This window comes from Acidiphilium sp. 34-64-41 (assembly GCF_002282635.1).
GTDB classification, from domain to species: domain Bacteria; phylum Pseudomonadota; class Alphaproteobacteria; order Acetobacterales; family Acetobacteraceae; genus Acidiphilium; species Acidiphilium rubrum.
The window spans coordinates 1-109,189 of sequence record NZ_NCJX01000010.1; the positions used below are offsets into that span (position 1 = coordinate 1).

Annotated in this window: 104 protein-coding genes, 1 tRNA gene and 1 pseudogene; 57 read left to right on the forward strand and 49 right to left on the reverse strand. The window is 64.0% G+C overall.

Annotated elements, in window-relative coordinates; translation table 11 throughout:
- Positions 1-295: 295 nt before the first annotated feature.
- The 9 genes from B7X49_RS02800 to B7X49_RS02840 all read left to right on the forward strand — a co-directional run bounded on the left by B7X49_RS02800 (position 296) and on the right by B7X49_RS02840 (position 9,031).
- Complete coding sequence (locus B7X49_RS02800; RefSeq protein ID WP_286838213.1) at positions 296-517, forward strand: TonB-dependent receptor; 222 nt, start codon at positions 296-298, stop codon at positions 515-517.
- A 187-nt stretch (positions 518-704) separates the two neighbouring features.
- Positions 705-2,429, forward strand: a complete 1,725-nt coding sequence (locus tag B7X49_RS02805; protein WP_286702598.1) for a peptide ABC transporter substrate-binding protein — start codon at positions 705-707, stop codon at positions 2,427-2,429.
- A 40-nt stretch (positions 2,430-2,469) separates the two neighbouring features.
- The gene (locus B7X49_RS02810) at positions 2,470-3,423 is read left to right on the forward strand and encodes an ABC transporter permease (protein WP_286702597.1); all 954 of its coding nucleotides are present in this window, start codon (positions 2,470-2,472) and stop codon (positions 3,421-3,423) included.
- A complete protein-coding gene (locus tag B7X49_RS02815; RefSeq protein ID WP_286702596.1) occupies positions 3,420-4,307 on the forward strand; it encodes an ABC transporter permease in 888 nt (295 codons plus the stop codon). Before B7X49_RS02810 ends, B7X49_RS02815 begins: the two co-directional genes overlap by 4 nt.
- Positions 4,304-6,187 carry an ABC transporter ATP-binding protein gene (locus tag B7X49_RS02820; RefSeq protein ID WP_286702595.1) on the forward strand — a complete coding sequence of 628 codons (1,884 nt, stop codon included), beginning with the start codon at positions 4,304-4,306 and terminating at the stop codon, positions 6,185-6,187. Before B7X49_RS02815 ends, B7X49_RS02820 begins: the two co-directional genes overlap by 4 nt.
- Positions 6,188-6,219: 32 nt before the next feature.
- Entirely contained in the window at positions 6,220-6,900 is a 681-nt protein-coding gene (locus tag B7X49_RS02825; protein WP_029311081.1) for a MotA/TolQ/ExbB proton channel family protein, read from the forward strand.
- A gap of 3 nt (positions 6,901-6,903) precedes the next feature.
- Positions 6,904-7,308, forward strand: a complete 405-nt coding sequence (locus B7X49_RS02830) for a biopolymer transporter ExbD (protein WP_029311082.1) — start codon at positions 6,904-6,906, stop codon at positions 7,306-7,308.
- Positions 7,283-8,218: a tyrosine recombinase XerC gene (locus tag B7X49_RS02835; protein ID WP_286702594.1), complete on the forward strand. Its 936-nt coding sequence runs from the start codon at positions 7,283-7,285 to the stop codon at positions 8,216-8,218. Before B7X49_RS02830 ends, B7X49_RS02835 begins: the two co-directional genes overlap by 26 nt.
- A 63-nt stretch (positions 8,219-8,281) precedes the next feature.
- On the forward strand, positions 8,282-9,031 hold the full coding sequence (locus B7X49_RS02840) for an SDR family NAD(P)-dependent oxidoreductase (RefSeq protein ID WP_286702593.1): 750 nt from the start codon (positions 8,282-8,284) through the stop codon (positions 9,029-9,031).
- Between the two features lie 3 nt (positions 9,032-9,034).
- On the opposite strand, the gene B7X49_RS02845 is transcribed toward B7X49_RS02840, so the two are convergent.
- The 7 genes from B7X49_RS02845 to B7X49_RS02875 all read right to left on the reverse strand — a co-directional run bounded on the left by B7X49_RS02845 (position 9,035) and on the right by B7X49_RS02875 (position 16,467).
- Positions 9,035-9,994 (reverse strand): ABC transporter permease, encoded by a 960-nt coding sequence (locus B7X49_RS02845; RefSeq protein WP_029311085.1) that lies wholly within the window; start codon positions 9,992-9,994, stop codon positions 9,035-9,037.
- The gene (locus B7X49_RS02850) at positions 9,991-10,992 is read right to left on the reverse strand and encodes an ABC transporter permease (RefSeq protein WP_029311086.1); all 1,002 of its coding nucleotides are present in this window, start codon (positions 10,990-10,992) and stop codon (positions 9,991-9,993) included. Before B7X49_RS02850 ends, B7X49_RS02845 begins: the two co-directional genes overlap by 4 nt.
- Positions 10,982-12,490 (reverse strand): sugar ABC transporter ATP-binding protein, encoded by a 1,509-nt coding sequence (locus B7X49_RS02855; RefSeq protein WP_286702592.1) that lies wholly within the window; start codon positions 12,488-12,490, stop codon positions 10,982-10,984. The genes B7X49_RS02850 and B7X49_RS02855 overlap by 11 nt, the downstream gene beginning before the upstream one ends.
- A 2-nt stretch (positions 12,491-12,492) precedes the next feature.
- Positions 12,493-13,578: a sugar ABC transporter substrate-binding protein gene (locus B7X49_RS02860; RefSeq protein ID WP_286702591.1), complete on the reverse strand. Its 1,086-nt coding sequence runs from the start codon at positions 13,576-13,578 to the stop codon at positions 12,493-12,495.
- 96 nt (positions 13,579-13,674) lie between these two features.
- A complete protein-coding gene (locus B7X49_RS02865; RefSeq protein WP_286702590.1) occupies positions 13,675-14,073 on the reverse strand; it encodes a heme-binding protein in 399 nt (132 codons plus the stop codon).
- 1 nt (position 14,074) lies between these two features.
- On the reverse strand, positions 14,075-15,376 hold the full coding sequence (locus tag B7X49_RS02870) for an MFS transporter (RefSeq protein WP_286838220.1): 1,302 nt from the start codon (positions 15,374-15,376) through the stop codon (positions 14,075-14,077).
- 146 nt (positions 15,377-15,522) lie between these two features.
- Positions 15,523-16,467 carry an SMP-30/gluconolactonase/LRE family protein gene (locus tag B7X49_RS02875; RefSeq protein WP_286702588.1) on the reverse strand — a complete coding sequence of 315 codons (945 nt, stop codon included), beginning with the start codon at positions 16,465-16,467 and terminating at the stop codon, positions 15,523-15,525.
- A gap of 190 nt (positions 16,468-16,657) precedes the next feature.
- On the opposite strand from B7X49_RS02875, the gene B7X49_RS02880 reads away from it, so the two are divergent.
- The 4 genes from B7X49_RS02880 to B7X49_RS02895 all read left to right on the forward strand — a co-directional run bounded on the left by B7X49_RS02880 (position 16,658) and on the right by B7X49_RS02895 (position 21,882).
- Positions 16,658-17,362 carry a ribonuclease activity regulator RraA gene (locus tag B7X49_RS02880; protein ID WP_286702587.1) on the forward strand — a complete coding sequence of 235 codons (705 nt, stop codon included), beginning with the start codon at positions 16,658-16,660 and terminating at the stop codon, positions 17,360-17,362.
- On the forward strand, positions 17,359-19,074 hold the full coding sequence (locus tag B7X49_RS02885; protein WP_286702586.1) for an IlvD/Edd family dehydratase: 1,716 nt from the start codon (positions 17,359-17,361) through the stop codon (positions 19,072-19,074). Before B7X49_RS02880 ends, B7X49_RS02885 begins: the two co-directional genes overlap by 4 nt.
- Positions 19,071-20,030, forward strand: coding sequence for a 2-hydroxyacid dehydrogenase (locus B7X49_RS02890; protein WP_286702585.1), 960 nt, complete (start codon positions 19,071-19,073; stop codon positions 20,028-20,030). The genes B7X49_RS02885 and B7X49_RS02890 overlap by 4 nt, the downstream gene beginning before the upstream one ends.
- Positions 20,031-20,811: 781 nt before the next feature.
- Entirely contained in the window at positions 20,812-21,882 is a 1,071-nt protein-coding gene (locus B7X49_RS02895) for a fatty acid desaturase (RefSeq protein WP_286702584.1), read from the forward strand.
- Here the strand turns inward: B7X49_RS02895 and B7X49_RS02900 are convergent.
- Positions 21,879-23,015 (reverse strand): sensor histidine kinase KdpD, encoded by a 1,137-nt coding sequence (locus B7X49_RS02900; RefSeq protein WP_286838222.1) that lies wholly within the window; start codon positions 23,013-23,015, stop codon positions 21,879-21,881. The two genes, B7X49_RS02895 and B7X49_RS02900, sit on opposite strands and share 4 nt — an antisense overlap.
- Positions 23,016-23,027: 12 nt before the next feature.
- Between B7X49_RS02900 and B7X49_RS02905 the strand changes: the two genes are divergently transcribed.
- Positions 23,028-23,240, forward strand: coding sequence for a hypothetical protein (locus tag B7X49_RS02905; protein ID WP_286702582.1), 213 nt, complete (start codon positions 23,028-23,030; stop codon positions 23,238-23,240).
- On the opposite strand, the gene B7X49_RS02910 is transcribed toward B7X49_RS02905, so the two are convergent.
- From B7X49_RS02910 to B7X49_RS02950, 9 genes are all read right to left on the reverse strand, one after another.
- Positions 23,237-24,445 (reverse strand): FIST signal transduction protein, encoded by a 1,209-nt coding sequence (locus tag B7X49_RS02910; RefSeq protein ID WP_286702581.1) that lies wholly within the window; start codon positions 24,443-24,445, stop codon positions 23,237-23,239. The genes B7X49_RS02905 and B7X49_RS02910 overlap by 4 nt on opposite strands.
- Positions 24,442-25,848, reverse strand: a complete 1,407-nt coding sequence (locus B7X49_RS02915; RefSeq protein ID WP_286702580.1) for a diguanylate cyclase — start codon at positions 25,846-25,848, stop codon at positions 24,442-24,444. The genes B7X49_RS02910 and B7X49_RS02915 overlap by 4 nt, the downstream gene beginning before the upstream one ends.
- A gap of 373 nt (positions 25,849-26,221) precedes the next feature.
- Complete coding sequence (locus B7X49_RS02920) at positions 26,222-27,613, reverse strand: carbohydrate porin (protein WP_286702579.1); 1,392 nt, start codon at positions 27,611-27,613, stop codon at positions 26,222-26,224.
- Positions 27,614-27,818: 205 nt separating this feature from the next.
- Positions 27,819-29,093 carry a Dyp-type peroxidase gene (locus B7X49_RS02925; protein ID WP_286702578.1) on the reverse strand — a complete coding sequence of 425 codons (1,275 nt, stop codon included), beginning with the start codon at positions 29,091-29,093 and terminating at the stop codon, positions 27,819-27,821.
- Positions 29,090-30,223: a hypothetical protein gene (locus B7X49_RS02930; RefSeq protein ID WP_286702577.1), complete on the reverse strand. Its 1,134-nt coding sequence runs from the start codon at positions 30,221-30,223 to the stop codon at positions 29,090-29,092. The genes B7X49_RS02925 and B7X49_RS02930 overlap by 4 nt, the downstream gene beginning before the upstream one ends.
- 86 nt (positions 30,224-30,309) lie before the next feature.
- Positions 30,310-31,356: an ABC transporter ATP-binding protein gene (locus B7X49_RS02935; RefSeq protein ID WP_286702576.1), complete on the reverse strand. Its 1,047-nt coding sequence runs from the start codon at positions 31,354-31,356 to the stop codon at positions 30,310-30,312.
- A 1-nt stretch (position 31,357) separates the two neighbouring features.
- Positions 31,358-32,818 (reverse strand): iron ABC transporter permease, encoded by a 1,461-nt coding sequence (locus tag B7X49_RS02940; protein WP_286838226.1) that lies wholly within the window; start codon positions 32,816-32,818, stop codon positions 31,358-31,360.
- Between the two features lie 20 nt (positions 32,819-32,838).
- The gene (locus B7X49_RS02945) at positions 32,839-33,282 is read right to left on the reverse strand and encodes an extracellular solute-binding protein (RefSeq protein WP_286838228.1); all 444 of its coding nucleotides are present in this window, start codon (positions 33,280-33,282) and stop codon (positions 32,839-32,841) included.
- A complete protein-coding gene (locus B7X49_RS02950; protein WP_286838230.1) occupies positions 33,279-33,821 on the reverse strand; it encodes an extracellular solute-binding protein in 543 nt (180 codons plus the stop codon). The genes B7X49_RS02945 and B7X49_RS02950 overlap by 4 nt, the downstream gene beginning before the upstream one ends.
- A gap of 184 nt (positions 33,822-34,005) precedes the next feature.
- Here B7X49_RS02950 and B7X49_RS02955 point away from each other — a divergent pair, with 184 nt between their 5' ends.
- From B7X49_RS02955 to B7X49_RS02965, 3 genes are read left to right on the forward strand one after another with little or no spacing between them, the layout of a single operon-like run.
- The gene (locus B7X49_RS02955; protein WP_286702573.1) at positions 34,006-34,464 is read left to right on the forward strand and encodes an AlkA N-terminal domain-containing protein; all 459 of its coding nucleotides are present in this window, start codon (positions 34,006-34,008) and stop codon (positions 34,462-34,464) included.
- Between the two features lie 29 nt (positions 34,465-34,493).
- Complete coding sequence (locus B7X49_RS02960) at positions 34,494-34,715, forward strand: hypothetical protein (RefSeq protein WP_286838232.1); 222 nt, start codon at positions 34,494-34,496, stop codon at positions 34,713-34,715.
- Positions 34,699-35,232, forward strand: a complete 534-nt coding sequence (locus tag B7X49_RS02965; RefSeq protein ID WP_286702572.1) for a methylated-DNA--[protein]-cysteine S-methyltransferase — start codon at positions 34,699-34,701, stop codon at positions 35,230-35,232. Before B7X49_RS02960 ends, B7X49_RS02965 begins: the two co-directional genes overlap by 17 nt.
- Here B7X49_RS02965 and B7X49_RS02970 read toward each other — a convergent pair.
- On the reverse strand, positions 35,229-36,239 hold the full coding sequence (locus tag B7X49_RS02970) for an alpha-E domain-containing protein (protein ID WP_029311108.1): 1,011 nt from the start codon (positions 36,237-36,239) through the stop codon (positions 35,229-35,231). The genes B7X49_RS02965 and B7X49_RS02970 overlap by 4 nt on opposite strands.
- A 2-nt stretch (positions 36,240-36,241) precedes the next feature.
- A complete protein-coding gene (locus tag B7X49_RS02975) occupies positions 36,242-37,699 on the reverse strand; it encodes a circularly permuted type 2 ATP-grasp protein (protein WP_286702571.1) in 1,458 nt (485 codons plus the stop codon).
- A gap of 127 nt (positions 37,700-37,826) precedes the next feature.
- On the opposite strand from B7X49_RS02975, the gene B7X49_RS02980 reads away from it, so the two are divergent.
- On the forward strand, positions 37,827-40,061 hold the full coding sequence (locus B7X49_RS02980; RefSeq protein ID WP_286702570.1) for a circularly permuted type 2 ATP-grasp protein: 2,235 nt from the start codon (positions 37,827-37,829) through the stop codon (positions 40,059-40,061).
- Positions 40,062-40,077: 16 nt separating this feature from the next.
- Here B7X49_RS02980 and B7X49_RS18750 read toward each other — a convergent pair whose 3' ends face one another.
- Both B7X49_RS18750 and B7X49_RS02985 read right to left on the reverse strand, forming a co-directional pair.
- The gene (locus B7X49_RS18750; RefSeq protein ID WP_353744403.1) at positions 40,078-40,551 is read right to left on the reverse strand and encodes a PEP-CTERM sorting domain-containing protein; all 474 of its coding nucleotides are present in this window, start codon (positions 40,549-40,551) and stop codon (positions 40,078-40,080) included.
- Positions 40,552-40,801: 250 nt separating this feature from the next.
- Positions 40,802-41,074: a hypothetical protein gene (locus B7X49_RS02985; protein WP_286702569.1), complete on the reverse strand. Its 273-nt coding sequence runs from the start codon at positions 41,072-41,074 to the stop codon at positions 40,802-40,804.
- A gap of 184 nt (positions 41,075-41,258) precedes the next feature.
- On the opposite strand from B7X49_RS02985, the gene B7X49_RS02990 reads away from it, so the two are divergent.
- The 3 genes from B7X49_RS02990 to B7X49_RS03000 all read left to right on the forward strand — a co-directional run bounded on the left by B7X49_RS02990 (position 41,259) and on the right by B7X49_RS03000 (position 43,953).
- Positions 41,259-41,333 (forward strand) — tRNA-Thr (locus B7X49_RS02990).
- An 84-nt stretch (positions 41,334-41,417) separates the two neighbouring features.
- Complete coding sequence (locus tag B7X49_RS02995) at positions 41,418-42,788, forward strand: gamma-glutamyltransferase (RefSeq protein WP_286838236.1); 1,371 nt, start codon at positions 41,418-41,420, stop codon at positions 42,786-42,788.
- A 7-nt stretch (positions 42,789-42,795) separates the two neighbouring features.
- Positions 42,796-43,953, forward strand: coding sequence for a pyridoxal phosphate-dependent aminotransferase (locus tag B7X49_RS03000; RefSeq protein ID WP_286702567.1), 1,158 nt, complete (start codon positions 42,796-42,798; stop codon positions 43,951-43,953).
- A 73-nt stretch (positions 43,954-44,026) separates the two neighbouring features.
- Here the strand turns inward: B7X49_RS03000 and B7X49_RS03005 are convergent, their stop codons facing one another.
- The 4 genes from B7X49_RS03005 to B7X49_RS03020 are packed head-to-tail and all read right to left on the reverse strand — an operon-like array spanning position 44,027 to position 49,012.
- A complete protein-coding gene (locus tag B7X49_RS03005; protein ID WP_286702566.1) occupies positions 44,027-45,355 on the reverse strand; it encodes a dihydroorotase in 1,329 nt (442 codons plus the stop codon).
- 2 nt (positions 45,356-45,357) lie between these two features.
- The gene (gene asnB / locus B7X49_RS03010; RefSeq protein WP_286702631.1) at positions 45,358-47,100 is read right to left on the reverse strand and encodes an asparagine synthase (glutamine-hydrolyzing); all 1,743 of its coding nucleotides are present in this window, start codon (positions 47,098-47,100) and stop codon (positions 45,358-45,360) included.
- Positions 47,100-48,119 carry a glycosyltransferase gene (locus tag B7X49_RS03015; protein ID WP_286702565.1) on the reverse strand — a complete coding sequence of 340 codons (1,020 nt, stop codon included), beginning with the start codon at positions 48,117-48,119 and terminating at the stop codon, positions 47,100-47,102. The genes asnB and B7X49_RS03015 overlap by 1 nt, the downstream gene beginning before the upstream one ends.
- Positions 48,116-49,012: a glycosyltransferase family 9 protein gene (locus tag B7X49_RS03020; protein WP_408735555.1), complete on the reverse strand. Its 897-nt coding sequence runs from the start codon at positions 49,010-49,012 to the stop codon at positions 48,116-48,118. The genes B7X49_RS03015 and B7X49_RS03020 overlap by 4 nt, the downstream gene beginning before the upstream one ends.
- Positions 49,013-49,068: 56 nt before the next feature.
- Here B7X49_RS03020 and B7X49_RS03025 point away from each other — a divergent pair, with 56 nt between their 5' ends.
- Together B7X49_RS03025 and B7X49_RS03030 are read left to right on the forward strand one after the other, a co-directional pair.
- On the forward strand, positions 49,069-49,896 hold the full coding sequence (locus B7X49_RS03025) for a folate-binding protein YgfZ (RefSeq protein WP_286702564.1): 828 nt from the start codon (positions 49,069-49,071) through the stop codon (positions 49,894-49,896).
- A complete protein-coding gene (locus B7X49_RS03030; RefSeq protein WP_286702563.1) occupies positions 49,893-50,558 on the forward strand; it encodes a glutathione S-transferase in 666 nt (221 codons plus the stop codon). Before B7X49_RS03025 ends, B7X49_RS03030 begins: the two co-directional genes overlap by 4 nt.
- Here the strand turns inward: B7X49_RS03030 and B7X49_RS03035 are convergent.
- The 3 genes from B7X49_RS03035 to mbfA all read right to left on the reverse strand — a co-directional run bounded on the left by B7X49_RS03035 (position 50,476) and on the right by mbfA (position 53,386).
- Positions 50,476-51,396: a DMT family transporter gene (locus B7X49_RS03035; RefSeq protein ID WP_286702562.1), complete on the reverse strand. Its 921-nt coding sequence runs from the start codon at positions 51,394-51,396 to the stop codon at positions 50,476-50,478. The two genes, B7X49_RS03030 and B7X49_RS03035, sit on opposite strands and share 83 nt — an antisense overlap.
- Positions 51,393-52,364, reverse strand: coding sequence for a nitronate monooxygenase family protein (locus tag B7X49_RS03040; protein WP_286702561.1), 972 nt, complete (start codon positions 52,362-52,364; stop codon positions 51,393-51,395). The genes B7X49_RS03035 and B7X49_RS03040 overlap by 4 nt, the downstream gene beginning before the upstream one ends.
- Before the next feature lie 65 nt (positions 52,365-52,429).
- Positions 52,430-53,386, reverse strand: coding sequence for an iron exporter MbfA (mbfA, locus tag B7X49_RS03045; protein ID WP_286702560.1), 957 nt, complete (start codon positions 53,384-53,386; stop codon positions 52,430-52,432).
- Positions 53,387-53,582: 196 nt separating this feature from the next.
- Between mbfA and B7X49_RS03050 the strand changes: the two genes are divergently transcribed.
- The 12 genes from B7X49_RS03050 (at position 53,583) to B7X49_RS03105 (ending at position 67,672) form a co-directional block, all read left to right on the forward strand.
- Positions 53,583-55,457, forward strand: a complete 1,875-nt coding sequence (locus tag B7X49_RS03050; protein WP_286702559.1) for a tetratricopeptide repeat-containing sulfotransferase family protein — start codon at positions 53,583-53,585, stop codon at positions 55,455-55,457.
- Positions 55,454-56,821 carry a tetratricopeptide repeat-containing glycosyltransferase family protein gene (locus B7X49_RS03055; protein WP_286702558.1) on the forward strand — a complete coding sequence of 456 codons (1,368 nt, stop codon included), beginning with the start codon at positions 55,454-55,456 and terminating at the stop codon, positions 56,819-56,821. The genes B7X49_RS03050 and B7X49_RS03055 overlap by 4 nt, the downstream gene beginning before the upstream one ends.
- A 284-nt stretch (positions 56,822-57,105) precedes the next feature.
- A complete protein-coding gene (locus B7X49_RS03060; protein ID WP_286702557.1) occupies positions 57,106-58,074 on the forward strand; it encodes an ABC transporter substrate-binding protein in 969 nt (322 codons plus the stop codon).
- 10 nt (positions 58,075-58,084) lie between these two features.
- On the forward strand, positions 58,085-58,795 hold the full coding sequence (locus B7X49_RS03065) for a hypothetical protein (RefSeq protein ID WP_286702556.1): 711 nt from the start codon (positions 58,085-58,087) through the stop codon (positions 58,793-58,795).
- Positions 58,792-58,959: a hypothetical protein gene (locus B7X49_RS03070; RefSeq protein ID WP_286702555.1), complete on the forward strand. Its 168-nt coding sequence runs from the start codon at positions 58,792-58,794 to the stop codon at positions 58,957-58,959. The genes B7X49_RS03065 and B7X49_RS03070 overlap by 4 nt, the downstream gene beginning before the upstream one ends.
- Positions 58,960-59,086: 127 nt before the next feature.
- A complete protein-coding gene (locus B7X49_RS03075) occupies positions 59,087-61,186 on the forward strand; it encodes a 3-hydroxyacyl-CoA dehydrogenase NAD-binding domain-containing protein (RefSeq protein ID WP_286702554.1) in 2,100 nt (699 codons plus the stop codon).
- Entirely contained in the window at positions 61,183-62,880 is a 1,698-nt protein-coding gene (gene pimA / locus B7X49_RS03080; protein WP_286702553.1) for a dicarboxylate--CoA ligase PimA, read from the forward strand. Before B7X49_RS03075 ends, pimA begins: the two co-directional genes overlap by 4 nt.
- Positions 62,881-64,062 carry an acetyl-CoA C-acyltransferase gene (locus B7X49_RS03085; RefSeq protein WP_286702552.1) on the forward strand — a complete coding sequence of 394 codons (1,182 nt, stop codon included), beginning with the start codon at positions 62,881-62,883 and terminating at the stop codon, positions 64,060-64,062.
- Entirely contained in the window at positions 64,062-64,577 is a 516-nt protein-coding gene (locus B7X49_RS03090) for a hypothetical protein (RefSeq protein WP_286702551.1), read from the forward strand. The genes B7X49_RS03085 and B7X49_RS03090 overlap by 1 nt, the downstream gene beginning before the upstream one ends.
- Positions 64,574-65,191: a hypothetical protein gene (locus B7X49_RS03095; protein ID WP_286702550.1), complete on the forward strand. Its 618-nt coding sequence runs from the start codon at positions 64,574-64,576 to the stop codon at positions 65,189-65,191. The genes B7X49_RS03090 and B7X49_RS03095 overlap by 4 nt, the downstream gene beginning before the upstream one ends.
- Positions 65,181-66,392, forward strand: coding sequence for a pimeloyl-CoA dehydrogenase large subunit (pimC, locus tag B7X49_RS03100; RefSeq protein WP_286838243.1), 1,212 nt, complete (start codon positions 65,181-65,183; stop codon positions 66,390-66,392). The genes B7X49_RS03095 and pimC overlap by 11 nt, the downstream gene beginning before the upstream one ends.
- 161 nt (positions 66,393-66,553) lie before the next feature.
- Positions 66,554-67,672, forward strand: a complete 1,119-nt coding sequence (locus B7X49_RS03105; RefSeq protein ID WP_286702548.1) for an acyl-CoA dehydrogenase family protein — start codon at positions 66,554-66,556, stop codon at positions 67,670-67,672.
- On the opposite strand, the gene era is transcribed toward B7X49_RS03105, so the two are convergent.
- The 3 genes from era to lepB are packed head-to-tail and all read right to left on the reverse strand — an operon-like array spanning position 67,669 to position 69,976.
- Positions 67,669-68,556 (reverse strand): GTPase Era, encoded by an 888-nt coding sequence (gene era, locus B7X49_RS03110; RefSeq protein WP_286702547.1) that lies wholly within the window; start codon positions 68,554-68,556, stop codon positions 67,669-67,671. The two genes, B7X49_RS03105 and era, sit on opposite strands and share 4 nt — an antisense overlap.
- On the reverse strand, positions 68,553-69,221 hold the full coding sequence (gene rnc, locus B7X49_RS03115; protein ID WP_286702546.1) for a ribonuclease III: 669 nt from the start codon (positions 69,219-69,221) through the stop codon (positions 68,553-68,555). The genes era and rnc overlap by 4 nt, the downstream gene beginning before the upstream one ends.
- A complete protein-coding gene (gene lepB / locus B7X49_RS03120; RefSeq protein ID WP_029314227.1) occupies positions 69,218-69,976 on the reverse strand; it encodes a signal peptidase I in 759 nt (252 codons plus the stop codon). Before lepB ends, rnc begins: the two co-directional genes overlap by 4 nt.
- Before the next feature lie 117 nt (positions 69,977-70,093).
- On the opposite strand from lepB, the gene B7X49_RS03125 reads away from it, so the two are divergent.
- The gene (locus B7X49_RS03125) at positions 70,094-71,365 is read left to right on the forward strand and encodes a D-alanyl-D-alanine carboxypeptidase family protein (RefSeq protein WP_286702545.1); all 1,272 of its coding nucleotides are present in this window, start codon (positions 70,094-70,096) and stop codon (positions 71,363-71,365) included.
- A 309-nt stretch (positions 71,366-71,674) separates the two neighbouring features.
- Here B7X49_RS03125 and B7X49_RS03130 read toward each other — a convergent pair whose 3' ends face one another.
- The 4 genes and pseudogenes from B7X49_RS03130 to B7X49_RS03145 form a co-directional block, all read right to left on the reverse strand.
- Complete coding sequence (locus B7X49_RS03130) at positions 71,675-73,174, reverse strand: HAMP domain-containing sensor histidine kinase (RefSeq protein ID WP_286702544.1); 1,500 nt, start codon at positions 73,172-73,174, stop codon at positions 71,675-71,677.
- Between the two features lie 10 nt (positions 73,175-73,184).
- Positions 73,185-73,868, reverse strand: a complete 684-nt coding sequence (locus tag B7X49_RS03135; RefSeq protein ID WP_029311557.1) for a response regulator transcription factor — start codon at positions 73,866-73,868, stop codon at positions 73,185-73,187.
- Complete coding sequence (locus tag B7X49_RS03140; protein WP_029311558.1) at positions 73,868-74,911, reverse strand: S1C family serine protease; 1,044 nt, start codon at positions 74,909-74,911, stop codon at positions 73,868-73,870. Before B7X49_RS03140 ends, B7X49_RS03135 begins: the two co-directional genes overlap by 1 nt.
- A 135-nt stretch (positions 74,912-75,046) precedes the next feature.
- Positions 75,047-75,490: pseudogene (locus tag B7X49_RS03145) on the reverse strand (UDP-galactopyranose mutase); the annotation flags it as partial.
- 639 nt (positions 75,491-76,129) lie between these two features.
- Here B7X49_RS03145 and B7X49_RS03150 point away from each other — a divergent pair.
- From B7X49_RS03150 to ptsP, 5 genes are all read left to right on the forward strand, one after another.
- Positions 76,130-76,552 carry an HPr kinase/phosphorylase gene (locus tag B7X49_RS03150; RefSeq protein ID WP_286702543.1) on the forward strand — a complete coding sequence of 141 codons (423 nt, stop codon included), beginning with the start codon at positions 76,130-76,132 and terminating at the stop codon, positions 76,550-76,552.
- Positions 76,549-77,556, forward strand: a complete 1,008-nt coding sequence (rapZ, locus tag B7X49_RS03155; RefSeq protein WP_286702542.1) for an RNase adapter RapZ — start codon at positions 76,549-76,551, stop codon at positions 77,554-77,556. The genes B7X49_RS03150 and rapZ overlap by 4 nt, the downstream gene beginning before the upstream one ends.
- On the forward strand, positions 77,553-77,975 hold the full coding sequence (locus B7X49_RS03160; RefSeq protein ID WP_029311562.1) for a PTS sugar transporter subunit IIA: 423 nt from the start codon (positions 77,553-77,555) through the stop codon (positions 77,973-77,975). The genes rapZ and B7X49_RS03160 overlap by 4 nt, the downstream gene beginning before the upstream one ends.
- Before the next feature lie 8 nt (positions 77,976-77,983).
- Positions 77,984-78,283 (forward strand): HPr family phosphocarrier protein, encoded by a 300-nt coding sequence (locus B7X49_RS03165; protein ID WP_029311563.1) that lies wholly within the window; start codon positions 77,984-77,986, stop codon positions 78,281-78,283.
- A gap of 96 nt (positions 78,284-78,379) precedes the next feature.
- Positions 78,380-80,167, forward strand: a complete 1,788-nt coding sequence (gene ptsP, locus B7X49_RS03170) for a phosphoenolpyruvate--protein phosphotransferase (protein WP_286702541.1) — start codon at positions 78,380-78,382, stop codon at positions 80,165-80,167.
- Here the strand turns inward: ptsP and B7X49_RS03175 are convergent.
- On the reverse strand, positions 80,164-81,534 hold the full coding sequence (locus B7X49_RS03175) for a formimidoylglutamate deiminase (RefSeq protein WP_286702540.1): 1,371 nt from the start codon (positions 81,532-81,534) through the stop codon (positions 80,164-80,166). The two genes, ptsP and B7X49_RS03175, sit on opposite strands and share 4 nt — an antisense overlap.
- Before the next feature lie 82 nt (positions 81,535-81,616).
- Between B7X49_RS03175 and hutI the strand changes: the two genes are divergently transcribed.
- From hutI to hutU, 4 genes are read left to right on the forward strand one after another with little or no spacing between them, the layout of a single operon-like run.
- Positions 81,617-82,822: an imidazolonepropionase gene (hutI, locus tag B7X49_RS03180; RefSeq protein WP_286702539.1), complete on the forward strand. Its 1,206-nt coding sequence runs from the start codon at positions 81,617-81,619 to the stop codon at positions 82,820-82,822.
- Positions 82,822-84,357, forward strand: coding sequence for a histidine ammonia-lyase (gene hutH, locus B7X49_RS03185; RefSeq protein ID WP_286702629.1), 1,536 nt, complete (start codon positions 82,822-82,824; stop codon positions 84,355-84,357). The genes hutI and hutH overlap by 1 nt, the downstream gene beginning before the upstream one ends.
- A complete protein-coding gene (gene hutG, locus B7X49_RS03190; RefSeq protein WP_286702538.1) occupies positions 84,354-85,178 on the forward strand; it encodes an N-formylglutamate deformylase in 825 nt (274 codons plus the stop codon). The genes hutH and hutG overlap by 4 nt, the downstream gene beginning before the upstream one ends.
- 12 nt (positions 85,179-85,190) lie before the next feature.
- Positions 85,191-86,861 carry a urocanate hydratase gene (gene hutU / locus B7X49_RS03195; RefSeq protein ID WP_286702537.1) on the forward strand — a complete coding sequence of 557 codons (1,671 nt, stop codon included), beginning with the start codon at positions 85,191-85,193 and terminating at the stop codon, positions 86,859-86,861.
- On the opposite strand, the gene hutC is transcribed toward hutU, so the two are convergent.
- The 6 genes from hutC to cysS are packed head-to-tail and all read right to left on the reverse strand — an operon-like array spanning position 86,851 to position 92,691.
- Complete coding sequence (hutC, locus tag B7X49_RS03200) at positions 86,851-87,600, reverse strand: histidine utilization repressor (protein WP_286702536.1); 750 nt, start codon at positions 87,598-87,600, stop codon at positions 86,851-86,853. The two genes, hutU and hutC, sit on opposite strands and share 11 nt — an antisense overlap.
- 19 nt (positions 87,601-87,619) lie before the next feature.
- A complete protein-coding gene (locus tag B7X49_RS03205; RefSeq protein ID WP_286702535.1) occupies positions 87,620-88,480 on the reverse strand; it encodes a glycosyltransferase family 2 protein in 861 nt (286 codons plus the stop codon).
- Positions 88,477-89,880 carry an aspartate ammonia-lyase gene (locus B7X49_RS03210; protein WP_286702534.1) on the reverse strand — a complete coding sequence of 468 codons (1,404 nt, stop codon included), beginning with the start codon at positions 89,878-89,880 and terminating at the stop codon, positions 88,477-88,479. Before B7X49_RS03210 ends, B7X49_RS03205 begins: the two co-directional genes overlap by 4 nt.
- 33 nt (positions 89,881-89,913) lie before the next feature.
- Positions 89,914-90,540, reverse strand: coding sequence for a trans-aconitate 2-methyltransferase (locus B7X49_RS03215; protein ID WP_286702533.1), 627 nt, complete (start codon positions 90,538-90,540; stop codon positions 89,914-89,916).
- A complete protein-coding gene (locus tag B7X49_RS03220; protein WP_286702532.1) occupies positions 90,533-91,330 on the reverse strand; it encodes an RNA methyltransferase in 798 nt (265 codons plus the stop codon). The genes B7X49_RS03215 and B7X49_RS03220 overlap by 8 nt, the downstream gene beginning before the upstream one ends.
- Positions 91,327-92,691 carry a cysteine--tRNA ligase gene (gene cysS, locus B7X49_RS03225; protein WP_286702531.1) on the reverse strand — a complete coding sequence of 455 codons (1,365 nt, stop codon included), beginning with the start codon at positions 92,689-92,691 and terminating at the stop codon, positions 91,327-91,329. Before cysS ends, B7X49_RS03220 begins: the two co-directional genes overlap by 4 nt.
- Before the next feature lie 159 nt (positions 92,692-92,850).
- Here cysS and B7X49_RS03230 point away from each other — a divergent pair, with 159 nt between their 5' ends.
- Entirely contained in the window at positions 92,851-94,101 is a 1,251-nt protein-coding gene (locus B7X49_RS03230) for an NRAMP family divalent metal transporter (RefSeq protein ID WP_286702530.1), read from the forward strand.
- Complete coding sequence (locus B7X49_RS03235; protein WP_286702529.1) at positions 94,101-94,853, forward strand: HAD-IA family hydrolase; 753 nt, start codon at positions 94,101-94,103, stop codon at positions 94,851-94,853. The genes B7X49_RS03230 and B7X49_RS03235 overlap by 1 nt, the downstream gene beginning before the upstream one ends.
- Here B7X49_RS03235 and B7X49_RS03240 read toward each other — a convergent pair.
- Together B7X49_RS03240 and B7X49_RS03245 are read right to left on the reverse strand one after the other, a co-directional pair.
- Positions 94,837-94,977 (reverse strand): hypothetical protein, encoded by a 141-nt coding sequence (locus B7X49_RS03240; protein ID WP_286702528.1) that lies wholly within the window; start codon positions 94,975-94,977, stop codon positions 94,837-94,839. The genes B7X49_RS03235 and B7X49_RS03240 overlap by 17 nt on opposite strands.
- A 95-nt stretch (positions 94,978-95,072) precedes the next feature.
- A complete protein-coding gene (locus tag B7X49_RS03245; protein WP_286702527.1) occupies positions 95,073-95,306 on the reverse strand; it encodes a hypothetical protein in 234 nt (77 codons plus the stop codon).
- A 66-nt stretch (positions 95,307-95,372) separates the two neighbouring features.
- Here B7X49_RS03245 and B7X49_RS03250 point away from each other — a divergent pair, with 66 nt between their 5' ends.
- The 3 genes from B7X49_RS03250 to B7X49_RS03260 all read left to right on the forward strand — a co-directional run bounded on the left by B7X49_RS03250 (position 95,373) and on the right by B7X49_RS03260 (position 98,303).
- On the forward strand, positions 95,373-96,770 hold the full coding sequence (locus tag B7X49_RS03250) for a dipeptidase (protein WP_286702526.1): 1,398 nt from the start codon (positions 95,373-95,375) through the stop codon (positions 96,768-96,770).
- A gap of 151 nt (positions 96,771-96,921) precedes the next feature.
- Positions 96,922-97,515 carry an ATP-binding cassette domain-containing protein gene (locus B7X49_RS03255; protein ID WP_286702525.1) on the forward strand — a complete coding sequence of 198 codons (594 nt, stop codon included), beginning with the start codon at positions 96,922-96,924 and terminating at the stop codon, positions 97,513-97,515.
- A complete protein-coding gene (locus tag B7X49_RS03260) occupies positions 97,512-98,303 on the forward strand; it encodes an ABC transporter permease (protein ID WP_029311584.1) in 792 nt (263 codons plus the stop codon). The genes B7X49_RS03255 and B7X49_RS03260 overlap by 4 nt, the downstream gene beginning before the upstream one ends.
- Positions 98,304-98,363: 60 nt before the next feature.
- On the opposite strand, the gene B7X49_RS03265 is transcribed toward B7X49_RS03260, so the two are convergent.
- The 4 genes from B7X49_RS03265 to B7X49_RS03280 form a co-directional block, all read right to left on the reverse strand.
- Entirely contained in the window at positions 98,364-98,948 is a 585-nt protein-coding gene (locus B7X49_RS03265) for a hypothetical protein (RefSeq protein ID WP_286702524.1), read from the reverse strand.
- 77 nt (positions 98,949-99,025) lie between these two features.
- Positions 99,026-100,762 carry an ABC transporter ATP-binding protein gene (locus B7X49_RS03270; RefSeq protein ID WP_286702523.1) on the reverse strand — a complete coding sequence of 579 codons (1,737 nt, stop codon included), beginning with the start codon at positions 100,760-100,762 and terminating at the stop codon, positions 99,026-99,028.
- An 8-nt stretch (positions 100,763-100,770) separates the two neighbouring features.
- Positions 100,771-102,240: an MFS transporter gene (locus tag B7X49_RS03275; RefSeq protein ID WP_286702522.1), complete on the reverse strand. Its 1,470-nt coding sequence runs from the start codon at positions 102,238-102,240 to the stop codon at positions 100,771-100,773.
- 13 nt (positions 102,241-102,253) lie between these two features.
- Entirely contained in the window at positions 102,254-103,408 is a 1,155-nt protein-coding gene (locus tag B7X49_RS03280) for a DUF2125 domain-containing protein (protein WP_286702521.1), read from the reverse strand.
- A 157-nt stretch (positions 103,409-103,565) separates the two neighbouring features.
- On the opposite strand from B7X49_RS03280, the gene B7X49_RS03285 reads away from it, so the two are divergent.
- Together B7X49_RS03285 and B7X49_RS03290 are read left to right on the forward strand one after the other, a co-directional pair.
- Positions 103,566-104,024 carry a MaoC family dehydratase gene (locus tag B7X49_RS03285; RefSeq protein ID WP_035228688.1) on the forward strand — a complete coding sequence of 153 codons (459 nt, stop codon included), beginning with the start codon at positions 103,566-103,568 and terminating at the stop codon, positions 104,022-104,024.
- Entirely contained in the window at positions 104,021-104,956 is a 936-nt protein-coding gene (locus B7X49_RS03290) for a bifunctional riboflavin kinase/FAD synthetase (protein ID WP_286702520.1), read from the forward strand. Before B7X49_RS03285 ends, B7X49_RS03290 begins: the two co-directional genes overlap by 4 nt.
- Before the next feature lie 25 nt (positions 104,957-104,981).
- Here B7X49_RS03290 and B7X49_RS03295 read toward each other — a convergent pair whose 3' ends face one another.
- On the reverse strand, positions 104,982-105,221 hold the full coding sequence (locus B7X49_RS03295; RefSeq protein ID WP_286702519.1) for an SdpI family protein: 240 nt from the start codon (positions 105,219-105,221) through the stop codon (positions 104,982-104,984).
- A gap of 144 nt (positions 105,222-105,365) precedes the next feature.
- Between B7X49_RS03295 and B7X49_RS03300 the strand changes: the two genes are divergently transcribed.
- From B7X49_RS03300 to B7X49_RS03320, 5 genes are all read left to right on the forward strand, one after another.
- Positions 105,366-105,773 (forward strand): hypothetical protein, encoded by a 408-nt coding sequence (locus tag B7X49_RS03300; protein WP_286702518.1) that lies wholly within the window; start codon positions 105,366-105,368, stop codon positions 105,771-105,773.
- 65 nt (positions 105,774-105,838) lie between these two features.
- A complete protein-coding gene (locus B7X49_RS03305) occupies positions 105,839-106,984 on the forward strand; it encodes an IS630 family transposase (RefSeq protein WP_286702517.1) in 1,146 nt (381 codons plus the stop codon).
- Between the two features lie 409 nt (positions 106,985-107,393).
- Positions 107,394-108,305 (forward strand): hypothetical protein, encoded by a 912-nt coding sequence (locus B7X49_RS03310; protein ID WP_286702516.1) that lies wholly within the window; start codon positions 107,394-107,396, stop codon positions 108,303-108,305.
- Complete coding sequence (locus B7X49_RS03315; protein ID WP_286838253.1) at positions 108,286-108,840, forward strand: sensor domain-containing diguanylate cyclase; 555 nt, start codon at positions 108,286-108,288, stop codon at positions 108,838-108,840. The genes B7X49_RS03310 and B7X49_RS03315 overlap by 20 nt, the downstream gene beginning before the upstream one ends.
- Positions 108,792-109,034: a diguanylate cyclase domain-containing protein gene (locus tag B7X49_RS03320; protein ID WP_286702514.1), complete on the forward strand. Its 243-nt coding sequence runs from the start codon at positions 108,792-108,794 to the stop codon at positions 109,032-109,034. Before B7X49_RS03315 ends, B7X49_RS03320 begins: the two co-directional genes overlap by 49 nt.
- The last annotated feature ends 155 nt before the right edge of the window (positions 109,035-109,189 follow it).

Here is a 109,189-nt window from a genome sequence, read left to right on the forward strand (position 1 = left end):
GCGGGCGGCGCCGAGGCGCCAACCTATGCCCAGCTTTATTCGGGAGCATGGGTCCACCCCACATGTAGTGGGTGTCTGACTTAACCGGATAGGCACGCACGGTCCGTATTCCGCGCGGATTGCCGGCCAGTATACGGGCCAGCAGTATACCACGTTCGACTATAACCCGACCAATGCCGCCTATATTCCGGGAACCGCACAGCCTGCGTCGGGCTTTCCGGGCATTCAATACGGCCTGCAAACAGCGCCGAACAAGGCGTTTCTGCTGCCGGGCTTCCTGACGCTGAACGTGCTTTTGAAGTACAACGTGCCGGTTCACTTCCAGTCGATCAAGGTCCTGACGCTTTCACTGAACGTCAAGAATCTGCTCGGTCTGAATTACTACAACCATTTCTATAACGTGTATCAGCAGATCTCGGGTAACAGCCCGACCGGGTTTCTTGGTACATCGCCTTACGCAGCGGCCTTCTATGGTCCGCCGCGCACTATCTTCGCCAGCGTTTCGGCGAAGTTCTGATCTTCTGTTTGGCTTGTCGCAGGGGGCCGCGCGATGCGCGGCCCCGTTGTGTGATTCAGAATGAATTTTCAGCGAAAATGCGTTGAATATTTCAATTCTAAGTACACATCCGACACAGTTTTTTTAGCAGCATTTTATTTGCGTTTTTGCTTTCCAATCGCGTGGAAACCTGCTTGACGAGCGTTCCATGGATCAGCGGGATCGAGGGGTGATCATGACGGCAGCACATGTACAGACAGGTTTGAACAACCGGTTCGCCCGCCTGCGTCGCTGCCTGCTGTCTGCCCTGCTCGCCCTGCCCTTGCCCGCCATTGCCGCGGCACCGCAGACGTGCGGCACCGTGATTGTGCCGCCGGGCGTTGGCTCCGGCGCACCTCCGGCGTCCGTTACTGAACTTAATCCATTTTTTGCGTCCTCAACTTATAATCAAGTGGCTGGAGGTCTTTTGTATGAAGGCTTGATTTGGGTTAATCGGGATCATACGATTACGTGGTCTCGTAGTCTGGCGACAAAAATTGATGTTTCAAAGAATAATACTGTTTTCACTGTAACGATGAAGCCTTGGATGTGGTCCGACGGGAAGCCTGTTACCGCTAGCGATGTTCTTTATACCTTCAATACGATAAAAAAACTTGGTCCAACATTTTTGAATTACGGCACAGGCGGCATTCCGACGGTTGTCAAAAGCTTTACGGTAATCAATCCTCAACAGTTCCGAATTGTTACACTTCATCCGGTGAATCCCACGTGGTTCGAGATCGAAGGTTTGCCGGTCCTTGCCCCGTATCCTGAGCATATTTGGGGTAAGTACACGATCAATCAGATGTGGCGCCGTCAATCTGACCCATCATTTTTTCATGTAGTCGACGGACCCTACAGGGTCGCCAGCTTCAAGCTCGGCCGGCATATAATTTTCGAGCCCAATTCGACGTACCAGGGTCACAAATCGCAAATCAGCCGATTCATTATGAAGTTTCTTCATTCCTCCGGCGCTGAAATCGAAGGCATTCGAAGCGGCTCGATCGACATTAGCAACCTGCCGTTTTCGCTTTGGCAGGAAGGTCATCGGCTAAAGAATGTCAGGCTGATTAAGATTCAACCGGCATTTGGGTTCGATTATACCCAACTTAACTACAAGAATCCGGCTGTTGCATTTTTTCGAGACGTGAAAGTGCGGCAAGCAATGGTTGATGCAATAAGCCAAAGAATAGGCAACAAACTTTTGCTTCACGGTCTGGGGACTGTTCAACATGGACCCGTACCTGTGGATCCGGCGACTTTCCTATCTCCTTCAGCGCGCTTAGGCCAGTGGCCGGTTGGATATAACCCCACGAAAGCCAAACAGTTATTGGACGAGGCGGGATGGAAGCCAGGTCCGGACGGTATTCGCGTCAAGAATGGTAAACGGCTCGCTTTTACATATCTCCAGGCGTCCGGGGGCAGCACATCGATGTTGGGGGCCGAATTGACCCAACAGTGGTTGCGGGCAGTAGGAATCGACATGAAAATCAGGCTTGTGACGTTCAATCAGTTGCTGGCGTTGTCGCAAAAGCCGCTCGCGTGGGAAGCGATGGGGTTCGGCTGGCAGCTTGGTTCTTATCCATCTGATGGGGCACAGCTTCGAACTAACGGTGCTCAAAATCAGGCCGGGTATAGTGATCCGAAGATGGACCGCTTACTCAACGCTGTAACAACGGAAGCCGGGACCGAGGCCCTTTACCAATATCAGGATTACGCAGCCGAGCAACAACCCGAGTTATTTGCCGGCAATCCTGGCTCTGTAATTCTTGTGCGCAAAGGACTGCGGGGGATCAGCAAATTCATCAGCCCTACCGGCTCATGGTCGCCACAATACCTACATTTCACGGCGCCACCGTGCGGTAGCGCTACCGCCGCCAATGTAACACCATGAGACTTAGAAAGCGACCATTTAGCCTGGAGGGATTGCCCAGATGCTGCGAATGATCACTGCGCGGCTGTTGACAGCGCTTCTCTCGCTGGCAATTCTTGTGACGATCGTCTTTTTTATGACGCATGCGACGCCTGGTGGGCCGGCCTATTCAATTCTGGGCCAGAAAGCGACACCAAACGCGGTACATGAGTTGAACGTTCGCCTCGGTCTGGCCGCCCCGCTCTGGAAGCAATACGTCATCTGGTGGTGGCATCTGCTGCAAGGGCGGCTCGGGTATTCCTACCTGCTCAACCGGCCGGTGACGCAACTGGTCGGTGATTACATGATGAATACGCTGGCGCTCTATGTCGGTGCGATTCTGCTCTCACTGGTGCTGTCGATCGGCATCGGGCTGGTGCAGGGCGTCACGTATGGGCGGTGGCCGGCGCGGCTGATCGGGGCGTTGCAACTCTCGCTCTATGCGCTGCCGACGTTTTTTGTCGGCACCATGTTCATTCTGTATTTCGGCGTGAAATGGGGCGTGCTGCCCACCGGCGGCATCACCAATCTGCGGCTCGAACAGCCGGGTTTGCTCGACTACGGGCGGCACCTCGCGCTGCCGGTGCTGACGATTGGGCTGCTCGGCGTATCTGGCCTGTCGCGCTACTTTGGCACCTCGGTGCATGAGGAACTCGGCAAGGATTATGTGCGCACGGCGCTCGCCAAGGGGCTGACGTTTCGGGCGGTGCTGTTCAAGCACGTGTTGCGCAATGCGCTGCGGCCGTTGGTGACCATTCTGGGCCTCGCATTTCCCGGTATTTTTGCGGGCTCGGTGCTGGTGGAAACCGTGTTCAATTATCCGGGTCTCGGCTACCTGCTGTGGCGCTCGGCGCTGTCGCAGGATTATCCGGTGATTTCGGCCATCGTCCTGTTGATCGGCGCGCTCACCGTCATCGGCAATCTGCTGGCGGATCTGGTCAACGGCTTACTCGATCCCAGGGAGCGCTACGAATGAGCAACGCACTCGGCCAAACCATCCACGCACCTGGCGGCGCCTTGCGGCGTTCGGCGGCGGAACGTGCCGCAAACTGGCTCGGTGATCGCGGCACGCTGGTCACCGGCGTTGCCTTGGCGGCGATCGTTGTGTTGTTCAGCCTGATCGGGCCGTATCTCTACACGGCCAGCCCCTATGCAATCCACGGGCATCATGCGCTTGAGGCGCCGAGTGCCGCGTTTCCGCTGGGGACCGATCAGATCGGGCGCGATGAATTGGCGCGGCTGATCGCGGGCGGCTACGCCACTTTGATTGTCAGCATTCCGGCCGCCCTGCTGACCTTTCTGCTCGGCATCACCTATGGTTTGGCGGCGGCGCTCAGCCCGTCCTGGTTCGACAAGGTCTTGATGCGCGTGCTCGATGCGATTCTGGCGCTGCCCGGCCTGGTGGTGCTGATCTTCTTTTCGGCGCTGTTCACCCCAGGGACGTTCGAGCTGATTTTGCTGCTCGGCCTGACATCCTGGCCCGGTCTTGCGCGCATTGTGCGGAACGAAGCGATCGCCCAGCGCAACCGCGATTTCATCCTCGCAACCCGGCAGTTCGGCGGCGGCACGTGGTATATCGCGCGGGCGCATATTCTCCGGGTGATGGCGCCGATCCTGGTGGTGAACGCGACATTTCTGGTCGGTGATTCGGTGCTCGCTCTGTCCGGGCTGAGCTTCCTCGGCCTTGGCGTGCAGCCGCCCTATACCAGTTGGGGCGGCCTGTTGCAGACCGGGCTCAACCTGATCGCGCTCGATCCGTGGTGGATGATCTTGCCGGCCGGGTTGATGATTTTTCTTTCGATCATGGCGGCGAATCTGATCGGTCAGGGGCTGCTCGCGCGGTTCGGTGCGGCACGATGAGCGCGGTTCTCACGCTCGATCAGCTTTCCGTCGCGCTCAAGCGCGGTCGTGGCAAACCGATCGCGGTGCTCGATGACATCAACCTGACCGTCAATGCCGGGGAGATGACCGCGCTGGTCGGTGAAAGCGGCTCGGGCAAGACCATTGCCTCGCTCGGCGTGATCCGCCTGTTGCCGCGCAGTGCGGAGGTTTCCGGCCGGGTGATGCTGGCGGGCACGGATTTGACCGCGCTGACTGAGTCTGAAATGCGCCGGGTGCGCGGCCGCGACATCGGCATGGTGTTTCAGAACCCGCTGTCGGCACTCAACCCGACCACGCGGGTCGGTAATCAGATTGCCGAAGTCTATCGTCTGCATACCGGCGAGACCGATCGCGCCGCGCGCGCCCGGGCGCTCGATTTGCTCGGCGAGGTCGGCATTCCCGATCCGGCCGACCGGCTCGATGACTATCCGCACCAGTTTTCCGGCGGCATGCGCCAGCGCGTGATGATCGCGATGGCGCTGGCCTGCTCGCCAAAGTTGCTGATCGCCGATGAACCCACCACCGGTCTCGATCTGCTGGTGGCGCGCCAGATCCTGGCGCTGTTGAGCCGTCTGCGGCGTGAACATCGGATGGGCGTGCTGTTCATCACGCATGATCTGTCGATCGTCGAGGAACATGCCGATCAGGTGCATGTGCTTTACGCCGGCAAATCGGTCGAATGGGGCACCGCACGGTCGTTTTTCGCGCAGCCGCGCCACCCCTACAGCCAGGCGCTGCTCGGCGCGGTGCCGCGGTTGGGCCAGACGCGCCTGGCCAGTATTCCCGGCAATCTGCCCGATCCGGAAACACGGCCACCGGGTTGCCGCTTCGCGCCGCGCTGCGCGTTCCGCGAACCGGCCTGCGAAACCGCCTACCCGGCACCGGAGACGACCGGCGGCACGATGTTTGCGTGCCGGCGCGGCCGCGAGATCAATCCTGCCGCTATGCTCGATGCCGTGCTCGATGATCCGGCGCCGATTGCCGCACCATCGCGCGGCACGGCGCTGGAAGTGACCAAGCTCGGCGTCGATTACGAGCGGACGGCTACGAGTTTTTTCCAAGGCATGATCGGGCGTAAGGACAAGATGCGCGCGCTGAGCGACATTTCGTTCAGCCTGAGGCAGGGCGAATGCCTTGGCATTGTCGGACAGAGCGGGTCGGGCAAATCCACCCTGGGCCGCGCGGTGTTGCAAATGATCCCGTATCAGGGTCACGTAATCTTGAACGGCGAGGCATTCGATACGATGCCGCGCCAACAGCGCAAGCTGGCCCGGCGCCGCATTCAGGTGGTGTTTCAGGATCCCAAAGAATCGATGAATCCGCGCATGCGGATTGGTGATATCGTTGCCGAGCCCTTGAAACTCGCCGGAATGCGCGGCCAGCGTGCACGAATGGCGCAAGCGGCCGCCCTGCTCGACCGTGTGGGTCTTTCGGAGCGGATGCTGAACCTGTTTCCTGGCTCGGTGTCCGGCGGGCAGGCGCAGCGGATTGCGATTGCGCGGGCCCTGGCGACGAATCCCGGCATAATCGTGCTTGACGAACCAACTTCGAGCCTTGATGTTTCAACACAGGCGCTTTTGCTGAACCTTTTGAAAGATTTGGCGCGTCAAGATGGTTTGAGCTATATGCTGATCAGTCATGATATTGCCGCAGTCAGTTATATGGCCGACCGGATCGCCGTTTTGAACGGCGGTGCCATGGTCGAGTTCGGGACTGCGCAGGACGTGCTGACGCGACCAACGAATGCCTACACGCGTGAACTGATCGCCGCCTCGCCGCATTTCCGCACGAACCAACCGGGCGGACCGACTGAAACTATGGAATTTAACCCTTCAACCGTACAGCCGTCCGCCGTTTAGACCGCGACTGCAAAGACCTAGGAGTTTGACCCATGAATGAAATCGTCCGACTTGTCCTGCTCACGGGTGGCCTCCTGGCCGTGATGCCGCTGTTATTGCTGATCACCCTGGTTGTTGCGTTCGAGCGCCTCTACCTGCTCAAAAAGACCATCAACGCCGGCAGCCGTATCCATGCCAAGCTTCGGCAGGTCGGTTACGGCAATGTCGAGGGGCTGCGCGAACTGGCGGAAGCGAACAGCAAGACCTTGCAGGGACACCTGATCGTCACCGCCCTCGCCTCACGCGGCGAGACGATGGACGAACTTGATAATCATCTCGAGGAAGAGATCATGGACAGCATGCCGCGGATCAATCGCGGTCTCTGGATTCTTGATACCTCGGTCACCATCGCGCCGCTGCTGGGCCTGTTCGGCACCATCATCGGCATGATCCAGGCGTTCAACGTGCTGTCCGCCCATGGCGGTCCGGCCAAGGTGACCGGCGGCATCGCGGATGCGCTGGTCTCGACCGGTGCTGGTTTGCTGATCGCGATCATTGCGGTGTATTTCGTGAACTACTTCAACGCGCTCAGCCGCCGGATCATCCAGCAGCTCGAATTGATCAAGGTCGTGCTGATCAACCGCTTCCACACCCGTGGACTGGCGGATGGAACGGTCGGCGCGCCGTCGACCATGGCAGAATCGCGCGCTGCCGCCGAACTCGCGAGGGTCTGAGCCATGCGCCGTAAATCCAACCTGATGGAGCGCGAGCGCCCGCGCCTCGAAATCGTGCCGATGATCGACATCATGATGTTCCTTCTGGTGTTCTTCGTGATGATCGTGCTGAAGATGATCCCGGATTCCGGCGTCAAGCTGCAATTGCCGGGGGCATCGACCGCCAATGAGCTGAAACCCACGCAGATTGTCATCATGATCGATCCGCAGGGCGGGCTGCACGTCAAGAACCAGGATATTACACGCGCCGGGCTCCAGACCTATCTGACCGGGCTGTATGATACCAACAAGAAGATCGACGTGATCATCGCCGGCGACAAATCGGTGAAGTATCAGCGGATCATGCAGGTCATGAACGCGGTACGGAAATCCGGCATCACCGATGTCGGGCTTGCCACCAAGCACTGAAACCGCGGTTGCGCTGCAGGCGGCGTTCCTGGCCTATCTGGCCGGTGAACGCCGCGCCGCCGTCAAGTCGATCGAGACCTATGGCGGCGATCTAGCCGAGTTCATCGGCTTTCTGACTTTGCATATCGGCAGCGAGCCGACCGGGGCGGATCTGGCAGCGGTTTCGCTGGCTGATCTACGGGCGTATCTGGCACGCGTTGCCACCAAGGGTGCCGGCAACGCGACACGGGCGAAAAAACTCTCCGCCATCCGTAGCTTTTATCGTTACCTGCGGCTACGCCACGGCATCGCCAATGAAGCCCCGACCTTGATCTTGACGCCGCGGAGTCGCAGGCCGCTGCCGCGCGCGCTGACCGCGCCGGACGCACGCGCGGTCGTCGAGGCGCTGGGCGATACCGCGGCGAGCCAAGCGCTCGCCGCGCGCGACAATGCGGTGATGGCGCTGCTGTACGGCGCCGGCCTGCGCATTAACGAAGCGCTTTCACTCGACTGGCGCGACCTGCCGCCGCTGGATTCGCCCCTGCGTGTGCGTGGCAAAGGCGGCAAACAACGCATCGTGCCGCTGCTGGCGGCGGTGCGCGCGGCACTGGCCGATTGGGGGGCGCACCACCCTGCCCCCGCGCCGGATGCGCCGCTGTTTCTTGGGGCGCGGGGCGCGCGACTGAATGCCGGCGTGGTGCAGAAGCACCTGCGCGCATTCCGCCGCGCCAACGGGCTGCCCGAGCACGCTACACCCCATGCGCTGCGCCACTCCTTCGCCACGCATCTGCTGGCAGGCGGGGCGGATCTGCGCGCGATCCAGGAATTGCTGGGCCACGCCAGCCTGTCGACCACGCAGCGCTACACCGCGGTCGATACCGCGCAACTGCTGGCGGTGTGGCAGAACGCCCACCCGCGCGCCGGGTCCTGATCAGGCGAGACAGGCGGCGGTTCGGGTGCTAGAGACTGTCTCTCATCTATAAGGGACGGAAACATGAACCATCAAAATCGCTTCGATCAACAATGCGCCGTCGTGACCGGCGGTGCCGCCGGCATCGGACTCGCGGTGACCAGCCGGATCATCGCCGAGGGTGGACGCGTTGCCATCTGGGACCGGAACCCGACCGATATTGATGCGGCGGTGGCCCGGTTTGGGGACAAGGCGATCGGCGTGCCGGTCGATGTGACCGATTGGGCGGCGGTCGAACAGGCGGCGCGCACGACGGATGCGGCGTTCGGCCGGATCGATGTCCTGGTTGCCAGCGCCGGCATCACCGGGCCGAACGCAACCACGTGGGAGTATCCGGTCGCGGACTGGCAGCAGGTGTTCGCGGTCAATCTGCACGGGGTGTTCCACGCCAACAAGGCCGTCGTGCCGTATATGCTGGCGAAGGATACCGGCCGGATCGTCAATATCGCCTCGATCGCCGGCAAGGAGGGCAATCCCAACGCTTCGGCCTACAGCGCCTCGAAGGCCGCGGTGATCGGGCTGACCAAATCGCTCGGCAAGGAACTCGCCAAGACCGGCGTCACCGTCAATTGCGTGACACCGGCCGCCGTGCGCACCGCGATTTTCGACCAGATGACCCAGCAGCATATCGATTTCATGCTCTCGAAAATCCCGATGGGGCGGTTCGGCACGGTTGATGAAATCGCAGCGCTGGTCTGCTGGCTCGCTTCCCCCGAGTGCTCGTTCACGACCGGTGGGGTGTTCGATATTTCGGGCGGCCGCGCGACCTATTGAGCCTCAGGTCTCGCGTTCGCGCCCATAGGCCAGCAGCAGGCCGAGGATGACGACGCCGTAGGCGATACTGCGGACATAGTCGGGCATGTTCAGGGCGAGCAGGACCGAGACTAGCACGGTCAGGCTGACCGCCCCGGCGGCAACACCGAGGTAATGGCCCCGGCCGCCGAGGATATTGACGCCGCCGATCACCACGGCGGCGATCGATGTGAACAGATAAGGATCGCCCATGCCGAGCGAGGCCTGGCCACCGAAGCCGACCAGCAGAATCCCCGCAAGCGCGGCAAAGAAACCACTGGCGGCATAGAGCATGATGGTCATGCCGCGCGCATCGATTCCGGCGAGCACGGCGGCGCGCGGGTTGTTGCCGAGTGCGTAGGTGGCGCGGCCGAACCTGGTGATGTTCAGCGCCAGCGTGACCAGCACGATCACGACGAGCCAGAGCAGCAAGGCGTCAGGGACACCGAGCAGGCTGTCATGCGCCAGCGCCTGCACAAAGGGGGGCGCGTAGGACGAGCAGGCCGAGCAGGTGAAGCCGCCGGTCAAGCCGAGGACCAGGCCCTCGATGATTCCGTTCATCGCGAGCGTCATCACCACAGCCGGAATGCCGAAAATGGCGACACCGGCGCCATTGATGGCACCGACCACGATGCCCATGGCCAGCGCGGCGACGATGGCGATGGGCGCGCGCGATTCCAGCCCGAGCGACGTCGTGGTCAGCACGATCGCCCCGGCGTTGAGCACCCAGGGCACCGAAAGGTCGATGCCGCCGATCAGGATGACGAAGCACTGCCCCGCCGCGACCAACCCGACGAAGGACGCGATGACCAAAATGCTCTCGACGCTGGCGAGCCCGAGAAATCCCGGATGAACCGCCTGGCCGAGCAGGAACAGCGCCACGGCGGCGGCGATGGCATAAAGAACCCGGCGGGATTCCGGCGCCATGGTTTTGAACTTGTTCATTTGGGCCTCCGCCGGATGGTGCCGCCGATCACGCCGCCGACCACCACAGCGATCAGCAGGAACACGCCCTCATAGAAGGATTGGAACAGCGGGTTGACGTGGCCGAAGAACAGGATGTTGACGATCAGCGTGGTGATCAGCGCCCCGGCGATCGCCCCGATCGCCGAACCACGGCCGCCGAACAGCGACACACCGCCGAGCACCACCGCGACGATCGAGGACAGGGTATAGGAATTGCCTGTGGTGGCATCGCCCGCCGTGGCGGATGCGGCGAGGAACAGGCCGGCGGCGGCGGCGAGCGTGCCATCGAGCATATAGGCGATGATCTTGGTGCGCAGGATGTTCACGCCCAGCGCGCGGGCGGCGGCTTCGTCATTGCCGATCGCATATAAATCGACCCCCGCGCGCGAACGGCGAAACGCCGACCACGCGAGCGCCAGCAGAACAATGAAAATCAGCGCGTAGGGGGCATTCGGGTTGACCAGAAAATTCGTGAAGGACGGCGGGATCGCACCGCCTGGTTCGGGCAGCACGCGGATGGCGAGACCCTGATAGATCGACAGTGTACCGAGCGTGACAACAATCGGTTGCAGCCGACCCAGCGCGACCAGCAGGCCGTTGACCAGACCGCAGGCGGCACCGACCATCAGGATGACCACCGACCACACCAGGCCGCTGGTGAGCGATTTGCCCATGGTGACCGCGGCCATGGCGTTGGCAAGATCGACTACGCCGCCGACCGACAGATCGATGCCCTTGGTCAGCACCACGAAACACTGGCCGACCGCGGCAAAAGCCAGTGGCACGGCGCTGTTGACCGTGGAGGTCAGTTCGAAATTGCCCGGCAGGCGTTGCTGTTCGATACCATAAATCAGGATGAACGCGACGATCGCGATCAGCAGGATCGCGCCGGCCAGGATCAGGCCGATGTTCTGGGCGATCAGATGGCCAAGCCGGTTGCCGCGCGGTAGGGCGTCGGCCGTAGTATCAGGCTGCATGGGCACACTCGCGCATGGCTGCGGAAACGATCGCCTCGGCGGTCAGATCGGCCCCCGGCAGATCGGCGACGAAGGCGCCACGACGCATCACCAGCACGCGGTGGCAGAGATGGGCGAGTTCCTCGGCATCGGAGGAATAGAACAATATGGCGTAACCTTCGCGCGCGAGCTTGGCGACCAGATCGTAGATTTCATGCTTGGTCGCGACATCGACCCCGCGCGTGACATCGTACAGCAGCAGGATGCGCGCCTTGGTCAGCAGCCAGCGGCCGAGCAGGACTTTCTGTTGATTGCCGCCCGACAGCACGCCGACCGGCTGCGATGGGCTCGGCGTGCGGATCGCGAGTTGTGCGATCGTGTCATCAACCAGAGACCGCTCCGCGCCGCGCCGGATCGCGCCGAACCGCGACAGCCGGGCCAGGATCGGCAGGGTCAGATTATCGCGGATTTTGAGCGGCAGGAACAACCCTTCGCTCTTGCGGTCCTCGGGGACCAGGGCGATGCCGGCGCGGATCGCGTCACGCGGGGATCGGATGCGGATGGCGCGGCCGTCCTGTTTGATCTCGCCCTGGGTGAAGCCGGGCGCGCCGAACAGGCCGAAGAACAGGCTGCGGTGACCATGTCCGGCGAGGCCGCCGATACCGAGGATCTCGCCGGGCGATAGCGCCAGATCGAGCGGTGCGATCCCTTCGGCGCGCACGCCGCGCAGGGTTAGGACCGGCGGCTTAGCCGGTGCCAGCGTACGGACGGGAAATAGGGCTTCGAGTTGCCGGCCGGTCATCAGCGTGATCGCTTCATCCTCATCGATCGAGTCGAAACAACCGACATCGCTACCGTTGCGGAAAATCGTGATGCGGTCGGCAATGGCGGCGATCTCACCCCAGCGATGCGAGGTGAACACGATTCCCGTACCGCCGTCGCACAGGGCCCGGATCTGACTGAACAGCCACGCGACTTCGCGCTCGACCAAGGCGGAGGTCGGCTCATCGAGCAGCAGGATGCGCGGCCTCGCCAGGATAACGCGGGCAATTTCGATGATCTGGCGTTCGGCGAGCGCAATATCGGCGGTCAGGGCGCGCGGATCGATATGGGTGATCCCGAGTGCGGCGAGTTCACGCTCGGCGACATTTGGCATCGCCGCGCGATCGATCAGGCCGAAGCGCCCGCGAGGCTCGCGCCCCAGCAGCAGGTTTTCGGCGACGGTCATGAAGGGCAGCAGGGTCAGTTCCTGAAACACCGTGCCGATGCCGTGCCGGCGCGAGGCGGCGATGCCGCTGTGCGCCGGTTCGCCATCAATCGTGACGCTGCCCGCATCGGGCGTGATCCGCCCGCCAAGGATTTTGATCAGGGTGGATTTGCCGGCACCGTTCTCACCGACCAGCGCGTGGACGCTGCCCGGTGAGATCGCGATCGAGGCGCTGATGAGTGCCTTGACCCCGCCGAAGGATTTGCTGACCGACCGTGCCGCGATGGCGGCGACCGCCGGCGTTGCAGGCATCGTCAAACCTTTGGCAGGTGGACAGTCAAAGTTCCAGGTCCGGGCGTTCCGTGCAGTGCCGCGTTCACCCCGATTTTGACGACGGCATTCGGGCCGCTGTCAGTGAAGTCGGTGAAGAAACTGTCGGTCATTTGCGGAAACACGGTCTGGCCGGCTTTTACCGTCGCATCGGTGACGAAGGGGAACGGGATCGTGATATCGCGACGCGGATAGGTCTTGTTCAGAATACGCCGTGCGAGTTCGAGTGCCACCAGCACGAGATATGGCGGTTGTCCGATCGACAGGCCATCGACCTTCTGGCCCATGTATCCCAGCATGAATTTGCGAAAGCCGTTTTCGGCCTCACCGGCGGTGGGCGGCAGCGGCGTGCGCTTGGCGGCGATGAAGGCTTTCAGCACGCCATCGGTACCGCCCTGGCACCAGATGCCATCGATTTTCGGCAGGCTGGGCAGAATAGCGGCGGTATTTTTCTCGGCGGTCGCGGAATCCCAGTCGCCCGCGTAGCGGTTGACGATCTTGATGCCGGGATGTTTCTGCCAGACCGATTCGGCACCCTTGTTGCGTTGCTCGTTGACAGTTGTGCCGGCGACGCCGGTCACCATGATCACGTTGCCCTGACCGCCGATTTTTTTCGCGACCCAGGCGGCCAGTGTTTCGCCGAATTTGAACTGGTCGGTATTCACTTTGATGGCGGCCGGCGTCGTCACGACGTTGTCGAACGAGATCACCAGAATGCCGCGCGCATGGGCCTGCTGGATAATGCCATTGAGCCCGGTTGGTGAAGCGGCATCGACCAGAATGGCGTCGACACGCTCGGCGATCATGCCGGAAATCTGTTGGCTCTCCTGGCTGACATTGTTGCCGGAGTTGAAATAACTGCCCTCGACCTGACTTTTGTAGGGCTCCATCTCCAGCGCGGCCTTGAACAGATTGACCATTTCGATTCGCCATTCATTGCCGATGTAGGAGTTCGACAGGGCGATCTTAAATTTTTTGGGGGCAGCGAAGGCCGATCGCGGCATCGCAGAAAGTCCCGCGCCGGCTGCCATGGCTGCAATAACGGCACGGCGGGTTGCGTCTTGATTCATTGTTTCCTCCTTGGTGTCTTTGTCGTTTATTATTGATTGAATACAGGTTTGTCGATGGTTTGACAATTGAAAACAATGTGGCGTTTCGCGGGCGAATTAACCGCCGGCCAGCACGTCGGCGATCGCCTGATCCTCGTTCGAGGTAAGGCCGCTGATACCGATCGCGCCGATCGGGCTGCCATTGCTGCGGATCACGGCACCCCCCGGCAACGCCGTCAGGCGAGGGTCGCAGAAATAGCCCGGTGCGATGTTTTCACGATGGATGCGGGCCAAAAACTCGGTCGTGCTGACACCCATGCGCGCCGCTGAATACGCCTTGCCCTGCGCGATTTCAATGCCGCGCACCGGCGCCCCGTCCGCGCGGGCGAAAGCGATCAGGAAGCCGTCGGCATCACAGACCGAAATACAGATCGGGCGGCCACGGTAATCAGCCAAAGCAATCCCGATCGCCCGCACAATCAGGCTTTGTGCATGTTCCTGACTGATCCTGTCCATCTCAGACGTCGGCGACGCGGTCGATCTGCGCGGTAGTGATCGGGTTTTTCACGATCAGCAGATAAGCACCGGCCGAGAACACGCTGACGACCGATCCGACCACGAGAGCGAGAACGAACGAGCCGGTGCTAGCGACAATCAGACCCGTCACGGTCGGCGCCAGGGCACCACCGAGATAACCGCCGAAATTCTGCATGGCGCCAACCGAGGCTGTCAAGTTGGGCGGCACGGCAACCGAGCTGAGCGCCCAGGCGCAGGTACTCGTGATGTAAAGCAGGAAAATAGCTGCGGAGATGAAGGCGATCGCCAGATTATTGCTGGTGACATAGGCTGCGGCAAGCGTGAAACCCGCCGTCCCGATCAACGCGATGCCCGCCGGATAGCGGCGACTATTGATCGGCGTGATACCGCGTCTGACCAAGACATCGGCCAGGTAGCCGCCGCACAAGGAGCCGACCACGCCCCAAGCAAACGGAATGGCGGCGGCGATGCCGGTATATTTCACGCTCATGTGGCGCTGAATCTCGAAATAGCCTGGCAGCCAGGCGAAGTAGATCCACGTCATGTAAATGCAGCCAAAATAGCCGAGAATCATGCCCCAGGTCGTCCGGAAGCCGAACAGCATCCGCCATTCGCGAAACGTCATGTGGTGGCGTTGGCCAACATCGTCGCCCTGGGTGCGGTATTGGTTTTCCTCGGCTGTGAGCGCCACATCACGCGGATTTCGGTAAACCGTGAACCAGAGCGCTGCGACCAGCAGACCAGCGATTCCCATGATGATGAACATCCAGCGCCAGCCGAAATTCAGCATCAGCACGGTCAGCAACGGCACGCCGAGCGCAGTGCCGAGAGGGCCGGCGGTGTTCCAGATGCCTGACGACAATCCACGATCACGGGGGTTGAACCAGTCGCGCGTGACGCGGCTTGCAGAGGGAAACTGCGGCGCCTCGCCGATGCCGAGCGCGATGCGGGCCACATAAAACTGACCGAAACTTCCAACCAGGCCGCTGACGACCTGGGCGAGCGACCATAGCGACAAGCCGATTGTGAGCATCCACCGCGGGCGGAACTTGTCCACCAACGCGCCCATAGGTAGTTGCGCGAAGGCATAGGACCAGAGAAAGGCCGACAGCAGAAAGCCCATGTCGGCAACTGAAAGTCCAAGATCGTGCCGGATGAGCGGATTGCCGACAGCTAGAGTTGCCCGGTCAATGTAATTCACACTGCCGGAGATCACCAACATTGCTAGGGCCGTTCGTTGTATTTTTTTTACGCGCGGCGTTACAGTCATTGTTGCGGACATTGTATGATTTCCTCGTTTTTTTATTTTTTACCATTATCGTTGTGCCATACTACCAGAGCGCATTCTGACATTACAGCTCAATTTTGCATGCAAAACTGCCCGAAGCCGCGCAGAAGTCAAGCGGGATTGCCGATTTTTATGCGCCGTCAGCCCCCAGCCGCGCCCTGCGCGTTGACGTAGAGTGCGTAAAGCGAGTGGCTGGCGGCCATGAACAGCCGATTTCGCATCCGCCCGCCAAAGCATATATTCGCACAACGCTCCGGCAACGCGATGCGCCCGATCGGGGCGCCGCTCGGGTTGAAGATCATCACGCCGTCAAGGTCCGGCGATCCCATGCCCCAGCCGGCCCAGACATTGCCATCGGTGTCGCAGCGGATCCCATCCGGCGTGCCGCTCGGGCCGGCATCGACGAACAGGCGGCCATTGGTGAGGCGAGTGTCGTCCTCGACGTCGAACACTCGGATCTTGCGGTTCGGTACGCCACGCGATTCGACCACGTAGAGGCGATGTTCATCGGGCGAGAACGCGAGCCCGTTCGGCCCTAGAACGTCATCGGCGACGATGGTGATCGCGCCTGAGTGTCCGTCGATCCGGTAGACGTTCGCATTGAGTTCCTGAGGTGCGATGGTGCCTTCATAATGGCTCAACAAGCCGAACGGTGGATCGGTGAACCAGATGCTGCCGTCGGATTTCACCACGACATCGTTCGGGGAATTGAGCCGCTTACCCTCGAAGCGATCGGCGAGGATGGTTATGGTGCCATCGTGTTCGGTGCGGACCACGCGCCGGCCACCGTGTTCGCAGGTGATCAGACGGCCCTGGCGATCACGCGTGTTGCCATTGGCGTAGTTGCCCTGACGAAACACCGAAACCGAGCCATCGGTCTCATCCCAACGCATCATCCGATCGTTCGGAATATCGCTCCATAGCAAAAACCGCCCATCGCCGAACCAGACCGGGCCTTCCGCCCACCGAAAGCCGGTGACCAGGCGTTCGACCGATGCGCTGAACACGCGATAGCGGGCGAAACTGGGGTCGAGCGTCTCGATCGCCGGGTCCGGATAGCGGAGGGATGGTTGCCAGATATCCATGGTTGGGTTTCCTTGATGCCGCCCGATTGCACATTACGGCGGATGGTGATTTGAATGCACGATCAACCGGATATAAATAATCTGCAATACCGACGTGACCAAACCATTCGAAAGCCGAGGAAACGATCATGCAGCATGCCCAGATCAGCCGGAATTTGCCCCTGCCCTCTCTGGTTTCGGAGTCAACTCGATGAGCCTCGATGCGGCAACGATCGCCACGCTCGCTGGGGTATCGACCGCCACCATCACCACCGTGCTGCTAAAAAAGGGCCTGCGCAACATCTGGTTGCGCGGCACGGTGCCAATTCGCGCCGGCCAGCCGAGGCTGGTGGGGCGTGCGTTCACGCTGCGGTTCGTACCAGCGCGCGAAGACCTGGCGACACCGGAATCCTGGAGTTCACCGCGCTCAACCCGCGGGGCGATCGAGGATATGCCGGCGGGCTCCATCGCCGTGGTCGATGCGATGGGCATTACGGATGCCGGCATTTTCGGTGATATTCTGTGCGCACGTATGCACCAGCGCGGTGTTGCCGCGTTGATCACCGATGGTGTGGTGCGCGACCTCGCGGGCGTCCTTGGCACGGGTTTGCCGGTCTGGTGCCGCGGGGCCGCCGCGCCGCCCTCGGTCGCGGGGTTGACCTTCGTTGCCTGGCAGGAGCCTATTGCCTGCGGCGGCGTAGCGGTGTTTCCCGATGACGTGATCGTGGCGGACGATGATGGCGCGGTGGTGATCCCGGCGGCATTGCTCGACCACGTGCTGGAGCATGGCCCGGAGCAGGAGCGGCTCGAAGCCTGGATCATGCGTGAGGTGGAGGCCGGCGTGGCGCTGCCCGGGCTGTATCCCGCTAATGCCGAGACCAAGGCGCGGTATGAGGCGTACAAGGCCCGTACATGAGCGGGCTCAAAAAAGGCCTGACCAGCTACGGCGACGCCGGATTTTCGTTGTTTCTGCGCAAGGCCTTCATCAAGGCGATGGGCTATTCGGACGACGCGCTGGAGCGGCCGATCGTCGGGATCACCAATACCTACAGCGACTACAACCCGTGTCACGGCAACGTGCCCGACCTGATCGACAGTGCCAAGCGCGGCGTGATGCTGGCGGGCGGATTGCCGATGGTGTTTCCCACCATCAGCATCCACGAGAGCTTCGCACATCCGACATCGATGTTCCTGCGCAATCTGATGGCGATGGATACCGAGGAAATGATCCGCGCCCAGCCGATGGATGCGGTGATGGTGATCGGCGGGTGCGACAAGACGCTGCCGGCCCAGATTATGGGGGCCGCGAGTGCCGGGCTGCCGATGATCGTGGTACCCACCGGACCGATGGTGGTGGGGCACCACAAGGGAGAGGTGCTGGGCGCCTGCACCGATTGCCGGCGCCTGTGGGGGCAGCATCGGGCCAGGGCGATCGATGATACGGAAATCGAGATCATCAGCGGTCGGCTGGCCCCGTCGGTCGGCACCTGCATGGTGATGGGAACCGCGAGCACGATGGCCTGCATGATCGAGGCGCTGGGTTTGTCGCTGCCGATGGCCGCAACCGCGCCGGCGGTCCATGCCGAGCGGCGCCGGATTGCCGAGGCCAGCGGCAGGCAGGCGGTCGCGCTGGCAATACACGGCGGTCCGGGTCCGGGCGACATCATGACACCGGCAGCGGTGCGCAATGCGCTGGTGGTGCTGCAGGCGATCGGCGGTTCCACCAACGGCATCATTCATTTGACCGCGATGGCCGGGCGCGCCGGCGTTCCGGTCGATCTGGAGGCACTCGATGCGCTGGGCCGCATCGTGCCGGTGCTGGTCGATCTGAAGCCATCGGGCGCGCATTACATGGAGCATCTGCACCATGCGGGCGGCGTGCCGGCGCTGCTGCGCGAACTGGCGCCACTGCTGGACATGGCATGCCGGACGGTCGGCGGCGCAACGCTTGCCGAGGTCGCCGGCGGCGCCGAGACCGTGCCGGACCAGACCGTGATCAGGCCGCGCGCCGACCCGCTGAAAACCAGCGGGGCGATTGCGGTGCTGTTCGGCAATTTGGCGCCGCGCGGAGCGGTGATCAAACAATCCGCCGCCTCATCAGCGTTGCTGCAGCACGAGGGCCGGGCGGTGGTGTTCGATTCCACCGCCGACATGGCGGCGCGGATCGACCGTGACGATCTGGACGTGACGCCGGATGATGTGCTGGTGCTGCGCAATGCTGGGCCGATCGGCGCCCCCGGCATGCCCGAGGCCGGGTATCTGCCGATCCCCCTGAAACTCGCGCGCGCCGGCATCAAGGACATGGTGCGGCTTTCCGATGCTCGGATGAGCGGCACGGCGTTCGGCACCATCGTGCTGCATATCACGCCGGAAGCGGCGATCGGCGGGCCGCTGGCATTGGTACGCAGCGGTGACCGGATCCGGCTCGATGTTGCGGCACGGCGGATCGATCTGCTGGTCGGCGATGATGAGCTTGCGGCGCGGATGGCGGCCTGGCAGGCGGCGCCGCGTGAGCGGGCGCTGGCCGTGCGGGGTTATGCCAAGCTGTTCGAGACCAGCGTGTTACAGGCTGACCAGGGCTGTGACTTCGATTTTCTGTTGAACGCAACACCGGGAGTCAATCAATGACCGAAGCCGCAAAAATCCTGAGTCTCGGAGCGATCATGCCGATCGTCGATGAGACGCTGGATGCGAAGTTCAAGGTGTTTCGTGATACCGATATGGCGCTCGATGAGATTATCGGCACACACGGCAACGAGATCCGCGCTATCGTTACGCGCGGCCGCAGCCCGACGAACGAGGCGCTGATGGCGCGGTTGCCGAATCTCGAACTGATCGCGAATTTCGGCGTCGGCTATGACAGTATCGACGCGGCGGCGGCGGCGCGGCGGGGGATTGTGGTGACCAATACGCCGGACGTGCTGAATGACGAGATGGGCGACTTCACGGTGGGGCTGCTGCTGGCAACGGTGCGCGCCCTGCCGGAGGCCGAGCGGCACCTCCGCGCCGGTCGGTGGCTTGAGCGGCCGTTTCCGCTCGGCAACACGCTGCGCGGCCGCAGCATTGGTATCGCCGGGATGGGGCGGATCGGCCGGGTGATCGCCAAGCGCCTCTCCGGGTTTGATGTGCCAATTTCCTATCATTCCCGCAACCGGATTCCAGACGTCGCCTACCCGCACTATCCCGATCTGAAAGCGCTCGCTGCTGCGGTGGATGTCCTGATCGTGGTGCTGCCCGGTGGGTCGGCGACGCGCAACATCGTGGGTGCCGAGATCCTCAAAGCTCTTGGACCTGATGGCATCCTGATTAATGTCGCGCGAGGCTCGGTGGTCGATGAACCTGCCCTGATCCAGGCTTTGCGCGACAAAACGATTCTGGCTGCCGGGATCGATGTGTTTGCCGCCGAACCGCATGTGCCTGCCGAACTGATCGCTATGGACCATGTCGTGCTGGTGCCGCATGTCGGCACGGCGACGCATCATACGCGTGGGCTGATGGCGAAGTTAGTGATCGAGAACGTGATCTCATGGTTCGACGGCAAGGGGGCCGTAACCCCTGTGGCGGAGACACCACAACAGCGATGAAGGCGGCCGATCGTCGCTTGATTTCCAAAGGCAATCAACTTTTCGTGATCATTGACAATGCTCTGCGCCGATGGATTTTAATCGAGGCTTCGCTGACATCCCAGAACTCCTTTCAGGGCGCAGGGTAGCGATAGGCAACTGGGACGGCGAGATTAGGCGTGTGGCAATCAAATCTCGGCGATTTCAGGGCTGTTGAAGGGTATGGTAGGCCGATTGATTTAGGCAGCAGTTTAAGTTCCAACTTAGATTCGTCTTGCATTCCTTTCTTTCATTTCAATAATTCCTCTGTCGGACCGTCGGGACCCGCGTGCAGGCCCCACGCACACACAGTCGCAGCATGTCTATTTTACTACATAAAATATCCTATATCGAGATCATTTTTGGATCATTTAAACATTTAGCGATTTATAGAGTCTAATTTAGTTTCGCAAATCTGTGCACGGATCGCAGATTATTTGTAACCGAACGCTTACGTTGCGTGGTGCGAGACAACTATCCGGAACGAATTCGGAGCATTCAATTTTATTGAAAAAATTGAGCTAGTTTAAACAACGATATGTTTAATATAAAGTATTACACAACTTCTCCGCGTATTCCGCCGGTGTGTCGTTCTACGATGTTCCGGCAAACCTCATCCCGTCAGCTGATCCGAAGGATAATGATTCCGATGCATGTGACAACCAAACAAATCCGACCCGCATCTGTCGAACTCGGCGTTCCGATGCGCCGCGATCCCCGAGTCGACATGGCCCTTGGGCTACCGGCGTTCGTTCAACCTTTTTTGACCTGGCTGACGGCTAAGCCGGCGCCCGGCGAAGTCGCGCCACCGCGAAGGCCCGCTGCCTATGTCGGCGAGGCAATCGGCCTCACGCTCGGTGGCACGGTCATCTCCGCACTGGCGCTGGCGTTTCAAAATCCGGCAACGCCCTGGTTCTGGGCCGCATTATTCGTTGGTCTGCTGGGGACATCATCCGGGTTGGGTTTGTTCCAGGTCGTGATATTCCATCATTGCTCGCACGGAACGGTGTTCAGTACACGCGCACGCAACCGGCTGGTCGGGCGGCTGGTGTCGGCCATTCTCTTGTTCAAGCATTTCGACCTCTATCAAAAGGAGCATATGCTCCACCACAACGCCAACAAACTGTTCACCGATGATGACGAGTTTACCGATTTCGTCGTCGGCATCTGCGATCTGCGGACCGCGCTGGATCGCCGCGCGCTGTGGCGGCACCTCGGGCTTCTTCTGATCTCGCCCTGGTTTCACGCGCGGTTCTTGTCCAAGAGGATCAAGGGCAGCCTGAATTCGTTCGAGCGTTCGCATAATCTGATTGGCATCTCGTTCTGGGCGACGCTGCTGATCGGCGCGGCCCTGAGCCATACGCTGACGATTGTCATGATCGCCTGGGTCCTGCCGGTGACCATGCTGTTGCAGGTTGCAACGGTGTTTCGGATTCTGTGCGAGCATCGCCTGCCTTCGATCGAAATCATTGATCAGCGTGGCAAGCAACTGATCTGCGAAGCGACCGCCGGTGTGTTCCCCGGCGGGTTCCCGCCGCGCCGCGACGCGCCCAGCCTGCGCGGCGTGCTGGCGTGGGGCGGATGGTGGGTGAATATGCTGACGGTGCAATTATTCGTCCGTCTGTTCGTGCTGGTCGGCGACGCGCCGTGCCATGATTTTCATCATCGCCGGCCGGGCAAGCGCTGGACCAATTACGTGCATGCCCGGCAGTCCGACCTCGATGCCGGCTGCCCTGGCTTTCCGGCTAATTACAGTGAAACATGGGGCTTGTTTCGTGCGGTCGATGAAAACTTCGCCGCCATGGCCCGTGCGCCGGCCGATTTGTTTGGCTAGGATTCCACGGTCGGCAGCCGGGCCGTTCCGGTCGGCAACGACACCGTCACCGTGGTGCCGTTGCCGACAATGCTGGCAATCCGTAAGGTGCCGCCGTGCGCCTCGGTAAGCTGCTTGGCAATCGGCAGCCCAAGGCCCGCCCCGGAAACCCGGCGCCCGTTCAGATTGGCGAGTTGAATAAATGGCTCCAATACCCGATCGATGTCCTGCGGGGCGATGCCAACGCCATTGTCCGCGACGCTGATTTCGACGGCGGCGTCGTCAAGGATGCGCGCGGCCACCACGATGGTGCCGGAAGGTGGGGTGAACTTCAGCGCATTGCCGATCAGATTGGCTAAAATCTGGCGAAAACGCTCGTAATCGATCGAGATCTGCCATCGCGCGGCGGGCTGGATAATCTCGAGGTTCACCCGGCGTGCGGCGGCTTCTGCCGCGAGGCCACGCACCGCGTTTTGTAACAATTGGGCGGCCGGAACCCAGTCGATCCGCAGCAATGGCACCAGCGTCTCGAACCGCGAGAAATCCAGAATATCCTTCACGAGTGCCAACAGGCGACGCCCGGAGTCAAGAATTTGATGAACGTATTCGCTACGTTGCGCAGCTGACGGGGCTTGGCCGCCATCGTGCGCCAGCAGTTCCGAAAAGCCGATCACCGCCTCCAGGGGTGAGCGGAACTCGTGGCTCAGCGTGGCCAGAAACTGCGCGCGAATGGTGTTGGCGTGCTCGGCCGCCAGCTTGGCCTGGCGCAACGCCGCCTCGGCAACCTTTCGCATAAGAACGTCGATGTAGACCCCGAGTGCGACCTCGACCAGCTCTCGATCGCCAGCCTCGAACGCGCGGTGAATATTGCTTTCAATCCGGTTGCCGAGCAGTAGCGCGCGGCCGTGCGACTCGTCATACGCCCACAGGACATGGGGTACTGCCAGCAAATCCGTCATGCTGGCCGATTGCGGGACCACGGAGTGACGTGCCGAGGTGAACAGAAAGTCGGGCGGTGCCCGCAAGAGCATCGACGCCATCTTTACCGTACCGAACGTATGCTCCACCACGAAATGGTCAGGCCGCGACGGCTCGATGCGCAAAAATACCGCACAATCGCAGACCGCGGTATCGGCGATCGTGGCAAGGATCAACCGGCCGATCGCATGCGGTTCGACGTCCTCACCAATCAGTCGATAGGTTTCGCGCACCAGCTTGGCGACAATTTTGCTCCGCCGCGCCTCGCGGGCGATTCGACTCTGTTCCTCCTGCAGCCGCAGCAGTCGCGCGCCGATCTCGTCATACTCGCGACGATAATACTCCAACTCGCGCTCGAGCCGAGCGCGCTCGCCATCCGCAAGCTGACTGTGCATGACTAAGGAGCGCGCTGGAACACGCTGAGCACCCCGGTCCAGTCGAGTGGTCGGCTGTAGTCGCCGGCGAACGGCGCGATCTCGACACCTGAATAAAACCCCATGAACGGGAACGCCGGGGCGAGCGTCTGCAACACAAGTTCGGCCTCTTCGGTCGATGCTCCGCTCATTACGCTCGCGCGACCAGCACAGTCGATATAGAGTGCAAACACGCAATCGTTGGCGGCGGTACGCCTGCTGAGTTCGGCAACACCACGCTCGACCGATTCTACCATCAGCACATTGTCACGGCTCATGATCTGCACGCGAGTGCCGATAGCGAAATCCGGCTCGAACAGGGTGATCGAACCGCGCGCCGGGTTTGCATGCAGAATGAGCCGGTTGACATAATTATTTTCGTCATAGGCCGCGAACGGGTCACCTTGTTTCTGTCCCAGGGTCGCGACCAGTGAGAGTTCCTGCCCGCTGGTCGTACCCAGCTCCAACCCAAGCATGCGCTCGATCACGGTGAGTGCCGACTCCCCGTTCAATTCGAACACCTCGGCTCCTTCGATCCGGGTGATGTCCATGAAACTGCTAACCGGCCGGCAACCATGCAAAATCGCAGTCGAGGCGGTGATGCCGGCGGGAAACACCAGCGCAGCCATGGCGTGTTTACGGACTTCGTCGTCGACGAACATCCACCCGCCCGAGATGTTGATATCAGTGAGCAGCCCGCCCCCCACCACGTGCAGGACACGATCGCTCAACCCCGCTTGAAAGCCCGACATCAACTGACTAGCCGGATGCAGGCGGAGTGGCGACGACGACGCCACACTGTCGAACAGAAGCAGAACTGCCGCGCCATCGCCGGTACGGCTCCGGACCTCCGTCCCGAGTAAGCGCCCTGCCGCCTCTTCGCCATCGAGGAGGGCGCTGGTGGTAATGACTTGAGGCGTCACGTCCGGTCCCTGGAATGCAATCATCCCGAGTTCGAAACCCGTATAACCGAATCCCGCCGTGGCGATCGCGCCGGCCGCCGACCCGCCGGTTATTGCCACATCAGGAAAGGCGCTGCGCAGAGCGCCAAGCGCCGAAGTCGGGTCGTGCTTGCCGCCGACAAATGCGAGCAAAAGGTCGGGATTGGTGCGGCCAACCTGCGAGCGGCATTCGGTAACGGCCGCCATGATGCTCTGATTGCTGGCAAAAGCGGTTCGAACGCCGCCGATCATGAGCGCGCCCCACTCTGTAAGGAGACGACCCGCCCAGAGACTTGTCCAAACGCGACAACACAGTTGCGGCCCGCACGCTTCGCCTCGTAAAGGGCGAAATCCGCACGCTCCAGCAAACTATCCGCAGCGTCTGTCAACTGTAGCGCCGCCGCATCCGCAATCGTCAAACCGATGCTCGCTGTCACCCGGATTGCACGATCGACGGTCATTTCCTCGATCGTCAGCCGGATTTTCTCGGCAATCACCAGCCCAGCTGCCTCGTCGGACAGTCCGCCGATCACGATGACGAACTCTTCGCCGCCATAGCGTACGATCAAATCGCTCGGTCGAAGATTTTGTCGCAGGATATCTGCAACGCCCTGGAGCGCCTTGTCGCCCACCGCATGGCCGTGGTGGTCGTTGATTGCCTTGAAATGATCAAGGTCGATCATGAACAGGCCAAAGCCGCCGATCGCGGTATCCTCACACAGGCGCTCCAGATGGGAGTTCAAATATCGCCTGTTGTAAAGCTGGGTCAGGGGATCGATGACCGCAAGCCGCAGCGCCGTCCCGACATCGTCGCGGAGCGTATCTTCGTAGAATTTTCGTTGGATCTGGTTGTTGACACGCAACATCAATTCGTCTGGGTCGAGCGGCAGGACCAGACAATCGTTCGCGCCGAGATCGAGTGCGGCGATCATCAGATCACGTTCATCGGGTTCCGCGATCAGCAGCAGCGGCGTCTCCCGTGTTTCCGCTCTTGCACGACACCGCGCAACGAGGCGCAAAGGATCACCGTCGAGCAGCGATAGGCTGATCAGGATAAGATCGAATCGCCCGGTTGCTGTTTGTGCGAGCAGGGCGGCTTCGTCGGAGGCGACCGAAACCCCAAGCCCGGCGTCGCGCAGACAGGCCTCGATCGTAGCTGTGCGCGCCGCAAGGTCATCAGCGATCAGAACGCGGGCGAAGCCATTTGGAACATCACTCGGTTGCGCGACTCGTAACCCCAGGGCCGTTGCTGCCGCCCCACGCACGCGCCACTCGTCCATCAGTCGCTTCAACCGCAAAATGCCGCGTAGCCTTGCCAGCAGCAAATCGTAATCGACCGGCTTGGTCAGAAACTCGTCGGCTCCGGAGCGCAGTCCTTTTGCACGTTCGGCCGGTTTTTCCAGTCCGGTGATCATGACGACTGGAATATGAGCGGTCGCCCCGCCCTCTCTCAGCGCGTTGCATACTTCGTAGCCGCTCATTGTCGGCATCAGCACATCGAGCAAAATAACATCGGGCTGCCAAGCGCGCGCCACTGCAACCGTTTCCCGACTATCGGTAACGGTTTTGACATCATAGTATTCCTGCAAGAGTCGCGCTTCCAATAGACGGGCGTTTGGAGCGATGTCATCGACGACTAGGACCCTGGCGGTCAAAACGCACTCCTTTTAATCCAAATGAAGTCTCTTATTTACAAAATATGCACTACAATGGTCTCGTGCTCTCGGCACTTGAAAAATTGGTGTTAATGGGCGGCATGGTCTTACCAACAATCTAAGCTGTTTTTGGCCGAACGCAACAACTCCATGTTGCAATCATCTGCCAATCTTGTCGGTCGACAGGACCACGCCACACAAACCGCAGCACGCCAGGTCGCATTCGGAGCGATCCGCACCGCGTCCTTAGGTTTTTCGTACGCCGAGGCACGTTGTTGCTCGACCATTATTCTATCAGATCCTTGGCAATTAGGGCAAGAAGAATGCCCTTCTGTGACCGGATCATGGTGATATCAACGGAGACAGCGAAGATTTAAAATGCGATATTGGCTCGAATTCCGATGACCAGTTCATTGCCGAGCTTGTGCCCAGGGGCGAGCGGATCTGGAATGCCTGCACCCGGATTGATGACATACTGAATATCGGGCTGAATTTGCCACCATGGCGTGATCTGGGCCTGGTATGTGGCTTCGATCAGCGTCTCAACCGATCGGACGGGATAGGCATCTCCCCTTGAAGCCCTGAGCGCCCGGTCAGACGCTGCCGCGCCCGAACCAACCTGACCAATCCCGAGGTCGATCCCCACCGTATCACCGGTGCGTCCTCGGAGCGGGGCGGTCAGAGTAGCGCCGCCGTTGAACGAAAACCCGATCAAGTTGCGATCGCCGGGGGCACCCATGATTCGCGCAAACAGATTGAGCGTCCGGGTGGCGACAATCGGCGAGATCCAGACCGTCTGGTCCATCACAGCGTAGAAGCTGTAATTATGCCGCCGTAAAGATGGCAGCCCGGACGTTGCGGAACTTGTCGACAAAACACCCTTGGCCGATCCAGCTTGATCGGGGAAACTGCCGGTGTCGTACCAAAACCCAATCTTGTAGGTGCCTGGCAATCCTTTGCCATGCGCATGCCCGGGCGTCACCGTACCGCCCAACGGGGGCTGGTTGATCGCGTATTGGAACTCACCGATGATCAGCGCGCCGGTATTGGTGTTGAACCGTGTCCCCCCGGCATCACGCGATTGCGGGTCGTTGGCGAACGGGCCGCCGGGCGGATTGTCGTTGAACGCACCGAGCAGGAGGCTCTGATTATCCGCCGGTTTGAACTGCAACCGCCCGCCGAGCGATGAGAGCGGATAGGCCGGACCGCCCGCATAGAGATCGGCCGAGGGCACCAGCGGCCATCCCGCCATGGTGTTGACGAACAGAGCGGAATATTTGCTGACGATGAAGTCCTGGTCGATGCTCTGCTGGCCGATCTTGAAATCCGCCCTGCCATAATCGAAACCCTGATCGTACCAGACTTCCCAAAGACGGGTCGAATCCTCTGCTTCGGTGCCGTTGGCCGTCTGCAGATCGTCAAGGTAGTAGGGGCTCAGGCTGCGGCCGTGGATCTGCAGGGCACTGACGTCGACAGTGCCGTTGGGCATGTTGAAGGCCTTGCCGGTGTCGATCTGGAGGGTGATGGTCGTCAGTCCCTGCATCGTCGCGCCCTGCTTGATCCCGCCGGCGACATTGCCGAGCAGGGTTTCGGTGTCGGTGCCGGCCAGCGTGATGCCATCGTCAGCGAGCGTGGTGCGCAGGCCGCCGAGCGAGCCCAGCAAGGTGCCGCGCGTCCATATTCCATGATCGGTTTGGGCGATCGCGCTGGCAGTGCCGCCGACCCAAGCCATCAAGGCGGCGGTGCCGAGCAGCCATCGGCCCACGTGACTGCGTTGCTGCCGCGAGGCTGGAGGTAGCATGGTCATTCTCCCGGATTGATAGGCCGAAAACTGATGCACCGGTGTGATGCCAACTCGTGGATAACAACGGACGGAAGCGTTGTACGCTCTTATCCGCTCGCCATCGATGTTTCAGCCCGCTCACACCCCGACGCTCTTATCATGACGATCAGGATCGGACCGCCAGAGTTCAGGTCATCTCAAGTAATGCCTGGCCGATATAGCCGCCCTTCGCCATGCCTGCGGGACAGGCGAAGATCGCGCTGCCGACATGGGTGGTGAACTGGTTCAGCGCATCGATCCGCGACATTTTTTCAAACATCGGGATGAAGCTGCGGCGCGGGTCGCGCTGGTATGCGATGAACATCAGCCCAGCGTCGTATTCCATCGCCTGCTTCCAAGGTGGCCAACGCTCGGCAACGAAGGATGCGCCGTCGCTATAGTTGTAGGCACGCCGCAGCATCTGCGCCCCCGCGTTTTCTGCCGGTGCCGCGAGCCGGGCGTGGGCGGTGGCCGGAATCAGGGGGTTGCCGTCCTTGTCGGCGGCGGCCAGGTCGAGCGGCTGGAATTCATGCACCCCGCCCAGCGGGGCACCGCTGAGCTTGTGCCGGCCGATCGTTTGTTCCTGAAACCCCAGTTTCATCTGATCCCAGTGTTCCAGCGCGATGCGAATGCGGCGGAACACGGCGTAGCTGCCGCCCTGCATCCAGCGCGGGCTTTCGCTGCCGGCCCAGATGTGATCGTTCATGGTCGCCGCGTCGCGGAATTTCGGGTTCATCGTGCCGTCTTTGAAGCCCATCAGATTGCGCGGCGTGCCCTGCGCGCGATTGGCGGTGCAAAAACCCGCCTGGGTCCAGCGTACGCTGATGGCATCGCCACCGAGGCGCACGAGTTCGCGCACCGCATGGAAGGCGACTTGCGGGTGATCCGCGCTCGCCTGCACCGAGAGCGCACCGCCGGTATGCCCTGCCTCCAACTGGTCACCAGGGAAGACTGGCAGATCGACCAGCGCGGCGGGGCGATGCCTCGCAAGGCCGTAGCGGTCCTTGGCCGCCAGCGCGAACAAATCCGGGCCGAAGCCAAATGTTATCGTGAGGCGCTGCGGGCCGAGGTCGAGCGCATCGAGACTGTCGAAAGGGTGATCGGGATCGGTCGGGGGCGCCGCGAGCTTGCCCGCGGTCAGGCGGGCGCTGGCTGCGGTCCATGTCCTGAACAGGGCGATCAGCGCCGGGCGGTCGGCGGCGTTCAGGTCGAGCGATGCGAAATACGAGTTGCTCTGCATCGGGTTCGGGGTTGCGATGCCGTTCTGATGGGCACCGAAAAACGGTTCGGTTACGGCATCGAGCGTCTGATAACTGGCCAGGGACGGTGTCCCTCCGGCGTTGGCGGCGCCGATGCCTGCCACGCCCGCGACACCGCCGGCAGCGGCGAGAAATCCGCGGCGGGATGCCTGTTGCCGGCTCATCGGCCGGCCGCCATCAGCGTATTGGTATCGTCCTGCACGTAGTAGAACCCGGTGCCATCCGGCATCATGGCAATGCCGAACAGGTCGCCGCTGCCCGGCGGGGATTGCGCTTCGTCGGCATCGATCCACTGCGCGCCACGCTGGGTCCCCGTTTGAGGGTCGATTTCGACCACCTGGCCGTTCAGGGCATTAATCGCCAGCAGGTCGCCGTTCGGGGCCATTGCCATCGCCAAAGGCCGCTTGAGCAGGCCGCCGGTGGTGACGACGACACCGGTGCCGGCGCTGGTGGTGCGGGTGGCGGCGTCCTTGATCGCGACGATCCGGTTGGCCACGCCATCCGATACATAGAGCGTGCCATCCGCACCCAGCGCCAGACCGGTTGGCCCCACCGCGAAGGCGCTGGCATCAGCGATCGCGCTGAAGCCGCTGGCGATCACGGTCGATGACGCAATGGTGGGGGCCTGGCCGGCTTGCGTGTTCAGCACGAGCCGCAAAACCGTCGCCTTGTGCTGGTCGGGTGTGCCCGGCGCGCCCATGCCGAAGCCGATATTGCTGATGAACAGCGTCGCGGTATCGCCCTGGTCGATCACCGCAATATTGCCCCACGGCCCGTTGATCTGCGGATCGGTGATGGTGCTGATGATTTTGCCGTTGGAATCGAGTACGATCAGGCAACCCTGGCCGAGGGTGGCGGTGGTACCGTCCTTGCTCGGCATGCTGCCGACGACGACGTCCCCGGATTTCAGCATGGTCATTGCAGTGGTGAGCCCGACGCCGCCGGGACACGCCTTGAGGTCGGCCGGAACATTGGCGAACAGCCGCGTCGCCCTGGTGGTCGGATCATATTGCATGATGGTGGTTCCGGTGCCCTGAAAATTCTTTTGGTTGTTGAAATTGTCGAACAGCACGTCACCCGCCTTGACGCGGCCGGACGTGACCGGGGCGACGATCAGCGCATAGGGATTTTCATCGCCATTGGCCGGAATCGACGAGGTCAGCAGCGTATGTTTGTGCAGATCGGCGATGAACGGCGCGGTCGGCGGGGCTGCGTGACCGATGCCGAGGCTGAAGAGGGCAGTACCGGCACCGAACAGCAGGTGGGGCAGCAGGCGGGTTCGCAATCGAGTCATCGGGATACTCCTTGAGTCAGATCGATAAATGCGAATAGGTCTCATTCGCAAACAAAAAAGCGGCGTCACCTCGGATAGGATTGGCGTCATCGAACCACGGTGACCTTTGGAAAACCGGTAACCGGACCGGCAACGACCAGGCCTCGCTTCGCGTCACGCGGCGGCAGGCGATGGCTGAATACCCGGGCATAAACCGGCGGTGCAGCGGGATCGGCAAGGTGCAATTCGATCAGCGCGTCGTGTCCGAAATACTGCGCGGCGCCGACGCGTGCCGGCGTGCTGCCAGTCATGCCCTGCGGCACCAAGTCGATCTGCTCGGGCCTGATCATCAGATGCACCGGACCGCGCATCGGCGCCGCGAGGTCGAGCGTCCCCAGCACACAGGTGGCCTGCATGCCGTCGGCTATCCCGTCGATCAGCACCGCCTCGCCGACGAAACGGGCGAGACCGGCGTCGGCCGGCCGATGATAGAGCGCCGCTGGCGCGGCGTGCTGGACGATCACCCCGTTGCGCAGGACCGCGACTTGATCGCCCATCGACAGGGCTTCGGCCTGGTCATGCGTCACCAGAATTGCCGTCGCCCGCGCCTGTTTCAATGCCGCCGCCACGGTCTGGCGGACATCCTGGCGCCGCGCGGCATCGAGGGCGGAAAACGGCTCGTCGAGCAGCACGAGACGCGGCGATGTCGCGAGGGCACGTGCCAGCGCGACGCGCTGCTGCTCGCCGCCCGAGAGTTGATGCGGGCTGCGCTTCGCGAAGCCGGCCGGCAGGCCGACCATGTCAAGCAATTCGGCGACCCGCGCCGTGTGATTGCCGTGTCCGAGGCCGAAGGCGATGTTCGCGGCGACCGAGAGATGGGGGAATAATGCGCCCTCCTGGGCCAGATAACCGATGCGCCGGCGCTCGGGCGGTACATGCACGCTATGCCCGGTGACTTCGACACCATCGATCGTGATCGAGCCGGCATCGGCGCGTTCGAATCCGGCGATCAGGCGCAACAACGTCGTCTTGCCGCTGCCGGATGCGCCCAGAATAGCGAGCAGCGTGCCGCTGGCCACCGACAGGCTCGCGCGATCGAGCACAAGAGTGCCACCGAATGTTTTGGAGATAGCGGAAATGTCGACCGATGCCATGTCAGCCTCCCGCCTGGGCGTGCAAGGCGGCCATGCCGAACCGCCGCGCCAGAAGCCAGCTGGCGGCCATGGATAATGTGATCAGCACGGCGGCGTAGGGGGCGGCGGCGGCGAAAGCGAGCGTCGAGGTATCGCCCCAGATCCGCGTCGCCAGGGTTTCGGTGCCGATCGGGGCGAGCAGCAATGTCGCGGTCAATTCGGTCGTCACGGCAATGAATACCAACGCGGCGGCAGCGCCGAAGCCGGGGGCGGCAAGCGGCAGGGTGATCCGCCACAGCACACGGCGCCAGCCGGCACCAAGCGATTTCGCGGCCTCTTCCGCCCGGCGTTCCGATTGCAGCAATGCGGCGCGCATGGCGACCAGGGCAAACGGCATGAACAACATCGCATAGGCGAGCAGCAGTAGCAGCGTGCTCTGATAGAGCGCCGGGACCGCCGCGATCGTGGCGGTAATCAGGGCCAGCGCAATCACGATGCCGGGCACGCCCTGCGCCAGCCAGGCACCGCGTTCCAGCGGCATGGTGAGCGAGAACCGCTGCCACCGCGCGGAAAGAACCGCGAGCGGCAACGCGAGAATCAGGGTCAATCCCGCGGCACCGAGGCCTAGTTCGATCGTGCTGATCGCCGCGGTCAACAAGGCGAGCGGCGAGGCCTCGGCCGGTGTGATCGCGGCCGCGCCATGCCGGGTCAGCCAGTACAGCACGGTGAGGATTGGCACACCGAGCGAAAGGCCGGCGAGTGCGGCGAAGCCAAGAACGGCCGGCAACCGCCAGACCCCCAGAGCATAGGGTACGCCGCGGCGCTGGGTACCGCGGCCGATGCGGGCATAGTGCACCGGGCGCCGCAACAGGGCCTCGGCGGCGATACAGCCGAGGCAGAACAGCAAGAGAATCATCGCGAGGGCCGCAGCCTCCGCACCGTCGAAGCCGGAGCGATAGGCGGCGTAGATTTCGGTGGTGAAGGTCCGGAACCGCATCAGGGCGAACGCACCGAATTCGACCAGAATGTTCAACGTGACCAGAAGCGCGCCCCCGAGCATTGCGGGTCGCAATTGCGGCAGAATCACCCGGCGCACGCAGCGCCATGGCGTGTCGCCCAGCGCGCGCGCCGCATCCTCCAGCGCCGGGTCGAGCCCGCGCAGCGCGGCGGCCACCGGCAGATAGACCAGCGGCGTATAGGCGAATACCGTCACGATCAGAGCGCCGCCGAAGCCTTCGAGCGCCGGGCTGATCGACACCCAGGCGTAGCTCGCGACAAACGCCGGCACCGCGAGCGGCGCCGTCGCCAGCACCGCCCAGACCGACCGCGCCGGCAGATCGGTTCGCTCGACCAGAAACGCCGAGGCGGTGCCGAGACCGACGCAGCAGATTGCCGCCGCCAAGGTCAGCGTGACCGTATTGATCAGCAGATCGCCGACCAGGGGCCGCCAGACCAGCGCCGCTTGGGGCGGAACTTTTGTCATTGCCCTGATCATGCCCGCGATCAGATCAATCCGGCTTGCTGCAACAACGCGGCCGCCGCCCGATCGTTCCCCAAATCCGCCGGCGCAATGGCGGGCGGATGCAAGCTTGCCATCGGGTCCAGCAAGGGGTTCGGCGCAACGCGCGGCCGCAACGGATATTCGTAATCGACCGTGCTCGCGGCCAGGTCCCGCTGGGCCGCCGTACTCACCAGAAAGGCAAGAAACTGTTGCGCCGCGTCCTTGTGCTTTGAGGACGCCAGTACGCCGGCGCCTGATACGTTGATCAGATTGCCGACGTCCTGCGGCGCGAAATGCGCAATCCGGCTTGGCGTGCGGGCCGGCCCCATCTCGGTGCGCAGGCGGGCCCAATAGTAATTGTTGATAATCCCGGTCGCGACGCTGCCGCGGTTGACAGCAGCGACCACCGATTCGTCATCCTGATAGATTTTCGCGTTACGCTTCAAAAATCGGCATCGCTCGGCGCTATCGCGATTTTGCCCCGCCAGGCCGGCAGAGCAAGGTCGCGCAGGTGCGGCGGCAACGCCGCCTGACGGATCAGCTCCGGATTCCACGCCAGCACATTCTGGCGCTCCAGAACGCCGAGCCAGTCGCCGTTCGCCGCACTGTCGGTCGCGGGCACGACGGCCAGCGTGGCCTGCGCAACCGGTGCCAGCAGATGCAGCTGGTCAAGCAAAGTCAGTTCCGGCGAATTCTCGACGAACACCACATCGGCCGGTGAGCGCTTGCCCTCGCGCACGATTTGATTGGCGATCTCAGGTCCCTCACCGCTGTGCACGCGCACGGGAATGCCGGTTTTGGCCGTGAACGCCTTGGTCAACATGCCGACCACCTGCGGGTGTTGTGCGCTGTACAACGTCAGTACCGTCTTGGCTCGGGCACTTGCGGTGCCGCCCGCCAACAATGCGCCAAGCGCGAAGGCGCCGACCAGCGTTGGCGACACTAACGAACGGCCAAACCGACGTGACAGAGCGAAATGATTCATGCGGGTATCCCTCAGTTGAACAATCCAATTGCGAATGAGAATTATTCGCAATATCTAGCGAGTGTGATACCGGACCCTCGTAGTCCTGTCAACGAGCCAATGGTCCCGACCTGCGTGGTCACGCCGGGCTGCTCCTTGAAACAACAAGCGTAATCATCAGCACGTTTTACAGTGTGACGATCGTATGCATCGCATCGCGATCCCCGCTGGGCAGGCCGAATTCACCCTGCCCTATCAGCAGCATTATGGTTGGGCAGCGATCGTCCAGTTCCTTCGCGCGGGCGAGTCCGGGCGTGGAGCAAGTCCAGCCGGGCGCTACGAGCGCAGCATTGGATGGCAAGGCGGCGCCGGCACGATCAGCGTCACACCAGCCCCATCTGATCGATCCGCACTGATCGCCACCATCCGGCTGTCCAGCGCATCAACCCTGTCCAGCATCGCTGCGGGGACCGGCGACGGCACGCCGCTTGCTAAGCCGGCGACACCCGGGCTCGATCTGGCTCTCCCCTCGCCCGCAGCGCTCGCCAATGCCGATTGCGCTCACAGCCTGGGCATGCCGTGCGCGCGCTGCGGCGATGCGCACCGTCGCCCGCGCCGCGATCACCGATGCCCAGTTGTTCGAGCCTGGCGCCGGGCTGGATAATGCGATCGCGCGCCTGACCGCCCATTACATTGCGATGCGGGGCCTTACGCGAAGCCGATGCGCTGCCCGCCGGTGACATTGCCCTGCGCCGCGCACTCGCCACCAACGGTGTCCGCCCTACTGCCGCCGCATTGCATGATCGCGCGGCGGCTTGGCGGCCTTGGCGGCCCTATGCCACTATGCATTTGTGGACCGCCGATGCCGCCGCGATCGTCCAGAACCGGGAGAGCAACCGTGAAGCTCCGCCTTGAGCGTATCCCAAGTCCGCTCGGCGGCATCATTCTGGTATCAGATGGCGATATGCTGCACGCCCTTGATTTTACCGATTACGAGGCGCGCATGCTTCAGCTTCTCACGCGGTACCACGGCGCCTGCCAGCTCGTACCCTCGCGCCTCATCTCGCCGATCGCGACCGCGCTCCAAGCCTATTTCGATGGCGATATGTCCGCACTCGCCTCAATCGCGCTCAGCCCGGCCGGCACGCCATTTCAGCGCGCGGTCTGGGCGGCACTGCGCGATATTCCGAGCGGTATGACCACCAGCTATGGCGAGATCGCCCGGCGAATCGGCCGTCCCGGAGCCAGCCGCGCGGTGGGGTTGGCGAATGGCGCGAATCCCATCGCCATCGTGGTGCCGTGCCACCGCGTGATCGGAGCCAACGCAGCGCTGACCGGCTACGGCGGCGGACTCAGCCGCAAGGCCTGGCTGATCGAGCACGAGGCCCGCCACACCATATGTTGTGGCAAACCTCCAGACCGCCTCATCTAGACGAGCTGGGTTTGGCCCTGCTCCGCTGGTGCCGCGAGCGCTTCGGGTCGCCAATCGCGGAAGAACGATCGCCCGATCGCGCCAGCCAGTTCGCTCAACTGGATCTGCACGGTGTCCAGATACCCGTGCAGATCGCCCTCGAGCACCTGATCCATCGGACGCTCCAGAATGAACTCGCGCAGAAACTCCGCCTGTTCCACCGCATCGCTGGTGTTGGGCAAATGATGCACCCGGCGCAATTCATCCAGGTGATATTCCGCGCGCCGCACCGATAAAAACACCGAGCGCGGGAACGAGGGGTCGCGCAGCAGAAATCCCGCCACATCCTCCGCTGAAAACTCAGCCCGGGCGAGGCGCTTGAACGCGTGATAGCCCGCAGCGGCGCGCAGCACCGCGTTCCACATGGTCAACTCGGTCAGGCGCCGTGCCTCGCGGTCGCGCGGCACCAGCAGCCGGTATTTGATGTCGAGCAGGCGGGTGGTCTGATCGGCGCGTTCGATCAGCCTGCCCAGCTGATAAAACTGCCAGCCCTGGTCGCGGTACATCGTGCCTTCGGTAATGCCGGTATGGGTCTGGACCGATTCCTTGATTTTCGTGCACAGGCGCGACAGCCGATCACCATCGAGGTCGGCGGGTTTGATCCCCATCACGAAGCGATGGAACACGTTGATCTGACGCCACATTTCGGTACTAATCAGCGGGCGGAGCGTGCGCGCGTTGGTCCGCGCGTTATCGAGGCAGAACGGAATGCTGCTGGGATTGGTGCGATCGAGCAGATAGAGGTCCTTGACCGTATCGGGATTGCTGGCAGCCTCATAACTATCGAACTTGTCCTGGTCGGACATGATGGCGACCAGCGCGGTCCAGGATTCCGCCTCGCGCCCCGGGCTTTCGAAGCTCTGCACCACGTCGATCAGCCGCGCCAGATTCTCAACCCGTTCAAGGTAGCGGGCCATCCAGAACAGGCCCTCGGCGTCACGCGCAAGCAAAACCGGTTCGACGCGCATGCTCACTGCCCCCCCGCCAACACCCAGGTATCCTTCGATCCGCCGCCCTGCGAGGAATTGACGATCAGGGAGCCCCGCTTCATTGCCACCCGCGTCAAGCCGCCGGGCAGCACCCAACTATCGCGTCCGGTGATGACGAACGGCCGCAAATCGAGATGCCGCGGACCGATGCCCTCCTCGGCCAGCGTGGGTGCAACGGACAGCGCGATCATCGGCTGGCTGATCCATTGGTCCGGCTCCGCGATCAGGGCGGCGCGCGCGGCATCGAGTTCCGCCTTGCTCGCGCGCGGGCCGATCGTAATCCCATAACCGCCCGATTCGCCGACCGGCTTGATCACGAGTTCATCCAGATGCGCGAGCGTATAGGCCAAGCCCTCCGGCTCGCGACAGATGTTGGTCTGGACGTTCTGGATGATCGCCTCCTCGCCGAGATAATATTTTATAATCCGCGGCATATAGGCATAAACCGCCTTGTCGTCGGCAACACCGGTGCCGACCGCGTTGGCCAGCGCGACATTCCCCGCCCGCCAGGCGCGGATCAGCCCGGGCACGCCGAGCATGCTCTCCGGGCGGAACACCTCAGGGTCGAGGAAATCATCGTTCAGGCGCCGGTAAATGGTGTGGACCCGTCGCAACCCGGTCGTGGTGCGCATATAGACCCGGTCATTCTCGACGGTCAGATCCGAGCCCTGGACCAGCGGCACGCCCATTTCGCGGGCAAGAAACACGTGTTCGAAATAGGCCGAGTTATAAATGCCCGGCGATAGCAGCACGACCTGGGGATCACCGACATCGACCGGTGCAATCTCGGTCATCGCGGCGCGCAGGCGGCGACCATAGTCATCAACCGGGCGGAGCTTGACGCCCGACATAAGATCCGGAAAAGCGCGCAGCATCAAATGGCGGTTTTCGATCACATAGGACACGCCGGACGGGGTGCGGGCATTATCCTCGAGGATGCGGAATTCGCCACTTTCGTCGCGGATGATGTCAATGCCGCAGACATGCACATAGGTGCCGTGACTGACCGCAAAATCGCGCATCTCGGGGCGAAAATTGGCATTGCCGAACACCAGATCGGCCGGAATCACGCCATCGCGGATAATCTTCGCGTCATGGTAGATGTCGTCGAGAAAGGCGTTCAGCGCCGTTACGCGCTGGATCGCGCCGGTTTCGATCTGTTGCCATTCCGACGGCGTTATGATGCGGGGAATGCAGTCAAAAGGCAATATCCGGTCGATTGCGGTCGCGTCCGAATAGACCGTGAACGTGATGCCAAGGTCGATCAGATCGGTTTCGGCAAGCTCGGCACGGGCGCGTAGCGCATCGACCCCGATCCGGCCCAGCCGCTCGCGGACCAACGCGGGCACACCGGCATCGTCAGCACGCAGGCGCGTCAACTCACAAAAATATTGTTCGGGAGCGTAACCTGCGAAGATCCCGGCCCGTTCATCGTCCATCATCCGCTCCTGTATGATTGTCCCATGTTTGTCATGCCACCGCCGCGATGCAACAAGAAAATCGTCCCAACCGATTAGACACCAATCCGCTCTCGCACGGAACCGGACTGTCTGATATGCCGTAGCGATGCTTGGAGGAGACGCCATCGGCGGCCTGATCGACGCAAAAGGCCAGATCCGGGCACCGTGGCGTCCGGTGATCAACGTCATGCGGGCGATCGGCCCAGACGAGTTCGCCGCGCGTGCCGCAGCACTCGACCGCCGCGCCCAATACGAATCGCCGAGCGGCAGCGTCCAGTCCCAACGGCTTGATCCGATTCCAATTCCGCTGATGGACTACGAATTCGCGACCCTGGCCAATGCAATCGCCGAGCGCGCTGAATTTCTGGCCGGTATTCTTGATGATGTTTACGGTGCCCAATCCTCAATCGCCGATGGCAGCCTGCCCGGCGACCCGCTATTCGAGACGCCGCAGTTCATTCGTCAACTGGCCCGTCAGCCAGGGTTCACCGCACAGCGATTCGCCTCATACGCGGTCGATCTGATCCGTTACCCCAGTGGTGGTTTTCGCGTTCTGCGCGATCACACCGATCGCGCGCCGGGGCTCGGTCTGGCCCTCACAATCCGCCGGTTCGTCGCGGACGTGATGCCGGAACTATTCGGCACCGTAACCCTGGCGAGCCAGCGGCCGGTAACCGAAACGCTGCAGGACATGCTGCACCTGCTGGCGGCCGGCGGGCCGATCGGCCTGATCGCGGGGGCGGACGCAGATATGGCCGATACCCGCCTGCTCGCGCGCCAGCTTGGTGGCACGGTGCTCCGGCCGGATGATCTGTCATGCTCCGGCGGCGTGTTGCGGTTACGCACCCTGGCCGGTTCTACCCCGGTGCATCTCCTGCTCCGCCAGGCATCGAGTCTTTCGATCGATCCATTGGAACAGGGTGGCGCACCATCACATGGCGTACCTGGCCTGTTCCGCGCCTTGCGCAACAACGCTTTGACGATGCTCAACGTTCCCGGAAGCGGTATTCTACAACTACCTGATTTTAAATCATGTTTCTCAAATTTGTTTTGCCAGCAGCATGGTCGCCCGCTTCAGCTGGAGGACCATGACGCGACCAGCCTAGGCGGCATCGACGCCGATCAGGCGCCGATCGCGATCCGCCTGGCGCAGGACGGCGCGACGGGGCGATTCGAGTTCGCGGCCATCACGCTGCGCCTGTATGCCTTGCGGATCGACGGTGTCTGGCGTGTGTTGCCCGGCGGACTCGGCCATGCAACCCGCACCGACGGCAGTGTCCTGATCAAGGACCTCTGGGTGATCGATTCGGGCGATCGTGACTCCGGTGAACCCGATCGGGCTTCGCGTGGCCCCGCGCATCGCAGCCGACCGCGGATCGCGCGCAAGGTCGTAATGGATCTGCCGAGCCGCCTCGCCGATGACCTGCTCTGGCTTGGCCGCATGGTCGAACGCCTCGATGGCGCGGCAAGGCTGCTCGCTATCGCCCTGCCGCGCTTCGTCGATGCCAGCAATCTGCCGCATGAAGCAGCCCAGCGGGAAAGCCTGGCCGCCTGCCTAGTCAGCGCCAAGTTAGTACCCGATGAGATTATTGGCCCGTTCCTGTCCGCGCGCCGGTTGCATGAAAGCCTCGCGCGCAGCAAGCCACTCAGCCGCCTGCTGGCTGACATCCGTCGCCTGCTCGAGCATTCCGGCGAGCGGTTCAGCATATCGATGCGCCGGATCATCGAAGGCGCGCTCGATCAAATCCCGCTGGATCTGAACGATGATCCGCACACCTTCACCGCCTGCATGCAATTCGTCGCAACATTCAACGGCGTGATTGCCGAGGATGCGTCACGCAGCGGCGGCTTCGTATTTCTCGAGATCGGCCGGCGGCTGGAGCGCGCGGAAGCCTTGGCCGAAACATTGACCGTTCTCCTGGCAGGATCGCTCGCGCGGCTCGATCCTGGCCTGACACTCGCGATCGAGCTTGCCGATGCGCAGTTGACATACGAGTTCGTCAATGCCGGCCCGCTCCTGCCGGAAACGGCGATCGGTCTGTTGATCGGGGCGGCCGACTATCCGCGCAGCCTAGCGTTTCAGACTGAAGCGCTTGGTATCGGGCTAAGGCGCATCGGCGCTTTTGATCAGGCGACGGTGGCCGATCAGATCACGGTCAATCTCCGCAGCCTGTCGGGAGCGATTGCAGCCGGTGATGCAGTCGACCTGGGCGGGATCCTCAAACATTGCATCAGCACGCTGGAGACCCTTGCTGACGGTTTGGCCACGGAATACTTCGCACCGATTCTGCCTTCGAGGCAGGTCGAGGATACCCAGCAGACCGCTGTGCCGCAGGTCTGAGGCGACGCCCGTCCGGCTAGTGGGTGCGCGTACGTTTCACCCGGAGTGCTGCAAGAGCTCCAAGCCCCACAACCAGCAATGCCACGCCGGCTGGTTCCGGTACGGGAACGGGCTTGTTTGGACCCGGTACCGGTCCGGTCGGCAATGGCGGCTCCTTCGGGTCAGGCGTAAGGAAGCCCGTTGGGACCAAGTTCGATGGTGGTGCGTAAATACCGCCACCAGGTGCATCGGCAAGCGGTATACCCGCCAGCGCGGCGGTACCAGCCGCACTCATTACTTTCGCATAGGTTGCTGGGGTCATCGGCAACGTTGGCGCCACCCAAACTTGATGACAGCCGCAGGGCAACTGTGGCTTTTGCGGGGGCGATGAAAACATTACAGCAAGCGCAGCGGCGGCTCCCACGGTAGTGATGGCCGCTGGTATACCAACGGCAGCAGGATGTGCTGCCGCGACTGCTCGACAAGCTTGAAGACAACGGACAACCCACATGAAATTTATCTTACTGAAATGTTATACCTAATAAAGACCGTTAGTAAAAATCGTTCCGCCTTACAATAGCGATTTGGTGCCAGAGTGACGATTTCAAAGAAAATGATATCGGCTCTACACCCTTAAATTGAAAATTATCCTATCGATGTAGGGAACGTATCAGAAATTCTATAAAAATAGAAATATCCATATTTTCGAACGGTGGGCGATCATATCATCGCAGCAATCGATCATTGTAACCAAACTAACGTCAAGGGCGATTTCCACGCATCATGACCCGGTCAAAGCTGAAACCGCCTCGCGCCGTTTTGAAACGAAAATATCCGTAGCCGACCAACCCGATCACAATTAGGATCGGAACCGTGAACACGGCGAGCCAGAATGCCAGCGCCGCAAACCCGAGTGCTATCGTAAAAACCAGAACCCGCGCCAAAATGACACCGAGAGTCGGTCCCGTGATCGGTTCCTGCGCAAAATGTCCCGAAGGGGTCATATCGATAATCGGTCCGTTGGTCGTTTTCATAGCTTGAGTCTGGTCTCAAAAGACCGGTTCAGCAAGCAAAATTGCACGCGCGAGAATGAAGACTTGGCAACCGGTAGTTTATCGGGCCGCATAATTCTGGGCGCCGGCCGGCCTGCTTGCGTCGGCCCACCCCTTTGGATATACCCGCGCGGCGACGCCGGCCGATCGGCGCATCGCTCGCGACGCTGTCATAGCTCAGGGGTAGAGCACCTCATTGGTAATGAGGAGGTCGAGGGTTCAATTCCCTCTGACAGCACCAGCACCCCCTCCCACATGACGAGGTTGCCCACCCCGGCGAACGCGGTTATGCCCTTGCGGCTCGGTCCGACATCATCATTGAGGAATGGCAACTTTGGTCACTTTGCGTCGCGCGGCCCCCCTCGCCCTCAGTTTGCTGCTCACCGGCTGCGGCGTCACCCAAGGCGTTTTCGGCCGCGATCAGTCCAAGCTCGGCGAACCCGCGCCGATGAAACCGGTGGTCGGTTTCACCGTCGCTCCGGTGCCGCAGGCAGCACTCGCCGCGCGCCAGATTCTCAATGCCGGCGGTAACGCCGCGGATGCCGCGACCGCCGCCGGTTTTGCGCTTGCGGTCGCCCTGCCCTCGCGCGCCGGGCTCGGCGGCGGTGCGGCCTGCCTGATCGATCTGCCCGCGTCGGACGGCGGCAACGGCATCCCGACCGCCCTGCTCTTTCCGCCCGCCGCCGCGCCCGAATCGAGCGGTGGCGCCAGCCGCCCGGCCGCGGTTCCGCAGATGGCGCGCGGCTTGATCGCCATGCAGGCAAGGTTCGGCCGGTTGGCGCTTGCGACCGATCTGGCTCCGGCCGAGGCGATGGCGGGCGGCGGTGTCGCCGTCTCGCGCACGTTTGCCGCCGATCTGGCGGTGGTCGGCAACGCCCTGCTGGCCGACTCTGCGGCGCGCACGATTTTTGCATCCCCCACCGGCCAGGTGCTCCAGCCGGGCATGATCATGCGCCAGCCCGATCTGGCGGCCACGCTCACCCAGTTGCAGTCGAGCGGCGTGCTCGGCCTGACCCAGGGGGCGTCTGCCACAGCCTTCGTCACCGCCGCCAACCAGGCGGGCGCGGGGCTGACCATGCAAGATCTGCGCGCCGTCAGACCCGCCTATGCCAGCCCGATCACCGTCGATCGGTTTGGCTATCATCTTGCGTTCACACCCAATGCCGGCGGCATCGGCGCGGCTGCCGGGATCGAAGCGCTGGCGCAAAACCCCCAGGCGCTCGACCTTGCCGGGCAGCGCGCGCTCGCCGCCGCCCAAGCCGCGCGGCACGGTGAGGCGCTGACCGCCCTGCCGGCCTCGGCCAGCTTCGCCACGCTCGATGATCGGGGTGGCGCGGTCGGCTGCGCCACCACCATGAACAATCTGTTCGGCACCGGCCGCGTCGCGCCCGGCACGGGGATTCTGCTGGCGGCGACACCGGCCCATATCACGCCACCGCTGCTGACCGTGGGGCTCGCCACGCGCGGCGGTGACTTCCGCGCCATCGCAACCGGTTCGGGCCAGCAGGGGGCTGCGATGGCCGTCGCCACGGGGCTCGCCAATGCCGTGCGCAGCACAGTGCCGATGCCCCAGCAAGTGCCGGCGCCCGGCCGCGCCAATGTGATCGCCTGCGCGGGGCTGCTGCCGGGTGCGCCGAAAACCTGCTCCGCCGCCGCCGATCCACGCGGCTTTGGCCTCGCCATCGGGTCGAAATAACCAGCCGATGGCGCTGAAAACCGGCTCCGGCGCGCTGGTGCCGCCGTTTCTGGTGATGGACGTGATCGCCGCGGCCAACGCGCTCGCCGCCACGCCGGCCGCCGCGGATCGCCGCGTCATCCGCATGGAAGTCGGCCAACCCGGTCAAGGCGCACCTGCCGGCGTGCGTGCCGCGGTCGCCGCCGCCATGCAGACCACCGAACCGATGGGCTACACCGAAGCGCTCGGCCGTGCCGATCTGCGCGCACGCATCGCGGCGCATTATGCTGATTGGTACGATCTGGCTTTGCCTGCCGGGCGCATCGCCGTCACCTCCGGCGCCTCGGCGGGATTTCCGCTCGCTTTTCTTGCCGCGTTCGAAGCGGGCGACCGCATCGCCCTCGCGACGCCGTGCTACCCGCCCTATCTCAACATCATGACGGCACTCGGCATCCAGCCCGTGCTGCTGCCCGCCACCGCCGAAACCGGGTTTCAACCCACCGTCGCGATGCTCGCAGCGATGGACCCACCGCCTGCCGGGCTGCTGATCGCCTCGCCCGCCAACCCGACCGGGTCGATGCTGTCACCCGATGATCTCGCATCCCTCGCACGCTACTGCCACGCCAACGGCATCCGGCTGATCAGTGATGAAATCTACCACGGCCTCACCTACGGCAAAGCCGCAGTCACCGCCGCATCGTTCAGTCCCTCCGCCATCATCATCAATTCCTTTTCCAAATATTTCTCGATGACCGGCTGGCGGGTCGGCTGGATGGTTGTGCCCGATGATCTGATCCGTCCGGTCGAATGCCTGGCGCAGAACTTCTTTATCTGCGCGCCGCATATTTCGCAGACCGCCGCCTTCGCCGCCTTCGACTGCCACGCCGAACTGCAATCGCGCCACACCGGCTACGCGCGCTCGCGCGCTCTACTGCTCGACGCCTTGCCGCGCGCCGGGTTCGATCGCCTCTCACCCGCCGATGGTGCGTTCTACCTCTACGCCGATATCAGCGGCACCCTGCAGGACAGTACGGATTTCTGCCGATCCCTGCTGCATGATCAGCACATCGCCGCAACGCCGGGCCATGATTTCGATCCTGCGCGCGGGGGTGATTTCGTGCGGTTCTCCTATTGTGCGGCTGAGGCTGATATTGTCGAGGCTATTCATCGTCTCGTCGATAATTAGCGTAAACAAGTTAAGGAAGGCCTTCTTTTTTGCAAAAAAGAAGCAAAAAACTCTTGGTTGTTTTAGGTCTTCCTCAGCTTTGGAAACTCACCATTCGACCGCTCGGGCCGCCGATGAGGTGATCGTCCTGCATCACCACCGCACCGCCGATCACCGTCATCATCGGCCAGCCGGTTACCCGCTCGCCGGCGAACGGCGACCAGCCGCACGGGCTCGCGAGCCAATCCGTCTCGATCACGCGACTCTGCTTCAGGTCAACCAGGGTGAAATCGGCATCGTATCCAGCCGCAATCCGCCCCTTGCCGACCGCCCCGTAAATCCGCGCCGGTCCCGCCGCCATCAGATCGACCAGCCGCGCCAGCGACAGCCGGCCGCGATGCACCTGATCCAGCATCACCGGCACCATCGTCTGCACCCCGGTCAGCCCCGCAGCGGTACCCGGCCATGGTCGCGCCTTTGCCGCGGCCGGATGCGGCGCATGATCCGAGCCGATGGTATCGACCAGCCCATCAGCCACCGCCCGCCACGCCGCCTCGACATGGTGCCGATCGCGGATCGGCGGGTTCATCACCGCATAGGCGCCCAAGCGCTCGTAAGCCTCGGGGGCGGATTGCGTCAGATGATTGACCAACACCTCGACGCTCGCGACATCGCGAAAGCTGCGCAGATAGGCGAATTCCTCGGCGGTCGATACATGCAATATATGCGCGGGCCGGCCGGTGCGGCGCGCCAGCGCCATGATCCGCCTGGTGCCCAGCGCCGCACATTCCGGATCGCGCCACACCGCATGATTGGCGTAATCATCGCCCATGGCGAACGCGCCCCGGCGCTCCTGCAGGCGGAACTCATCCTCGGAATGAAATGTAATCCGTCGCCGCCCCGCCCGCATCACGCGCTCGATCGAGGCATCGTCCTCCACCAGCAGATTGCCGGTCGAAGACCCGGCGAACACCTTGATGGCGCAGACACCCGGCTCCGTTTCCAGCGCCGCAAGCTGATCGACATTCTGCTTGGTCGCGCCGACGTAAAACCCAACGTCGCACCACGCGCGTCCCGACACCGACGCCCGCTTGGCCGCGAGGCTCGCGATATCGACTGCCGGAGTTGCAGTGTTCGGCATGTCGAAAATCGCGGTGATGCCGCCGAGCACCGCGCCGCGCGTGCCGGTTTCCAGCGTTTCGACGCTGGGCAGTTCAGCCGCGCCGGAATCGCGGAAATGCACATGCGGGTCGATCAGCCCGGGCAGCACATGCAGGCCGCGCGCGCTAATGATCCGCGCCGCATCGCCGGTCGCGGCCAGGGTCACAATGCGCCCCTCGCGCACGCCGATCCGCGCCTCCGCCTCGCCCCAGGGCAGCATCGCAATGCCGCCTTCGATGATCAGATCAAAAGCCTCGCCCATCATCAACGCTCCGCCAACACATCAAACACATCGCCATCGCACGGCAGGCCGAGACCGTGCCGACGATACCATAACGCGAGGAACAGCAACCGCCAGCAGGCAACACCGGCCCGTGGGTCGGCCGCGCGCGCGAACAGATCGATCACACGGCCCGGTTGGGTCAATTGCCCGACCATCGGTGACCGCGCCACCAGCGCGCCAAGCCGCGCCCCCTGCCCCGCGATCCAGCCCGCCACCGGCACGTCGAACCCCTGCTTGCGCGCGAACGGCCGTGCCTGCGGCAAATACCGCTCCAGCCAGCGACGCAGCAAAAACTTCCCGAAGCCGCGCTGCGTGCGCAAACGATCCGGCAGGGCGAATGCAAAGCGCGCCACCTCACGATCGAGAAACGGTGTGCGCCCCTCGACGCCATGCGCCATCAGGCAGCGGTCGAGCTTGATCAGCAAATCGTTCGGCAGCCATTCCGCGATATCCTCGCGCTGCGCGCGCGCCAGAGCGCTGCCGGCGGCGTGGTCATGCGCCCGATCGATGCCGCTCCGCCACGCCGTGCCGGCATCGCGCAGCACATCGAGCCCGTCGAACGCGCCGTGCCGGCGCATCCGCCGCGCGAACGGCCAGGCCCGGGCGGCGGCGCGATACCGGCCGTAGCCGGCAAAAATTTCATCACCGCCCTCGCCCGACAGCACGACCTTCACCGAACCGCGCGCGTGTCGCGCCAGAAACCAGGTCGGGATGATCGCATAATCCGCCACCGGATCATCCATTGCGCCGACGATTTCCGGCAGATGCCGCCACATCATCGCCTCGGTGATCTCGATCCGCTCATGTCGCGCACCAACCGCACCCGCGCTGGCCGCGGCGGCATCCCGCTCGTCGGCGACGCTGCCGTGATCGAAACCGGCGGTGAACGCCTGCACCCGCCCGGTGTCGAGCCGCGCCATCAGCGCGAGAATGGCGGCGCTGTCGATTCCACCTGACAGGAACAAGCCGTAAGGAACGTCGCTCCGCTGATGCAGTTCGATGGTTTCCGCCATGACGCGATCGAGCGCTGCGAGCGCCGCGTCTTCCCCCTGCGGTGCCGTGCCGGGTTCGATCGGGTCGTGATCGGCGCGCGCGATCACGGCACCATCGCGCAGCGTCAGCATCGCACCGGGGGCAACGCGTTCGATGCCGGTGAACGCGGTGGTGGCGCCGGTGGTGAATTGAAGCTGCAGCAATTCATGCAGTTTTGCGGCATCGACCGACCGTGCCGCGAGCCCGGCCGCGATCAGCGCCTGTGGTTCGGAGGCAAACGCCACACCCAGCGGACCGGGCGCGATGTAGAGCGGCTTGATGCCGAACGGATCGCGCAGCAGCTTCACCACGCTTTCCTCGGCATCATCGATGGCGATCGCGTACATGCCGCGCAGTTGACCCATGAAATCGGCCGCGGCGCGGGCGAGGTAGAGCGGCGGCTCGCAATCGCTGCCGGTTCGAAACGCGCAACCCGCGAGGTCCCGGCGCAGTTCAGGATTGTTATAGATCTCGCCATTGCCGATCAGTGCGGCCCCCGCGCCGAACAAAGGTTGATCGCCGGTCGCCAGATCGATGATCGCAAGGCGCGTCTGCACCAAGGCAGCGCGCGCGCTGACATGTTGGCCTGAACCATCCGGCCCGCGATGCGCCAGGGCCGCCGCGAGCGTGGCCAGCCGATCCGCTGCAAGCCGCGCGCCCGGCTTGAACGCGATGCCGGCGATGCCGCACATCAGCGCGCCACCCGCGCCAGATAGTCGCGCCACGCCGCGACCACCACCGGCTCGGCGAACTCGCCCGCATAGCGCGTGCGGCCCGCCGCCGCCATCGCCTGGCCGCCCTCCGCCAGCACGCGCGCGATCGCCCGGCTCAAACCTGCCGGATCATCGATCGACACCAGCACGCCATCAACGCCATCCGTGATCAGCTCGCGCGGCCCTTCGGCCGCCGCCGCGACAACCGGCACGCCGGCGGAAAACGCCTCCAGCACCATGTTGCCGAGCGGTTCATGGCGCGAGGACGACACGAACAGTTGCGCGCTGCGCAGCAACGGCCCGACATCGGTGCGCCATCCCGCGAGATGCACGCGCGCTCCGAGGCGGCATGATGCGATCAGCGCCTCCAGCGCCGGTCGTTCGGGCCCTTCACCGGCGATCACCAGATGCGCACCCGGCACAGTTTCCATCGCCCGGATCAGGATGTCGAACCCTTTGACCGCGTGCAGCCTTCCAAGCGCCAGCACCAGCGGTGCGTCATCCGGCACGCCCAGCACGGCGCGCGACGCTGGTGCGATGCTTGTGAAATCGCCAACGAAATTCGGCAGATAGGCAACGCGATCGGCCGGCCAGCCCTGATCCGCGATCCAGCGCACGATGTCGCGTGTGTTGCCGACCAGATGATCGCAGCGGCGGAAATATTTCAGCGGATAATACCCACCCAGACGACCGACCAGCGTCCAACTGCCACGCGGAGCGTGAAACGCCGCCCGGCTCATCCACGCCACGGCGACCTCGGCACCGAAGGCGTGCAGGGCCCTGGCGGCGCGCGGCCGGGTCAGCGGATCGAGTGGACCGCCGTAGCGCAATCCCACGGGTTCGAGCCCTGCCGCCCGCAACCGCGCGACCCTTGCGGGCTCCGGCCGGATCACCGGCAGAACCGCCTCGCCTGCCTCGTGGAGGCCAATGGTCAGGCGCTCGAAAAACAGCTCCGCACCACCCTGCGCCGCGCCGGCCATCAATTGACCGATCCTCATGCGGGCACCGGTTCGCCCATCAGCGCGGCCACCGCCTTGTGCACCGCATCGACCGCCAGATGCTCCATCGCCGCCTCGCCCTCGATGCCCGGTGCGGCGACGAACGCCGCCCGCACCCCGGCCGGCGCGTATTCCGACGCGCGGGACCGGCCGAACAACCCCAGCGTCGGCACATGCGCCGCGGCCGCCAGATGCATCAGGCCGGAATCATTGCCGATGAACAGCGCGCAGCGCGCAAGGCAAGCCGCCGCTTCGGCCACCGAGACCGCGCCAACCAGATCGACCGCGCCGGGCAGCCCGGCCAGGACCGGTGCCGCCGCCGCGCGCTCGGCTGGCCCCGGCCCACCGAACACCGCGATCCGGGCAAAATCGAGCCGCCGGGCGATTGCGATGAAATGTTCGGCCGGCCAGATCTTGCCCGCCCAATTCGCCGTCGGCCCCAGAGCCAGCACGGGCGCGCCGGGCGGGATGAGCATCTCCGCGCGCGTGCGGTCCGCCGGCGCGGTCCACACCACCGGCAGCGGCGGCGGATCGAACCCGCAGGCTGCGCCGATCTGGGCATAGCGCCGGCCGGGGCGGCGGCCGCCGCGCACGATGACCCGCTGGCCGACCCATAACCCGTATGCCAGCGCCGAGCCCCGGAAATCGACCACGATGTGCCAGCGGTCGCGCACGACGCGCGACCAGAGCGAGAGCCAATGCCCATCGAGGCGCTGTTTCTCGAACACGATCAACCGTTCCAGCCCCGGCAGCCGCGCGAACACCCCCGCCGCTGCCGCGCCGCACGCAACCGTCAACCGTGCCGCCGGATGCGCGAGGCGGATCCGCTCGATCACGCCCGAGGAAATCACGGCATCACCCAGCCGCGACGATGTGATGAACAAAATCCGCATGCCGCGCTGCTCTAGCACGGCTTGTCGCATCCCGGCCAAGGGGCCACATCCGCTGCATGACAATCGTTGCATATCTGCCCGATCGCGGCGTGATCGATCTCAGCGGCCCGGACCGGGTTGCGTTTCTGCAAGGCCTGGTCACGAACGACGTGTCGAGGGCGCACCCCGGCACCTGTGTCTGGACCGCGTTGCTGACACCACAGGGCCGCTACCGCGCCGAATTTTTCGTCTTTGCAACCGAGTCGAGCCTGCTGCTCGATGCGCCGCGCGATGCGATCGCCGACATCATCACCCGCCTGTCGCGCTTCAAGCTGCGCAGCAAGGTGGTCTTGACCGACCGCTCGGCCGATTACGCGGTCCACGCCGCATGGAACGGCCCACCGCCGGAAAACGCGGGCATCACCGCACCCGATCCGCGGCTTGCCGAAGCGGGCCACCGGATTCTGGCGTCGGCGCCAAGGGCGGACAGCGCCGATCCATCGGCCTACCGGGCCCATCGCCTCGCCCTCGGCCTGCCGGACCACGGCGATCTCGAACCCGACAAGACCCTGCCGATGGAAGCCGGCTTCGGCGAATTGCACGGCATCGACTGGGAGAAGGGCTGCTACATGGGCCAGGAACTCACCGCCCGCACGCGCTATCGCGGCCTGGTGAAACTCCGGCTGATCCCGATCACGGCAAGCACCGACCTGCCGGCATCCGGCAGCATCACCAGCGGCGAGCGCAATGTGGGCGATCTGTGCATCGCGCAGGGGCAGCAAGGGCTGGCAATGCTGCGCCTCGATGCGCTGGACCAGCATTTGCAGATCGGCGTCCTTACGATAACACCCAACCTACCGCATTGGTTATCCCTGCCCGCCCCGTCTGAAAAGGCCCAAGCATGATCATCGTCCACCACCTCGAAGCGTCGCGCTCGCAGCGGATTCTCTGGCTGCTCGAAGAACTCGGCCTCGAATACGAGGTGAAACTCTACAAGCGGAACCCGAAGACCATGCTGGCGCCGCCGAGCCTCAAATCCGTGCATCCCCTCGGGAAATCACCGGTGATCACCGATGGCGATACCATTGTGGCGGAAACCGGCGCGATCATCGAATACATCATCGATAAATACGGCGAGGGCCGGCTGATCCCGCCCGCCGGATCGGACGATCGGCGGCGCTACACCTACTGGCTCCACTATGCCGAAGGCTCGGCGATGCCGTTTCTGGTGATGAAGCTGATTTTCACCGAAATGCCGAACCAGGCCCCGTTCATCGCGAAGCCATTGCTCCGCATGATCGGCAACAAGGTCGGCGAGAGCTATCTCGACCCCAATATCGCCACACACATCCGCTTCTGGGAGGACAGTCTGGCCAATTCCACCTGGTTTGCCGGGCCGGAGCTGACCGGTGCGGACATCATGATGAGTTTTCCGGTCGAGGCGGCCAACGCGCGCGGCGCGCTGCGCGGCAATTTCCCGCGGATCAATGCGTTCCTCGCTGCGGCCCACGCCCGCCCGGCGTATCAGCGGGCGTTGGCGAAGGGTGGGCCTTACCCTTACGCGTAAGGCCGGCAGACACCCCGGCCCCGCCGACGATCAGGGCCGCGGCGGCGATGATAGACCCGCTCATCGGTGCGCGCCCGAGTGCGATCAGCAAACCGGTCGACAGCAGCGGCGCCGCGTAGGACAGGGTTCCCAGCAGGGCGAGATCGCCCTGTTTGGTGGCGAAATCCCACAGGAAAAAAGCAAGCCCGACCGGTCCGAGCCCCAGCGCCAACAGGGCCAGTGCCTGCCCGGCATTCGGCATCACGGTCGGTTCGGTCAAGCCGTGCGCCACCAGCGCGAGTGCCGCGACCACGCCGCAAACCCCGGCGATCAGATCGCTCGGCACCGCGCTGATCCGCCGATTCGCAACCGAATACAGCGCCCAGACGAAAGCGGCCGCCAGGGCGCAGCCATAGCCGAGGGCGGAGCCATGCCCGCTTAGACCCTGCGCTCCGAGCAGGATCACCACCGTGCCGGCCAGTCCCATCAGGGCGCCGAGCACGTGGCGCGCTCGCAGCACGCCACCGGGCAACAGGGCCGCGAACAACACGATCAGCAGCGGCCATAAATAGGCGATCAGCCCGGCCTGCGCCGGCGGCGCGTGATCGAGCGCGCTGAAATACAGCGCATGATAGGCGAACAGTCCGGCGATGCCGATCGCCCAGGCCAGCGGCGCCTGGCGCAGCCGCCGCAGCCTGCCGCGCAGCGCCAGCACCGCGATGCCTGCCAGAAACGCCACGAAAAAACTGAGCGCCAGGGTCTCGAATGGCGGAATGCCGCGCGTTGCCGCGGTCAATGCCGCAAGGGTGGACCAGAGCAAAATGGCACCACCGCCGCTCGCGGTGGCGCGCAGTTTCACGCGCAGAGCGCCGCCTTCGCCGCGCGATAGTCCGCGACCAATCGCGCAACCAGCGCCGCCGCCGGCACTACCGCAGCGACCGCGCCGATCCCCTGGCCCGAACCCCAGATATCCTTCCACGCCTTGGCCTTGGCACCCTCGTGGAAATTCATCGCCGAGGCATCGCTCTGCGGCAAATCATCCGGGTCGAGCCCGGCCGCGATGATGCTCGGCCTCAGGTAGTTGCCGTGCACGCCGGTGAACAGATTGGTGTAGACGATATCATCCGCCCCGCTTTCCACGATCGCCTGCTTATAGGCCGCCGATGCGTTGGCTTCCTCGGTCGCGATGAACGCCGAGCCGATATAACCGAAATCGGCCCCCATGGCTTCCGCGGCCAGCACGGCGCGGCCGGTCGCGATCGCACCCGAGAGCGCCAGCGGCCCATCGAACCAGGCGCGGATTTCCTGCACCAGCGCGAACGGCGAAATCACCCCGGCGTGGCCGCCCGCCCCCGCCGCCACGGCGATCAGCCCATCCGCCCCCTTCTCGATCGCTTTATGGGCGAACCGGTTGTTGATGATATCGTGCAGCACCACGCCGCCGTAGGAATGCACCGCCGCATTTACCTCAGGCCGCGCGCCGAGCGAGGTGATCACCAACGGAACACGGTATTTCACGCAAAGTTCAAGATCATGTTCCAGCCGCGCATTCGACCGGTGCACGATCTGATTGACCGCGAACGGGGCGGACGGGCGCTCGGGATGCGCCGCATCCCACGCCGCCAACGCCGCGGTGATTTCGGCCAGCCACTCGTCGAGCTTGGCTTCCGGCCGGGCGTTCAGCGCGGGAAACGAGCCGACGATGCCGGCGCAACATTGCGCGATCACCAGTTTCGGATTCGACAGAATGAACAACGGCGATCCGATCACCGGGACCGCCATGTTTTTGCGAAGCCGTGCGGCTATCGACCCTGATTTATGATTCATCCAGCGTTTGTGCCGGGCGTTACCCTATGCGTCAATCGGTCGCGAACTAACGTACACGCCGTCTCTCAACTCGTCCCCAGCGCGACGCCGACGCCGAACACGATCGCCCCGCCCAGTGCAACCTGCAATGCCGCCTGCAACGGTGGTGCCTCCATATACCGCGCCCTGATCCAGGAAATCACGCCCAGTTCCACCACCACCACCCCGAACGCGACTGCCATCGCGGTCCAGAAATTCGGGATCAGGAACGGCAGGGTATGGCCCAGACCGCCAATAGTCGTCATGCCGCCGGTGATCGCACCCCGCAAAATCGGCGAGCCGCGGCCGGTCAGGCTGCCGTCATCGGACAAGGCCTCGGCGAACGCCATCGAAATTCCGGCACCTAACGAGGCCGCGATGCCGACAATGAACGCCTCATGCGGCTTATGGGTCGCGAACGCCGCCGCGAATACCGGCGCCAGCGTCGAGACCGAGCCATCCATCAACCCGGCCAGGCCCGGCTGCACATAGCGCAGCACGAAATTCCGCTCGGCGGATTTATCCTCGGTCTGGCGTACCGGTTCGGGTACGTTTTCCTCGGTCAGTTTATCCGCGATATGCTCATGGGTCTGCTCCGCCTCCGCAAGGTCGCCGAGCAGCTTGCGGATCGTCACGTCCGACGTCCGGCTCGCCGCCAGGCGATAGAAATTCGCCGTCTCGGATTCCATGCTTTCCGCCAGCTTGCGCACATCCTTGATGCTGGGCGTGGGCATTTGCCAGACGGTCTTGCGGTGCAGAAATCCCTTGACGTCCTGGCGCCGGATCAATGGAATATGATCGCCGAATTTTTCCTGGAACAGATCGATCAGCCGGCGCCGATGATCGCTCTCCTCGGCCGCCATCTCGAAAAACACCTTGGCCGAAGCCGGGAAATCCGCGTGCAGACCCTCCGCGATATCGGCGTAGATCCGACCATCCTCTTCCTCCGCCCCGATCGCCAGGGCCAGGATTTCACGTTCCGACAGTTCCGAAAAATTGCGCATAGCCGCAAAATGGCGCGCTGGTTTCGATTGGTCAAGGATTTGGTTTTACTTGATATTTATTCGCAACTGCAGTTGCGAACGGCTCGCAGACGCCGCATCATTCAGGCAACGCCACGCGTCTGCAATCATGCCGCGCAACCGTTCGCACTGCCGCAACCACCCTTGCACCCCACGCCAAACCCTGCATGATCCGGGTATGAGCGCATCCGCAACCTCGCTTCGCCCGGGTTTCGATCCGACCCTGTGCACCTGCGGCTCAGGCCTGCGGGCGCTGCGCTGCTGTAAGCTCCAAGCCACGGCCCTGCCCGACCCGGTCAATCACGCCGCGTTCGACACCTTGATCGAGCAGGCCCGCACCGCCCGCACCGCCAACCGCAATCGCGAGGCCGAGCGCCACGTCCTGCAAATCCTCGATCTCGCGCCGCATCACCGCGAAGCACTGCGCCTCCTGTTCGAACTGCGCCGTGCCGAGGGCCGCATCGCCGCCGCCGAGGCGCTGATCGCGCGCATCGCCTCGATCCCGCCGGATGTCGCGGCCGCGCATGTCCAGCACGCGCAGATCTTGATCAACCAGAGCCGCCACGCCGAAGCCGAAATCCCGGCCCGCCGCGCCGTCGCCCTGCTGCCGCGCGACACCACCATCCACCACATGCTCGGTATCATCTTCACCGAAACCAACCGCCTGACCGCCGGCGAACGCCATTATCGCCTCGCGCTGAGCTACGTCGAACAGCACGATCCCGCCCTGCTCGGCAATCTCGCCTGGAACCTCCGCCAGCAAGGGCGGCTCGATGAAGCGGCCGCGACCTACGATGCCACGCTCGCGATCAAGCGCGACAATCCCCGCGGTCTCGCCGGCTACGCCCAGGTCGAAGCCGGCCGCTTTCGGCTTGATCAGGCCGAAGCCCTGCTCGCCGAAGCCACCACGCTGGCCCCGGCCGATCGCATGATCGCGGTGCTGAGCGCCCTGGTCCGCCTGCACCGTGACGATCCGGATGCAGCACTCGCCAAAATCGAAGCCACCGCCGCCGCCATCGCACCGCAATCCCTGGTCGCCACCGAATTCGCCGCCAAGGGCATGGCGCTCGAACGGCTCGGCCGGTTCGACGAGGCCTGGAACGCCTATCAATCGGGCCGCGCCTTTCAGCGCGAGCGCGCCAACCGCCGGTTCGACCCGGCCCCGATCGCGGCCCGGCTCGCGACCGTCCGATCGACCTTTCTGGCCGATCGCCTGTCCGGCCTGCCCCGCCCCGGCCAGATCCCCGGCGGTGCAACGCCGATCTTTCTGCTCGGCACGCCGCGCTCGGGCACGGGTCTGCTCGAACAATTGCTCAGCCAATGCCCCGGCATCGATCCGGCCGACACGCGCGCGCCACTGCCCGACCTCGCGCATCTGCTGCCCGCGCTGGTCAGCGGCCTCGGCGGCAGCGCGGAATCCTTCCCGGATGCCCTGATCGCCACCACCGCCGGCGACCAGCGCGACATCCTGCCGATGCTCGCCAACCGCTACCTCGCCATACTCCGCGCCTCCGGCGTCAGCACTGCCGAAAGCCGCTTCGTCACCGATCGTCACCCGGATCTGCCCTGGCTGCTCGGTTTCGCCGCCACGCTGTTTCCGACCGCGCCGGTCATCCACGTGCTCCGCCATCCGCTCGACATCGCTCTGTCGGGCTTCGCGCAGGACAAGCTCTACGAGGGCAACGCCGGCGTCACGCTGGCGGGCATGGCCACGCTGTTCGATGCCCAGATGAACGCGATCGCCCAGGTGCGCGGCCAGACCACCCTGCGCTACCTGCCGATCCGCTACGAAGACCTCGTGCGCGACCCTGCCGGCACGCTGCGCCTGGTGCTCGACTTCATCGGCATCACGGCCGACGTGCACGCCCTGCTGGACACGCCACCACGCGTGATACCCCGCGCACCAGGCCATCGGCTCGTGCAACTGCCGCCGCACCGGCGCAGCCTGTATCGGCATCGCAGCTTCGGCGCGGTGTTCGACGAAGCCCTGCCGATCCTCACGCCATGGATCGAACGCCTCGGCTACGCCCAACCGCAGGAGACCACACCATGAGCGGCGCCGCCGGCGTCAAGGTAACGCTTGGCGAGGTTCTGAACGAAATCAGTGCCTATGAGCGCGACGGCAAGCTCGAAGATGCCGAAGCCCTCGCCGAACGCGTGCTGCGCGCGGCACCCGAACACCCGCACGTGCTGCATCTGTCAGGCATCGTCGCCTACCGGCGCGGCAAGGTGCCGCTCGCGATCGAGCGGATGGAAAAATCGCTCGAACTCTCGCCCACCGTCGCGGTCTATCCACGCAACATGTGCGAAATCTATCGCGGCGCCGGCAGACTCGACGATGCGCTGCGCATGGCGCTCCGCGCCGTCGAGCTCGCACCCGAGGACAAAAGTGCGCATTTCAACCACGCCCTGATCCGCTACGAACGCCGTGAACTCGACGACGCCCTCGCCGCCGCCGATCGCGCAATCGAACTCGATCCCGATTTCCCCGAAGCCCATTTCGAGCGCGCCGAAGTCCTGCTGCTCGGCGGCCGCCTCACCGAAGGCTGGGACAGCTACGAGTGGCGCTTCAAACTCAAACAGGCCGAGGGCATGCTGCCCAAGACCGACAAACCGCAATGGGACGGCGGCACCCTGCCCGACGGCAAACTCCTCATCGTCGCCGATCAGGGCTTCGGCGATTGCATCCAGTTCGGCCGCTACATCCCCTGGGCCGCCGAACGCGCGCCCAAACCCGTGCTCGCCTGCAGCGGCGATCTGGTGCCGATCATGCGCCAGATCCCCGGCCTCGGCCGCATCGTCACCCGCTGGGAAACTACCGGCGACTTCGATGCCTATATCCCCCTCTCCGGCCTGCCGCGCCTCGCCGGCACCACGGTCGACAACATCCCGACCCCCATCCCCTACCTGCACCCCGACCCCGCCAAAATCACCGCCTGGAAACAACGGCTCGATGCGCTGACCCCGGCCGGCAAAAAACGCATCGGCCTGGTCTGGGCCGGCAGACCGACCCACAAGAACGACCGCAAACGCACGGTCAAACTCGAACAATTCGCCCCGCTGTTCGCCCGCCCCGACCTCGCAATCGTCACCGTCCAGAAAGGCGACCAGATCGCCCAGGTCGGCAACTATTTCGGCGCCGCCCCGCTGATCAACCTCGGCCCCAGCATCAACGATTTCACCGACACGCTCGCCATCCTGCAAAGCCTCGATCACCTCGTCACCATCGATACCTCGGTCGCACACCTCGCCGGTGCCTCCGGCGTGCCCACCGCGATCATCCTGCCCTACGCCCCCGATTGGCGCTGGCTGCTCAACCGCGACGATTCGCCCTGGTATCCCTCGCTGCGCCTGTACCGCCAGCAACGCCCCTACGACTGGTACGGCGTGATCGAACGCATCACGGCCGCGTTGTGAGGGCTCGTTGGATGGGGTGGGGTGGTGGGACGAAGAAGGCCAAGGGGCTTTGCCCCCTGGACCCCCACCAAAGGCGGAGCCTTTGGAATCCATTCGTTTTAGGCGAGGGAAGGGCGTCGCAGGAATTGCCATGTCCAATCCCGTGCCCGCCCTCCCCTCGCCTAAAACGAGCGGGTTCTAAGAGCTGCGCCCTTAGCGGGGTCCAGGGGCGGAGCCCCTGGCCTTCCTTCTGCCCATCACCCCGCCTCACCCAACGCATCCTCACAGCGTCGATCGCGCTGGGTTTGTTCCTGCCATATCCGGCCGTCGCGGCGGGGTTGACGGTGTATTCGCGGCTCGATTTTGCGCCGGCGGTGGGGGTGGCGTTCAGCCGGAAGACCGGGATTGCGGTGCGGGTGCGGCGTCCGCCGGCGCATGGGTTGTTCGCGCGGATCAGGGCGGAGGGCGATCATCCGCGGTGGTCGGTGGCGTGGTTTTACGGGGCGAGTGCTGCGGTCATGCTCGATCGTCGCGGTTTGCTGGCGCATGGGCTTGCCGCACCGTCCGGGTTGACGGCGATGGGGGCGGCGTCGGTGCCTGCCGATGGGTCTTATGTCGCGACCGGGTTGGGCCTGGGTGGAGTCTTGGTGATGCCGAAGGCGGCGCCGTTCGCCCCGCCTGCGACCTGGGCGGATCTGACGGCGCCGGCCTATCGCGGGCTGATCGGCATGAATGATCCGGCGACGTCCGACCAGGGCGTTTCACCGGTTATGGCGATGGTGCAGGCGGCGGGTGGCTGGCCGGCGGCGCAGGGGTATTTTCTAAGCTTGAAGCAGGCCGGGCTGCATATTTACGGCGATACAGCGACGACTTTGGCGGCCCTGCGCAGCGGTGCCATCCAGATCGCGATCATGCGGTCCTCGGCCGCGTTGCGTGCGAGCACGATCGATCCATCCTTGCGCGTGGTGGTGCCGAAACCGGCAGCGGTGTTGGCAAGTGTGATCGTGATGGCGGGGCATTTGCCCGCGTCGGAGCGTGCGGCCGCGGAGCGGTTCATCGCCTATGTCAATTCGCCGGCCGCGCTGCGTATCGAAATGCGCCAGGGTGGCGATGATGGCGCATTCTGGCCGGTGGTGAGCGATGTAGCGCCCGCGTCAGCAATGCCGAGTGCCGCATCGCTGACGCCGGTCATGGTCGATCCGGCGCAGTCGGCGCGCGATCGATCGGCGATCATCGCGTGGTTTTCCAAAACCATTGTCGGTGCGAGCACGTGAGGCAGCGGCGATGACGTCCGATCTACCGGTGATCCTCGCAAGTTTTTTCACCGCCGGGGTCGAGTGGGTCGAGGCGTTCACCATCGTGCTGGCGGTTGCGCTGGCGATCGGGTGGCCGCGCGCGATCGCTGCGGGTGGTGCGGCCTTGGCGATTCTGGGGCTGCTCACGCTGTTCGGCGCGCATGCGGTCAGCGCGATCGGCAATTTGCGGATCATCCAGTTCGTGATCGGTGTGTTCCTGACGTTGTTCGGCATGCGCTGGCTTGCCAAGGCGATCGCGCGCGCCGCCGGATTGCGGCGCCTGCGCGATGAGGATGCGGCGTTCGCAGCACTGTCCGGCAGTCAGGCTCTGGCCGAAACCCAGGGAGCGATGCTGGTGGCGTTTCAGGGCGTGCTGATGGAGGGGCTGGAGGTCTGGCTGATCGTGGTCGCCCTCGGGGTCCAGACCGGGCAGACCGAAGTTGCGGCGGTATCGGCCGTGGCGGCGCTGGTCGCGGTGATGGGCGCGGGCATGATGCTGCGTGCGCCGCTCTCGCGCGTGCCGGAAAACACCATCAAATACCTGGTCGGCTGCGCCGTCCTCGGTTTCGGCACGTTCTGGATGCTGGCCTCGCTCGGCTATGTCTGGCCGATCGGCGATTATGCGTTACCGGCGTTGATGGCGTTTTACGCGCTCGGTGGCCTGGTGCTGATCCGCACCTTGCAAAGGCTGGAGCGATGAAAAAACTGTTCCGATCGTTGATCGGCGACGCCCCGACCCTGGCCTGGGTTGCCGGCAGCGTCCTGTTCGCCAATCGCGTGATCGCCAGCGGCGAAGCATCCTATGCCGGGGTGCTGGTGCCGCTGGCGTTGTTGATCGGCGTCGGGTTTCTCGCGCGACGGTGACGTCACTGCTGTGCGACCCAAGCGCATCCCCTCGCCCGATTGCCGGACCGCCCCCCTTGCATGACCTCTGCCCGCAAGCGATAAAGGGTTAACCAATAGTGCCCCCCTAAGCACGAACCGAGGAACCATGAGCCAGCCAGTCGTTGATCTCGACATGACCAATGGAATCGCCGTCATCGCGATCGATAGCCCGCCGGTGAACGCGCTGGGCCACGCGGTGCGATCAGCACTGCTCGAAGCGCTGACCAAGGCCGAGGCCGATCGGGCCACGAAAATCATTATTCTCGCGTGCAAGGGCCGCACGTTTTCCGCCGGCGCGGATATTACCGAATTCGGCAAGCCGCCGCGCGATCCCGGCCTGCACGAGGTGATCGAGCGGTTCGATCAATGCACGAAACCGACCATCGCTGCCCTGTTCGGCACCACGTTGGGCGGCGGGCTCGAACTCGCGATGGGCTGCCATTACCGGGTGGCAACCGACACCGCGCGGATGGGCCTGCCAGAGGTCAAACTCGGCCTGCTGCCCGGTGCCGGCGGCACCCAGCGCCTGCCACGCCTGATCGGGCCGGAAAAAGCCGTCGCCGCGATCGTTTCCGGCAAAATGATCGGCGCCAAATCCGCTTTGGCCGATGGGCTGATCGATGCGATCGTGACCGATCCGGTGCAGGGTGCGATCGATTTTGCCCATACGATCGATCCGGAAGCGACGGTGCGGGTACGCGACCGCGCGGATAAGATCGCGCCGGCCCAGGCCGATCCCGCTGGCTTCGAGCAAGCCGCCGCCGAGGCGACCCGACGCCTGCGCGGCGTCGAAGCGCCGGCCGCCTGCGTGAATTCGGTACGCAACGCCTTCACCCTGCCGTTCGAGCAGGGGTTGGCCGCCGAACGCGACATGTTCATGCACCTGGTGATGGGCGACCAATCCCGCGCCCAACGCCATATTTTCTTTGCCGAACGCGAGGCGCAAAAAATCCCGGGCATGGAACCGGGGCTGAAACCGGCCCCGGTGAAGTCGGCCGCCGTCATCGGCGCCGGCACCATGGGTGGCGGCATCGCGATGAATTTCGCCAATGCCGGCATTCCGGTCACGCTGGTCGAAACCGACGACGCGGCCCTGCAACGCGGGCTCGACCGGGTGCGTGACACCTACGATATTTCCGTCAAGCGCGGCGCCCTGCCCGCAGGTGCGACAGCGCAGCGCATGGCCCTGTTCGCCGGCACCACCGACTGGTCGCGCATCGCCGAGGCCGACATGGTGATCGAGGCGGTATTCGAGGAAATGGACCTCAAGAAACAGATTTTCGGCCGGCTCGATGCCGTGGCGAAATCCGGTGCGGTGATCGCGACCAACACCTCCACGCTCGATGTCGATGCGATCGCGCATTCGACCAAACGACCTTCCGATGTGCTGGGCATGCATTTCTTTTCGCCCGCCAATGTCATGAAACTGCTGGAAATCGTGCGCGGCGAGGCAAGTTCGCACCAATCGATCGCCACCGCCATCGCGGTCGGCAAGGCGATGGGCAAAGTGCCGGTCGTGGTCGGCAATTGCGATGGCTTCGTCGGCAACCGCATGCTGGCGCGCCGCACCACCGAATGCGAGCGCCTGCTGCTCGAAGGCGCGTTGCCGCAACAGGTCGATGCCGTGGTTTTGAACTTCGGCTTTCCGATGGGTCCGTTCGCGATGGGTGATCTGGCGGGGCTCGACGTCGGCTGGCGGATTCGCAAACATCGCGGCGTCACCGCACCGATTTCCGATGTGCTCTGCGAACAGGGCCGCTTCGGCCAGAAGACCGGCCGCGGCTACTACATCTATGAAAACGGCAGCCGAACACCGACGCCCGACCCCGAAGTCGCCGCATTGATCGAGGCAACGGCAGCACGCCTCGGCATCACCAGGCGCGCGATCAGCGACCAGGAAATCCTGGAGCGCATGACCTACCCGATGATCAACGAAGCCGCCCGCATTCTCGAGGAAGGCATCGCGATCCGCCCTTCGGACATCGATGTGGTCTGGGTCTACGGCTATGGCTGGCCGGTCTGGCGCGGCGGCCCGTGCTTCCATGCCGATCTGGTCGGCCTGCCGACCATCGTCGAACGCCTCGCGCATTACGCAAATACCACCGGTGATGTTGGGTTGCAGCCGTCTGACCTGCTCACGCAACTCGCCGCCGAGGGCAAGGGTTTTGCCGATTTCGGCAAAGGCGCGAAAGCGGCCGCCGCGTGAGCGAGCGGCCGTTCCCCTGGGAGCGGAACTACCCGGCCGGCCTGCCGTGGGACATCGCGGTGCCGCGCGAAACCATCCCCGCAATGCTGGGCAGCACGATTGCGCGATACGGCGCGGACATTGCGCTGGAATACCGCGACGCGCGGATCAGTTTCACTGATCTCGGCGGTGCCATCAGCGATGTTGCCAAGGGCGTGATCACCCTCGGTCTGCGCCGGGGCGACCGTGTCGCTTTGTATTTGCCCAACACGCCCGCCCATCCGTTCGGGTTCTTCGGGGCGCTGAGCGCGGGGCTGGTGGTGGTGCATCTCTCGCCGCTCGATGCCGAACGCGAACTGATCCACAAGCTGCATGATTCCGGCGCGCGGGTTCTGGTCTGCACCAATCTCGGCGCCATGCTCGCGATGGCTCTGAAACTGCTCGATGCCGGGCATATCGATCGGCTGATCGTGGCCGACGATGCGCAATACGGCCCGATCGCCGGCATGGCGCACCCGCCGATTCCGCAGCACGATGCACGGATCATCACGATCGATGCTCTGCGCGCCATCGGGCGCAACAGCGAGGCCAATCTGCCGCTGACCGATCCCGATGATCTCGCCCTGCTGCAATACACCGGCGGCACCACCGGCCTGCCGAAAGGGGCGATGCACACCCACGCCACCTTGCGGGCATCGGTTGCGATCTACGCCGCGTTTTTCGACGGCCAGGGACGGTTTCCGCCCGGCGAGCGGTTCCGCGCCATCTGCGTGCTGCCGCTGTTTCACATCTACGCCCTCGTGGTGCTGTTGCTACTGCAACTCTCGCGCGGCAGCACGCTGATGCTGCGCCTGAAATTCGATGCCGAAACCACGCTGCGCGACATCGAAATCAACCGGGCGAGCTATTTTCCCGGCGTGCCGACCATGTGGATCGCGCTCGCCAATATCGCCGATCTGGACAAGCGCGATCTGTCCTCGCTCAAACTGGTCGGCTCCGGCGGCGCACCCCTGCCGGTCGAGATCGGGCTGCGGTTCGAGCGCCTCACCGGCATGCGGCTGGGCGGCGGCTGGGGCATGACCGAAACCGCCTCGGCGGGAACCGGCAATCTGCTCGATGGTATTTTCAAGCACGGCTCCGCCGGCATGCCGTTGCCGGGCATAAAACTCGATGTCGTCGCCCTCGATGATCCGACGCGCGTGCTGCCCTATGGCGAGACCGGCGAAATCCGCATCAAATCGCCCAATCTGTTCAAGGGCTATTGGCAAAATCCCCAGGAAAACGCGAAAACCTTCGTCGATGGTCATTTTCTGACCGGCGATATCGGCCTGATCGATCAGGACGGCATGGTGTTTCTGGTCGACCGCAAAAAGGACATGATCCTTTCGGGCGGCTTCAACGTCTATCCCACCCAGATCGAGCAGGCGATCTACGAGCATCCCGGCGTTGCCGAGGTGATCGTGGTCGGCATTCCCGACGATTACCGCGGCCAGTCGGCCAAGGCGTTCATCACCCTGAAACCGGCAGCACTTGCCTTCGATATCGGTGAACTGCGCGAATTCCTCACCGACAAACTCGGTCGCCACGAAATGCCGGTCGCCCTCGAAATCCGCGATGCGTTGCCGAAAACATCGGTCGGCAAATTCTCCCGCAAGGAACTCGCCGCCGAGGCCCTGGTCCATCATCAACAACAATCCGTCAGTCAGGAACGCTAAATGGTCGATGCCGTCATTGTCTCCACCGCCCGCACCCCGATCGGCAAGGCGTTTCGCGGCGCCTTCAACATCACCACCGGCCCAGCACTCGGCGCCCACGCGCTGCGCCACGCGATGGAGCGCGCAAAGCTCGACCCGCGCGAAATCGAAGACGTCGTCATGGGCTGCGCAACTCCTGAAGGCACCACCGGCGGCAACGTCGCCCGCCTCGCCGCGGTGCGTGCCGGCGTCTCGACCGATGCCGCCGCCATGACGGTCAACCGTTTCTGCTCATCCGGATTGCAAGCCATCGCGCTGGCCGCGCATGAAATCATGGTCGAAGGCGCGCCGATCGCGCTGGCTGGCGGGCTCGAATGCATCAGCATGACCACCAACCCGGTCAACAACGGCCGCAACCTCGATCCCTGGCTGCTCGAACACAAGCCGCAGGTCTATATGCCGATGATCGAAACCGCCGACATCGTAGCAGCGCGTTACAACATCAGCCGCGCCGCACAGGACGATTACGCGCTCGAAAGCCAGCGCCGCACCGCTGCCGGCCAGCAGGCCGGCCGGTTCGATGCCGAGATCGTGCCGATCACCACGACCAAGGCGGTCGAGAACAAGGAAACCAAGGCGATCTCGCATGAAGAGGTCACCTTGCGCCAGGACGAGGGCAACCGCCCCGACACCACGCTGGAAGGTCTGGCGAAACTCAAGCCGGTACGCGGCGAGGATCAATTCATCACCGCCGGCAATGCCAGCCAGCTCTCGGATGGCGCATCGGCCTGCGTGATGATGTCCGATACCGAAGCCGCCTCGCGCGGCCTGACGCCGCTGGGCATTTTCCGTGGCTTCGTGGTCGCCGGCTGCGAACCCGACGAAATGGGCATCGGCCCGGTATTCGCCGTGCCGCGCTTGTTGAAGCGCCACGGCTTGACCGTCGATGACATCGATCTGTGGGAACTCAACGAAGCCTTCGCCAGCCAGGTGATCTACTGCCGCGACCGGCTCGGCATCGACCCCGCCAAACTCAACGTCGACGGCGGCTCGATCTCGATCGGTCATCCCTATGGCATGAGCGGTGCGCGCATGACCGGCCACGCCTTGATCGAAGGCAAGCGGCGCGGTTCCAAATTCGCCGTCGTCACCATGTGCATCGGTGGCGGCCAGGGGGCTGCGGGCCTGTTCGAAATCAACTGATGACCGGCACGAACCAGACCATCAGCAATTCGGCTGCAGTGCAGCTCAAAAAAGTTGCCAATGCAGCCTTTTTGGCAAACCCGAGCAACTGCTCTGGCGCTGTTCACGACGTAATCAAAAAACTGGTTGATGCGCAATTCGCTTATCGACAAGCAAATCAGCTCATTCTGTACCTCGCAAATCCGGCCCATGGTTGGAAGCAAGTCGGATTGAAGAAAGCTTCGGAGTTAGCTGATCAAGGTAAAGTAGTTGTTGGCGGTATGGCGGAGCCGAGTGGGCATGGTCATGTCATCATCGTATTACCAGGGCGATGGAAGCCGGCGGGTGGTTACATGGCAGACGGTCGCCTCATGCCATTCGTCGGACTATTCCCACCCGCAATGTCAACTGCATTGGCACCACCAGGGCATAAGCCGTGGCCGGGAGCCGTTAGCGATAGCGATAAAACGGTCTATGATCCATGGTTCAATGCTCGAAAATTCCCTCTCGTTCGATTTTGGACCTACGACCGATGATGTGGAAATATCCACCGCTGGTGGCCGCATTTGCTCTCGCCTTCAATATAGGGCCAGCGAATGCAACTGGGGTAATATTCAAAGATTGCCATTCCGCCCCCCCGGCCATCGCCAAAACAATACAACATCTGATCGGGCCAGATTGGACGATCTATCGACCATTCATGAAGTCCTGTCCTGTCATCTCCCCGACCGGCCAAACACCGCTGCTCATAACCGCTCTCTCACTGCCCGCAGCCAATGCTGCCGGCAAATTATTCGTATCGAACGGCAAAGTCTGGAACTCCCAAACGGCGCACCAAACCTATGACCAAATTCCACTACCCATCATCTCCGATCGCCGCGGTCGCGTGCTAGGCCGTCTGCCCGCCGACCTGCTGCCGATGCCGCCGCAGCAAACGACCGTGACGTTCGATCACTGGCGACACGGCTGGCCATGGCGCATTATCATGCGCGAGATCGATCCCACCGTGTCCCCGCCATTATCACCATGCGGTGCCAAGGCGCTCATCTGGGACTCGAAACGATATAAATTTATCGATGATGCTAGCTTTTGCATCAACTCTTCCAAAGTAGCACCGGCAGCGAACGAGGATAAAAACCATGGAACTTAGTTTTTCACCCGAAGAACTTGCCTTCCGCGACGAAATCCGCGCCTTCATCCGCGACAATCTGCCGCGCGACGTGCAGCAGCGCATGATCGAAGGCCGCGAAATCGGCAAGCAGGACATCGTCAACTGGCAGGCCAAGCTCAACGCCAAAGGGTGGGCGACGCCGCATTGGCCAAAGGCATGGGGCGGCCAGGATTGGAGCCCGGTTCAGGAGTTCATCCTGATCGACGAACTGCAATCCGCCCCCGCACCGCAGCCGCTCGCCTTCAACGTCTCGATGGTCGGGCCGGTCATCGCCACCTTCGGCAATGACGAGCAAAAGAAAAAATTCCTTCCAGGCACGGCAAGTCTTGACATCTGGTGGTGCCAGGGCTTCTCCGAACCCGGCGCCGGCTCCGACCTCGCCGGGCTCAAAACCACCGCGCGGCGTGAGGGTGATCACTACATCATCAACGGCCAGAAAACCTGGACCACGCTCGCTCAATACGCCGACTGGATTTTCGTGCTCGCCCGCACCGACACCCAGGCCGCCAAGAAGCAGCAAGGCATCTCCTTCATCCTGGTTGACATGAAAACGCCCGGCATCACCGTGCGCCCAATCCAGTTGATCGACGGCGGGCACGAGGTGAACGAGGTTTGGTTCGACGAGGTGAAAGTCCCGCTCGAAAACCTGGTCGGCGAGGAAAACAAAGGCTGGGATTATGCCAAATTCCTGCTCGGCAACGAACGCACCAGCATCGCCCGCGTCGGCGTCTCCAAACAGCGCCTGCGCCGGGTGCGCGAACTCGCGGCCAAGGAGCGCGCCGGCGCCGGCAGCCTGATGGACGCGCCATGGTTCCGCGAAAAAATCGCCAATGTCGAAATCGACCTGAAGGCGCTCGAGATCACCCAGTTGCGCGTGCTCGCCGAGGCCCGCAAATCCGGCAAGCACGGCGCGCCGGACCCAAAATCATCCGTGCTGAAAATCAAGGGTTCGGAAATTCAACAGGCCACGACTGAGCTTCTGATGGACGTCGTCGGCCCGCTCGCCATGCCCTACCAACGCTCGACCGATGCCGAAGATGAAGGCAACAACACCCCGATCGGGCCGGACGACGCAGCCTATGCGGCACCGACCTATTTCAACTGGCGCAAGATTTCGATTTATGGCGGGTCTAATGAGATTCAGCGGAATATTATTGCTAAGGCGATATTGGGGTTTTAAGTAAAAAGGGTTCTTTTTTGCAAAAAAGAACCAAAAAACTCTCTCTAGTTTGTTTGGGTGGCGCACGAACTGCGCCACCGACTGAGGCCCAGAGTCAAAAAGTTTTTTGCTTCTTTTTTCCAAAAAAGAAGTCTTTTCTTCGCTCCTAAGGAACCGCCGCCATGGACTTCGACTTCACCGACGAGCAACGCCTCCTCCGCGACAGCGTCAGCAAACTCTTCGCCAACCGCTACGCCGATTTCGAAAAGCGCAAGGCCTACGCTAAACAACCCGAAGGGTTCGACCGCGCGGTGTGGGCCGAATACGCCGAGGCCGGCTTGCTCGCCCTGCCGTTCGATGAAGCGCATGGCGGCTTCGGTGGCGGTCCGGTCGAAACCATGATCATCATGGAGGAAATCGGCAAAGCCGCCGCGCTGGAGCCCTATATGCCGAATGCGGTGTTCGCCGGCGCCATCCTGCGGCACGGCGCGAGCGATGCGGTGAAGGACGCGATCATCCCGCATCTCATCGCGGGGGAAGCGATGATCGCGGTTGCCCATACCGAACGCCATTCGCGCTACGACCTCAACGACGTCACCACCACCGCACGGCGCGACGGTGATGATTTCGTGATCGAGGGCGATAAAACCGTGGTGATCGGCGGCGATTCGGCCGATCACCTGATCGTCAGCGCGCGCATCTCAGGCGGCACGCGCGACCGCGACGGCATCGGCCTGTTCCTGATCGATGCGAAATCGGCGGGTGTCTCGCGCCGTGGCTACGCCATGCAGGACGCGCTGCACGGGGCGGAAATCTCGCTCGCCAATGTGCGCGTCCCCGCATCGCACCAGGTCGGCGATCTCGCCGTGCTCGAACGCGCGGCCGATGAAGCGATCGCCGCCATCTGCGCCGAAGCGGTCGGCGCGATGGACGCGCTGATCACCATGACGGTCGATTACATGAAAACCCGCAAACAGTTCGGCGTCGCGATTTCCGCCTTCCAGGCGCTGCAACACCGCGCGGTCGATATGTATGTCGCCCTCGAACAGGCGCGCAGCATGGCGATTTTCGCTGCAATGTCCGCCGCCGACAGCGATGCGAAAACCCGTGGCGAGGCCATGGCAATGGCGAAGTCCGCGGTCGGCAAGGCGGCCAAATTCGTCGGCCAGCAATCGGTTCAGCTGCACGGCGGCATCGGCGTTACCATGGAATACAAGGCCGGTCATCTATTCAAGCGCCTGACCATGATCGAGATGCAGTTCGGCGACGCCGACTACCATTTGCGGCGGCTGGCGGCCTAACCCTCCAGCCCGAGCGCCCGCAGCCGTGCCGATTCCTCATCCCAACCGGGCCGGTCCTTGACGTTGAGGAACAGATGCACCCGCCGCTCGAGCAGCCGCTCGAGCTGGCTGCGGGCCTTGCTACCGATCGATTTGATCTGCGCCCCGCCCTCACCCAGCATGATCTTCTTGTGGGCAACCCGCGCGACATAAACCGTCACCTCGATCCGCGCCGAGCCATCCGCCAAATCCTTGAAACTCTCGGTCTCGACCGAGGCGCCGTACGGAATTTCCTCGCGCAGCTGCATGAAAATCTGTTCGCGCACCAACTCGGCCGCCAGCATCCGGTCGGTCTGGTCGGTCATTTCATCCTCGGGGTACAGATGCGGCCCTTCCGGCATCGCATCACCCATCGCATCGAGCAACCGGTCGATCCCGTCGCGCTTGAGCGCGCTGACCATGAACACCTCGGCGAAACTGCCGGCCTTCGCCAGGGTGTCCGCCAGCGGCAGCAATTTCTCGCGCGGCAGCAGATCGATCTTGTTCAGGATCAGCCAGCGCCTCCGCCCGGTGCGTGCCAGCGCCTCGAGCGGCTCGGCCAGATCATCGGGCTTGGCACGAAACGCATCGACCAACATGCACGCCAGATCGGCGCCGGCGACCGAATCCCACGCCGCCGCCACCATCGCCCGATCGAGCCGGCGCTTGGGCGCAAACAGGCCGGGCGTGTCGATCAGCACGATTTGCGACTGCCCGCGCATCACGATGCCCGATACCCGAAACCGCGTGGTCTGGGCTTTCGGCGTCACGATCGACACTTTCGCCCCCACCGCCTGATTGAGCATCGTCGATTTACCGGCGTTGGGCCGGCCGAGCAGCGCGACATAGCCGCAGCGAGTGGTCATGATGTCAGCCGATCCAATAAAATGCGCGCAGCGATCTGTTCGGCCTCGCGCTTGGTGCCGCCCTCACCATCGGCAGACGTCGGCCCGATGGTCACCCGGATGTGAAACTTCGGCGCATGCGCCGGACCGGATCGACCGATCATATCATAAACCGGCAACACCGGACCACGCGCCAGGGCGAATTCCTGCAACGCGGTTTTCGGGTCCTTCGGCGGTGCGCCATCCTGCGCGTCGATCCGCGCCGCAAACGCCCGGCGAATAAAGCCGCGCGCCGGCTCCAACCCGCCATCGCTATAAAGCGCGCCGATCAGCGCTTCGAGCGCATCGGCCAGCACGGTGGACCTGTTGCGCACACCGCGCCGCGATTCCCCCGGCGATACCGCCAGCAGTTCGGCCAGCCCGATCGCCTCGGCAATCGAAGCCAGCGAAGGCCGCGAGACCAGATGCGCCAGCCGCGGCCCCAGCCCGCCTTCCCGCTCGTTCGGATAACGCTCGATCAGCCACTCCGCCACCAGCAGCCCGAGCACCCGATCACCGATGAATTCCAGCCGCTCGTTGGAGGCCATGCCACCTTGCCCCACCGCCGAACGATGCGTCAGAGCCTCGGCCAGCAGATGCTTGCGGGTGAATTCATGGCCGAGCAGCGCCTCGGCCTTCGTACTCATTTGATGACCGTGAACAGCCGGTCCCACCGCACATCCACCGGCCAGTACCAGAACTCCCACCACGGATGATCGAGCCGGATCGAGAACCAGATGATACGCGCCCGCCCCACGAAATTATCGAGCGGAATATAGCCGACCGCATCAAGAAACCGCGAATCCTCGCTGAAATCACGATTGTCGCCCATCATGAACAAATGATCCGGCGGCACATGATAGACCTGCGTATTATTGGCAAACCCCTGATCGGTCGCCTTGGCGATCAAATGGGTAACCCCGTCCGGCAATGTCTCGTGATAGAGCTTCACCGTGATCGGCACGCCCTGACCATCGTCGATCGGGGTTTCCACGTACGTGCCCGCCGGCGTGCGCGGCACCTGCTTGCCGTTCAGAATCAACTGCCCGTCCGTCACCTGCACCGTGCTGCCCGGCTCGCCAATGACGCGCTTGATGTAATCGATGCTGGGATCGCTCGGCAGCGCAAACACCGCAATCTGCCCCTGCTTGGGCAGCGAGCCGAATATCCGCCCCTTGAAATCGGGCTCGCCAAACGGAAACGACCAGCGCGAATAGCCGTAGTTATACTTGGTCACCAGCACGAAATCGCCCGGCAACAGCGTCGGCGTCAGACTGCCGGAGGGGATGAAGAACGGTTCGAACAGAAAGGAGCGGATCACCACCGCGATCACGACGACATAGATCAGCGTGACGATCCATTCCTTGACCACGCTGCCGGTAGTTTGAGCCTGTTGCGCCATGTTCGATCAGTTCCTGTTCAACCGCCGCTTCAACCGTGCGGGGGCGGGGAAGTCAAGGAAGCGGCCCGCCGTCCCTCAATTGTAGGACAGTGCCACCCCAACCGCCTGGACCATGACATGACGCGCCACACCGCATCGCCGCTCAGCACCATCGCCCTCGTCGCCCTCACGCTGCCCGCCTTCACGCTGCCCCCCTTCACACTGCCTGCCGGAGCCGCCGTGGTGCATCACCACGGCAAACCAGCACAGCACAAGGCCAAGGCCGCCGCAGTGCCTGCCGTTCCGGCCGGGCCGCCACCCACCGCCCCGCTCGCCGTCCCCGGCATGGCAGCACCGCCCGTGCTCGCCGATCAGGCGGCCTATGTGCTGATGGATGCCAAAACCGGCGCCATCCTCGCCGAAAAAGCCTCCGGCATCGAATGGCCGCCCGCCAGCCTGACCAAGCTGATGACCGCCTATGTCACCTACCAGGCGATCGCCCACGGCACGCTCAAAATGGACCAGACCGTGCCGGTCAGCGATACCGCCTGGCACACCGGTGGCTCGCGCATGTTCATCTCGCCGGGCATGACCGTCACGGTCGATCAACTGCTGCACGGCCTGATCATCGATTCCGGTAACGACGCGGCGGTCGCCCTCGCCCAGGCGGTCGCCGGCAACCGTGCCGCCTTCGTCGGGCTGATGAACCACCAGGCCAAGCTGCTTCACCTCACCGGCACCCACTACGTCAACGTCGATGGCCTGCCCGACCCCGCGCTCCGCACCACCGCCATGGATGTCGCAACCCTGTCGCGCGCCATCGTCACGCAATTCCCGCAATATCTGAAAATCTCGGTGAAAAAGCACTTCACCTTCAACAAGATCACCCAGCCGAGTTGGAACCCGGTGCTGTTTCACGATGCCACGGTCGATGGTCTGAAAACCGGCCGCACCAACGAAGCCGGCCACTGCATCGACGCCACGGCCGTGCGCAACGGCACCAGGCTGATCGCCGTCGTGCTCGGCGGCCCCAACTGGACCGCCAGCACCCACGATATCGAGGCCCTGCTCGACTACGGCTACCAATTCTATACCGATGCCACGATCGCCAAAGCCGGCACCACAATCGGCACCATGCCGGCGCCCGGCTACCAGACCACCACAGTGCCCGTCGCCGCCGCGCATGACGTGGTCATGACCATCCCGACCCAGGCGGCAAAATCACTGAAAACCACGGTGACCTACGACGCCCCACCCGCAGCCGGCGTCAAACCCGGCACAATCGTGGGCACAATCACCATCAGCGCCGACGGCAAAACCCTCGCCACCGTACCCGCCGTGGCAACCACCGCCGACCAACCAGCCGGCTTTATGACCCGCATGATGCGCAGCATCAAAGGCGCACTCTGACCACCCGCGCCGGAGTGAACCGCTGGTGGGTTGGGTGCCTGCAGCAAGCAAGGCCAGGGGCTCTGCCCCTTGGCCCCCGTTAAAGGCGGAGCCTTTAAAATCCATTAGTTTTAGGCAAGGGGAGGGCGACCCAGGCCAGATCAACTGAAAGTCCGAGGCAGCGCCCTCCCCTTGCCTAAAACTAGCGGGTTCTAAGGGATCGAGGCGACCGTGGCCGAAGGCCGCGTAAGCGCCGAGATGCCCTTAGTGGGGGTCGAGGCGGCGAACCGCCCGGCCTTGCTTGCTTCAAGCACCCCGCCCCCAAACGGTTCACTCCGGCGCGGGTGGTGCGATTTCGGCTTTGCGCATGGTTTGGGCCCATAGTTTGATGCGCAGGGTGGCTTCCGGGTTGAGGGCGCGGCGCGGCAGCACGAGGACGGCACGCAGACCCGGGCGGTTGTCATCCAGCCTGAGGACGCCGCCGTGCAGATGTGCGATGGCGGCGACCAGCGCGAGGCCGAGGCCGGTGCCGGGGGTCGAGCGGGCTTGTTCCCCGCGGTAGAACCGTTCGGTCGCGCGCGGGCGGTCGGCTTCGGGGATGCCCGGTCCTTGGTCGGCGATGTGAATTTCGATCTGCTGGGCGTCCATGCGCGCCGAAATCGAGACGTGATGATCCGGTGGGGAGAATTTGATCGCATTTTCGAGCAGGTTGGCGATCGCCTGCTGGATCATGTCGCGATCGCCGACCATCGGCAGGTCCGGCGGCCAGGCGGTATCGATCGTGATGTGGCGCTCTTCGGCCACCGCGTCGAAAAACTCGGCCAGGTCTTCGAGCACCGGGGTGAGGTTGATGTTGGCGAAGGCGGAGCGGCGGGCGCCGGCCTCGATTTCGGCGATGCGCAGCAACGCCTGGAACACTTTGACCACACCATCGAGCTCGCTGGTCGCGCGATCGACCGCGCCGCGCAGTTCATCCTCGGTTCGGGCGTGGGAAGCGGCGTCTTCCAGCCGGGCGCGGGCGCGGGTGATCGGCGTGCGCAGATCATGCGCGATCGAGTTGGAGACTTCGCGCACGCCATCCATCAGGCGGGTGATGCGGTCGAGCATGTCGTTGATGGTTTCGGCCAGCTCGTCGAATTCGTCACCGTGGCCGGAGCGGCGCACGCGCTGCGTCAGGTCGCCGCGGGCGATCGCGCGGGACGTGGCGGAAATATCGGCGAGCGAGCGTTTGAACAGGCCGCGGATCACCAGCGCGCCGAGCGCACCCAGCAGCAGCATGGCGGCGAGCGCCCAGATCAGCCCATCGCGCAGCACCCGGCGCAGTTGCGAGCGCGTGCTGACATCGCGCCCGACCAGCAATTGAAAGCCGCCGGGCAGTTCGTAATAGCGCATCAGCGCGTGCGAGCGTTTACCGGCGCGCTCCACCGGCACCTGATACCACGCGTTGGGGGTGGCAATGCCGGTCGGCCAGCGGCTCATGTTGCCGGCGACGCGATTACCGAGCGGATCGACCAGAAGATAGATCGCGTTTTCGTTGATATCCTCGTTGATCCGGCTGTCGAGCGTCAGCACCAGCGCGGGCAGGCCGCCGGTCTTGAAATGCGCCGCGAGCCCGCGCGCATCGCCGCGGATGGCTTCATGGGTCTGCCGGTCGAGCAGGCCGATCGTGGAATAGCGCAGCGAGGCGGCGAGCAGCACGGTCGAAACACCGAACACCAGCGCATACAGCACCGCGAACCGCACACCCGCCGAGCGCAGCAGCCGCCGGCGTTTCGGCGGTCTGGCGCCGGCGGGTTTCGCTTCGGTGGCGATAGGCGTGAAGGCGCTCACACGGCGGGCCTCAGGGCTCCTCGACCCGCAGCATGTACCCAGCATTGCGGACGGTATGGAGCAGCGGGGCGTCGAACGGCTTGTCGATCTTCTGGCGCAGGCGCGAGATATGCACGTCGATCACATTGGTCTGCGGGTCGAAATGGTAATCCCACACGCCTTCGAGCAGCATGGTGCGGGTGACCACCTGGCCGGCATGGCGCATCAGATATTCCAGCAGCCGGAATTCGCGCGGCTGCAGATCGACCTTCTGTCCCGCGCGCTTCACGCCGCGCGACAGCAGGTCCATTTCCAGATCACCGACGTTGAGCCGCGTGGTCGGCCCCTCGCCCTTGCCGCGGCGCGACATCGCCTCGACCCGCGCGAGCAATTCGGCGAAGGCGAAAGGCTTGGTCAGATAGTCATCGCCGCCGGCCTTCAGCCCCTTGACCCGGTCATCGACCTGACCGAGTGCCGAGAGAAACATCACCGGTGTTGCGTTGTCCTGCGCGCGCAGCGTTTCCAGCAGGCGCAACCCATCGATGCCGCCGGGCAGCATCCGATCGAGAATGATCGCGTCGAAATTCTCCGATGCCGCCATGAACAGCCCGTCGCGCCCGTTATCGGCGTGTTCGACGGTGTGACCAGCCTCGCGCAGACCCTTGACCACGAACCCGGCCACGTCCTTGTCGTCTTCCACAATAAGTATACGCATCAGTCACTCCCCAATTCCGCCGGCCTTCGGCCGACCGTTACTGAAAGGTCGAACAGTCGACCGTCCCGATCCATCCGCAAATGTTCCACCGTTCCCGGCGGCACCGAGGCGATGGCGCGGATCAGCGCGCTCGCATCGTTGACCGGCAGATGGTTAATCGCGATCACAATGTCACCGGGCTGTAATCCGGCCGCACCGGCCGGCCCCGACGAATCCACCCGGGTCAGCCGCACGCCGGGCTGACCGGTCGGCAGATCGCTGACCGACACACCCAGCCAGCCGCGCGGGATGCTGCCGTGGGCGATCAGCGCATCGACGATGCGGCGCGCCATGTTCGACGGAATGGCGAACCCGATGCCGACCGACCCGCCGGAAGGCGAGACGATGGCGGTGTTCACGCCGATCACATGCCCCGTCATGTCGAACGAGGGGCCGCCCGAATTGCCCGGGTTGATCGGCGCATCGAGTTGCAGGAAATGATCGAACGGACCATCGCCGATCTGGCGGCCGCGCGCCGAGATGATGCCCGCGGTGAACGATGTACCGAGGTCGAACGGGTTGCCGGCCGCGAGAATCCAGTCCCCGACCTGCATATGCGCCGAATTGCCCCAGGCGATGCGCGGCAGGGCTCGGCCCGCCTCGACCTTGATGATTGCCAGATCGGTCAGCTGATCCGCCCCGATCACCCGCGCCCGCAGGCGCTGGCCATCATCGAGCGTGACGATGATGCGCTGCGCATCGCCCACCACGTGGTTATTCGTGACGATGATGCCCGAGGCGGAGACGATGAAACCCGAACCCGCAGCCCTGCTGACCGCGGTGGCCCCGGCGTAGTCCTGCCGTTGCGGCCGCGTCTGCGACAGGACGGGCGGTGCGGGTCTTGCCTGTCCGTTGAACTGGGTGACAGCGACGCCGACCACGGTGGGCGCGACCTGGCGCACCAGCGGCGCGAAGCTCGAGGGCATTGCCGCCACGCCATGCGGCCGCAGCGCCCAGGGCGCGACGGCAAGACCTGCGATAATCGCGCGGCGGTGAGCCGGCATACACGAATCCTATGGTTGGGCCGGTTCAAGACATGACAGTGAGCATCACCCCACGCAAGATTCCACCAGCGGGCGTTTCGTGAGCGTTACGGCGACGTTACGAGCTTGGCATGTTCGCGTCACGCCCCGGTTCGATCAGGCGCGCGCGGCGATCCAGCGGCGGGCGGAGGCCAGCGATTGGTTGATCACCTGATCCATGTCCAGATACTGATACGTGCCGCACCGGCCGATAAATGCCATTTCCGATGAGCTTTCATCGGCGATTGCCTTGTATTTGTTGTATATCGCCTGAAACCGGTTGTCGGCGGTCTTGACCGGGTAGTAGCGCTCGCGGTTGTTGTCGCGGTAATCGCACGGCTCCTCGGCGGTAATCGTGCGCCGGCCGGTTTCCTGCACAATATGGTGGGGCAGGCAGTCCCAGCGCGTCTCGCGGGTCAGCGCGCCCGAGTCGGTGTAATTGGTCACGCTCCAATCCTGCGCCGGTGCGTCGGTGATCGTGCGGGTATGGAAGCGGATCGAGCGGTATGGCAACTCGCCTGCGCTGAAATCGAAATAGGCATCGATCGGCATGGCGTTGAAACAGTAGGACTGATCGGCCCGCGTCGCGGTCGAACGCGGTCTCGAGTGCGACGGTGATCAGGGCGAGATCGAACAACCGCTGAAACACCGCCTTATAGCTGTCGCGCGGCATCATCTGGATCTGGTCGTCCACGAAATACGTATCGGCCCGGTCACGGCCGATGTGGGCATACAGATATTCCGCGGCGCTTGCCGGTTCGGCGATCGGCAGCGGCGCCATGATGCCGGATGGCGGCAGAACCTGCACCTTGTGCGTGTAATCGACGAACGTGCCGGACTGGCGCAACCAATCGGCGATCGGCTTGTTTTTGGTGTGGAACGGATGCGGGCCATAGGCATGCACGGCACTGAAAACCCGGCCCCCGCGGTCAGAACCGGGTTGGTGGTCGTCGCACTGGCCCTCTTGGCCTCGGGCGCAGTTTCTACGGCAAATTCCACACCCTGTAGGCAAGAGTTGGGAGTCATTCCGAAGCATGACGAGGATTTGCGGATGAATGCAATCTGGCGTTGAAGAGCGGCGCAGGCGTTTATCCGACGGCGTGTTTCATGGCAATATCTTACAAAATCATAAAGATTTGGAATTAACTGTGCCACCTCCCCCTTTTGTTTCTGCCTGAAACTTGCCACAATCAAGATACGATGGCTGTTCACGGTTCCTGTGCTGCGTTTGGCGATGATGCAATTCTGCTGCTCGGTTCGCCGGGATCTGGCAAATCGGATCTGTTGTTGCAGCTGATCGATCGTGGATTTTCGCTGGTCGGCGACGATCAACTCGTGATCGAAAACGGGCGGGTACGCGCCGCTGTACCGCTAAGCGGCCTGTTCGAGGTGCGTGGTGTCGGTATTTTCCTCGTGCCCTTCCGGGTGAGCGCGCATCTGCGCCTGATCGTCACCCTCGGGGTCGAGGCAAACAGACTTCCCGCGCCGGCGATCGACCCCGCCTTCGGCGTTGGCACAATCACGATCAATCCGCGCGCCGCGAGTGCCGCCGTGAAAATCGCCTGGGCGCTCGATGCGATCTGCGGCCGAAAAACCCAGTATTGCGGTGCATTCGCGGCATGAGTGCGCCTAATCCCAGGCTGGTCGTGGTCAGCGGCCTCTCCGGCGCGGGCAAGAATTCGGTGCTCCGAGCACTCGAAGACCTTGGCTACGAAGCAGTCGATAATCCGCCGTTGCGCCTGGTCGAAACGCTGATCGGGGCTGCAAAACCCCTCGCCGTCGGGCTCGATGCGCGCAATCGGGATTTCTCGGCCGGCGATATCATCGAAACCCTGGCCCGCCTGCGGCAATCGCACATCGTGCAACCCGAGCTGATCTTCGCGATCGCCTCGGACGAGGTGCTGCAACGCCGCTTCACCGAGACCAGGCGGCGGCATCCGCTGGCACTGCAAGGCACGGTGAGCGAGGGAATCGCGACCGAACAAGCACTGACCCGCCCGCTGCGCGACGCGGCGGATTGGGTGGTCGATACGTCCGACCTGCCGCTGGCGGCGCTGCGCCAGATGATCGAGAGGCGGTTCGGCACCGATAACCCGGGCCTCGCGATCACGCTGGTCTCCTTCGCCTTCCCCGCCGGCATCCCGCGCGAGGCCGATATCGTCCTCGATGCGCGTTTCCTGCGCAACCCCCATTACATACCCGACCTGCGTCCGCAGACCGGGCTCGACCAACCGGTTCGTGCCTATATTGAAACCGACCCCGACTATGCCGAGTTCATCGAACGCGTCGCTGGTCTCGTTACCTTCCTGCTGCCGCGCTTTGTGCGCGAAGGCAAAAAATACGCAATGATTGCGATCGGCTGCACCGGCGGACGGCACCGTTCGGTAGCCTCGATCGAGGCATTGGGTGGCATCCTGCGGTCGCAGAACTGGGTGGTCCAGATGGACCACACCGCCATCCGGTCCGAGATCGGCGGACGTGACTTGGATTCCAACCTGACTGCGCCCAGCGCTGACCATCCCGCCGAACCGGCGGCATCGGTTCAGCGTACAGCGTCAAACCTGCCCTCGGCGCCCGGAAGATCGGGCGAAGTTCGGAGATATTTTATGAGCGGAGCGTCGAAATGATCGGCCTCGTTTTGGTCAGCCACGGCAACCTCGGCGTCGCGCTGCGCGATGCGATGGAGCATGTGGTGGGGCCGCAGCGCAATGTCGCAACCGTTTCGGTCGAAGCGGATGCCGATATCGAAACCCAGCGAATCGAAATCGCCGCCAAGGTGGCCGAAGTCGACACCGGCGACGGCGTGGTGGTCCTGACCGACATGTTCGGCGGCACGCCGTGCAATCTGTCGATGTCGATGCTCGATCGCTCCCATGTCGAGGTGATCGCGGGGGTCAACCTGCCGATGCTGGTCAAACTCGCTAAAATCCGCGGCACCCATACTCTGACCGATGCGGTCCATATCGCCGAGGCGGCGGGGCGCAAATACATCGCCTGCGGTTCGGAAGTGGTGCACACGATCTCGCCGCGCCGCGCCTGCGGCTGAGCCTCATCATGTCCGAAGACGGCGGCCCTTCGTCCACACGCCTGGTGCAGACCGCGACCATCCGCAATACGCGCGGCCTGCACGCGCGGGCGGCGGCCAAGCTGGTGACGCTCGCCGAAAAATTCAGCGCCTCGGTCGAGATTTCGCGCGATGGCCAGTCGGTCTCGGCGCAATCGATCATGGGGCTGATGATGCTGGGGGCCGGCCAGGGCTCGGTGATTGAAATCGCCGCCGATGGCTGGGATGCCAAGGAAGCCTTGGCCGCCGTGGCCGGGCTGATCGACGCGGGGTTTTACGAGACCGGCTGATCGCGCGCGTCTGCCCATCAAACCGGCGATTGCATCTTTATTTGGCAATCGTCTCGCGCGTCTGTAGTGTTACACAATGAACGCCATCGAGTCGCCATGAAGCCGGCCGGCCCGCGCGGCCGCCGCCAGACGCGGTTGGCCGGCACACCGATCGTGCCGGGCATCGGCATCGGCGCGGTCACCTTCGCCGATGAGCCGGCGCTCGCGATCACGCGCCAGAAAATCGCCGCCACCGACATCGCCGCCGAACTACACCAGTTCGAAGCGGCGGCAGCGCAGTCGCGCAAGCAGCTCAACCGGTTGAACGAACGCCTCGCCGGGCTGCCGGACGCGGCACAGGCCGAAATCGCGCCGCTGCTCGACGCGCATATCCATATGCTCGGCAATTCGCGGCTGATGCGCGCGATTCGCACCGCGATTGCCGAACGCCTAGTCTCGGCGGCGACCGCGGTGATCGACATCACCGAGGATCAGGCCCAGGCGGTGCGCAATGGGCCGCGCCATGGCGACGATGGCGCCGCCGCGCGTCAGGCCGATGAGATCAGCGACATCGGCCGGCGCCTGTTGCGCAATCTGACCCGCCTGCCGTTCCGCAGCTTCGCCGATCTGCCGCAGGGCAGCGTGCTGGTGGTCGAACGGCTGCGCCCGGCCGATGCCGCGCTGATCAACCCGGCGCAGTTCGCCGGCATCGCGACTGAAGAAGGTTCGGCCGAGGATCATACCGCCGTCATGCTGCGCGCGATCGGCGTGCCCGCCGTGCTGGGCATCGCCGGTCTGCTCGCCGCCGTGCGCCAGGATGCCATGGTCGTGCTCGATGGCGAGGCCGGTACGCTAATCGTCAACCCGAGTCCGGTCAGCCTCGATGAGGCGGCGCGCTTGCGCGCGGTGTTTGCCCGTGGCCAGCGCAGCCTTGGACGGCTGCGGCGGCTCGCCTCGGAAACGCTCGATCATGTGCCGATCGAGCTGCAGGCCAATCTGGAACTGCCGTTCGAGCTGCCGATGGTCGCGCAATCGGGTGCCACCGGCATCGGGCTGATGCGCAGCGAGTTCCTGTTCATGAACCAGGACATCCTGCCCGATGAAGACCGCCAGTTCGCCACCTATCGCGAGGCGGTGCTGGCGATGGACGGCGACCCGGTGACGATCCGCCTGCTCGACTGGGGCGGCGACAAGCAATCGGATGGGCCGGGCGCCGAGCTGATCCCCAACACCCACGAGACCAACCCGGCGCTTGGGCTGCGCGGCGTGCGGCTGCTGCTGCAACACAAGACGCTACTGGAAACCCAGCTGGCGGCATTGCTGCGCGCCGCCGCGTTCGGCCCGGTGCGGATCATGATCCCGATGGTCTGCTGCCTGACCGAGCTGATCGCGGTGCGCCAGGCGATGCGGCTGGTGTGGCGCCGGCTGGAGGCAGCACAGATCCGGCTGCCGGCCGAACCGCCGCCGCTGGGGGTGATGATCGAAACACCGGCGGCGGCACTGAACGCGGCCACGCTGGCGCGCGAAGCGGCGTTTTTCGCGATCGGCACCAATGATCTGACGATGTACACGCTCGCCGTCGATCGTGCGGTGGCCGGCACGGTCGCACTGTATGATCCGCTCGATCCCGCCGTGCTGAAGCTAATCGGCATGACGATCGCGGCGGCGCGGCAGGCCGATATTCCGGTCTCGCTGTGCGGCGAACTGGCCAGCCGCACCGGCGCGGTGCCGCTGCTGATCGGCCTCGGGCTGCGGCAGTTTTCGATGCACGGCGGTGCCGTGCTCCGGATCAAGCGGGCGGTCCGCGCAACCGACAGCCGTACCTGCGCCGATCTGGCCGCGGCCGCGCTGGCCGCAACCGGCGCGGCCGCGGTGCACGCGCTGATCGACGGCGCGGCGGCTTAACCGGCCAGCGCGTCGATCAAGCGGCGCAGCACCGCGCGGAACCGCGCCGCGACCGGCGCATGTTCATCATGCCGCCCGCCCGACACCACCAATCGCCCGCCGGCATAGACCCGATCGATCAGCCGCGTGCCTCCGACGAACACGAAGTGATCGAGCCAGCGGGCCGGCGGCAGCGCCGCCAGGTCGGTGCCGGCGTGGTCGAGCACCACGATATCGGCGCGGTTGCCGACCGCGAGCGCGCCGATCGGCTGGCCCATCGCCTGTGCGCCGCCCTGCCAGGCGCCGCGCAGCAGAACCTCACCGGCCGAACCATGCGGGCTGAGCACCACCCGGCGCTGGTCGCGCAGGCGCTGCGAGGTATCGAGCTGGCGCAGTTCCTCGGCGGCATCGATCCGGATCAGTGAATCACTGCCGATGCCGAACCGCCCGCCCGCTTGCAAAAACGCAGGGCCGGCGAAAATCCCATCGCCCAGATCGGCCTCGGTCAGCGGGCACAGCCCGGCGACCGCGCCGCTGGCGGCGAGCCGCGCGGTCTCGGACGCGGTCAGATGCGTCGCATGGATCAGGCACCAGCGCTGGTCGACCCCGGCATGATCGAGCAGCCAGGCGACCGGCGGCGCACCGAGGGAGGCGAGGCAATCATCCACCTCGATCATCTGTTCGGCGGCGTGGATGTGCACCGGGCCGGTCGGAAATAGCCCACCGATCGCGGCGACATCCGCGGGCCTTGCCGCGCGCAGTGAATGCGGCGCGACGCCGAGCACGGCGTCCGGCATCGCGGCGCGCAGTAAGTCAGCGGTTTCGTCGTGCAGGCGCAGAAACGCATCGCGATCGTTGATGAAGCGGCGCTGGCCCGGCTCGGCCGCGCGGCCGATGCCGCCGGCGCTGTACAGGCAAGGCAGCATGGTCAGGCCGATACCGCTCGCCTGGGCGGCGGCGATCACCCGCCCCGCCAGCTCGGCGCGCGCGGCGTAGGGTGTGCCGGTGGGGTCGTGATGGACGTAGTGGAACTCACCGACCGTGGTGAAACCGGCCTGCAACATCTCGACATAGGCCATCGTGTTGACCGCCTCGATCTCATCGGGGTCGAGCGTGTTGACCACCTGATACATCACGTGCCGCCACGACCAGAAATCCTCGCCCGGCCGGTTGCCGCGTTCGGCGAGCCCGGCCATCGCGCGCTGAAACCCGTGGCTGTGCAGATTGGCGAGGCCCGGCATCGCGATACCGGGCACGATGTCGCAACCGCCCTGCCCTGCCCCGGCGGTGATGCCGGTGATGATGCCGGCATGATCGATCGTCAGGACGACATCCCGCTGCCAGCCATCCGCCAGCCAGGCCCAGGCGAACCACAAACTCCGCGCCATCGTTTTGCTCCACAATCAGGCTTGAACCGAAATCAGAACCGGTTGTATATACAACTCGTTCGACCTTGTCAGGAGCAAAGTTTTGCACTGCGACCGCCTCTGGACCCACGTCCATATCGCGACCTGCCCGACCGACGCAGAGGGGCTGGGCATCATTCACGACGGCGCGATCGCGGCGAAGGACGGGCGGATCGTCTGGTGCGGGACGCGCGCGGCGATGGGCGATATCACCGCGGCGGAAACCATCGATTGCGGCGGGCGCTGGATGACGCCGGGGTTGATCGACTGCCATACCCATCTGATCTTCGCGGGTGACCGCTCCGATGAATTCACCCGCCGCCTCGCGGGCGAATCCTATGCCGATATTGCGCGCGCGGGTGGCGGCATTGTCGCCAGCATGCGCGCGACCCGTGCGGCCGACCCGGCGGCGCTGTATGACGCGGCATCGCACCGCCTTGCGGCCTGGGAGGCGGAGGGTGTCACCACGATCGAGATCAAATCCGGCTATGGTCTCGATGTCGACACCGAACTCGCCGTGCTGCGCACCGCGCGCGCGCTGGGTGCCGCCGGGCGGATGCGGGTGGCGGCGACCTATCTCGGCGCGCACGCCATGCCGCCGGATCGGGCGCGGGCGGAGTATCTCGATCTGGTGTGCGATCACATGATCCCGCTGATCGCGCTTGAGGATTTGGCCGATGCGGTCGACGGATTCTGCGAAACCATCGCCTTCACGCCCGCGGAGATCGAGCGGGTGTTCACCGCCGCCAAGGCCCATGGGTTGGCGGTGAAACTGCACGCCGATCAACTCACCGAAGGCGGTGGCGCGGCGCTGGCGGCGCGCTACGGCGCGATTTCGGCGGATCATCTGGAATACGCCTCGGAATCGGGGATCGCGGCGATGGCGGCGCGCGGCATCGTCGCGGTGGTGCTGCCGGGCGCGTATTACGTGCTGCGCGAACCCACGGCGCCGCCGGTTGCCGCGATGCGCCGCGCAGGATGCGCGATCGCGGTGGGGACCGATTGCAACCCGGGCACGTCGCCGATCATGTCGCTGCGCCTGTCCGCCCATATGGCCTGCGTGCTGTTCGGCCTGACCTTCGATGAGGCGTGGCGCGGCATCACCATCAACGCGGCCAGGGCGCTGGGGATGGCCAGCGAGACCGGTTCGATCGTTGAAGGCAAATCCTGCGATCTTGCGATCTGGTCGGTCGACTCCCTGGCGGAGGTGCTGGCCTGGATCGGCCCGGCGCCGCTGTACCGGCGCATTCTGAAAGGCAATGATCGATGATGGTTCTGACGCCGGGCGCGATGCGCTATGCGGATTGGCGCGCGCTGTATGATGGGGCGGATTTCACGCTCGATCCCGCGTGCCGCGCGGGTGTCGCTGCGAGTGCCGCGGTGGTCGCGGCCATCGTCGATAAGGATGATGCGGTGTATGGCATCAACACCGGCTTTGGCTTGCTCGCCTCGACGCGGATCGACCGCGCCGATCTCGCGACCTTGCAGCGCAATCTGGTGCTCTCGCATGCCGCCGGCGTGGGCGATCCGTTGCCGGCGAAACTGGTGCGGCTGATCCTGATTTTGAAAATCGCGAGCCTGGCGCAAGGGGCTTCGGGCATCAGACCCGAGACGCTCGATGCGCTGATGGCGCTGGTGGCGCATGACATCATGCCGATCATTCCAGCACAGGGGTCGGTCGGCGCATCGGGCGATCTTGCACCGCTCGCGCATCTCGCCTGTGGATTGTTAGGGATCGGTGATGCGCTGGTGGCGGGTGTGCGCAAGCCGGCGGCCCAGGCGCTCAGCGAGGCCGGGCTGGCGCCGGTCACGCTCGGACCCAAGGAAGGTCTCGCGCTGCTCAACGGCACGCAGGTCTCGACCGCGATCGCCCTGGTCGCCTTGTTCGAGGCGGATGATCTGTGCCGCGCGGCGCTGATCACCGGTGCGCTGAGCACCGATGCGGCGCGCGGTTCGGATGCGCCGTTCGATGAGCGGATTCATAAGTTACGTGGCCACGCCGGGCAGATTGCGGTGGCGCGCGCCCTGCGCAGCCTGATGGCGGCGAGCCCCATCCGGGACTCGCACCGCACCGGCGATCCGCGCGTGCAGGACCCGTATTGCCTGCGCTGCCAGCCGCAGGTGATGGGGGCGGTGTTCGACCTGCTCGTGCAGGTGCGGCGGACCTTGAGCATCGAGGCCAATGGCGTTTCGGACAATCCACTGGTGTTCGCGGGTACGAACGAGGTGATTTCGGGCGGCAATTTCCACGCCGAACCGGTGGCGTTCGCGGCCGATTTGTTAGCGCTCGCGATCGCCGAGGCGGGCTCGATCGCGGAGCGGCGGATCGCGATGCTGGTCGATCCCGCGCATTCGGGCCTGCCGGCGTTTCTGACCCGCAAGCCCGGGTTGAATTCGGGCTATATGATCGCGCATGTCACGGCGGCGGCGCTGGTTTCGGAAAATCGGATGCTGGCCCATCCTGCCAGCGTCGATTCGATTCCGACCTCGGCCAATCAGGAGGATCATGTCTCGATGGCGACGCACGGTGCGCTGCGCAGCCTGCGGATGGCGGGCAATCTGGCCTCGGTGCTCGGCATCGAATATCTGGTCGCCTGTCAGGCACTCGATTGCCTGGCACCGTTGCGGACGAACGAAATGCTGGGACGCGCGCATGGCTTGCTGCGCGCGGCGGTGCCCGAACTCGGCGATGATCGGTTGCTGGCACCTGACATCGCCGCGGCGCGCGCGCTGGTGGTGAGCAATGAACTCGCCCGCAGTGTCGCTTGTGACGAACTGCCCGTTCTGGAGCGCGATTTCGCATGAGCGATCCTGCATTTCTGGCGATCCGCCCCGGCAATTCACGCCTGATTCTCAGCATTCCCCATGCCGGCATCGAGCTTCCGGCGGCACTGGCGGATCGCTACGTCTCGCGCTGGCAGGCGCAGGCGGATGCCGATTGGTGGTTGCCGCAGCTTTACGATTTTGCCGAAGATCTCGATATCACCATCATCCGTACGGCAATCTCGCGCAGCGTGATCGATGTCAATCGCGATCCGAGCGGTGTGTCGCTCTATCCCGGCATGGCGACCACCGGCCTGTGCCCGACCGAGGATTTCGATGGGCGGCCGCTATACCATCCGGGCACGTCACCCGGCGATGATGAGATCGCCGAACGGTTGGCCGGCTATTTCGCACCGTATCATGCGGCCTTGCGTGACGCGATCGCGCGGGTGCGCGCCCTGCACGACAATATCGTGGTATTCGATGCCCATTCGATCCGGTCGGTGATCCCGCGCCTGTTCGAAGGCGTGTTGCCGGTGTGCAATCTGGGCACGAACGACGGCGCCTCGGCATCGCCCGCTCTGTTGGCGGTGCTGGCCGCACGCTGTGGCGCGAGCGGGTTCAGCCACATCACCAACGGGCGGTTCAAGGGCGGCTATATCACGCGCCATTACGGCAATCCGGCCGGTGGTGTTCATGCCGTGCAACTTGAACTCGCGTGCCGTGGTTATATCGACGAGCCGGATGGCGCGATTGCGCCCGATAATTGGCCGACAGCCTATGATGCCGCGCGTGCCGCGCCGATGCGCGCGCTGTTGCGCGAGCTGTTCGACGCCTGCCTTCATCACGATTTATCATCCTAACGGAGTGCGACCATGCAGACCCGCCTTGATAACGCACGTGTCATTCGCGCGCCGCACGGCACCACGCTGAGCGCGAAATCCTGGCTGACCGAGGCGCCGCTGCGCATGCTGATGAATAATCTGGACCCCGATGTTGCGGAGCGGCCGGAGGAGTTGATCGTCTACGGCGGCATCGGCCGTGCCGCGCGCGACTGGGAGAGCTATGACCGGATTCTGGCGTCGCTGCGCAACCTGGAATCCAACCAGACGCTGCTGGTGCAATCGGGCAAACCTGTTGGCGTGTTCACCACCCATGCCGATGCACCGCGCGTGCTGATCGCCAATTCCAACCTGGTGCCGCAATGGGCGAATTGGGAGCATTTCAACGAGCTCGATCGCAAGGGGTTGATGATGTACGGCCAGATGACGGCCGGATCATGGATCTATATCGGCTCGCAGGGCATCGTGCAGGGCACGTATGAAACATTCGTCGAAGCCGGGCGGCAGCATTACAGCGGCGATCTGACCGGGCGGTGGATACTAACAGGCGGGCTCGGCGGCATGGGCGGCGCGCAGCCCTTGGCGGCGACCATGGCGGGCGCTTCGATGCTGGCGGTGGAATGCTCGGCCTCGCGCATCGATATGCGGTTGCGCACCCGCTACCTCGATGCGCAGGCCCGCACGCTCGATGAGGCGATGGCGATGCTCGATCATGCACGCGCGAGCGGCAAGCCCATCTCGATCGGGCTGCTCGGCAATGCCGCCGAGATTTTCCCTGAAATTCTCGCGCGCGGCATTCGCCCGGACATGGTGACCGACCAGACCTCCGCGCATGATCCGATTAACGGTTATCTGCCCGCCGGCTGGAGCCTTGCAGAGTGGGAGGATCGGCGCGTCAGCGATCCCGCCGGCGTGACGGCGGCGGCAAAACGCTCGATGGCGGATCAGGTGCGCGCGATGCTCGGCTTCTGGCGCCTGGGGATTCCGGTGCTCGACTACGGCAACAACATCCGCGCGATGGCGAAAGATGTCGGTGTGGCCGATGCGTTCGACTTTCCGGGTTTCGTGCCGGCCTATATCCGCCCGCTGTTCTGCCGCGGCATCGGCCCGTTCCGCTGGGCGGCGCTGTCGGGCAATCCTGAGGATATCTACCGCACCGATGCCAAGGTGAAGGAGCTGATCCCCGATAATCCGCATCTGCATCACTGGCTCGATCTGGCGCGCGAGCGCATCGCGTTCCAGGGCCTGCCTGCCAGAATCTGCTGGGTGGGGCTGGGGGATCGGCATCGGCTGGGTCTGGCGTTCAACGAGATGGTCGCCTCCGGCGAGCTTTCAGCACCGGTGGTGATCGGGCGGGATCATCTGGATTCCGGCTCGGTCGCGAGCCCCAACCGCGAGACCGAGGCGATGCGCGATGGATCGGATGCAGTCTCGGACTGGCCTTTGTTGAACGCGCTGCTCAACTGCGCCTCCGGTGCCACCTGGGTTTCGCTGCATCATGGCGGCGGCGTCGGCATGGGGTATTCGCAGCACGCCGGCATGGTGATCGTGGCGGATGGCACCGAGGCGGCGGCCCAGCGGATCGCGCGCGTGTTATGGAACGACCCGGCCACCGGCGTGATGCGACATGCCGATGCCGGCTACGACAGCGCGATCGATTGCGCGCGCAGCCACGGGCTCGATCTGCCGTTTCTCACCCGCTAGGCAGCGTGCTCGACTGGCTGCCGAGGCTGTAGCGCGAGCCTGGATGGATGAATTCGCTCTGCGTCGCCGGAATGCCGTTGCTCCAGGTCCGGCGCAGCAGCACGAGGCAGGCGGGGTCATCGCCCGGGCCGAGTTCGAGCAGGCGGCGGATCGGCGCGGACGGGGTCATCGCGTAGGCGGTGTGCTCGACTTCGGTGGCGGGGCCTAGGCTTAACAGGTATCGCGCCGTGGTCTGCGCGGTGAAATCGGCTTCGAGATACCCCGGTGCGAAGCGCGGCGAAACGAAGCGGTCTTCGAGTTGGACCGGCACATCATCCTCGAAATGCAGGACGGTGGAGTGAAAGATTTTCGAGCCCGGGCGCAGCTGAAACCCGAGCGCCTGGGGCGGCAGGGCGCGTACCGCTTCGAGCGCGATCAGCGCCATGTGATGGCGATGGCCGCGCGCGGTGATGTCTTCCGCGATATCGTGGATTCGCAAAAACTCCTGGCGTGGCCTGCGTTCCATCGCGAAGGTGCCGACGCCCTGCACGCGCGAGACGATGCCTTCGGCGGATAATTCGCGCAGCGCGCGATGCACCGTCATGCGCGAGACGCCGAAGGCGGCGGTGAGTTCATGTTCGGAGGGCAGCCTGCCATCGGTGCCCCAGGTGCCGGCGGCGACGCGCGCCGCGATATCGCGCTTCACCCGCAGATAGAGCGGCAGTCGCGGTTCGGCGGCGGGGTCGTCATCATCGGTCATTGCGGTTTGATAGCATTATTCAAAAGATCGTCGAGAACCGGTCGGCGGTGCGCCAGAGTTCTGGACTGTGGATGCTCAGATCGATGCGGTAGTCCTGCGTCTCGCGGCCGGCGCGACTTTCGATCACCCGGTCGAGATGCGCGCGCAGCGGGGCGGATTGGCGCTCGGCCGTGATGTCGCTCAGCCGGTCGGGACTGGCGAACCCATGCAGCATCGCGAGCCAGCGCTCATCGGTGAGGCGCTGGTGGCTCGCCTGATCGGGGTGCGACCAGGGCTGGCTGCGCGAGCGGTGCAGGCGCTGCAAGCCGATGTCGCGATCGACGTAACGCAGATGGAACAAATACAGATCATCGAACACCGTATCGGCTTTCATGCAGTGAAAACCGGGCGACCAGCCGAGCGGGCCGCGGGTGAAATTGGGCTTGCAGAGCGCGCTGTTGAACCAGACGTGCCGGCGCTGTGCGAGGATCGGTTGCGAGGGGTCGAGCGGGGCTTCGCGGTCCGGGATGTGCTGGAGTTCGAGGCCGATCATCGAAATCAGTTCGGATTCGCAACGCGCAGCATAATCGGCGAGCGAGGCGTAGGCGGCCGGGTCGGCGACCACGAATTCATCGAGATCGACATGCAGCACATAGCGATAGCGTGTGAGCAGTTCGGCGCACATTGTCTTGATGACACGCAGATGGTGGTAATCGTCCTGCGGCGAGCGGATCAGCCGGATGACATTGGCGGCACCGAGCGCGCGGGCCGAACCATCATCGGTGCCGTGATCGAGCAGATAGCAATTCGCAAGCCCGACCTGGCGGCCGTAATGGCCGAGCCAGAGCGGCAGATAGGCGGGCTCGTTGTAGAATTTCGTGACGATTGCAAGCGGTTTCACGGCAGCGCGCCCTGGCTGCGCAGCACTTCACCCACCAGTGATTTCGCATCCAGAATGGTATCGAGATCGGCACCGGGCATCGCCTCGCCGGCGAGATCGCGGATGGTGCGGCCGCTGGCGAGCGCCATTTTCGCCAGCGCCGAGGCGCGCTCGTAGCCGATGAACGGCACCAAAGCGGTGACTGTCGCGGTGCTGGCTTCGAGATGCTTCATGCAATTCGCCTCGTTCGCCTGAATGCCATCGACGCAGAGGGTTGCGAACACTTCAACCGAATTGCGGATCAGTTTCATGCTGTTCAGCGTGTTGTGCGCGATCAGCGGTTCGAACGCGTTCAGTTGCAGCTGACCGGCTTCCGCCGCCATGGTGATCGCAAGATCATGCCCGATCACCTGAAAGCAGACGATGCTGATCATTTCAGGAATGACCGGATTGACCTTGCCGGGCATGATCGAGGAGCCGGGTTGCAGGGCGGGCAGGCTGATTTCGCCGAAGCCGCCGCGCGGGCCCGAGGAGAGCAGGCGCAGGTCATGCGCGATCTTCGACAGTTTGGTGGCGATGCGCTTGAGCACGGCGGAAAACATGATGAAGCCGCCCATGTCCCAGCTTGCTTCCAGCAAATTCGACGATTGGGTGAATTCGATGCCGCTGATGCGCGAGAGGGATTCGATCGCGAAGGGGCCGTAGGCGGGATCGGCGTTGATGCGGGTGCCGATGGCGGTGCCGCCGAGGTTGATTTCGGTGAGCAGTTTGGCGACTTCATCGAGCCGCTGGATATCCTCGCGGATCGTGCTGGCGAAGGCGCCGAATTCCTGGCCCAAGGTCATCGGCACGGCATCCTGCATTTCGGTGCGGCCGAGTTTGACGATATTGGCGAATTCGCCTGATTTGCGCTCGAACGATGTCGCCAGCTGATCGAGCCGCTGGCTCAGCGCGTCCTTGCCGAGCAGCACCGCAAGCCGCACCGCGGTCGGGTAGGTGTCGTTGGTCGATTGCGACATGTTCAGATGATCGTTGGGATGCACGCGGTAATCGCCGCGCGCGCCACCGAGCAATTCCGAGGCGCGGTTGGCCAGCACTTCGTTCATGTTCATGTTGGTCGAGGTGCCGGCGCCGCCCTGGATGACATCGACCGGGAATTGATCGTGCAAGCCTCCCTCGATGATTTCGTTCGCGGCGGTGGCGATCGCTTCGGCGATCACGGGGTCGAGCTTGCCGAGCCGTGCGTTGGCGCGCGAGGCGGCGAGCTTGACCATGGCGAGCGCGACGATCAGGTGGCGGTGCTGGCCGATCGTGAGATCCGAGATCGGGAAATTGCGCAGGGCGCGCGCGGTGGACGCGCCCCAATATGCCTCGTCCGGAACTTCGATGGTGCCGAGACTGTCATGATCGTTGCGGTTCATGGCGTTTCCCTTGTGGTGATTGTCGTGGTGCGGTCAATCCGAAGCGTGACGCTGTAATCGCACATAGGTGAACACCTGCGAAACCCCTGAAGGCGTCACATGGGTGTGGATCATGTGGTCGCGCATCGCAAAGGCAGGTGCGAACCGGGCGGCCAGATCATCGGCCCCGTAGCGCTGCACGGCGAGGCCGCTGCATCGCTCAGGGCCTGTGGGGGCGAAGGTCGCGAGGATGAGAAACCCGTGCGGGCGCACCGATTCTGTCGCAAGTCCGATGTAGCGGTCGCGCTCGTGCGGGTCGGTCAGGAAATGGAACACCGCCCGGTCGTGCCAGAGGTCGAAACGCTCGCCGGGAACCCAGCTCGTGATATCGGCGCAGACAAAGTCGATCCGCCCGGCCGCCGTGCCGAACGCGGCTTGCGCGGCATCGAGCGCTGCCTGCGACAGATCGACCACGGTGACCGCGCCGAAGCCGCGTTCGAGCAGCGCCGGGGCGAGGTGCGCGGTGCCACCACCGACATCAACCGCGGAGGCACGCGGCTTGAGGCTGCACGCATCGATCATGGCGAGCGAGGCGGCGGGCGATGCCTCGTACCAGCTCAGACGATCGGGTTGGGTGCGGCGGTAGGCGGCGTCCCAATGGTCGCTGCGGGGTTCAGCCATGTTCGGGTGCTCCCTGATCGCGCGGGCCGGGACGGCCGTGGGCAAGCTCGGTGATGATGCCGTGCAGGGTGCGCAATTCCTGCTCGGTCACTTCGCCGCGCTGGAAGAAATGGCGGATGTTGCGCACCATGCCGGGGCGTTTCGGCGCGTTGCGCAGAAAGCCCGAGGCGTCGCATTCGGCGATCAGGTGGGTGAGGAAGTTTTCGAGTTCGCCTTTGGTCGCGACATGGGTTTTATGGGTGATCATGTCGCGCGCGGGTGTTGCGTCGCGCGCCATCCACCATTCATGCGCCATCACCATCACCGCCTGGGCGAGGTTGAGGGACATGAAATCCGGGTTGAGCGGGTAGCGGATCAGGCTGTCGGCATGGGCGATGTCGTCATTGTCGAGCCCGGCGCGTTCGGGGCCGAACAGCAGGCCCATGCGCAGGCCGCGATTGCCAATCTCGCGCAGTTCGGCGGCGGCACCGCGCGCGGTGAGGAGGGGTTTGACGATGTGGCGCGGCCGCGGGCAGGTCGCGAAGACGCGGTGCAGATCGGCCACCGCATCGGCCACGGTTTCGTGCACGGTGGCGGATTCGAGAATCCGATAGGCACCGGAGGCGGTGCGCATCGCGCGGTCCTGCGGCCAGCCGTCGCGCGGGGCGACCAGGCGCAAATGGAACAGCCCGCCATTGCCCATGGCGCGGGCGACCGAGCCGATGTTTTCGGCAAGCTGCGGGCGGATCAGGATGACGACCGGCGACGGATCGATCGGGCGGAGGTCGGCACCCTCGTCGCGCGCGGTCATGCGCGGCGCCAGGTGGTGCCGCCAGCGCTGTCTTCGAGGATGATGTTGCGTGCGGCGAGTTCGGCGCGGATTTCATCGGCGCGGGCGAAGTTTTTCGCGCGGCGGGCGGCGATGCGCTCGGCGATCAACTGGTCGATCGTCGCGGCGGTTCGATCGGTGTCCGCACCGGCCGGTGCCTGGAACCAGGCGGTGGGGCTGACGTTGAACAGGCCGAGCAGGGCGCCGGTTGCCTGCATTTTCGAGGCGGCCAGCGGATCGCCGCCCAGAGCGGCATCGGCCAGGCCGTGCAGTGCCGCGATTGCGCCCGGCGTGTTCAGGTCATCGGCCAGGCGGTCCAGCACGACGGGGGGGATTTCGGTGGTGGCCGGTGCGTTGGGGTGTTTTTGCAAAGCGCGGTAGAAGCGATCAAGTTCGCGTTTCGCGTCATCGAGCCCGGCCCAGGTGAAATCGAGCGTGCTGCGGTAATGGGTTTTCAGTAGCAGGAACCGCACGGCCTCACCCGGCGCGTGGGCCAGGGCCTGTTCGAGCGTGATGAAATTGCCGAGCGATTTCGACATTTTCTCGCCGTTGACCAGCAACATGCGGTTATGCATCCAGTAATTGGCGAAACCCGAACCGGGGAACGCGCAGGTCGATTGCGCGATTTCGTTTTCGTGGTGCGGAAAGATCAGATCATCGCCGCCGCCGTGGATGTCGAAATTCTCGCCGAGATGCTTCCAGATCATCGCGGAGCATTCGATGTGCCAGCCCGGCCGGCCGCGGCCCCAGGGGCTGTCCCAGCCCGGGAGATCGCCGCTCGATGGTTTCCACAGCACGAAATCACCGGGATCGCGCTTGTAGGCGGCGACATCGACCCGCGCGCCGGCGAGCAATTCCTCGGGGTTGCGGCCGGAGAACGCGCCATAGGCGGGGTCGGAGGCGACGGCGAACAGCACGTGGCCTTCGGCTTCGTAGGCGTGGTTGTTCGCGATCAGGCGGGTGATCAGGGCAATGATATCGTCGATATGGGTGGTGACCAGCGGTTCGATATCGGGCGGTGCGGCGAACAGCGCCGCCATGTCGCGGTGGTACCATGCGGTGGTGCGCGCGGTGAGTGCCGCGATCGACTCGCCGGCTTCATGGGCGCGGGCGTTGATCTTGTCTTCGACGTCCGTGATGTTGCGAACATAAGTGACGCGCGGATACAGGTGGCGCAGCAGGCGCACCAATACATCGAACACCACGACCGGGCGGGCGTTGCCGATATGGGCGTGGTCGTACACGGTCGGGCCGCAGACGTAGAGTTTCACATGGCCGGGATCGATCGGGGTGAAGACCTCGCGATGTCTTGATTTGGTGTTGTGCAGCCTGATTTCGGTCATCTCTCGCATTTCCGCCGCAGGACAGGGGATGTCAACCGGATTGGGGCTGAGATGCGCCATGCGGAACTTGGATGGTGCGTTGACAGGACCGGGGCCGTCCGATATCCGGAACGCGTTCAAATGAGAATAATTCTCAACCTTTGACGCCAGGAGATCGCCTTGTCGCAGACCACCACACGCCCGCAGCAACGCCGCCGGCGCCTGCCGTTTCTGGCGGTGTTCGGGCCGGGGCTGGTGGTGATGCTGGCCGATACCGAGGTCGGCAGCATCATCACGGCATCGCAATCCGGGGTCGCGTGGGGCTATCGGCTGCTGCTGCTGCAATTCATTCTGATGCCGATTTTGTACGTGGTGCAGGAATTGACGGTGCGGCTGGGGATTTTCACCGGCAAGGGCCATGGCGAGTTGATCCGCGATACGTTCGGCAAGGGTTGGGCCTGGCTTTCGGCGGCAGGGCTCGCGGTGGCGACGGTGGGGGCGCTGCTGTCGGAGTTTTCCGGCGTGGCGGGCGTGGGCGAGTTGTACGGCGTGCCGCGCGGTGTGACGCTGACGCTGGCGGTGGTGTTTCTGCTGGTGGTGGCGTTCACCGGATCGTATCGCCGGGTCGAGCGGGTGGCGATTGCGCTGGGGCTGTTCGAATTCGTGTTTTTCGGCATCGCCTTCGTCTCGCACCCGAGCCTGACCGCGATTGCGGATCAGACGTTCCGGCCGGCGCTGGGTAATGCCGGGTATATGTATCTGGTGGCCGCGAATATCGGGGCGGTGATCATGCCGTGGATGATTTTTTATCAGCAATCGGCGGTGGCCGATAAGAAACTCACGCCGGCCGATTTCAGATACGCGCGCTGGGATACCGCGATCGGGGCGGTGGTGACGCAATTGGTGATGGCGGCCGTGCTGGTGGCGACGGCGGCGACGATCGGCCGGCACGACCCGACCGCGAGCCTGAATTCGGTGGGCGATATCGCCAATGCGCTGACGCCGTTTCTGGGCGTTACGGTGGGGAAACTGGTGTTCGGGATCGGCGTGCTGGGGGCGGCGCTGGTTGCGGCGATCGTGGCATCGCTCGCGCTGGCCTGGGGGTTGGGCGAGGTCGCCGGGTATCGCCGCTCGCTCGAGGATCATCCGCTGCAGGCCAAATGGTTCTACGGGGTCTATGCGGCTTGCCTGATCATGGGGGCGGTGCTGGTCGCGGTGGTGCCGAATTTGGTTATTCTGAACATCGCGGTCGAGGTGATGAACGCGCTGCTGCTGCCGCTGGTGCTCGGGTTTCTGGTGATGCTGGGGCTTTATGCGTTGCCGGCGCATTTGAAGCTCAAGGGCTGGTATATGGCGGTGACGATTTTTCTGTCGGTGATCACCGCGTCGCTCGGGGTATATGGCGGGCTGACCGGGGCGGGGTTGTTCTGATGACGGCGTTGCGCGCGCTGATTTTCGATGTCGATGGCACGCTGGCGGAGACCGAGGAGTTGCACCGGATCTGCTTTAACGCGAGTTTTGCCGAATTCGGGCTGGATTGGGATTGGGATCAGGCGCTGTATCGCGAATTGCTGGCGGTGACCGGCGGCAAGGAGCGGATCAAATACTATATCGACGAGTTCGATGGCAGCGTGGACATTCCGCCGGCGGGGATACGCCAGATCCACGAGCGCAAGACCGCGCTCTATACCGAACGGATGGCCGAGGGCGCGCTCGGGCCGCGGCCGGGGGTGCTGCGGTTGATCGATGAGGCGCGGGCGTCCGGCGTGCTCTGTGCGATTGCGACCACGACCAGCCGGCCGAATGTCGACGCGCTGCTGCAATCGGCCTTCGCGCCGGATGCGGTGGGCTGGTTCACCGCGATTGCCGCGGGGGACGAGGTGGCGCGCAAGAAGCCGGCGCTGGATGTGTACGCGCTGGCGCTGGAACGGCTGGGGCTGGCGGCGGATGCGTGCCTGGCGATCGAGGATTCGCGTAACGGTTTGGAGTCGGCGCGGGCGGCGGGGTTGGGGTGTGTGATCACCGTGAGCCCTTACACGGATGGGCAGGATTTTTCGACCGCCCTGCGAACCGTGGCGCATCTGGGCGATTTCGAGACGCATAATCGGGCGATCGAGGGCGGCATGGTGACGCTGGCGATGCTGCGGGACTGGCATGCGGCGTGGGTCAGCCGATCAGCGTGACGAGTTCGGAATAGCGGGCGAGGATGGGATCGGCCGTGTAGAGGCGGGCCGGTTCGGTCATGGCCTGGGCGAGCAGCAGATGGTCGAACGGGTCGCGATGATGGGACGGCAGGTTCGCGACCATGGCGGCGGCGGCGGAGGCCGTGGAGGTTCATGATTGCGGCATTGCGGCGATGGCGGCGGCATCGGATGGTTCGCGGGCGCGGATGGCGAGGTCGGTCATGGGGTGGCGACGTAGTGCGGCGGGTCGATCAGGCGGGCCATGGCGTGGGAATCGCTGACCGCGACGATGTTGGCGCCGTTGACCGGTGCTGCCATGTGCTCGGTGGCGGTGGCGAGCGGCGTGTAGGGTGCGAAGACCATGGTGCCGTGGCGGACCGCGGGGCGCATCAGCAGGGCGGCGGTGGCGGGGGCGTCGTCCTTTTCATGCGCTCGCAACGTAAATCCGCTCATCCCCTGCCCTTCCCTGTTCCATGTGCCGCGACTATCTCTCATCCACCATAACCAAGGGGGTGGGCAATGAACAATTCATCGATCGAGGCGGTTCTGGCGCATATCGATGCCAATATCGATGCATCGCGGGCACGGTGGTTCGATTTGTTGCGCATCCCTTCGATCAGCGCGCAGGCGGCGCATAAGGGCGATTGCATTCGAGCGGCCGAGCATATGCGGGATCTGCTGGCGGGCATGGGGTTCGAGGCGCGGCTGGCGGAGACGGTGGGTTTGCCGGGGGTGATTGCGACGCATCATCATGCCGGGGGCAATGCGCCGCGGGTGTTGTTTTATGGGCATTACGATGTGCAGCCGGCCGACCCGATCGGGTTGTGGCATGCCGATCCGTTCGATCCGCAACTGGTGGATGGACCGGGCGGGCCGCGCGTGGTGGCGCGCGGGGCGGTGGACGACAAGGGCCAGGTGATGATGGTGCTGGAGGCGATCCGCGCGCATCTGGCGGTGAACGAGGGGTTGCCGGTCAATCTGACGGTGCTGCTCGAAGGCGAGGAGGAGTGCGGCAGTCCTTCGCTCGATGCGATGCTGGAGGCCGAGCGAGCGGCGCTGGCGGCGGATTTCGTGCTGGTGGCCGATACCAATATGTGGAACCGCGACACGCCGGCGATCACCACAAGTTTGCGCGGGCTGGCGGCGGTGGAGGTGAAGATCACCGGGCCGAACCGCGATTTGCATTCGGGGTTGTTCGGCGGGCCGGCGCTCAACCCGATCCGCGCGTTGACGCGGATTCTGGGCGATTTGTTCGATGCGACGGGGCGGATTGCGATTCCGGGATTTTATGACGGGATTGCCGAAATTCCGGCCGATGTGCAGGCATCGTGGCGGGCGACCGGGTTCGACGAGGCGGGTTGGCTCGGCGGGATCGGGTTGCAACAGGCGAGCGGTGAGCACGGGTTTTCGGTGCTGGAGCAGAATTGGGCGCGGCCGACCGCGGAGATCAACGGGATTTTCGGCGGCTATCAGGGTGATGGCACCAAGACGGTGATTCCGGCGGAGGCGGGGGCGAAGCTGACGTTCCGGCTGGTGCCGGGGCAGGACCCGGCGCGGGTGATCGATGGGTTTCGCGCGTTCGTGCAGCAGCGGTTGCTGCCGGATGCGCAGGCGCATTTTCAGGTCTATGGCGCTTCGCCGGGACTGATGGTGCCGATCGATGCGCCGTTCGTGCGGGCGGCGCGGCGGGCGCTGGCGGATGAGTTCGGCAAGGCGCCGGTGCTGGCCGGGTGTGGCGCTTCGATTCCGGTGGTGGAGGCGTTCGAGCGGCAGTTGGGGTTGCAGACGCTGCTGGTGGGATTTGGGCTGGATGATGATTGCATTCATTCGCCGAACGAGAAATTCGAGATGAATTGCTTTCATCGCGGGATGCGGGCGGAGGCGCGGATGCTGGCGGCGTTTGGGATAGCGGAGTGAGGGGGAAGGAAGGCTTCTTTTTTGTAAAAAAGAAGCAAAAAACTTTCGTTCATCTGGGCCACGGGCGTCCCCAACAGCACCGTCCCAAAGTCAAAAAGTTTTTTTGCTTCTTTTTTTACAAAAAAAGAAGTGCTTCCTATGCCTTCTCGCCATGAGACTAGCAGCCGAGGGCCTAACCGGCGCCGCCGGCGGCCCATTTGATTTTTCGCTAGGCGCCGGCGAGGCGATGGCGATTACCGGCCCGTCGGGCGCCGGGAAATCGGTATTGTTGCGGATGATTGCGGATCTGGACCCGCATGAGGGCGACGTTTCGCTCGATGGGGTGGCGCGGGCGCAAATGGCGGCGCCGGCCTGGCGGCGGCGCGTGGCGTATCTCGCGGCGGAGCCGGGGTGGTGGCATGACGAGACGGCGGCGCATTTTCCGGATCGGGCGGGGGCCGAGGCGTTGATGCCGGGGCTGGCGCTGGAGGTGAAATTGCTCGATCAGCCGGTGCATCGGCTTTCGACCGGCGAGCGGATGCGGCTGGCGTTGATCCGGATTTTGTTGAACGAGCCTGCGGTTTTGCTGCTCGATGAGCCGACCGGGGCGCTCGATCCGCACGCGACGGCGTTGGTGGAGGGGATTTTGCTGGACCGGTTGCGGGCGGGGGTTTCGGTGATGATCGTGACGCATGACATGGCGCAGGCGGGGCGGCTGGGGGCGCGGCGGTATCATTTGGCGGCGGGGGTTTTGAGTCCGGCATGAGTCCGATTTTACTGACGCCGGTCGATCTGCTGGTGGCATCGTCGCTGGTGGTGCTGGATGCGGTGGTTTCGGTCTGGCTGGGGTTGCGGCTGCACAAGCAGGTGCTGGTGGCGGCGGTGCGGTGCGCGGTGCAGCTGGTGCTGGTGGGGTATTTGTTGCGCTATGTGTTCGCGATCGACACTCCTGCCCTCACCCTGGGTCTGATTCTGGTAATGGTGGCGATTGCCGGGCGGGAGGTGGCGGCGCGGCCGGAGCGGCGGTTGGTGCGGTATGGCAACCAGATTGCCGGGCTTTCGGCGGTGGCGCTGGCGACGTTTGTGACGGCGACTTTTGCGCTGGCGACGGCGCTGCGGCCGCACCCGTGGTATGCGGCGCGGTATGCGATTCCGCTGGCCGGGATCATGCTGGGCAATGCGTTGAATGCGGCTTCGTTATCGCTGGATGCGCTGCTTTCGGGGGTGATGCGCGAGCGATCCGCGATCGAGGCGCAACTGGCGCTGGGGGTGCGGTTTGGCGAGGCCACGAAACCGTTGATCCGGGCGGCAGTGCGGCGGGGGATTCTGCCGATCATCAATGTGATGTCGGCGGCGGGGATCGTGACGTTGCCGGGGATCATGACCGGGCAGATTCTGGCGGGGTTGTCGCCGATCGAGGCGGTGAAATATCAGATCCTGTTGATGTTTCTGCTGGCGGGGGCGACGGGGATTGCTGCGGTGGGGGCTGCGTATTTCGCGATGGCGCGGTTGACGGATGGGCGGGAGCGGTTGCGGGTGGATCGGCTGGTTTAGAGCGATCGGGTCATATTTTGTTGCGATATCGTAACAATATAGGCGTGCGGAAATGTGGGGTCAGGCGGGTCGAAATTTGCAATCATCGGGTGGATTTGGGGCGTCGTCGTGGCTGGGTTCTGGCGCGCCGAAGATGATGTGGCGGCGGGAATCGGCGATCGGCGGCAGGTTGGGCGCGAACGGCGGTTCGGTGGGGAGGTCGATGCCCATGGCGTTGTAGAGCGGGGTCAGGATGCGGACGAGTCTGGGGTTGGCGGCTAGAAAGCCGGCGAATTCGGGGTCGGACAGCAGGTGTTGCAGGCTGAAGCGGGCGAAGCCGGTTTCGGGGAGCAGGCGGTAGAGCCAGGATTCGCGGCACGGCAGGGTGAGGCGTTTGCGGCGCGGCTTGGACGGTGGCTCGGTTTCTGGTGCGGTTTCGGGTGTGACTGCGGGTTTGGTGATCGGGCGGGGTTTGCGGGGTGGGACGGGGCCGCGCGCTAACGCTGCGAGGAAGCGGGCGGTGAGGTTGCGCAGGCGGGTCCAGATCAAATGGACCATCGGGGCGGGGATGTAGGCGGCGCGGCCTTTTTCGGCGACGACCGTGCAGAGCGCGTCCATGATGACGGCGAAGCATTCGATCGTGAAAGGGGCGCGGGTTTCTGACACGCCGGCACCTTAGGCCGGGTGGGTGGGGGTGCGAAAGCGTTTTGTTAGAGTTTTTGTTAGGGGTTGGATGACGGTGATCAGGCGAGCGCCTGCGCGCGCACCAGCCGTGCGAAAGCCCCGTCTTCGGCGAGGAGGTCTTCATGCGTGCCGCATTCCAGCACGCCGCCATCCGCCATTACCACGATCAGGTCGGCATCGCGCACCGTGGCCAGGCGATGCGCGACCACGATGGTGGTGCGGCCCCGGCGGAGCCGCGCGAGGGCTTGCTGCACGGCGGCTTCGCTTTCGGCATCGAGCGCGCTGGTCGCTTCATCGAGCAGCAGGATGCGCGGGTCGCGCAGCAGGGCGCGTGCCAGCGCCACCCGCTGGCGCTGGCCGCCGGACAGGCGTTGGCCGTTGACGCCGACGCGGGTTTCGAAGCCGTCCGGCAGTGCCGCGATGAATTGCGCCGCCGCCGCGTTGGCCGCTGCCTCGATTTCCGCCATCGTCGCGTCCGGCCGGCCCATGCCGATGTTGGCGGCCACGGTATCGTCGAACAGTAACGAATCCTGGCCGACATAGGCCAGCGCGCGGCGCAGGCTGGCGAGCGAGACCTGGCCGATATCCGCGCCGTCGATCAGGATGCTGCCGCGATCGAGGTCGTAGAGGCGGGGGATCAGGGCCAGCGCGGTCGATTTGCCGGCGCCCGAGGCACCGACCAGGGCGAGGGTTCGGCCTGGTTCGGCGATGAACGACAGATCGCGCAGACCGGGCCGGCCATCCGGATAGGCGAAGCCGACGTGGCGAAACTCGAGCCTGCCGGGGCCGGGCGGCAGAGGTGGCGCACCGGGGGGTTCGTGCGCGGCATCCGGTTCGTCGATCACGCGGTAGACGCGCTCCAGCCCGGCCATGCCCTCCTGCACCGCCGCGTTCATGGTGCCGAGCGCGCGCAGCGGGCGGGATGCGATGAGCAAGGCGGCGACGAAGCCGGTGAAATTGCCGATGCCGGACGCGCCGGCGGCGTGGCGCCAGCCGGCAAAGCCGATCACCAGCGCGATGGCGAGGCCGCCCAGCACTTCCAGCATCGGGTCGAGTGCGGCGCGGCCGCGGATCATGCGCATCAGGGCGCGGTACAATTGGTCGAACGCGCGCTCGGCGCGGCGGCGCTCTTGCGCTTCCAGCCCGTAGGCGCGCACGGTGCGGGCCTGGGCGAAGCTTTCGTTCAGCATCGAGGCGGCTTCGCCCATGCGCTCCTGCATGCCGCCGGAGGCGCGGCGGATGCGCCGGCCGATCCGCTGGATCGGCAGGCCGGCCAGCGGGTAGAGCACGGCGGCGATCAGGCTCAGGGACCAGTCGATCCAGATCATGGTGGCGATCAGACCGACCAGGGTGAACGCATCGGCGATGCCGTTGACCGCGCGGTTCATCGCCTCGCGGATCACCGTGGCATCGGTGGTGAAGCGCGCCGCGAGGGCCGCGGGGGGTTCGCGATCGACGCGGGCGAGCTCGGCATCGGTCAGGTGGGCGAACATCGAGCCTTGCAGGCGGCGGATGGTGCCGAGCACGACCTGCTGGGTCAGCAGCGTCTGCGCATATTGCGCGAGCGCCTTGATGACCGTGACGGTGAACACGATGACCGGCACTTGATACAGGATGCGGGGATCGCGCTTGGCGAACATGGTGAAGGCGCGGTCGATCAGCGCGGGATAGAGGGCGGTGGTGCCGGACATGATCAGCGTTGCCACCACGATGAGGGCGACGCGGCCGCGATAATGGCGGATATGGTCGCGCCAGAGCCGGCGGACCAATCCCATGCTTCCCAGAGGTTCGATCATCGGCGCTCCTACTGGCGCGGGCCTGACGGCAGGTCAATGTGCGGCGCCGGTGCGGCGTGGTGGCCGCTGACATCGTCGCCCGCTTCGGCGGCGAGGCGCGCGCAGATCGGCACCGAGATCAGGCCGATCGCGCTGATGATGATGAAGGCCCAGGAATAATCGGCGATGCTGGGGGCTGCGTGGCCGGACAGGGCGGTGGCGACCTCGAGCGAGCCCGCCGCGATCGAGATGCCGAGGGTGATGGTGATCTGCTGGAAGGTTGCGTAAAAACTGGTCGCCGCACTCATGCGGCTGCGCGGCACGTCGGCGTAGGCGATGGTGTTGAAGGCGGTGAATTGCAGCGAGCGGAACACGCCGCCGATCAGCAGCACGGCATCGAGGGCGAGGACCGGCCATGACGGGCGGAATGCGGCACAGGCGGCGGTGAAGGCGACCGAGAGCAGGCCGAAGCCGACCATGGAGATCCGAAAGCCGAAGCGGCGCAAAATGGGCTGGGCGAGCGGCTTCATTGCCAGCGCGCCGATGGCCGCCGCGAAGGTGACGGTGCCGCTTTTGGCGGCCGATTCGCCGAAGCCGAGTTGCAGCATGAGCGGCAGCAGAAACGGCATGGCGCCGGCCAGCACGCGGAAGAAACTGCCGGCGATGGTGGAATTGGCGAAGGTGTCGATCTTCATCAGGGTGAGATCGAGCACCGGATGTTCGTGGTGCTGCGCGTGGCGCCAGTAGGCCCAGCCGGACGCGCCGCCGATCACGAAGCAGGCGAGGCTCCATGGCACCGCGATGATGCCGCGGCCGATGGTTTCGATGCCGGCCATCACCAGTGCCATCGCGAGGCCGGACAGGATCAGGCCGATGATATCGAGCCGTCCCGCGTGTTCGCTGTCGCGCACTTCGCGGATGAACAGGCTGACGGCAATGATGCCGATCAGCCCGATCGGGACGTTGATGTCGAAGGTCCAGCGCCAGGAGACATAGGTGACGATGAAGCCGCCGAGCGGCGGGCCGATGATCGGGCCGATCAGCGCGGGCATGGTGAGCCAGGAGGTTGCGGCGAGCATGTCGCGCCGGCGGACCGATTTCAGCAGCAGCAGCCGGCCGACCGGCACCATCATCGAGCCGCCGACGCCCTGGAGGATGCGGGCGGCGATGAGTTCGCCGAGGCTGTGGGCGAGGCCGCACAGGACCGAGCCGATCGTGAAGATCAGGATCGCGGCGCGGAACACCGTGCGGCTGCCGAAACGGTCGGCGAACCAGCCGGAGGCGGGGATGAACACCGCGAGCGAAAGCAGATAGGAGGTGAGTGCCAGGCTCATGTGCAGCGGGTCGGCGTGGAAGCTTTTCGCCATGGCCGGCAGCGCGGTGGCGACGATGGTGCTGTCGAGATTCTGCATGAACAGCGCGGTTGCGACGATGACCGCGGTGATCCGCATCTGCCGCGTCGTCAGTGCGGAACGGTCGTCGTCCTCGTCATCGATCATCGGCGGCTGTGGGTCACTTGGTCGGTGTTGCCGCCGGCGCCGGCCAGACCAGCGGCGGCACATTGGCGGCTTTTTTGCCGTTGGCGGTCAGTACGCCGCCGGCGAGGGCGAAATTCACGGTCAGGCGCTGGGCATCCGACGGCGCCTTGCTCATGTAGGGGGCGGTCTGGGCGGAGAGCGCGCTGATCATGCCCACCGCTGCCGGATAGGCGTTGGCGATGTCGCCGAGGAAGGCGCCCACGCCATCGGCCACCAGAATCGCCTTGCCGGCGGGCTGCACGGTGGTATCGAAGCCGAAACTGCCGTGGGTGTGGGCCTTGAGGGGACCGAGATCGACCGCGAGGGTGAAATCACCGTGGCCGCCGCCTTTGGCCCAGTCGTGCACCGCGGGGCCGAGTTGCTGCCAGGCGGCGATGGCGGCGTCCGGGTTGGTCGTCACGCCGGCGGACTGGGGGGTCAGCACCGATTGCGTGAACGGCGGCAGTTGCGGGCCTGAAAAATCGGCGTCCAGTTGCAGGGAGGCCAGTTTGCCATCGAACGGCAGGTGCGCGAGGGTGACGAAAATCGGCGACAAAGCAAGGCCGGTCAGGGTTTCATGCACGGTGAACGCGGTATCGCTGCGCCCGGCGGCGGGGTTGCGCGTGAAGTCGGTATGGAGGGACGCGAGGCTGATCAGGGTGAAATTGGTGTCGGCGCTGTCGATCCGCATGCCGGTGAAATTCAGCGTGCCCGACCGCAGCGGGTCCGGCGCGTGGTCGAGCAGGGCGTTCGGGTCGAAGTGATATTGATCGTTGATGGTGGTGAATTGCAGCGTGAAGGCCGGGCCTTGCGACATCGCGACGTGCCAGGCGAGCGGGAGGCCGATGTCGAGCGTGAAGGGTGATGTGATTTTCGCGCGCATCACGAAACTGGGCAGGGTGATTTTCGGCGTGGGCAGGCCGCGATCGGGTGGGCTCAGGGTGAGATCGGTGACGGAATAGGTCGCCGCCAGCGGTGAGGACCCGCGCGCGGTGGCGCCGTGGCTCACGGTCCAGCCCGCCTGGCGCAACATGTGCTCCTGCGCGCGAAACGCCATCGCCATCCGCCCCTGGACGTACCACCAGGCACCGACATAGGCGATCGCGAGGACGACGATCAGCAGAACCAGGAACCGCAACACACCGCGCATCAATCATCCTTTCGGGGCCAGACCGGCCGCGCCACCATACCCATCGCGGCCCGGCTTGGCCAATGACCGGGGTAGGCGGCGGCCGAGACTTGACCCAAACGGGCGATCCGGGGCCATGTGCCACCGCCCGACCCATTCCGGCACACTGGAGTTGCCCATGCCATCCTGCGTTCCCTTCGAACAGTTACAAATCGGCCAGACCGCCTCGCTCGGCAAGACCATCACCGAGGCCGATATTCTGCTGTTCTCCGCCGTTTCGATGGATACCAACCCGGTGCATCTGAACGAGGAGCTTGCGGCGGAAACTCTGTTCAAGGGCCGCGTCGCGCATGGGATGCTGTGCGGCAGCCTGATTTCGGCCGTGCTCGGCACCGTGCTGCCCGGGCTTGGCACGATTTATCTCACCCAGTCGATGCGGTTTCGCGCGCCGGTGCGGATTGGCGATACGGTGACCGCCGTTGTTGAAGTCGCGGCGCTCGACCATGAGCGGAAACGCGCGACCATGCGCACGCGCTGCCTGGTGCGCGGCAAAGTGGTGATCGAGGGCGAGGCGGTGGTGATTCCGCCCGGCGAAGCGGTGGTTGCGGTCGCTGAAACCCCGCGCGCCGCCGAATGATCCGCATCGTTCGCGACTGGCGCGCGGTTCCGGGCGAGGCGCGGGGTGCCTCGGTCGCGCTGGGGAATTTCGATGGCGTGCACCGTGGGCATATCAAGGTGTTGCAGGCGGCGCATGCGGCGCGGCCGGATGCGCCGCGCGCGGTGCTGAGCTTTGCGCCGCACCCGCGCGAGTTTTTTCGCCCGGACGATCCGCCGTTCCGCCTGACGCTGGAAGCCGAACGCGCCGCCGCGCTGCAGGCCCAGGGCGTCGATATTCTGTATGAGTTGAGGTTCGACCGCGCGTTTGCGATGAGTCCGGCGACCGATTTCATTGGTGATATCCTGCACCGCGGCATCGGCGCCTGCCACCTCGCCTGCGGTGCGGATTTCGCGTTTGGCCACCGGCGTGGCGGTGATGTGGCGCTGCTGCGGACCGAGGCCGAGGCGCTGGGCATCGGGCTTTCCATTGTGCCGCATCTCGATGATGCGGAAGGGCCGATTTCCTCGACGCGCATCCGCCGCCTGCTGCAGGATGGCTACCCCGAGCGCGCGGCCGCCCTGCTTGGCCGGCCGCACACGATTCGCGGCATCGTTGCGCATGGCGATGCGCGGGGCCGCACGATCGGTTTTCCCACCGCGAATATCGCCCTCGGCCGCCACCTTGAGCCGGCGCGCGGTGTTTACGCGGTTACCGCGACGCTGCCGGATGGGCGCGTGGTGCGCGGGGTCGCCAATATCGGCCGGCGCCCCACGGTTGCGGAAGGGGCAATCGCGCGGCTGGAGGCGCATCTGTTCGATTTCGACGGCGACCTGTATGGGCAGGATCTGGCGGTGTCGCTGCACCATTTCATTCGCGATGAACGTAAGTTCGAGAGTTTTGCCGCGCTGCAGGCGCAGATCGTGCGGGATGCGGAGGAAGCGAAGGACAGATTAAGGGCTGCTTTTTTGTAAAAAAGAAGCAAAAAACTTTTATTTTTTAGAGGGTTGTTGCGTAGAGCAGACTTGCCAGGGCGGCGGCTGCTAGGGGCGTCAGGGCGAGGCAGAGGCCGAAACCGGGCCAGGTGAACCATTGGTCGGGGGATAGTTCGGCCACGATGACACTGACCAGGGCCGCGAGCGTCAACGCGCGGCCGGCAAAGGCGTTGACCTGATACCAGAGCCCTTCATCCGCCATGCTCCGGCTGGTCCGCAGGCCATAAAACGGATTGGGCGGCACGAGCCGCAGGATCAGCGGCGCCGACAGCGCGACGATGACTAGTACTGCGATTCGGAATTATTGATCGAAACTGTGTGCCGGCGGAGCGGGTGACAGCGTCGAGGAGGATCGGGTAAAAGAACGGGGTAAATTCTCGGAACGGCGGTGGCGAAGCGGGTCTGGATGTATGTCGGCGGGCGGGCGGGTAACAAACCGTCGCCCGCGGAGAAGGCAGCGATCACGGCAGCCTGCGAGAGGCTGATTGCTGGGCAACTGCGGCCGCGCTTTCTCCCTGAGATTTGCCCCTCGACCATGTTCAACTACCCGGTCGCCATCGAGGGCAAATGGCTCGGCAACAAATACCGGTTCTTTACGCGCTACCGCTCGGACGATCCAGCGTCGCTGAAGACCGAATTCGACGCCCCCTTCGCCCGCCTGGACTATGCCCGCCGGGATTGCTTCGATCTTATGTGGCACCGCCACACCGGCGAATGGCATTGCGTGGGCGAGCGCCTGTCGTTGATGGAAGCGTTGGATCGGATCGCAAGCGAGTCGTATTTCCAACCCTGTTGACCTGACCATAGGCGTTGCGCCAAGCAACCGGCAGTTGGTTGCTCAATCAATCCGGGAGACCTCGCATGCCGCGCAAAGCCGCCACATTGGTGCTGTGCCTGACCGAAGAAACCCGCACCAGATTGAGTGAGCTCGCCCGCTCGCGCACCGCCCCGGCCCACCATGTCGAACGCTCGGCCGTCATCCTGCACCTGGCGGATCAGAACGATGTCAACGAGGTCGCTGCCAAGCTGGGCATCGATCGCCAGCGCGTCACCCGCTGCCTGCGCCGGGTCATTGCGGTGGGACCGCTCGAGGCGCTCGACGACCTACCCCGTTCGGGACGACGGCCGGATATCACCGAAGCAGCACGCACCTGGCTGATCGGCGAGGCCTGCGTCAAAGCCAAAGAGCGCGGCTATCCGCATGAGTTATGGACGTTACGCCTGTTGGCGGTGCACGCCCGCGAACACGGGCCGGCCGCCGGTCATGCCTGCCTCGCCGCACTCGCACCCAGCACAGTGCATGACGTGCTGAACAGCCAGCCGGTCAAGCCGCACAAGATGCGCTATTATCTGCAACGACGCGACCCGAACTTCGAAATGCGTAAGGCCGAGGTGCTGGAAGTCTATGCCGCGGACGAGATGCTGCGAGAGATACCTGAAGCCGACCGCCCGGTTGCCGTGCTCTCGTATGATGAGAAGCCCGGAATTCAGGCGATCGCGACGACGGCACCCGATCTGCCGCCCAAACCGGGCAAGTATGCCACGATGCACCGCGACCACGAGTACAAGCGGCTTGGTACGGTTACATTATCTGCGGCGGTCGATCTGGTGAGCGGCTTCGTGCATCATGTGGTCACCGAACGGCATCGCTCGCGCGAGTTCATTGCCTTCCTCGAGCGGCTTGATGCGCATTACCCTGCGGGGATGCTGATCTGTCTGCTGCTCGACAACCACTCCGCACATTGCTCACGTGAAACCAAGCGCTTCCTTGCCAGCAAGCCGGGCCGGTTCGAGCTGGTGTTCACCCCGACCCACGCGTCGTGGCTCAACTATGTTGAGATCTTCTTCTCCAAGGTGGCCCGATCCGTCCTGCGGCGCATTCGCGTCGCCAGCAAGGTGGAGCTGGTCGAGCGAATCCGCCGCTATATCGAGATGTGCAACGCCGCGCCGACGCTCCCGCGCTGGCGTTACGGCACCAATACCGAACCCAAGGCACTAGCAGCATGATTCGAGTCGCTAATTCGCGAACGCAGTACTAGCGATAGGAAGACGATACCCACGCGATCCATCACACCAGCACTCCGGTTTCGATCTGCGCTGTCTGAGTAACCCGACCACTCAGGAAATCAAACTGGATCGGGTCACTGCTCCGCGAGATCGGGCGGGGTATGGCTGCGCCGCCGGATGGTCACGCCGCCCGACCAGGTTTGGCAGGTCAACACTAACGAATCGTATGCGTCATGCGCCCATGTCTGGAGTGCAAAAGAGCAGGAGGAACCAAATAGCGGATAATTCTGTTTTTTTACGCCCAGCGTCAATGAAACGCACGATTGGGCCGGCTTATCTTGAAGAATCGTTGCGCTGCGAAACGGATTTGTTAAGGTTTTGCTGTTAGCTATCGCCAGCGTGTTTCGGCGTGACAATCAGGTCTGCCGCAGCCATGGAGATTGCCTCGTTGACGCGGAAACCTGGCGCCGCAGTCGCCATCATTCCTGGCACGGCGCTCGCTGGTACGTCCGAGTTGCCCTGGCGGTCGCTGCCGGGGCTCGATCAGCTTCTGGTCGCGCCGTTGGACCCGATCGGGTTCATGGAAATCCTGCTCGATATGCTGATGACGATTCCCGGGATCGATGCCGCCTGGATCGGCCACCCGAACGATGATGGGCGCCTCGTGCCGGAGGTGGTGCGTGGCCTGAACGCAGGCGTGGTCAGCGATGTGGCACGAATGATCGATCTGCACGAGCAAAGCCGGCGCCTCGATCCGGTCGCCCGCGCATGGCATAGCGGCAATGCCGAGCTATCGGGCGACGGCGTCGCGGATGGCGCGTTGGACCTGTGGCGAGAGGATCGGCTCCGTCTGGGCTTGCGGGTCAGCGCATCGATTCCATTGACCGGGGTGAGCGGGGTTCAACGCTTTCTCAATCTCTACTCCGGCGAACCGGCGCTTTTTCTCGAGAACTGGCCGGTTGCCGTGTTGAACGAATTCGGCCGGCTGATCGGCACCGCGATCGAGAATCGCCTGAACCACCGAGCGTTGCTGCGCGCGAACCGACGGCTCGATACATTGCTGGTCGGCGTCGAAACCCTGCTCGATCCGACCAGCGAAGCCTTGGTCCTCCGTAATATCTGCAAGCGGTTGAGCGCGACCGATCTGTTCAGTTGCGCCGCGATCGGACAGGTGGATCAACATGGTATGTTCGGTTACGCGATCGCCCACGGCAAGGCTGCGGCGAACGCGCCGACTGCGCCAACCGCTCGATCAACACGAGAGCCAGCAACTGCTTGGTGTTTCGGCATGGAAAACCCTTGTGTTGCAGACGGTCGATGATTACGCGTCGCTGGCCCGGCTGAAACCATGGCGCGCGTTCGCGCTGCGCGGCGGCTGGCAGTCCGCCGCCGCTGCGCCGATCCGCCGCGCCGGGGAGCTGTTTGCCGTCCTGTTCCTGGTCTCCGGGGATAACGCGGTGAGCGATGGCGACACTAGGCGGATGATCAGTCAGCTTGCGAACAATATGGGCCGTGCGCTTGACGAGATCGATCTGAAGGCGGCGCTGCGGGCCAAGCGCGAGCACCAGAGCATGATCGCGCGGCACGACAAGCTGACCAACCTGCCCAATCGACGTGCCTTCGAGGAGACCCTGCCGTTATCGTTGGCGCATGCCAGCCGCCACGCCATGGTGCTCGGTATCGGCATGCTCGATCTGGATAACTTCAAACAGATCAACGAGCGCTTTGGCCATGCCGGCGGCGACACGGTGTTGCGCACACTTGCCCGCCGGCTGCGCGGTGCGTTGCGTTGCGGGACAGCGATTTCGTGGCGCGGTTTGGCGGGGATGAATTCGCCCCGATCATCGATGATCTGAATTCCATCGAGCGCCTCGATGGATTTTGTGATCGGCTGGCAGCTATCATCGCCCAGCCAATCGAACTCGATCATGGTGAGCCAGTCGTGGTCACGGCAAGCCTCGGTTTCACGTTCTATCCGACCGATCCCGAACCACCCGAAGCGCTAATCCGCCACGCCGATATCGCGCTCTACGCCAGCAAAGAATCGTAGAATCCGATTCGGACAGAAACGCAAGCCCCTATTGCGCCGTCCTATCGATCACCCGCTAATACCAACCGGCTAAACGGTTGACTCGCGGGGGATTCTCAAATTTTTGTGGCTGTGTTTGAATGATTTCTGTCGATTCGCGAGGACGGAGGGATCAT

Bases quoted from the DNA above. Each gene is read 5' to 3' on its own strand.
- B7X49_RS03245 (WP_286702527.1), bottom strand. From the start codon at position 95,306: ATGAGCGGATTTACGTTGCGAGCGCATGAAAAGGACGACGCCCCCGCC.
- B7X49_RS03015 (WP_286702565.1), bottom strand. From the start codon at position 48,119: ATGAGGATCGGTCAATTGATGGCCGGCGCGGCGCAGGGTGGTGCGGAG.
- hutC (WP_286702536.1), bottom strand. From the start codon at position 87,600: ATGACCGATGATGACGACCCCGCCGCCGAACCGCGACTGCCGCTCTAT.
- pimC (WP_286838243.1), top strand. From the start codon at position 65,181: ATGGAACTTAGTTTTTCACCCGAAGAACTTGCCTTCCGCGACGAAATC.
- B7X49_RS03250 (WP_286702526.1), top strand. From the start codon at position 95,373: ATGAACAATTCATCGATCGAGGCGGTTCTGGCGCATATCGATGCCAAT.
- B7X49_RS03165 (WP_029311563.1), top strand. From the start codon at position 77,984: ATGTCCGAAGACGGCGGCCCTTCGTCCACACGCCTGGTGCAGACCGCG.
- B7X49_RS02950 (WP_286838230.1), bottom strand. From the start codon at position 33,821: ATGAATCATTTCGCTCTGTCACGTCGGTTTGGCCGTTCGTTAGTGTCG.
- B7X49_RS03210 (WP_286702534.1), bottom strand. From the start codon at position 89,880: ATGAACCGCAACGATCATGACAGTCTCGGCACCATCGAAGTTCCGGAC.
- B7X49_RS18750 (WP_353744403.1), bottom strand. From the start codon at position 40,551: ATGTGGGTTGTCCGTTGTCTTCAAGCTTGTCGAGCAGTCGCGGCAGCA.
- B7X49_RS02825 (WP_029311081.1), top strand. From the start codon at position 6,220: ATGAATGAAATCGTCCGACTTGTCCTGCTCACGGGTGGCCTCCTGGCC.
- B7X49_RS02930 (WP_286702577.1), bottom strand. From the start codon at position 30,223: ATGACTCGATTGCGAACCCGCCTGCTGCCCCACCTGCTGTTCGGTGCC.
- B7X49_RS02855 (WP_286702592.1), bottom strand. From the start codon at position 12,490: ATGCCTGCAACGCCGGCGGTCGCCGCCATCGCGGCACGGTCGGTCAGC.
- B7X49_RS02850 (WP_029311086.1), bottom strand. From the start codon at position 10,992: ATGCAGCCTGATACTACGGCCGACGCCCTACCGCGCGGCAACCGGCTT.
- B7X49_RS03275 (WP_286702522.1), bottom strand. From the start codon at position 102,240: ATGATCGATGACGAGGACGACGACCGTTCCGCACTGACGACGCGGCAG.
- B7X49_RS03075 (WP_286702554.1), top strand. From the start codon at position 59,087: ATGAGCCAGCCAGTCGTTGATCTCGACATGACCAATGGAATCGCCGTC.
- B7X49_RS03160 (WP_029311562.1), top strand. From the start codon at position 77,553: ATGATCGGCCTCGTTTTGGTCAGCCACGGCAACCTCGGCGTCGCGCTG.
- asnB (WP_286702631.1), bottom strand. From the start codon at position 47,100: ATGTGCGGCATCGCCGGCATCGCGTTCAAGCCGGGCGCGCGGCTTGCA.
- B7X49_RS02815 (WP_286702596.1), top strand. From the start codon at position 3,420: ATGAGCAACGCACTCGGCCAAACCATCCACGCACCTGGCGGCGCCTTG.
- B7X49_RS03175 (WP_286702540.1), bottom strand. From the start codon at position 81,534: ATGGCGCGGAGTTTGTGGTTCGCCTGGGCCTGGCTGGCGGATGGCTGG.
- B7X49_RS03135 (WP_029311557.1), bottom strand. From the start codon at position 73,868: ATGCGTATACTTATTGTGGAAGACGACAAGGACGTGGCCGGGTTCGTG.
- B7X49_RS03005 (WP_286702566.1), bottom strand. From the start codon at position 45,355: ATGGGCGAGGCTTTTGATCTGATCATCGAAGGCGGCATTGCGATGCTG.
- B7X49_RS02980 (WP_286702570.1), top strand. From the start codon at position 37,827: ATGCTTGGAGGAGACGCCATCGGCGGCCTGATCGACGCAAAAGGCCAG.
- ptsP (WP_286702541.1), top strand. From the start codon at position 78,380: ATGAAGCCGGCCGGCCCGCGCGGCCGCCGCCAGACGCGGTTGGCCGGC.
- B7X49_RS03095 (WP_286702550.1), top strand. From the start codon at position 64,574: ATGATGTGGAAATATCCACCGCTGGTGGCCGCATTTGCTCTCGCCTTC.
- B7X49_RS03020 (WP_408735555.1), bottom strand. From the start codon at position 49,012: ATGCGGATTTTGTTCATCACATCGTCGCGGCTGGGTGATGCCGTGATT.
- B7X49_RS03285 (WP_035228688.1), top strand. From the start codon at position 103,566: ATGCCATCCTGCGTTCCCTTCGAACAGTTACAAATCGGCCAGACCGCC.
- rapZ (WP_286702542.1), top strand. From the start codon at position 76,549: ATGAGTGCGCCTAATCCCAGGCTGGTCGTGGTCAGCGGCCTCTCCGGC.
- B7X49_RS03305 (WP_286702517.1), top strand. From the start codon at position 105,839: ATGCCGCGCAAAGCCGCCACATTGGTGCTGTGCCTGACCGAAGAAACC.
- hutH (WP_286702629.1), top strand. From the start codon at position 82,822: ATGGTTCTGACGCCGGGCGCGATGCGCTATGCGGATTGGCGCGCGCTG.
- B7X49_RS02820 (WP_286702595.1), top strand. From the start codon at position 4,304: ATGAGCGCGGTTCTCACGCTCGATCAGCTTTCCGTCGCGCTCAAGCGC.
- B7X49_RS03140 (WP_029311558.1), bottom strand. From the start codon at position 74,911: ATGCCGGCTCACCGCCGCGCGATTATCGCAGGTCTTGCCGTCGCGCCC.
- B7X49_RS02830 (WP_029311082.1), top strand. From the start codon at position 6,904: ATGCGCCGTAAATCCAACCTGATGGAGCGCGAGCGCCCGCGCCTCGAA.
- B7X49_RS02810 (WP_286702597.1), top strand. From the start codon at position 2,470: ATGCTGCGAATGATCACTGCGCGGCTGTTGACAGCGCTTCTCTCGCTG.
- B7X49_RS03000 (WP_286702567.1), top strand. From the start codon at position 42,796: ATGGCGCTGAAAACCGGCTCCGGCGCGCTGGTGCCGCCGTTTCTGGTG.
- cysS (WP_286702531.1), bottom strand. From the start codon at position 92,691: ATGACCGAAATCAGGCTGCACAACACCAAATCAAGACATCGCGAGGTC.
- B7X49_RS03085 (WP_286702552.1), top strand. From the start codon at position 62,881: ATGGTCGATGCCGTCATTGTCTCCACCGCCCGCACCCCGATCGGCAAG.
- B7X49_RS02995 (WP_286838236.1), top strand. From the start codon at position 41,418: ATGGCAACTTTGGTCACTTTGCGTCGCGCGGCCCCCCTCGCCCTCAGT.
- B7X49_RS02975 (WP_286702571.1), bottom strand. From the start codon at position 37,699: ATGGACGATGAACGGGCCGGGATCTTCGCAGGTTACGCTCCCGAACAA.
- B7X49_RS03220 (WP_286702532.1), bottom strand. From the start codon at position 91,330: ATGACCGCGCGCGACGAGGGTGCCGACCTCCGCCCGATCGATCCGTCG.
- B7X49_RS02905 (WP_286702582.1), top strand. From the start codon at position 23,028: ATGCGGTTCGACGTCCTCACCAATCAGTCGATAGGTTTCGCGCACCAG.
- B7X49_RS02805 (WP_286702598.1), top strand. From the start codon at position 705: ATGGATCAGCGGGATCGAGGGGTGATCATGACGGCAGCACATGTACAG.
- B7X49_RS02865 (WP_286702590.1), bottom strand. From the start codon at position 14,073: ATGGACAGGATCAGTCAGGAACATGCACAAAGCCTGATTGTGCGGGCG.
- B7X49_RS02870 (WP_286838220.1), bottom strand. From the start codon at position 15,376: ATGTCCGCAACAATGACTGTAACGCCGCGCGTAAAAAAAATACAACGA.
- B7X49_RS03030 (WP_286702563.1), top strand. From the start codon at position 49,893: ATGATCATCGTCCACCACCTCGAAGCGTCGCGCTCGCAGCGGATTCTC.
- B7X49_RS02970 (WP_029311108.1), bottom strand. From the start codon at position 36,239: ATGCGCGTCGAACCGGTTTTGCTTGCGCGTGACGCCGAGGGCCTGTTC.
- B7X49_RS03215 (WP_286702533.1), bottom strand. From the start codon at position 90,540: ATGGCTGAACCCCGCAGCGACCATTGGGACGCCGCCTACCGCCGCACC.
- B7X49_RS03270 (WP_286702523.1), bottom strand. From the start codon at position 100,762: ATGATCGAACCTCTGGGAAGCATGGGATTGGTCCGCCGGCTCTGGCGC.
- B7X49_RS03070 (WP_286702555.1), top strand. From the start codon at position 58,792: ATGAAAAAACTGTTCCGATCGTTGATCGGCGACGCCCCGACCCTGGCC.
- rnc (WP_286702546.1), bottom strand. From the start codon at position 69,221: ATGAGTACGAAGGCCGAGGCGCTGCTCGGCCATGAATTCACCCGCAAG.
- B7X49_RS03050 (WP_286702559.1), top strand. From the start codon at position 53,583: ATGAGCGCATCCGCAACCTCGCTTCGCCCGGGTTTCGATCCGACCCTG.
- B7X49_RS03235 (WP_286702529.1), top strand. From the start codon at position 94,101: ATGACGGCGTTGCGCGCGCTGATTTTCGATGTCGATGGCACGCTGGCG.
- B7X49_RS03260 (WP_029311584.1), top strand. From the start codon at position 97,512: ATGAGTCCGATTTTACTGACGCCGGTCGATCTGCTGGTGGCATCGTCG.
- B7X49_RS03280 (WP_286702521.1), bottom strand. From the start codon at position 103,408: ATGCGCGGTGTGTTGCGGTTCCTGGTTCTGCTGATCGTCGTCCTCGCG.
- B7X49_RS02925 (WP_286702578.1), bottom strand. From the start codon at position 29,093: ATGAGCCGGCAACAGGCATCCCGCCGCGGATTTCTCGCCGCTGCCGGC.
- lepB (WP_029314227.1), bottom strand. From the start codon at position 69,976: ATGGCGCAACAGGCTCAAACTACCGGCAGCGTGGTCAAGGAATGGATC.
- B7X49_RS02860 (WP_286702591.1), bottom strand. From the start codon at position 13,578: ATGAATCAAGACGCAACCCGCCGTGCCGTTATTGCAGCCATGGCAGCC.
- mbfA (WP_286702560.1), bottom strand. From the start codon at position 53,386: ATGCGCAATTTTTCGGAACTGTCGGAACGTGAAATCCTGGCCCTGGCG.
- B7X49_RS02835 (WP_286702594.1), top strand. From the start codon at position 7,283: ATGTCGGGCTTGCCACCAAGCACTGAAACCGCGGTTGCGCTGCAGGCG.
- B7X49_RS03065 (WP_286702556.1), top strand. From the start codon at position 58,085: ATGACGTCCGATCTACCGGTGATCCTCGCAAGTTTTTTCACCGCCGGG.
- B7X49_RS02885 (WP_286702586.1), top strand. From the start codon at position 17,359: ATGAGCGGGCTCAAAAAAGGCCTGACCAGCTACGGCGACGCCGGATTT.
- B7X49_RS03055 (WP_286702558.1), top strand. From the start codon at position 55,454: ATGAGCGGCGCCGCCGGCGTCAAGGTAACGCTTGGCGAGGTTCTGAAC.
- B7X49_RS03090 (WP_286702551.1), top strand. From the start codon at position 64,062: ATGACCGGCACGAACCAGACCATCAGCAATTCGGCTGCAGTGCAGCTC.
- B7X49_RS03290 (WP_286702520.1), top strand. From the start codon at position 104,021: ATGATCCGCATCGTTCGCGACTGGCGCGCGGTTCCGGGCGAGGCGCGG.
- B7X49_RS02940 (WP_286838226.1), bottom strand. From the start codon at position 32,818: ATGACAAAAGTTCCGCCCCAAGCGGCGCTGGTCTGGCGGCCCCTGGTC.
- B7X49_RS02845 (WP_029311085.1), bottom strand. From the start codon at position 9,994: ATGAACAAGTTCAAAACCATGGCGCCGGAATCCCGCCGGGTTCTTTAT.
- B7X49_RS03255 (WP_286702525.1), top strand. From the start codon at position 96,922: ATGAGACTAGCAGCCGAGGGCCTAACCGGCGCCGCCGGCGGCCCATTT.
- B7X49_RS02910 (WP_286702581.1), bottom strand. From the start codon at position 24,445: ATGATCGGCGGCGTTCGAACCGCTTTTGCCAGCAATCAGAGCATCATG.
- B7X49_RS03125 (WP_286702545.1), top strand. From the start codon at position 70,094: ATGACGCGCCACACCGCATCGCCGCTCAGCACCATCGCCCTCGTCGCC.
- B7X49_RS02840 (WP_286702593.1), top strand. From the start codon at position 8,282: ATGAACCATCAAAATCGCTTCGATCAACAATGCGCCGTCGTGACCGGC.
- B7X49_RS02955 (WP_286702573.1), top strand. From the start codon at position 34,006: ATGCATCGCATCGCGATCCCCGCTGGGCAGGCCGAATTCACCCTGCCC.
- hutG (WP_286702538.1), top strand. From the start codon at position 84,354: ATGAGCGATCCTGCATTTCTGGCGATCCGCCCCGGCAATTCACGCCTG.
- B7X49_RS02880 (WP_286702587.1), top strand. From the start codon at position 16,658: ATGAGCCTCGATGCGGCAACGATCGCCACGCTCGCTGGGGTATCGACC.
- B7X49_RS02890 (WP_286702585.1), top strand. From the start codon at position 19,071: ATGACCGAAGCCGCAAAAATCCTGAGTCTCGGAGCGATCATGCCGATC.
- B7X49_RS02935 (WP_286702576.1), bottom strand. From the start codon at position 31,356: ATGGCATCGGTCGACATTTCCGCTATCTCCAAAACATTCGGTGGCACT.
- B7X49_RS02875 (WP_286702588.1), bottom strand. From the start codon at position 16,467: ATGGATATCTGGCAACCATCCCTCCGCTATCCGGACCCGGCGATCGAG.
- B7X49_RS03025 (WP_286702564.1), top strand. From the start codon at position 49,069: ATGACAATCGTTGCATATCTGCCCGATCGCGGCGTGATCGATCTCAGC.
- hutU (WP_286702537.1), top strand. From the start codon at position 85,191: ATGCAGACCCGCCTTGATAACGCACGTGTCATTCGCGCGCCGCACGGC.
- B7X49_RS03105 (WP_286702548.1), top strand. From the start codon at position 66,554: ATGGACTTCGACTTCACCGACGAGCAACGCCTCCTCCGCGACAGCGTC.
- B7X49_RS03240 (WP_286702528.1), bottom strand. From the start codon at position 94,977: ATGGTCGCGAACCTGCCGTCCCATCATCGCGACCCGTTCGACCATCTG.
- B7X49_RS03040 (WP_286702561.1), bottom strand. From the start codon at position 52,364: ATGAATCATAAATCAGGGTCGATAGCCGCACGGCTTCGCAAAAACATG.
- B7X49_RS02985 (WP_286702569.1), bottom strand. From the start codon at position 41,074: ATGAAAACGACCAACGGACCGATTATCGATATGACCCCTTCGGGACAT.
- B7X49_RS03150 (WP_286702543.1), top strand. From the start codon at position 76,130: ATGGCTGTTCACGGTTCCTGTGCTGCGTTTGGCGATGATGCAATTCTG.
- era (WP_286702547.1), bottom strand. From the start codon at position 68,556: ATGACCACTCGCTGCGGCTATGTCGCGCTGCTCGGCCGGCCCAACGCC.